The organism is Uliginosibacterium silvisoli (assembly GCF_036017035.1).
GTDB lineage: Bacteria > Pseudomonadota > Gammaproteobacteria > Burkholderiales > Rhodocyclaceae > Viridibacterium > Viridibacterium silvisoli.
In genome coordinates this window covers 1-103,993 of record NZ_JAYXHS010000003.1, presented here as the reverse complement: position 1 = coordinate 103,993, position 103,993 = coordinate 1, and the positions used below count along the sequence as shown (strand labels likewise).

The following is a 103,993-nucleotide window of genomic DNA, read 5'->3' as shown; positions in this document are numbered from 1 at the left end:
CGTAGGCGTGCTGGAACCGCCGACCGAGCACCATGCTGACTCAGAGTAGCTGTTCGAAGGGAAAGCCGAACCGATACAAGCGAAGCTGCCGGTCTTGGTGGCGTAAACGAACGAGCCGGACTTGCCCAGCGCAACGCTGTGCGTGCCGCTCATGGAGCAGGTTGCGCCCGTGTTCTGTGCACACTTGGTGTAACCGGAAGGATAGTCGGTGGCAGCGTAAGCGCCTGTAGCAAACAGGCCGGCAACGGCGCCAGCGATAATGGTACGCATCATTTTGTGTCTCCTTTATTAACTGCATTAGGTAATAGGACAAAACAAATACGTCGCGAGTTTTGTCAGGCGCAAACTTGGATTAATAGATAAATCGTGTCAATAGGACGATAAATAATTCATTTAATTGATGAAAGTGACGAGCATTGGGCTGAAATTGCAACTAACGCGCAGGCCGCATGAATGCTTGTTTGTATTGAAAGTGGATAATATTTTTGATGTATTTTTCAAAAATGTCTGGGCGTGAAATTGTGCGCTGCTTGCCAATAAACATAAGTAAATTGCTGCGCTGCGTAGACCGGCTTTTACTGTTGATTTTGTTGATTTGAATGTTGGCCATAAAAACTTCAGGCAAAAAATAACCCGGCCGAAGCCGGGTTGTGCGGATGCAATATGTCCGGAATGTTCAATGGATTTATTGCAACTGGTTGGCCAGATCCAGCTTGTCTTCCTTGATGCCTTCGACGATCAGGGTGGCCAGGGCTACGGCACCCTGTTCCTGAGCGTGAGTGTTGTCCGGCTTGTTGCGCGCGCCTGTCTTGCCGACGTAGTAGGGGTACTTGTCGGTATCCACGGCAAGGTAATAGTCCAGGGAGCCGGTCTCGCCGATCTTGTTGTAGAACGCCATGCTCTTCGCATCGAGATCGATCAGCGCCACGTTGTTTGCCTTGGCGGTGTCGCGCACGGTTTGCGAATAGTCGCCAGGGAAGGCTCCCTTCGAATAGGTGTGGGTGGTGGAGCCGATCGTGCCGCCCTTGAAGCTACGACGCGTGACGGGCGTAATGAGCACAGGGGTAGCACCCTTGTCCTTGGCGATCTTGATGTACTTTTCCAGCGTCTTCTGGAAGGACATATCGGGAGGGATGGCGGCCTCGCTGCCGGGATAGGTACACAGATTGCTGGTGTCGATGATGTCGCGCGAAGGCGGCGGGCTAGGCGGGTTGTTGCCGCACTTCTCGTCGTTGTGGCCGAACTGCACCAGCAGGTAATCACCCTTGCGGATATTCGCGCCAATCATGTCGAACCAGCCTTCGGTGATGAAGCTGCGTGAGCTGCGTCCGGATTGCGCCACATTGATCACGCGGACCTTGCTGCTGTCCTTGACCTTGCGATCGAAGACCTGGCCCCAGCCCATGCGTGGTGCGACCTCCGGATCGTAGTTGCTGGCGGTCGAGTCGCCTGCAACGAAGACGCGGATGACGCCTGGCGCGTTGAGATCCTTCAGGTCCGCCTGGGCACGCTTCAGGCTGAATGGCGCGAAGGTGGTGATCTCGCGATAGTAAGGATCATAGAGGCTGGTTTCGCCGCGCTCGCCGGTGTTGGAGCTATAGCCGCGGTTGTGAATGACGATGCTCAGGATGTCATTGAGGCCGGGCTGGGCGGCCGCGCTGACGGGGTCAAAGCCATCGGGATTTGTCACGCCAGCTTCCTTGAGCGCTTGGGCGATGGCGGTTCGCAGGGTTGCCGTCTTGGCGCTGACCGATTCCGCTTTCACTGCGGGCGCCTTGCCTGACTTGACCATGCTTTCCGGCCCGGCGTACTTGAACTCCTGGGCGACGTCAGAGGCGATGCGATCCGTCAATGCATTGGCGTTGGCGGTATTCGCCGCGCCGTTGGCGAGCGCAGGCACGATGGCGACGAACTGCTTGTTCGCGCCTTCGGCCACTACCATCAAGGGGGCGCTGAGACCATCAACGACGACGCGGTACGTGCCCTGGTCATCTGCGGTCGCAGTCTTCTTGTTTCCCTGGGTATCAAATACGGTGACGCTGGCGCGCGCCTGTGTCTTGCCTGCAAGCTGCGTGTCGGCCGCGGTGGCGGCGGTCGAAATCAAGGCCGCCAATGCAGCGGCCATGACTGTGCGAGTGGCGCAGAAATTCATGCTTCCTCCAAGGGTGCTCAGTTTCTATTGTTGGCGTCACGGCATGCGTTGTGCTGCTTGCCGGTAACCGCACATCGTGGAACAAATGCGGGGACGCAGCTTGATGGATATTGCGAATTTCCGGAACGGGCGATAACCCGGATGCACTCTCCACAGCCTGGCGTTGCGCCGGATCCGGGTTCCGGCTTCAGCGTTGAACCGGCACGTAAAGATCGCAGCGCTTTTCCTGCCGGGAGGGCAGGTAAGTAGCGTTGTGGAAGCTCTGCAGAATTGGCCCTTCGCATGCCTGCCAGCCGGTTTCTGCGGCAATGCGTTGAGCCAGTTCCGGCAATGCAGGCACCTCGTAACCACCTTGCAGTTCGATGACCGCGTAGTCCCCTGCGGGCAGTACGCCATGCTGCAAACCGGTGATATGCGTACCCAGTCGTTCCGAGAGCAACGCGGCCTGCAACTTCACCGTGCCATCGCTTGTCGTGCTCGACAGTTCGACTCGCCAACCCTTGCGCCGTTCGCGTGGAATGTTCTGCATCATCGCGCGGGCGCGCAACTCGTCGAAGGCCTGCATGGCGTCTTCGCGTGGCCCTTCGAAGGGGATGTACTGGATGCCTAGCGCAGGCAGCGTCTCGATGCGGATCGGTGGCGTGCCCTGATCCGGCTGGCGTGAAAGCGAGGAGGGGGCGCAGCCGAACTGGGCACGGAAGGCGCGCGAGAAGGCTTCTGCCGAGGCGTAGCCGCTGTCGAGAGCCAGATCGAGCAGGCTCGTCACGCGGCCTTCCTCGATCAAGCGGCGCGCACGCGCGAGGCGGAGACGACGCACACGTACCAAGGGCGTTTCGCCGGCATAGTCCGCAAACACCCGCTCGAAATGGAAGCGCGACAGACGTGCCACACCTGCCAGCTCGTCCAGCGTCAAGGACGCAGTCAGCTCGCCATCAAGATGGCTGTCGATGTAGTTTGCAACCTGACGAAGATGGATCAGGCGGCGAGTGAGGCGTTCAAGCTTCATTGATCATCCGGCGCGTGGGGTGATACCGGTCCCAGTTTGCCACGAAGCCGCCCCAGCCGGCATTGCTGAATGCCTGCAGATGTAGCGCAATACACAGTTGTTTTGCCGGAAGTTTACTGTTGCTCCGCAGCAAGGGATTGCAGGCGGGGCACTGCAGCGAGCAGCGTGCGCGTGTAGTCGTGTTGCGGCCGCCGTAGCACGTCCTGTGCTGCGCCGTACTCGACAATCTTGCCCTGGTACATGACGGCGATGTCGTCGGCCAGATATTCGACGACGCCGATGTTGTGCGTGATGAACAGGTAGGCGAGACCGAGCGATTGCTGCAAGTCGCGCATCAGGTTGAGCACCTGGGCCTGCACTGATACGTCGAGTGCCGAGGTGGGTTCGTCGCAGACGATGAGTTTCGGATTGACGGCTAGGGCGCGCGCAATTGCGATGCGCTGACGTTGCCCGCCGGAAAACTCGTGCGGATAGCGGTCCAGCATGTCGGCACGCAGCCCGACCTGCAGCATGATTGCTTCGGCGCGCGCGCGGCGTTTGCCCTTGTCGGACTCCAGCCCGAGTGCCAGCAATCCTTCCTCCACGATGTCGGCGACACGCATGCGCGGGTTCAGTGAGCCGAAGGGGTCCTGGAAGACCATTTGCATATCGCTGCGTACTGCTTGCCAGCCTTCCTTGCGGTGCGGGTCCAGGCGCTGCCCGCCAAACAGGATCTCACCGCTGCTAGCCTGGGTCAGGTTCAGCAGGGCCTTGCCGGTGGTGGTCTTGCCGCAGCCGGATTCGCCGACGAGGGCCAGTGTGCGTCCCGCGCGCAGGCTGAAGCTGATGCCGTCCACCGCTTTCACGTAGCCGGCCGTGCGTTGCAACAGACCGCGCCGGATCGGAAAGTGAACGCGCAGCTCGCGTACTTCCAGCAAGGGCGTATCGCTCTCTGCCGGGGCACGCACTTCGGGCGTGGTGGCAGGTGAGTCGTCGCTGTGCGCAGCGACGGGGGCGGTGACTGCGGGATCGTAGAGGTGGCAGCGCACTTGCTGACCACTCGGTGCGGCATGCCAGGCCGGTGCTACTTCCGTGCAGCGCGCGTGGCGTGCAGGGCAGCGCTCGGTGAAGCGACAGCCTTTGAACGCCGTCGTGAGCGGCGGCACGCTGCCAGGAATCGTGGCGAGTCGGCCCGCGTCGCGTCGCCCCTCGGGCAGGGCCGCAAAAAGCTTGCGTGAGTAGGGGTGGGCAGGTGCGCTGAAGAATTGTGCGCGGTCCGCAATCTCGACCAGTTCGCCGGCGTACATCACGCCCACGCGGTCAGCGACCTGCTTGACGACGCCGAGGTCGTGCGTGATCAGCAACATACCCATGCCGCGACTGCGCTGTAGCTCAGCCAACAGCTTGAGTACCTGCGCCTGGATGGTCACGTCCAGCGCGGTTGTCGGTTCATCGGCAATCAGCAAGCTCGGCTGGCCGGCCAGCGCCATGGCGATCATCACGCGCTGTTTCATGCCGCCCGACAACTGGAACGGGTAGTCGTGGAGGCGTTGCGCCGGCTCATTGATGCCGACAGCATCCAGCAGCTGCACGGCCTCATGCGTGGCCGCCGTGCCGCTCAAGCCGCGATGCAGGCGCAATACTTCGCCGAGCTGTGTGCCGACCGTGAGCACCGGGTTCAGGCTGGTGCCGGGCTCCTGGAAAATCATCGCCAGTTTGCCGCCGCGCACGCCTTGCATCTGTGCCTCGGTCAGTGCGAGAAGCTCTTCTCCGTCGAGTTGTACGCTGCCCTGTGTGATGCGGCCACCGTCTGGCAGCAGGCGCATCAGTGCCAGCGTCGTCATCGATTTGCCACAACCAGACTCGCCGAGCAGCACGAAGGTCTCGCCCTTGCGGACTTCGAAACTCACCTTTGCCAGCGGGCGCACCTCGCCTTGTTCGCTGTCTATCGATACCGAAAGATTACTGACCTTGAGCAGACTCACGCGACAACCCTCCGCCTGCGACGCAGTGCGGTGCGCCCGCGTGGGTCAAAAGCATCGCGTACTGCATCGGCAAACAGATTGGCGGCCAGCACCAGACTCAGCATGAAGATGAAGGCCGCTGCAATCTGCCACCACACCATCGGGTCGCGCGCCAGCTCGGCGCGTGCGCCATTGATCATGATGCCGTAGCTGATCGTGTTGGGATCGACGCCGATACCGACGTAAGCCAGCACCGCTTCGGCAAGCACCAGACCGGAGAAATCCAGCACCAGCGTGATGAGCACGATGTGAAAAGCATTCGGCAAGATGTGACGACTCATGATGCGCAGTGGCTTGACGCCGAAGGCATGTGCAGCGGTAACGAAGTCTGCCTCGCGCAGCTTGAGTGTCTCTGCCCGCATGAGGCGCGCCAGGCTCGTCCAGGAGATCAGGCCGATGATCGCGCACAGCGCGACCAGGCGTGCATCGGCCCGTGCGGCAGGTGTGTCGAACCATGCGCCATGTGTCTCGATGAAGGCCTGCATGAGCAGCACCGATGCGGCGATGAGAAGCACGTAGGGGATGGAGCTGATGACGGTGTAGACATACTGGATTGCGTCGTCCACCCAGCCACCGAAGTAGCCTGCGGCAATGCCGAAGGCGATGCCCAGCGGCAGGGTGACCAGCGAAGTCAGGGTGCCGATGAAGAGCGCGGTGCGCATGGCCTTCAATGCGTAGAAGAACACGTCATTGCCAGTGCGATCGGTGCCGAAGACATGGTAGCTATCCGCCATGAGCAGCAGCGGTACTAGTACTAGCAGCAGGAGGCCGGCGGCCCACAGCAGACCGTCCCAGGCGAGCGGGGTGCAACCCCGCAAAGTGGCGGACACGGCCGCGAGGAAGGGCTTGCGCTGGCTACGTGCCACGCCAGCCGAGATGAACGCAGCGAGCGCGAGCCACACCGCGCCTGCAACGGCGACGCCACGCAGTGCTTGCTGCACGAGGTCTGCAGTCTTGTCTGTCTCCGGGTTCTTCAGGTGTGCTGCGCCGTATTTGAGGCGCGGAAATTCGCGGCCGCGCGTGCCGTCTGGCCTCTCCACCGTCTGGCGTTCGAAGAGGGTGTGAGCAAAGGGCGCCGAGTAGGTCTTCTCCTTGTGTTCCTTGACGTCGTGCAGCAGTACGTCAAGCACGGAGTCGAGTTCGACTGCGTAATGTACTTCTGAGTTTGTGCTGCCTGCAGCTGGTTCGAGCGCACGACGGAAGTGCAGTGAGTCGAGCAAGGCAATGCCGAGGAACAGCAGCAATACCGCCAGCGCGCCCATCGCCACGCGATCGGCCAGCACGGAATGCCAGGCCCGGCGTAGATGCTCCTTGCGGCTGGCGTACCAAAGGCCGATGAGACTGCAGGCAATGAGCAGGAAGAACAGCGCATCGGAGATGAGGACGACGGGCTTCATTTGAGTTTCACCCGTGGATCGACCAGCGTGTAGGAGAGGTCGGTAAGGATCAGGCCGAGGATGTACAAGGCCGCGCCGATGAACACCATGGCACGCACGATGGCGAAGTCCTGCGACTGGATGGCGTCGATGGTGTAACTGCCAAGGCCGGGAATGCCGAAGAAGGATTCCGAAATCAGGCTGCCGAGGAACAAGGAGGGAATCACCACCACCACGCCGGTCAGGATGGGGATCATGCCGTTCTTGAGCACATGCACGAACAGCACGCGTGTTTCCGACAGGCCCTTGGCTCGCGCCGTGCGCACGTAGTCACGATTGATCTCTTCGAGGAACAGGCTGCGGTACCAGCGCGCCGAGCCGCCGAGCGAGCCGATGACGCCGATGGCGACCGGCAGGATGACGAAGCGCCAGGCGTCCCACCCCGACTGGTAACCCGAAATGGGCACCCAGGCTAGCACCTTGGCGAAGAAGTACTGGCCGCCGATGATGTAGAACAGGCCCGAGATGGACATCGCGATCACGCACAGCACGACGCCCAGCACGTCCAGTCTCGTGGCGCGCACGAAGACGAGGAACAGCGAGGTGGACACGGCTGCCAGCAAGCCGAGGATGAAGGCTGGCATTGCCAGCATCAGCGAGGGGCCGGCGCGGGTGGCAATTTCGTAGTTGATGTCGCGGTTGTCGTCAGAGCGGCCGAAGTCCAGCGCGAACATACGTACGCTCTTGTTGAAGAAAACAGTATCGGTGAGTTTTTCGCCGCCGGATGCTTTGTCGTTGACGAATAGTGGCTTGTCATAGCCGCGCTCGGCCTTCCAGCGTTCCACTGCTTCCGGAGTTACGCGTTTCACGCCGAGGTGCACGCGCGCCATGTCATCGGGCGTGTTCACGATGAAGAACAGCGCGAACAGCAGCACGTTCACACCGAGCAGTGTCGGAATGGCCCAGAGCAGGCGGCGGATCAGGTAGGCGGTCATTGCGGGCCTCCCGGCAAGGCGCGCTGCCCCGCATGGCGACGTGCTTGCCAGACGATGGTGCTGACGGCGCCGATCAATAGCAGGCCCAGGATGAGGAGCGGCCAGCGCGCAGGGTGGTTCCACTCGGTGCGGCGCTGTTCGCGTAGCGCTGCATCGATGCGCTGGTACTTGCGCGTCGAGCGCAGGATCTTGCCCGGCTTGGTGTTCTGCAACCACTCGTTGCGCAGCGCGAAGGACTCGTCATGCCACAGATAGATCCACGGGGCGTCGTGCCGCAGCATCTCGACCATGCGCGACACGACCTCGCTGCGGTCAGCCGTGATGTCCATGAGCTTGAGCTGTTCGTAGAGATGATCGAACGCCGGGTTCACGTAGTTGGCGTGGTTCTCGCCGCCGTATTTCACTTTGGCTTGCTGACCATGGAACAGGAACATGAAATTCTCTGGGTCGGGGAAGTCCGCGTTCCAACCCCACAGCAGGAACTGCCAGTTGCCGGTGCGCACCTTTTCCTGGAAGCGGTTGAAGTCGGTGAGGCGCGGCACGAGCTGGATACCGAGCTTCTTGAACTGGCGGCTCAGCCAGTCGACGCGGCCAGTGGGTGAGCCCACGCCGTCGAGGTTGACGATCAGCGGCTCGCCGGTTTTTGCATCGCGTCCATCGGGGTAGCCTGCCTCGCGCATGAGCTTCTTTGCTTCGTCGATGCTCTTGCGTTGCACCTTGCCGTTGACGCAGTCATAGACGTAGGGGTTGCGGCCTTCGCAGCCTTCCTTGTAGCCGAAGATGCCGGGCGGGATAGGGCCTTGCGCGGGTCGGCCGAGGCCGTTGTTGAAGACCGTGAGCTGCTCTTCGACGTCGATGGCGATGGAAATGGCGAGGCGCAATTTGCGTGCACGCTCTTTCTGCTCCGCCGTGTCGCCACCGACCACATTGTCGAGCATGTTGAACGCATAGAAGCGGATCGCCGGCTCGACCTCGGTCTGCAAGCGCACGCCACGCGCCTTCATGTCGTCAGTGGCATCTAGGCCGCCGGTGGCTGGCATCTTCACCGCGGTATCGAAGTTCTCCAGCTTTACGCGGCCGGCGTTGAACTGGTCGTAGTAACCCTGCATGAACTTGTTCCACAGGGGAATGGCCTCGTTTTCCTGAACAATGCTGATGGCATCGATGAAGGGCAAAGGCTTTCCGCAGTCCTTGAGCAAGCCGGCGTCCCTGTCTGACTGGTCGCCATCGCAGGGGTAGGTCTGTACGCCGTTGGCGCCCCACCAGTTCGGGTTGCGTTCAAGACGCAGTTCGCGGCTGCCGTCGTAGCGCGTGAGCATGTAGGGACCGGTGCCGACAGGCCAGTTGTCGAGCGTGAGCTCCTGGTTTGCCATGCCGGGCTGGGCGTAGAAGCGATCGGCCTCCCAGGGCATGGCTACGGTGAAGGTCTGGGCCAGCCAGTAGATGAATTGCGGGTATTTGCCGCGCAAGGTGATGCGCAGGGTGTGCGGGTCGGGCGCCTGTACGCCGGGCAGCTGATACTGGCGCAGATCGATCCAGCCGCTCGGGTGGATCTTGCCGGCTTTCGCATCAGCATCAAGTTGCTTCTGCAATGCCTCGAGGCCATCAATGACCTTGAAGATCTCGATCACAGGGGAGTGCAGGCCGGGGCGTACGAGGCGTTTGAACTGGTAAACAAAGTCTTCCGCCACCAGCTCGCGCGTACCTTGTTGAGGAAAGTCGCCCGGGCGGCGGTAGTGCTGAATCTCTGCGGGATTCAATGCGGCGTAGAGCGGCTGGCCCTGGTCGCTGAGCGCGAAAGCCGGGTGCGGCTGGTAGCGTACGCCGCTGCGGATCTTGATCTCGTAGACGGTCTTCGCAATCTGTTCGATGGGGGCCGTCGCCGGCAACGCGTGACCCTCCTTGTCGAGGTACGTCACGCCCGGCATGGCCGTCGCGAGATTGGGGATCAGTTGATACGGGCGCTTGAGCAGGTGGTAGTCGTAAAGGGGCTCGTAGATCTGCGCGAGGATGTCGGACTCGTTCTCGACATAGGACTGCACCGGGTCGAGGTGCTTGGGGCGCTCGGAAAAGAAGTCGTAGGCGATCTTCTGGTTGCGCTCGCTGGCGGGATAGGGGTTATTGGCGTTGTCGCTGCAGGCGCTCAGCAATATCGAAAAAAGCAATACGGAAGAAGCGACGTGCAGTCGTCGCAGGAGTCGTATTGCGATCCGCCAGAAGGTGGGTAGGCCCTGTCTCGTCATGTCCCGGAAAGTGCTGAATCTGTCGCGAGTGTAACCCAGTGCGCACGCTCCCAGCGGCGCGAGGAATCGTGACGGCATGGCTGCAGGCCCGCGTGTAATATGAAGTCTGGACTTGTCTCAGTAGGATGCATCATGTTCCAGATCATTCCCGAGGTTGCGGCCCGGGCCGACGCGATTGGCGCGATTCGACGCGATATTCATGCACACCCTGAACTCGCTTTCGATGAGCACCGCACGGCGGCATTGGTGGCAGAGCGGCTCGAAGCGCTGGGTATCGAAACGCATCGCGGTATCGGCCAGACTGGCGTGGTAGGCGTCATCCATGGCAAGACGGGCGCCAGTACGCGTGCGATTGCCCTGCGTGCCGACATGGATGCCCTGCCTATCCAGGAGCGCAACGTTTTTGAACATCGCTCGCAGCATGAAGGCCGCATGCATGCTTGTGGCCACGATGGCCACACTGCAATGTTGCTCGGTGCGGCCGAGTACCTCGCGCAGACCCGCAATTTCGACGGCACGGTAGTGCTGGTTTTTCAACCCGCCGAAGAAGGGCAGGGCGGCGGTGCGGCGATGATTGCCGATGGTTTCTTCGAGCGCTTTCCGGTTGAAGCGGTGTTCGGCATGCACAACTGGCCGGGCATGGCGACAGGGCGCTTCGGCGTTACACCCGGACCGATGATGGCCAGTGCTGATCGCTTCGACATCATTGTCAAAGGGCATGGTGCCCACGCCGCGATGCCGCATCAGGGTGTCGATCCGCTGGTGGCAGCCGCGCATCTGGTGCAGGCCTTCCAGACCATCGTGTCACGTATTACCGATCCTCTCGATGCGGCCGTCGTGTCCGTCACGCAATTTCATGCGGGCGATGCCTACAACGTGATTCCAGGCGATGCACATCTATGCGGTACGGTGCGTGCGTTGACTGCGGCGGTGCGTGCGAAGACGCGCGCGACGATGCAGCGGATTTGCGAGGGTGTCGAACTCAGTCACGGCGTGAAGATCGATTTTCAGTACCACGATGGCTACCCACCCACCGTCAACACGCTCAACGAAGCGCAGATGTGTCGCGAGGTGGCGGCGGGCATTGTGGGCGCTGAGGCGGTGGATTGGTCCTTGCCGCCAAGTATGGGGGCAGAGGATTTCGCCTATTTCCTTGAGAAACGTCCAGGCTGCTATGTGTGGCTGGGCAATGGCGCGGCCACTGGTGGGGAGCACGGTGCCTGCATGCTGCACAACGCGCGCTACGACTTCAATGACGAAGTCATTCCGCTTGGCGTGACTTACTGGGTTCGCTTGGCCGAGCACTACCTGGCGGCACGATGATGCAGGCCGGCGTCGTTCGCTGCACGCATGAGCGGCATGCACAGGCCATTCTCGACATTCTCAACGAAGCAATCGTTTCGTCGACGGCGCTGTATGACTACGAACCGCGTTCGCTGGCCAGCATGCGTGCGTGGTTCGACGCAAAAGCGAGCCGGGATTTTCCGGTGATAGGAGTCGAGGACACCAGTGGCAAGCTCCTGGCCTTCGCCAGCTATGGCACTTTTCGCGCCTGGCCGGCCTACAAGTACTCTGTTGAGCATTCCGTATATGTTCACGCCGAGCATCGAGGCAAAGGGCTCGGGCTGTTGCTCATGCGCGAGTTGATCGCCTGTGCGACAGCGCAGGATTGCCACACGCTGGTTGGCGTGATTGACAGTGACAACCAGGCCAGCATCGCCTTTCATGAACAGCTTGGCTTTCGTCACGCAGGCACCTTGAACCAGGCCGGGTTCAAGTTCGGGCGCTGGTTGGACGTGGCCTTCTACCAGTTACTGCTGGCCACCCCGGTCAAGCCACAGGATGGCTGATGGAGCTGCGGCTCAACAATCACCAATCGTTCCATTACGCAGAAACTGTGACGAGATTGCGACGTTCGTGAGGCGGCTTGTCGCGATCCGTGCGAAATGTTGCAGCGTGCATTCATGGACAGCAGGAAAATTCAACTTGGCGTTTACTCGAACCAATGCCTATATTGCAGTGCACAACACGCAATCAGTAAGTATTAGAAGAGACAGTGAATAATCAGACCCCGCCCTTCGGCGCGGGGCCAGTGGACAACCCGTAGCACCTATGTGTTGAGCTATGACTGACGACGTAATTCCCTTTGGCAGCAAGCGCCTGATCGATGGTCAGGAGCGTGTTCACTACTACGGGTACTGGATCAAGACCTACAAGGCACCCGAAGACAGTCTGATGGCCAAGAAGCGCTTGATCGAGGCGCTGACGCGACGCCTGTTCAACCACGTGGAACACGGTATCAACATTCCCGGTCACCGCCTTGCCGAGGCGCGCGCCGCACATGGCGCGGAGACTGATCCTGAAAAGAAACGCGTCAAAGGCGCCATGCTTGCTGGCGCGCTGTTCAACCGCGCAACCGATATTTTTACGAAGCTGGTGGAACTGCAGGCTGCCGGTGTGGAAATCGCCACCGACAATGCGCTGATGCGTGAATGTGGCCGCTGCCTGCAAGAGGCGCTGGAACTTGGCAAGACGGTCTACCACCGCAGCGGTGAAGAGGGTATCGACGAACTGTGGGGCGAGCCCTTCAAGGCCTTCTCGATCCCCGTCGAAGCTGTTTACGAAAGCCGTTACATCAAGATCGCGCAGGCCATGCGTGACATCGATACGCTGACAGCGTCGCTCATCGACACCTTCGATGGCGATGCCATGTTTGAGGGTATTGCGCCGGTCATCCAGCGTTTTGCCGAGACAGCGAAGGTCAAGACCGAGACGCTGCGCACGGACGCGGATATCTTCGATATCTGGTCTGACTTCGCTGTGGCGGGCGAGCGTCTAAGGAATTTCCATCCGCAGCTGCCGGCACGTCCAACGGAAGCGCAAACACGTCAGGCCGAACATGGCGTGCGTCTGGCGCGCCAGATGCGGGGGCTCATCTGTGACATTACGCGTGCGCGCGTTTCAATGCCGAAGAGCACGGAAAACATGGCGGAGCGCTGCCAGGCGTTCCGCGCGGCTTACCCGCTACCGCAGAAAAAAGCCGCGCTGGTCTGAGCGTCACGTGGTCTGCTCGCCAGGCGGCGAGCAGTGTCCGGCGACGTATTCATTTGCCATCATGGATGGCGCTTGCCACCCAATCCTGCAGACCCGCACCCATGGCTGGTGCGGGCCGGTCTGAGGCTTACTTGGCGTCGCTCACACACTTCTTGACGAAGCTGTTCTTGGCCGCGCCCGCCAGTTTCTTTTCCTTTGCCTGAGCATCGCAGGCTTGTTCGGCTGGCGTCATGCTGTCGGTCGTACACTTCTTGATGAAGCTGTTTTTGGCCGCGCCCGCCAGTTTCTTTTCGGCCGCCTTTTCCTCACAGGTCGCATCGGCGGCGAAGGCAACGTTAGCGGTGAGCACTGCAACGACAAGGGCAATCAGATAACGCATGGTGTGGCTCCTTCGAGTGATAGGGCGGCAGGGTGCAACAGGCTTGCCGCCACATTCTAGCGTCAGCTCATCGCACCCGTGTACTCACTTCGATTCGAAGTCCAGCGTGAAACCGCCATCGCTGTTTTCCGCCAGCGCGCTGCTTAGCCAGGGCATGACTTCCTTGAGCGTCGCCGCCAGCGTCCACGGCGGATTGATGACGAACATGCCGCTGCCATGCATGCCGAAACCATCAGTCGCCGGGCCGCGTACGCTCAGTGTGACGTGCAGCCAGTTCTCTCCGCCAAGCGTGCGCAGCTTTTGTGGCAGGAAGCGGGCTTCGGGCTTCGGCAAGAGCGGGTACCAGACGGCGTAGGTGCCGGTGGCAAAGCGCTCCAGACCTTCCTTGAGTACAGTGGCGACGCGGCCATAGTCTTCGCGTAGTTCATACGAAGGGTCGATCAGCACCAGGCCGCGCTTCGAGGGCGGCGGCAGGAGCGCCTTCAAGGTGGCAAAACCGTCATCGGCATAGACGATGGTCTGCTTGCCGTTGTGGCCGAAATAGCTGGCGAGCTGGCGGTGATCGGTCGGATGCAGTTCGAAGAGGCGTAGGCGGTCCTGCTCGCGCAGCGCACGTTGTGCCAGCCAGGGCGATCCTGGGTATGAACGGAGTTCGCCATCCGGATTGAGGTTGCGCACTTCAGCGACGTAGTCGGCCACTGCGGCAGGCAGATCCTTGCGATGCCACAGACGACTGACGCCGCCTTCGTGCTCGGCAAGCTTCGTAGCGTGCTCGGACTCGAGCGAATACATGCCGGCACCGGCATGCGTATCGACCACGGTGAAAGCTTTGTCCTTGAGCGCCATGTGGCGCAGCAGCTGGATCAGGACGAGGTGCTTGAGAACGTCGGCGTGGTTGCCTGCGTGATAGGAGTGACGGTAACTGAGCATGCGGGCCTTCCGGGTAAGGCCTCGATTGTAGGCTCAGCGGGCTTTCCGCGGGCCCTCAGTGCAGCTTGCCGTCAGCGTAGAGCTTGTCGAAGCGCTCCTTGGCGCGGATGTACTGGTTGCTGCAGTCGACACGTGTCGCGTCGTCTGGCGCTGCGACATCGCATTTCTTGGGGCGTGTATAGAAACGTTGCCAGGCGGCTTCGCGGCGCGCATCTTCGGCTTGTGAGGCGGCGACGGCTTCGTCACGTGCGCGCATGGCTTCGGCTTTTTTCTTCTCGCGAAGTACGCGGTCCTCTTCCATGAGCGCCTGTTCGCGCGCCTGACGTGCCTTGCGTGCGTCGGCGGCGATCTGTTCGTCCTGGGCGCTGATGTCGGCAGTGGTGGGGGCGGCCGCTGGCCGGGCCGTGACAGCCGGAGCGGCGGGCCGGACCAGGTAGTCGGTGAGCTGGCGCGCACCGAACACGATGACCGACGCGACTACCAGGGCAATAAGGATGTGCTTGCCGGACTCTGTGTTGTCCGGGAACTGCTGGTCAGCGTGCTGCGCAGGTTCATGAGCCATATGAGCCATCGGGCGCCTCTCGGTTCTTGTTGATGCAAGCATAGACGTGCAGGGCGGAGGCCGGCCGTCCTTCCACCGCTGGAATGGCGCAGTCCGTCGCCTCGCCGCGCGCATCCAGCCCCGTGGCGGGCAGGCCGGACGTATCATGCGCCCACAAGTGGGCAACATTTCAACCGTCCAGGGATTGGATCATGTCACGAGATGTATCGGAATCCGGCTTGTCCGGGCTGATCTTCGGCGAGCGCTGGCAAGCCGCGGCAGGGCGGGCGCTGGCTATCTTCGTGCTGGCCTATGTGCTGCCGACGGCCTTGATGGCACCAACAAGCGGCCTCACCGCTTTCCTCAGGCTGTTGGCGACCGTCCTGAGCTTCGTGTTGGCGGCTGGCGCCATTTACAAGTTGCTGCAGGTGCGCGCGCAGGAAACGCGGGTGGAGGAGGAAGAGTCTTTCACGCGCATGGCGCCTGTGGCGACTTCAAGTTCTGCCAAGGTCAAGGCGGGCGCAGAGGCTGGAGTCCAGGAGTTCGCCGAGCCCGAGCTCGCGCCGCCTCCCGCGATCGATGCGCTGGGCCAGATCCCGCTCGAACGCCTGTGCATGGCCTTGTATCAATTCAATGGGCTGCACAGTAAGACCGTTGCGACAGGCGCCGACGGCGAGTACCGCATTCGTCTGGTACCGCGGAATACGGACAAGCCAATCGCCATTCTGCAGTGTCGTGCAGGCAGCGCCCAGCAGGGCACACAGGCATACGCTGCACTATTGCGCGTCATGGAGGACGATGGTCTGGAAAAGGCCTTCTTCGTGGCACCGGCCGGTTTTGACCCTGCTATCGCAGCCGAGGCCCGGGCACGCCACGTCACCCTGGTGGATCTGAAGTTGTTGCAAGCGATGATCGACCGCCTGCCGGACGGTGCGCGCGACACGGTCTTCTCCGCTGCACGCTGAGCATCCAGACTATGCGCGTTGCATTTCCAGCGCGCGGCGATTGATGAATACTCCATCTGCTTCGATCAGACCGAGGTCGGCATCATGGCTGATGGGAAACATGCTGCTCAGCTCGAAACCCATGTTTTCCAGCTCGTCGATCATCTGGCGGTAATCCGTCATGCCTTGGTAGACCGGTTTGATCGACAGTTCCGTCTGCAAGGCCACGGTGCGCGTCAGAGTCTGCATGGCGCCTCGCAACACCGCCAGATCAAAGCCTTGTGTGTCCAGCTTGAGGTAGAGCCGGCCGGGCGTCATGCTCTGTACTGCGGGTAGTGACAGGTCATCGTCGAGCCGCGCTACAGGCACTTTGACGACCTGGCGCACCTGGTTCATTTCAACGAAGTCGCCAATCACGCCGTGCTCGGGAGCCAGGAATGAGCTGAACTGCGAGTCGTTCATGATGTTCAGCGACAGTTCGCCAGGTTCAGTGCCGAGTGCGAGGTTGCGCACCTGCCAGTGTTTGTCCTGGGTGACGCGCTCCGTGAGCCGGCCGAAGCAGTCTGGTTGTGGCTCGTAGGACAGGATGGGACCATGAAAGTCGACTTCTGCGCGGATGAAGTCATGGTACTGCCCGACGTTGGCGCCGACATCGATGACCGTGTCGACACGGTATTGCTCGAAGAGGCTGGCCAGATGACGGGAGAATGACAGGCCGCGCATGCGCCATGCCGGCACGATCTCGTAACCCATCCTGTGTGCAAGCTGCGTGACAATCTGCTTGGTGCTCATACCTGATCCCCCGCTCGTTGCTGGCCATCGATAGGTTATCGACGAGCCATTATGGGCTGCACGCCGCCGCACCGGAACTGCCTGGTGACAATTAGCCCGATTGGGTAGGCGCCTCGTCGCCGCGCGCGATGGGCCGGGCCGGATCGCTACACCATTCGCTCCACGAACCGGGATACAGCGCAGCCCCGTACAGCCCCGCGATTTCGAGCGCCAACAGGTTGTGACAGGCCGTCACGCCTGAGCCGCATTGCATGATGATGTCGCCCGTGGCGTAAGCCTGCTGGGCTGTCATGAATTCTTCGCGCAATTGTTGCGCCGGTTTGAATGAGCCGTCGGCTTGCAGGTTGTCGCGAAAGAAACGGTTGGCTGCTCCAGGAATGTGCCCGCCGACCGGATCAAGGGTTTCGTTTTCGCCACGAAAGCGATCCGGCGCGCGCGCATCGATGATGAGTTTCTGCGTCTTGCCGAGAGATGCCAGCACCTCCGTGGCGCTGACTTGCGTAACGAGTGAGTCCGCAGCAGTGAAGTCGCCGCGGGGGCGAGCAGAAGGGACGGCTTGTGACAGCGCTCCGCCGCTGGCCTGCCACGCGGGCAGACCGCCATCCAGCACCGCGACGGCCGAGTGGCCAACCCAGCGCAACATCCACCACAGGCGCGCGGCGAACATGCCGCCTTGCGCGTCGTATGCGACGACCTGTGTATGCCTGTTCAGGCCAAGCTCTGCGAGTCGCGCTGCAAATTGCTCGCGTGCGGGCAAAGGGTGACGACCGTTGCGGCCGTTCTTGGCGCCCGACAGATCTTCATCAAGCTGCAGGAATATCGCGCCGGGGATGTGTCCTGTTGCGTAGGCGTCGCGGCCAGCGGCGGGCTGGGCGAGGTCATGGCGCAGGTCCAGAATCAACCAGTCGGGCTGCTCCATGTGTGCTCGCAGTGTTGCTGCGTTGATGAGTGTCGTGAATGAGTGAGGTTCCGTCATGGCGAGGCCGCGCTTAAGAGAGGATTGTCATGGGCATTGTCTTGCAGGGCTGGCGTTGTCCGCAACTTCACGATTACTGGAGCTGGTGTTAACCTGCGCCCATGCCTGTCTCTGAACAAATCTGGAATCGCTTGCCGGACGCAGTCCAGCAAGGCCTGAAGACTTTCAATTGGCGACGTGCCCTGTTGATCGTCGGCGTTGGCGTGGTGCTCATTGCAGTTCTTGGCTTCCTCGCCGCACCGCCGCTGGTGCGTAGCGTGCTGCAGGAGCAGGCCAGCAAGGCGCTCGGTCGTCAGGTCAGCGTGGCAAAAGTGCGCATCAACCCGTTTGCACTGAGTGTGACCCTGGAAGGCCTGCGCATCGCAGAGCAGGATGGAAAGGGCGACTTCGTGTCGCTGGGCAGCGTATATGCGAATGCTGAACTCAGCTCCCTGTTCCGGCGCGGCCTGGTACTGAGTGCTTTGCAGCTGCATGAGCCGGAGCTGCACATCGTGCGCCTGGCGGACAACAGGTTCAATTTTTCCGACATCCTCGAGCGCCTTGCCGCCCAGCCAAAGGAGCCGTCGTCGGAGCCGCCGCGGTTCGCGCTGAACAATATCGAAATAGAGAACGGACGCATCGATTTTGACGATGCCGCGGTCGGCCAGAAACATGTGATCGATCAGCTGACGCTGGGCCTGCCTTTCGTGTCTAGCATGCCCTCGCAAGTGGAGATTCTCGTCAAGCCGCATCTCGAGACGCGTGTGAACGGGAAGGACTTCGCGTTACAGGGTCAACTCAAGCCGTTTGCTGATCGACGCGAGGCCAGCCTTGAGTTGCAGCTCGAGGGCTTCGATCTCGTGCGCTATCTCGGCTACGTCCCCGTTGCGCTGCCGGTGAAGATTCCGCAGGCGACGCTGGATGCAAAGCTCGAGTCGGTGTGGACCGAGCATGACAAGGGCGAGCCAAGCTTCACCCTGCGAGGGGATGTGGCGCTGTCTGCCGTGCGGGTGACCGAGCGCGATGACAAGCCACTGCTGGCGTTCAAGGAATTGCGGCTGGGCCTGCAAGACGTCCAGCCGCTGGCGAACCCGATGCGTATTGCCTTGCGTTCGGCGAACCTGATCGAACCCGAGCTCGATGTGCATCGTTTTGCAGATGGCAGCCTCAATCTGCAGCGCTTGGTCACGAAGGCTCCGGCAACTGCCACAGCGTCCGCGGCCGCAGCTTCTGCACCGGCGGCGTCGAACAGCGCAAGCAAATCACCGCTGCTGACGGTGAGCGAGATCACGCTGAGCAAGGCGCGTGTACGTCTGGACGACGAGGCGGTTGAAGGCGGTTTCAAACACGACATCACGCCGGTTGAAGTGCAGATCCGGGAATTTGATCTCGCGGGCGCGCGCGATGCCCAACTGAAAGCCGATCTGCAGCTTGAGTCATCCGGCAAGCTCGGGGTGCAGGGAAGTTTCAACGCAGGCAAGCGCACGGCTGATGTGCGCGTAACGGTCGATGCGCTGCCGATCGAGCGCTATCACCCGTACTATGCATTCGCCATGGGTGCGGCAAAGCCGACGGGGTTGCTCGGCGTCTCCGCGCGAATGCAGGTGTCGCCTCCCAAGGCGCCGACGGAGACCGGGCTGCGCATGTCGGAGACGGCGCTGAGCGTGCAGGATCTGCTGCTGCCTGCGACTGCATCGATGGCAGAGCCGAAGCGGCGCGGCAAAGGGCGCGAGCCGCAGCCCTTGCTCACGCTCAAGACGTTTGCCCTGACAGGCGCCACGATAGACGTCGACAAGCGCGACATCCTCCTCGATCAGATCTCCAGCAGCGACGCCCAACTGAACGTAGAGCGCGCTGCGGACGGCAAGATCGATCTGCTCGAGGCGCTGAGTGCAGGCACGCCAAAAGAGCGCGCCGACAAGCCGGAGATGGCGCCTTTGACGGCGGAGGTAGCCTCGACGGCCGGGGAGTGGAAGGTGCGCTCCGGCAAGGTCGATATCAGCAAGTGGAATGTGCAGGCGACGGACCGCACGGGCAAGAATCCGGTCAGGCTCAGCATCGCCAACCTGGCATTGAAGGCAGAGGGCTTTTCCAACGCCAAGGGCAGCAAGGGCAAGTTCGAGCTCGGTGCCGAACTCAATCGCAAGGGCCGGATCAATCTGGCGGGGCAGGCTGCTGTAGCGCCATTGGCGGGCGAGGTGAAGGTCGATGCGCGTAGCGTTGATCTGGTGTTCACGCAGCCTTACCTGAGCAGCATGTTGCGGGTGTTGCTGACGCAGGGCACGCTGGATGCACGGGGTACTGCCGCTTTCGACATGACGAACGCGCAGACGCCGCACTTCTCCTACGAAGGAGACCTGTCGGTGAGTAACCTGAACTCTTTCGACCAGATCAACGATGCTGACTTCCTGCGCTGGAAGTCCTTTGCACTCAAGCGCGTCAAGGCTCGCAGCGAGCCGCTGGCTCTGAGCATTGGCGACTTGCGGCTCGACGATTTCTACACACGCCTGATCCTCGACAGTCAGGGGCGTTTCAACCTGCGCGAGATGACACGGCAAGAGGAGGAGGCCCTGTCGTCACCCGCGGTGGCGGCGAATGCACCTGGATCGTCAGCCAGTAGCAGTGTTGCGGCAGCTGCCAGGCCGCTTGATATCCGGGTTGGCCGCGCGACGTTCTCTGGCGGTGCGATCAACTTCAGCGACCGTTTCATCAAGCCAAACTACGATGCCAATCTGACCGATGTGGCGGGCAGCTTGAGTGGCTTGTCACCTGATCCAGATTCGCTGGCCGAACTCTCGTTGAAAGCGCTCGTGGATCGCAGCGCGCCGGTCGACGTCAGTGGCCAGCTCAATCCCTTGCGACAGGACAAATACCTCGACATCAAGGCCAAGGTGACGGGTGTCGACCTCACCGGCGTGTCGCCTTACGCCGCCCGCTACGTGGGCTATGGCATCAGCAAGGGCAAATTGTCGATGGACGTGAATTATCGTATTCGCGACCGCAAGCTCACTGCCGAGAACAAGGTGTTTCTCGATCAACTGACCTTTGGTGAGCGCGTTGAGAGTCCCGATGCAACGAAGCTGCCCGTATTACTTGCGGTGTCGCTGCTGAAAGATCGCAACGGCGTCATCGATCTGAACATGCCCATCAGCGGTACGCTCGATGATCCCGAGTTCAGTGTGGGAGGCATCATCCTGCGCGTCTTGGTCAATCTGGTGACCAAGGCGGTGACGGCGCCATTTGCCTTGCTGGGGTCAATGTTCGGCGGTGGCGAAGAACTTTCCTATCTCGATTTCAATGCTGGTCTGGCAACACTGTCGAAGCCCGCGGAGGAGAAACTGAGCACGCTGACACGCGCGCTGACCGATCGCCCTGCGCTGAGCCTCGAAATCACGGGTAGCGCAGATCCCGTTGCCGACGTTGCCGGGCTCAAGCAAGCCAGCCTCAACAGCCGGCTGCGCGCGCTGAAGGCCGAGATGATGGTCAGGCGTGGCGAGAGTGTGGGCGAGGTAGATGCGTTGGCGATCAAGCCCGAGGAATATCCGGAGTTGCTGGAGCGGGTCTATCGTTCAGCGTCTTTCGATAAACCGAAAAACGCCATCGGCATGACAAAGGGCGTGCCGGCGCCAGAAATGGAAAAGCTCTTGCTCGATAACACGAAGGTGAACGAGGCGGACCTGCGCAGCCTTGCCAATAGTCGTGCCCAGGCCGTACGGAACTGGCTGACAGGGCAGGGCAAGATTCCGGCAGCACGCATCTTTGTCCTGGAGAGCAGACTCGGCGCAGATGCGGGCAAGCAGCCCGCCATGCGCGTCGACTTCTCGCTGAAATAGCTTCGAGCGTGTAGTCGTAGGGCAGGGGTAATGAAAACGGGGCGCACCGGCCAGGCCGATGCGCCCCGTTTTTCATGTATGCCTCAAGCGCGTCAGAATGGTGCTGTGCCTGCAGCCTTCCAGGGGTCAATGATGCCGACGCCGACCTTGCTGGTCAGATTGGGAATCGTCGAAGGATCGTCAACCGTGTAGCTGTAGTAGGTCTTCGGATCGAAGGCCGAACCTGCTGTCTGGAACGGGCCGGAGTTGTCCAGGATGTTGTTGCGCTGGACCAGCTCGCCCGGGCCGGATTCTGCATAGCCGACGTAGCTCGGGTACGGCACGTTCTTGAAGTAATTACCTTCCAGCAGCACCTTGGCATTCATCGTCGATGCGACGCCGTAGAGCGAGTTGGCGAGGTAGTAATTGTTGTAGACGTGCACCTCACCGAAACGCACGCGCGGATGACGCTGGTCGGTCGCGAAGACGTTGTGATGAATCGTTGTCTTCAGGAAGCCTGTGTCATCGGACGCCGAGTCGCTGTGCCCGATCAGCATGGTCTTGCTGTGATTCTTGAACAGGCTGTAGCTGATCGTGATGTTGCTGGTCTGGCGCGTGATGTCGAAGAGGCCATCGTGTTCCTTGCCGTCCGGATAGACATCGCCGTCGGAGAAGGTGCAGTGATCGACCCACACGTGGTGCGTGTTCTGGTTGATCTTCAGCGTGTCATCCGGCGCGCCCTGGAAGAAGACGTTGCGGATCACGATGTTCTGACGCTTGTAGATCTCGAAGCCGCCGTTGATGAGCTTGGAGCCCGACAGGCCGATGACGGTCTTGTCGGAGCGCAGTGGCACCATGCCGGCCAGATCGATCACGCCGTCGATCAGGATCACGTACTTGTTGTTGGAGTCGCTGTAGGTCTTCAGCTCGTCAAGCGTCTTTACCTTGACCACGCAGCCACCGACACCGCCCGTGGTCGTGCCGAGTCCCAGCGCGTTGATCGAGGCAAAACCGTCAACCTTGAAGCCATCGGTCGGTGTGCCGCCCGTGGTGGTGCAGGCAACCACAGAGCTGCTGGCTGACGATTTGGAAGAGCTGGACGAGGCTGGTGGGGTGGAGGATGACGAGGAGCTCGACGACGGCGTTACGCTTGAAGACGAAGACTTTGACGAACTCGAGGATGACGGGGTGACGCTGCTGGAGCTTGATGACGTGCCGCTCGGGACCGAGCACTCGTTGGTGCCGCCCGCGACCTTGGTGCCCGCTCCGAAAGTGGCCTCACTGCAAACGAAGCTGCCGGTGAGGGTCTTGAACGTGAACTTGTCGGCACGGCCGTAAGCCACGCTGGTAGCACTACTGACGGAGCAGGTCTTGCCTTCGGTGCAGATGGTGACGTAACCGCCAGGACGATTGGCGGCGTGCGCACCGAACGACAGCGTGGTGGCGAGCAGCGCGCTAGAGATGAGGTGTAGCAGCTTCACAGTGTGTCTCCTTTTCGTATTTTTGATAAAAACGATGTAACTGTGTGATTCGATAAAGCCCTTCCTGTTGATGTCAGTTGAATGTCGACGTTGATGTTTTTTGCGGTTGCGAGCAGTTCTGGTAGCTCCTGCGGATGCAAACATCATCGCCTTGGACAGCGTGGTAGCTGCCTCGCGAAAGGTCAAGGACGATTCGAGACTGTCAGACAGGCCGTGCCGAGGCTGGAGCGGCGAGCCCGATGGACATACAATCGCCGCCTCGCACGCGGCCATGCCGCGGCGCTGCCGACAGGATGTGAACCATGGAAGACCGCCTCATCAATCTGGAGTCCAAACTCGCCTTCGCCGAGCATCTGCTTGAGGAGTTGAACCACACGGTGTTTCGGCAGCAGGAGCAGCTGGACCATCTGCAACAGCAACTGCGCTTGTTGTATCAACAGATGCAGACAAACACTTCGGCGGAGAAAACCGACGCGCGTGACAACATTCCGCCGCACTACTGAAGCCGCCGTATCGGCGGCAACTGTCGCGGAACAAAGAAAAATGCCGTTCAGCACGCTGAACGGCATTTTTCATACAAGTTGCTTTCAGGCCCGGAACTGCTTCAGTTCTGGGTGGAGCACTTGTTCGGGTTGCCGCCTGGATCGCTACCGAAGGCCGCGACGGTACAAGCAATGCTCTTGCCTACGCCGACGTTCTTGGTGACCCACTTGCCCTTGCGACCGAATGCCACCCAGCCCGTGCCCTTACTGACTGCGCAGGTTTCGCCCAGGTTGGCGCACTTGCTGAAGCCGTCCGGATAGTCACCCGTGCCGCTCAGTACAGGGCCACTGCCGGACGAGCTGCTGGCCGACGAAGATGCCGCGCTGGACGAGCTGCTGGAGGCAACGCTGCTGGAGCTCGATGACTTCGAGGACGAGCTGCTGGTGGCTGTGCTCGAGGAGGAGCTGGTGGTCGTGCAGGAGCCATTCGATTCGGCCAGATTCTTGCCTGCACCGGCTGTAGCGATCACCACGTTCTTCACGCAGGAGGCTGCATCAACGATGTAAGCGTAGCCAGTGGAGCCGTATGCCTTGGTGGTGGTCCAGTTGGTGGCATTGACGGTCGCCGAATCAGGTTGATCCCACGTGATGCCCGAGCCAACGTAGTTATTGCGCAGGTCCCAGTAGCCGATCGAATCACTGTCGCGCGAGGTGACAGGGTTCTTCACGTTTTCGAAGTAATTGCTTTCGATCAGGGCCAGAGCGCCGACGCGGATGTTGATACCGCTGACCAGGATGTTGTTGTAGTAGTTGTTGTAGATGTGCACCTTGCCGTAGCGTTGCAGCGGCGTCCGCGAGCCGATGTTCTCCCAACGGTTGTGGTGGATCGTGATGTTGCGCGTGGTGGTGTCGCTGTCGCTGTAACCATGCAGCGAGGCCTTGTGGTGATCGTGGAAGTAGTTGTACGAGATGGTGATCTTGTCGGCACCCTTCTTCGTGTCAGCCATGCCGTCGTAGTAGTCCTTGTCCACGTCGAGCGAGCTGTAGAGCGTGTTGTGGTCGATCCAGACGTTCGATGACGTGCCTTCCACACCGATGCCGTCCTTGTCGCCCGTATTGACGTGGTGGATCGTCAGGTTACGGATGATGACGTTGCTGGCGCCGTTCTTCAGTTTGATGCCGGTCGTGAAGTTGGCGGTGTTGCCGACGCCGATGATCGAGACGTTATTGCCACCGACCTTGCCGTCGAGCACCACGGTATCGCCCGAGATGTTGCCACTCACATTGATGATGAGTTTGCGTGGGTTGGCCTTCAGTGTGTCAATGGCGGCCTGGATGGCGTCGCGCGAACTGGCATTGACCACTTCACCGCCGGTGCCGCCCGTTGTCGCCGCGCCGTAACCAACAGGGCCGGCGGAAGCCTGTGCTGCAGCAGCGATTGCTGTCAGCGCCAGAAGGCTCTTCAGATGCATCGATTTCATTGCTCGTCTCCTTGTGTTTTTGTGTACTGCTGACTCAACCAGCACCGCAGGAGAGAACCGCAACGTCATCAAACCATTCCTGCGACTCAGGCAGTCTGTAAGACTTTTGGGGACAACGCAATATTCCGGAACCGCGCTAGCAGCGCCAGGCGTGCTTTCCGGAAATGCCGATGGAATGCTGCGCCGCATTCATCGAAACCTTGTTCCCGGTCTCCACTTTGGCCGCAGGCGCGCAGCTCTTGCGAGCCAACGGCGCCGGTTTGCTGGAGAAAACATGTGCCGTGTTCGTTCATGACATTGTCTGCCATCAGCTTGTGCGTTACGGAAGATTCAGGAAGGCGAACCCATTTGTCATGAATTTAATTTTTATAAAAAACAATTCAGATTCAAGGCCGTGGATCTCGTTGGGATGCTGTGAGACTGCAGGGGCCATGAAAAACGGCGCCCTCGGGCGCCGTTTTCTTGTTACGCGATCAATGCTCAGTTCTGGATCGAGCACTTGTTCGGGTTGCCTGCAGGGTCGCTGCCGAAGGCTGCCACGGTACAAGCGATGCTGCCACCAACCGTAACCTTCTTGGTGACCCAGCTACCCTTGCGGCCGAATGCAACCCAGCCTGTACCCTTGGATACGGAGCAGGTTTCGCCCAGGTTCGCGCACTTGCTGAAGCCATCCGGGTAGTCACCCGTGCCAGTCAGGACAGGCGCGCCGGAAGCAGAGGAGCTGCTCGACGAAGCTGCGCTGCTCGAAGCCTTGCTGGACGAGCTGCTGGAAGCGACGCTGCTGGAGCTCGATGAAGCCTTCGACGAGGACGAGCTGCTGGTTGCGGTGCTGCTCGAAGCCTTCGAGGACGAGCTGCTGGAGGTTGCCGAGCAGCTGGCCGTCGTTGCCAGATTCGTACCGGCACCTGCCGTTGCGATGACGATGGACTTCACGCAAGCAGCCGAATCAACCGTGTAGCTGTAACCGGTCGAGCCGAAGGCCTTGGTCGTCGTCCAGTTGGTCGCATTCACCGTTGCCGAATCAGGCGTGTCCCAGGTGATGTTGGCACCAACGTAGTTGTTGCGCAGATCCCAGTAGCCGATCGACGAGCTGTCGCGCGACGTCACAGGGTTCTTCACGTTTTCGAAGTAGTTGGACTCGATCAGCGCGATGCCGCCCATGCGGACGTTGATGCCCGAGGTGGAGACGTTGTTGTAGTAGTTGTTGTAGCTGTGCGTCTTGCCCATGCGTTGCAGTGGCAGGCGCGACTTCACGTTCTCGAAACGGTTGTGGTGATACGTAACCGTCATGGACGAGTTGGTGCTGTCGCTATCGCTGTGGCCGTTCAGCGCAACTTTCTGATGATCGTGGATGTAGTTGTAAGAATAGGTGATGTTCTTGGCACCCTTCTTGTTGTCGATCGCGCCGTCGAACGAAGCATCGCCTGCGCCGGAACAGTCAACCAGCTTGCTGAAGATCGTGTTGTGGTCGATCCAGACGTTGCTTGGCGCGCCGCTGGACATGCCTTCGATCGAAATCGAGTCAGCCGCTTCGCCGCCGGGCAGCAGGCCGATGGTCATGTTCTGAACGATGATGTTGCTGGCCGTGCCGGCAATATGGATACCGAAGTTTGCCGAAGAGCCGTTGGCGCCCTTGATCGTGATGTTGTTCTTGTTCTTCACCTCAAGGATCTGTGCAGCCTTGCTGTGCTGCGTGCAGGGATCACTGATCGAAGCGAAATTGAAGGTGCCCGTGTAGTTCAGCACGAGACCGCTGCTGCCATCGTAAGAGTCGACTGCTGCCTGCGCTGCTGCCAGGGAGGTGACGGTGACGGCAGCCTTGCTACCGCCGCCGGTGGTGGCAGCGCCGTAACCCACGGGGCCGGCAACAGCTGTTTGCGTTGCGGCGGCCACGACGGCCAGTGCCAACGCACTCTTCAGATACGTCGATTTCATTGTTTGTCTCCTGAGGTTTTCTTGTGTGCTGCTGTAGGTGCTACGCAAATCGCCAACAACAAATCGCAGAGGGATTCGCAAAACCTGATCCCTTTCCTGCCTGCGATCTGGTCAGTCTGTAAGACTTTCTCTGACATAACAACGTTGACAAGCCGCGCGATGTGACAATCCGCACGTCGAAAAAATGCCCATGGAATGCTGCGGCGCAGGGTATTTCCAGGGCGAGGCCGCGGTCTCAGGGGGGATGATCAGTGGAGGAGGGCCGCACCCTGTCATGCTGCCAAGGGGGGATGGTGTCGTTATTTGCGTCCGGGAGGGGCGCAAGCCGTGCGCCTCGAAGGTGCCAGGCGAGGTCTGGTGCGCTGCACTAATCTTCGGCAGCAGATTTTTTTCACAAATCCCGAATAATTTGAGCTTCTTTGTCAGATTCCGGAGTTCAACGGACTGATGGCGGGGCCTCTCCCGACGCGGAAATGCAAAAACGGCGCCCTGAGGCGCCGTTTCTCTTTTGCTGACTACGGGTGCTGGATCAGTTTTGCGTCGAGCACTTGTTCGGGTTGCCGAGCGGATCGCTACCGAAGGCGGCAACGGTACATGCGACGCTGCTGCCGACGCCAACGTACTTGGTGACCCACTTGCCCTTGCGACCGAATGCAACCCAACCGGTGCCGGAGCTGACCGAGCAGGTGCCGCCGAGGTCAGCGCACTTGCTGAAGCCCGTTGGATAGTCACCCGTGCCGCTCAGGACCGGTGCGCCGCTGGCCGACGAGCTGCTGCTCGAAGCTGCGCTCGACGAGGCTGCGCTGGAGCTGCTGCTGGAAGCAACGCTGGAGGAGCTGCTCGACGCCACACTGGAAGACGAGGAGCTGCTGGCAACGCTGCTGGAAGCTGCGCTCGACGAGCTGCTGCTTGCGGCGGTGCCGGAGCAGGAGCCGTTCGATTCCTTCATGTTGGTAGCAGCACCGGCCGTAGCGATGGCGATGTTCTTCACGCAGGCTGCCGAGTCCGTCATGTAGGCGTAACCGGTCGAGCCGAAGGCCTTGGTCGTGGTCCAGTTGGTGGCGTTCACCCAAGGCTTGGAGGTCGACTCGGAGGCCGTCCAGGTGATGTTGGCGCCGACGTAGTTGTTACGCAGATCCCAGTAGCCGATCGCTTCGCTGTCACGCGAGGTGACTGGATTGACGATGTTCTCGAAGTAGTTCGACTCGATCAGCGACATGCCGCCCATGCGCACGTTGATGCCCGAGGTGTGCACGTCGTTGAAGTAGTTGTTGTAGATGTGCGTCAGGCCACGGCGCTGCAGCGGCAGGCGCGACTTGATGGTCTCGAAGCGGTTGTGGTGATAGGTCGTGCGCGCTGCGTCGTGCGCCGTGTCGCTATCGCTGTAGCCGTTCAGGCTGACCTTCTGGTAGTCGTGGATGTAGTTGTACGAGATGGTGACGTTCTTGACGCCCTTCTTGAGGTCGATACCGCCGTCGAAGGATGCGTCGCCTGCGCCCGAACATTCGGTCAGCGAGGCGAAGATCGTGTTGTGATCAACCCAGATGTTCGACGGGATGCCGCTGGACATGCCTTCAAGCGAGATCGAGTCAGCTGCTTCGCCACCGCGCAGCAGGCCGATGGTCATGTTCTGGATGATGATGTTGCTCGATGCGCCGGCAACGTGGATACCGAAGTTGGCAGAAGAGCCGTTTGCACCACGGATCGTGATGTTGCTCTTGCCCTTGATTTCGACCGTTTGTGCGTCGAGCTTCCACTGCGTGCAAACGTCGGTGATGGAGGCAAAGTTGAAGGTGCCGGTGTAGCTCAGGACCAGACCGCTCGTGCCGTCGTAGGCATCAATCGCAGCTTGCATGGCGGCCATCGTGCTGACGCTCACTGCGGCCTTGCTGCCACCGCCGGTGGTTGCGGCGCCATAGCCAACGGGACCTGCGATTGCTTGCGTGGCGGCGATGACTGCGGCGACTGCCACAGCGCTCTTCAGATGCTTGAATTTCATGCTTTGCCTCCTGATGTTTTTTTGAATACAGCCAACTTGCGTCGCAGCCAGACCGTTGTCTCCGGTTCATGTACTGCGATGGGGCGGAGTGTGTGAGAGATTTCAAGCGCCAGCAACGACAAAAACGAGAAAAATACAAAAAAATTTCTGCGACTTGCTGATATTTCCATGCTGCGCTGCGGAGATCTGCAGTAAGGGCGCCAGCACGGGCCGCTGTGAGAATTGATTTCACTACGGTATACCCGCAGCGCGCAGTGCTTCTTGCTGTCGCAGGCAGGGGAATGTGAATTGTTGCGAGGCAATAAAAAATGCCATGGGGGTATTTGTTGTTGCTTTGACAAATTTCACGAATTCTCGTGTCTGGCTCACCTCTGAGCGGCCATTGGCAGGCGCGTGGCGCTCCGCCTGACATGAAAAACGGCGCCTCAGCGCCGTTCTGGTCTCGCCATTTCCTGGTAGGGCTCAGGGCATGAACTGCCCGCCATTGACGTCGAGAATCTGCCCCGTCACGTAGCCGCTGCAGGCGTGCGAGGCGAAGAACAGGAAGGCCGGCGCCATTTCGGCCGCCAGACCGAAGCGCCCCATGGGAATGCCACTGCTGATGCGCTGGCGCACTTCCTCGTTCTTGTCGGCGTGGAATGCCGTATCCACCGTGCCCGGCGAGACGATGTTGAAGCGGATGCCATCCTTGGTATGGAAATCCACCCAGTTCTTCTGCACGTTGTGTACCCATGCCTTGGCCGCGCCATACAGCGATGCACCCGGGCCGCCGCCGGTGTAACCCGCGATCGAGCCGACGCTGATCACGCTGGCGGTCTGGCCCGATTGCTTCGCGGATTCACGCAGATGGGGCAGGGCAGCCTGCGTGGTCATCAGCATGGAGCGCATGTTGAGATCGGCCACCGCGTCGAAGAAGGCGTCGTCGATGCTCTCCAGCGGCTTGCGGCCGACCAGCCCACCGGCGTTATTGATGAGCACATCGATGCCGCCGAAGTGCGCCACGAAGTCCGCGACCAGCTGGGCACAGCCCGCGCTGTGTGACAGGTCTCCGGCGAAGAAGGCCGCCTCGCCGCCGGCTGCCTGCATGTCGGCAAGCAAGGTATCCACTTGCTCCGGTGCTTTGCGGCCATTGATGCCGACCTTGGCGCCTTGCTGCGCAAACGCCTGCGCCGTGGCCAGGCCGATGCCCATGGTCGAGCCGGTGATCAGCACGCGTTTGTCTTTGAGGTCGGGGAAGATGAAGGGAGCCATGGCGTGATGTCCTGTGAAAGCGGGGGCATCGAATTTACCACCTGGCTCGTTCTCTGACCTGGATCAGGGTCATGTGAGGCTGACGGGCCTCGGGTTTGCCGCGCTGCCCAAGTCCGCGCATCATGCGATATCTTTCTGTTGCGGCGCACACCAAGCCCGCTCCACGTCATGTGGCACTGGAACGCTCCGTGCTTCGTGCTGCTTCGGAATTCAATGCATTCCCGAGTTTTTGTTCCCCGAGCCTTGCCCCTGACAAGTCACCCCGATTTTCCGAGGTCCATAAAAATGTCTCTTGATCCCCGCATTGCCGAAACGACCGCCCGCATCCGCAATCGCAGCGCTGAACGCCGCGCCCGTTATCTGGCGCGCCTCGACGCCGCCATCCCGGGTTCGCCCTATCGCGGCCAGCTCGGTTGCACCAACCTTGCCCACGGTTTTGCAGCCAGCCCGATAGAAGACAAGTTCCGCATCAAGGACCTGAGCCTGAAGGCACCCAACATCGGCATCGTCACCGCCTACAACGACATGTTGTCGGCGCACCAGCCGTTCGGCGTCTATCCGGACATCATCAAGCAGGCGGCGCGCGAAGTCGGCGCGACGGCACAGGTGGCGGGCGGTGTGCCGGCCATGTGCGACGGCATCACCCAGGGCCAGGACGGCATGGAGCTGTCGCTGTTCTCGCGCGACGTGATTGCCATGAGCACGGCCATCGGCATGTCACACAATATGTTCGACGCCGGCCTGTGTCTCGGCGTGTGCGACAAGATCGTGCCGGGCCTCCTGATCGGCGCGCTGCGCTTTGGCCACCTGCCTTTCATCTTCGTGCCCGGCGGCCCGATGCCGACCGGCGTCTCCAACGACCAGAAAGCCAAAGTGCGCCAGCAATACGCAGCGGGCGAGGTCGGGCAGGACGCATTGCTGGAGAGCGAATCGCAGTCCTACCACGCACCCGGCACCTGCACCTTCTATGGCACGGCCAACTCCAACCAGATGCTCATGGAGATCATGGGCCTGCACATGCCCAGCGCTGCCTTCGTGCCGCCCGGCACCGAGCTGCGCACAGCGCTGACGCGCGCCGCTGCGCAACGCATCGTGCAGATCACCAACGGCCGGCCGGACTTCGCACCGATCGGTCGCGTGATTGACGAGAACGCCATCGTGAACGGCATCATCGGCCTGCTCGCCACGGGCGGTTCGACGAATCACACCCTGCACCTCGTCGCCATGGCGCGTGCTGCCGGCATCATCATCGACTGGAGTGACTTCGAATCGCTCTCGCATGTCATACCGTTGCTGGCAAAGGTGTACCCGAACGGCAAGGCCGACGTGAACCAGTTCCACGAAGCTGGCGGCATGGCTTTCCTTATCCGCGAACTGCTCGATGCCGGCTTGCTGCACGACGACGTGTTGACGGTTACGGGCAAGGGCCTGCGGCAGTACGCCACGGCGCCGGTGCTGGAGTCGGGCAAGCTCGTGTGGCAAGCGCCCGCAAAGGAAAGCGGCGACCCCGGCGTGCTCAGCACGGCTGCTGCGCCATTCAGTGCGGATGGCGGTCTGCGCCTGTTGCAGGGCAATCTGGGCCGCTCGGTGATCAAGGTCTCGGCCGTCAAGCTGGAGCATCGCAAGGTGCGCGCGCCGGCCAAGGTGTTCGAAAGCCAGGATGCCTTCCTGAAAGCAGCAAAGGCTGGCGAACTGAAGGATCAGGACTTCGTTGCCGTGTTGCGCTTCCAGGGGCCGAAGGCCATCGGCATGCCTGAGTTGCACCAGCTCACGCCGACGCTGGCCAACTGCCAGGACAAGGGTTTCAAGGTTGCACTGGTGACCGATGGCCGCATGTCAGGCGCCTCCGGCAAGGTGCCGGCCGCGATTCACGTCAGCCCGGAAGCGGCCGCGGGCGGTGCGCTGGCACGCGTCCAAGATGGTGACATCATCGAGCTGGATTCGGACGCCGGCATCCTGCGCATCGAAGTGGATGAACAGGTGTTCGCACAGCGCACGCCGGCCACCTTCGACATCGAGAAGCCGCAGTACGGCATGGGGCGCGACATGTTCGGCAATCTGCGCGCGGCGGTGAGCGTTGCAGAGGAAGGCGCCTGCATCCTGACGCTGGAAGACTGACGCAGACAGGACGAAAAACAAGGGCCGCATCTGCGGCCCTTTTTACGTCTGCTACTTGAGCGTGAATTTCAACTGCGGCCAGGTCAGCACCCACGCATACAGCGCCGCCAGCAGCAGGATGTCCAGCACCGGCCCGGCGCCGAGGAACAGCAGCGGGATCACGGCGGGCGACAGCAGCGCCACCAGCACGCTGTGCAGGGCGAGCTTGATTGGCAAGGCGAAGATCTCGAAGCCGATGATCAGCAGTGCAGCCGCAATGCGATTGGGCCACGAGCGCTCCACGAGGAAGAAGCCCGCGCCGAGCAGGGCCGGCGTCAGCAGCAGCCAGATCAGCGACGAGTCGTAGAGCACGCGCGTGTGCTCGAGCAAGCTGTAGGGAAAGGCCTCGCCTTGCATCACGACCATCAATAGACCCAGCCCGTGCAGGCCGCACAGCAGGCGCAGGCCGCAGCGTAGCGGCATGCTGCGCACGGCCCAGCTCAGGCCGAAGATGCCGACGCACATCAGGCCGTGCAGAGTCAGGGACGAGGTGTCGGGCATCTGGGCCGGTATGCTCAGGCCGAGACGCGAGCCCAGTGTCGCGTGTTTCAGGCGAATGCTGCGTTCAATCACCTGGGCGTCCAGCGAGAGCCATTCGATCAAGGCATTCAGGGCGTTATGCCAGACCTGCGTCAGAGGGTTGAGCGCGAAGATCAGCACGACGGTGAGGGTGGTTGCCAGCGCGCTGGCCTGCAGGACGCGATCCATCATCGGCAGCACCAGCGGTTCGGCACGTGCCGGCTTGCTGGTCGAGAAGACCGGCCGCGCACGCGGTGCGCGTGAATGAGGTACTTGCGGTGCCGGCTTCATGCTGTCCCCCCGGAGCCTGCCTGGGGGCCACTGTTTTGCGCCGAGTCGGCCAGCACTTCGCCGCGATGTTGTGCCCACACGGCGCCATGCGCCAGGCAACCTTCCTGCAGTCGGATGTCACTGGCGACGACAGTGCTGAGTTGATCCGCGGCGCCGAAAACGGTCTGGCTGCCGGCCGTGAGTTGTCCAGTGACGAGGATGGGCCCGGCAAGGCGGCAGCATTCACCTGTACGCATGTCGCCATTGCAGCGCACGGCGCCATTGAGCGTGGCGTCGTGATGGATCACCAGATCGCCCATGACATGCAGATCGCCCCGCAGGCGGCTGCCGGTGCCGACCAGCAAGGAGCCGCTGACGACCAGACGTGCATTGACACTGTGGCCGGGCGGAATGCTCATGTCGCCGTCGATGATCCAGCGCCCGTCGCCGGGGATGAAGGCATTGCCGGGCGGTTGCATGGGCAGTAACTGCACGGGTGTGGCGGGCGCGCGCAGCGGTTCGCTGCGACCGAAGCGGATGACCGGTGCGGTCAGCTGCTCGAAGCGCGCACGGCGCGCCAGGTTGATTTCGCTACCCGCGCTGGCGCAACCGGCGAGCAAGGCACCTTCGGCAGCGTCTACGCGCCCCTCGGCATGCACCCAGTTGCGGATGCGCGCGCGCGTGCCGATCGCCACGTCGCGTTGCGACAGGGCCGTCTTGAGCACCGCGTTATGTGCAATGTTGAGCTTGCCGCGCGCGAAGATCAGGCGGTCGCAGACGAGCTCGCCGGGGATGTCGAGATGACGCGCAGCGATGACCTGCATGCGCAGGTGGCGCGCCGAGGGGGGGAGTTGCTCCGACAGGTAGTCCTTGATGCCGAGCACCATGAAAGCGGTGCCATCGGCATGCGCGCCGCGTATGACGCCGTCGCGGGAGGACAACTCGAGCAGCTTCTCGAAGTTCTCGCTGACGTGCGTTTGAGCGAGGCGTGCAGCAGCATCCCATTCGCTGCGCAGGCCGTTGCCGAGTGCCATGGCGGGTGGAGGTGGCGAGCGCCACTGGCGCAAGGCCGGCCACAGTGGCGCCAGCAGCGCACACGAGGCGATGGACAGAAACAGACCTGTGCCGAGAGACAGTGTGCTCATGTCAGCGTGCTCTGCTCAATGGGCTGGGTCGGCAGCGGCGTGTGGAAGCTCTCGGCAGGTGGGGGCGTGCGGCCGAACGCGCGATCGGTGATGCGCCGCCACAGCGCCTGCATCGCACTACCCAGTGCCACCATCAGGTCGTGGCAGAACACTACGGGGGCCCAGGCGACGAGGCTGGCTTCTGCGCGGCGCCCATGCACGCGGAACAGTACGGCCGTTGCATTGAATGCGGATGGCATGCCGTCGACGCCATAGGCCGTTGCAGCGCATACGGCCAGGCCCGTCGCTGCGGCGAGGGCGTTGCCGGTGACATACAGGACGAGGCTGCCGATGGCGACGATGCACCACAGCACGGGCAAGGCGAGTTTGCCCTGCATGCCGAAGTTCAGAGGCACGACGCGATGAGTGCCCAGCAAGCCGAGAGGGTTGAGCGGCAGGGTGGTTGCAAAGGCGCGCGAGGATGCGGCGATCCAGCGCGAGCGCGCTTCCCAGTTGTGTACCGTGGCGCCAGCAGCCGTGACGCCTTCCTGCAACGCGTGGTGGCTGCCGAAGTGCTCCAGTTGCCGTAACAAGGCAAAGCAGTCGGTGGTGTGGGTCGGGCTCAGGCCTATCGTGCGAACGGCCGAACGGCGCAGCGCGAGCAGGCCAGTGCCTGGCGTCATCCCGGCCGCGGAGGTCATCCCCGCCGTCTGGGAGGCTATGCGCAGCAGGTTGAGCATGCGCGGCACGAGGGCGCGATCATCGACTGAAGCACCCGGCAGGAAGCCGAGCAAGGCACCCAGCGAGGGATCAAAGAAGCGTTCGGCGCAGGCTTTCAGGGCGCCCGGTGTGCATGGCGCGGTGTCAGACAGGACCAGCACCAGTTCGGCATTGCCATCGCGGATGCCGATATTGAAGCAGCGCCCGGCCACGTCGCCGTCCAGGCTGTTCTGCTTTGCGACGAGGCGGCAGGGAAGCGTCGTTCTGGCCGCCTGGATGACGCTTGAAAACTCGTCTTCATGGGTCGGGCAGAGCACGATGATCTTCAGGCGTTCGGCGGGGTACTCTGCCTGCGCCAATGCTGCGAGGCTGCTTGCCAGCCGCACGGGCGAACGGCTTTCCAGCACGACGCTGATGCTGGGCCATGGCGCATACGGCATCGACGGGGGCAAGGCTGGCGGGCGGGATAGCAGATGCTTGAACAGGCGCAGGGCGTCACGCAAGGTCAGGCAGACCAGCAGTAGCAGGGCAAGCCAGTAGAGAAAGCGCAACAGGCTGGACCAGCTTGGTGTCTTCGAGAGCGCACCGGCGTCGTTGCTGCGCGGATCGACCAGTTGCCCCAATGAGGACAGGACGTGTTCGAGGCGCAGCGGGGCGTTATCGATATCACTGGCTTGCGACAGGGCAGACCCCACAGCGCGGTTCGGCACGCGCGTCTCCGGCGCATCGCCCAGCGCAAGCTGTGCCGCAGCGGAATCGACAAAGGAGGGGGGGCGAGCCTGCTCAAGGGCCGGGCTCAGGTTCATGCCATGCGCAGTGTGATCAGCAGATGCGCCATGCGCTGCCTGTGATCTTGCATGAGCCGCGGAGTTGGCTAGGACGAGCAGGCACAGGCAAGCCGCCAGCAAAGCCGGTAGCGGGCATAGCCGGGCAAGACCCATATGAGTTGCCGTCCGACCTGTCATCCTCGTCTCGTTCTTGTCGTGAAATACTGCACATGCCGTGGCTGGAGCACGGTTGGCGCTAAGTTGGCGCTATCCTGCCTGAGTCATGTGCCATTCACGCGCAACACGCGCTGGCAAGCGTGGCAGATGCCACGCTTGCAACGAGGTTGTCACGACGGCTGGTGCAGGTGTTAGCCCGTCTGTCAGGCGACTTCGGGGCTGAGTTCGAGGCTGACTTCGAGGTTATCCAGCAGGCGGGTATTTTCCAGCCGGGCGGCTGCCACAATGACCAGGGCATCTCCCGGTGAGGGCGGGAGCAGATCGGCCTGGCGACGTACCGATATGTAATCGGGATGCCAGCCGTGTTCGTACAGGTGGGCGCTGGCGGCGGCTTCAAGCGTGGCGAAATCGGTCTGGCCGGACTGGATGGCGCGCGCTACCACTTGCAGCTGCGCGAACAGGCGCGGGGCCTCCGCACGGGCGTTCATCGAGAGGTAGCCGTTGCGTGAGGACAGCGCAAGGCCGTCCTCGGCGCGCACGGTGTCGCAGCCGATGACTTCGATGGGCATGTTCAGCTCGCGCACCATGTTGCGGATCACCATGAGCTGCTGGTAGTCCTTCTTGCCAAGCAGCACGGTGTCGGGCTGGACGATGTTCAGCAGCTTGGTGACGACCGTCGCAACACCACGAAAATGACCGGGGCGTGCAGCGCCTTCAAGGATGCTGTCCTGCGTCTCCGCGGGGAGCACGAAGTACTGCTGCGGCGTCGGGTAGAGCACCGTCTCATCGGGCGCGAACAGGTGGGCGACGCCGGCCGCATGCAGCTGCTGGCAATCGGCGTCAAAGGTGCGCGGGTACTTGTCGAAATCTTCGCGCGGGCCGAATTGCAAACGATTGACGAAGATACTGGAGACCACGCAGTCACCGTGATCCTGTGCTTGTCGCATCAGGCTGATGTGGCCCGCGTGCAGATTGCCCATGGTGGGCGCGAAGGCCACCTTTCCGGCATTGCGTAGCGCACTGCGCAGACTTTCTATGCTGGTGTGGATCTGCATGTGGGGTGATCTCGGTCGGTGGGATGGACAGTGCCAATGAATACGCCGCCCTGAGGCGGCGTTATATGGAGCGGGGCCGGGCTCAGTAATCCGGCGGCGTGTACTTCTTCGAGAGCCATGCGCTCTGCGGATAGTTCTGGCGCAAGACGCGTTCGGCATCGGCCTTGAGGACAGGCAGGCCGAGTTCGTCGTAGCTCGTGATCAGGATGGCCAGGGACTCTTCGATGACCGGCGAACCGGAATGATCCTTGAGGATGCCCTTGACGCGATTGGCTGCTGCCAGCGGCGCGCCACGACGCAAGTAGTAGCGCGCAACCTTCAGCTCGTGACGGGACAGAGCGTTGATGATGCGCGTCATCCGGGCACGTGCGTCCGGTGTGTAGCGGCTGTCCGGGAAGCGTGTCACCAGCTCACGGAACACGTCGAAAGACTCACGTACGGATGCCTGATCGAGATCGGCAATGTCCCGTTCGTAAATGATGTTCAGGAAAGAGTCTTCGGCAATCTGCGTCGACAGGCCTTTGAGGTAGTACGCGTAGTCGACGTTGGGATGACTGGGGTATTGCTTGATGAAGCGGTCTGCTGCAGCCACGGCTGACGCGGAGTCCAGCATCTTGTAATAGGTGTAGGCGATTTCGAGTTGCGCCTGCTGGGCATGGCGACCGTAGGGGAAGGTGCCCTCGAGTTGTTCGAAGCCCTTGATCGCGCGCTCGTACGAGCCGGCGGCCTGCAATTCCTTGGCTTCGTCGAAGAGCGCCTGTGGCGTCTCGCCCTTGAGCCGGTCGTTGCTCGCACATGCCGACAGGCCAAGTGCGCAAACAATCGCCAGAACTGCGGGTACACTGCGAACCGTGAGCTTGAACATTCCAACACCGCCAACAAAAGAGACCGCCGATTATAGCGGAAGGGCCGATCCACCGAGTGTCCAGATCGAGATCCCCTTCGATCTGGCCGGGCTGCGCTTTGACGCCGCCCTCGCAAAAATGTTGCCGGAGCATTCGCGCAGCCGTCTGCAGGACTGGATCCGCGATGGCCGTGTCAGCGTCGGCGGACAGGTCGTGCTCGATACCAAGTACAAGCTGATCGGCGGTGAGCAGGTGACCGTTGCACCGGTTGCCAGCAATGCTGAACTGGCTGACGTGCCCGAAGCCATTCCGCTGGACATCATCTTTGAGGACGAGCACCTCATCGTGATCAACAAGCCCGCCGGACTGGTTGTGCATCCGGGTAGCGGCAACTGGAGCGGCACGCTGCTCAATGCCTTGCTGGCTCACGATGAGTCGCTGGCAGGTCTGCCGCGTGCAGGCATCGTGCATCGTCTCGACAAGGAAACCTCCGGTCTCATGGTGGTGGCGCGCACATTGACGGCACAGACTGATCTGGTGCGCCAGTTGCAGGAGCACACCGTCAAGCGTCACTACGCGGCACTGGTGCTCGGCAAGCCAAACCAGGTCGGCTTTATCGACGCGCCCATCGGTCGTCACCCCAATCAGCGGGTGAAGATGGCGGTGGTGGAGAACGGCAAGCCGGCGCGTACCCACTTCAAGGTGATCGAGCATTTCGCGCGCTGCTCGCAGGTCGAGTGCGTGCTCGAAACAGGTCGTACGCACCAGATTCGCGTGCACATGGCGCACATCGGTCACGCGCTCGTGGGCGACCCGGTCTATGGTCCGAAACGCCAGGCCATCAAAGCGGCAGTGGGCTTCGACAGGCAGGCGCTGCATGCATTCCGTCTGGGGCTTACGCATCCGGACTCGCATCAGCCCGTGCAATGGGAAGTGCCGCTCGCCGAGGACCTGCGCGCCCTGATTGCTGCTGTGCGCACCGAGAGCTAAGGCGCATGTCCGTGCAGGAATTGCCTGTGATCGTTCCTGACTGGCCCGCACCCGCAGGCGTCAGGACCTTCGTTACGACACGCTTCGGAGGTGTCAGCGCCGCGCCTTATGACAGCTTCAATCTTGGCGGACGTGTCGGCGACGCTGCGAGCGCGGTGGAAGAGAACCGGGGGCGTCTGTACGCCTTGCTGCCTGCTGTGCCGCGCTGGCTCAACCAGGTGCACGGCATCACGGTGATCGATTCTGATCTGGACGCCTCAGGGGACGAGGCGGATGCCATTTGCTCGCACCGTGCGAACGTACCCTGCGCCATCATGACTGCTGATTGCTTGCCCGTGCTCTTTGCGGATCGGGCCGGTAGCGTCGTGGCTGCTGCGCATGCGGGCTGGCGCGGGTTGTGCGGCGGCGTGCTGGAAGCCAGCGTCGCGACGATGCGCGCGGCGCCGGAAAGTCTCATTGCTTGGTTGGGGCCTGCCATTGGTCCGACACAGTTCGAAGTGGGCCCGGAGGTGCGTGAGGCATTCATGCGTCACGATGCGGCGGCAGAGCAGGCATTCCGGCCGGGAAAGGCGGATCGCTGGATGGCGGACATCTACATGCTGGCTCGTCAGCGATTGGCAAGCGCCGGCTTGGCGGCGGATGCAATCTTCGGCGGTGATCTGTGTACGGTCAGCGACCCGTCGCGCTTCTTTTCGTATCGTCGCGATGGCGTGACCGGACGTATGGCCAGTGTCATCTGGCGCGAGTGATCACGCCGGAACGATCACTCAGGAGACTCCTGTTTGCGCCGCTTCCTGCCGAAGATGTACCAGAAGATCGCAAGGGGGAGCGGCCCCCAGGCCACGAAGGTGAGCAGGCCTCCAATGATCGAGGTGGCGCCGAGGGACAGCATGAGCGCGACGTAGAGCCAGGCGATTGCGATGATGATCATTCTGAGTGACTTGACGGTTTTATGGTGCAGTGCAAAAATCAACGCAAGGGCGCATGCATAGTGGTCAGGCTGACCACTCTTGGGCTCGGCAGCTCGCGGATGGTTTCAATACGACAATACTTCAAACGGGTTCCCCCATGAACGACAAGACACCCCAGATGTCCCGTGAAGCACTTGAAGGCATGATCCGCAACGGTCAGGCTTTCATGCAGAACTTCCTCCAGCAGATGGCGACCGCACAGGCAAATGCACAGGCCGCCGTCCCTGCCGCAGCACCCGCCGCCATTCCAGGCTTCCCCGGTTTCCCCATTCCTTCGCTGCCCGGCTTCGATACCGAGAAGCTGACCCAGCTGCAACGCGATCACCTCGAACAACATGCACGCCTGTGGAGCAGCATCGCAGCGCGCAAGGCCGACGAAACGCCGGCCGAACCGGTCGTGTCTGGCGTTGCCAAGGATCGCCGCTTCACGGCACCGGAGTGGTCCGCCAGTCCTTTCTACGATTACATCCGCCAGGCCTATGTGTTGAACTCGCAGTACCTGACGGCGATGGCCGACGCGCTGCCGATTCCTGACAAGCACGCTAAGAGCCGCGTTCAGTTCTTCACCAAGCAATACGTCGAGGCGCTGTCGCCTGCCAACTTCGCAGCAACCAATCCCGAGTTCGTACAGCGTGCGCTTGCCACCAAGGGCGAGAGCATCACCGCTGGTGTGATGAACATGATTGCCGACATGGAGAAGGGGCGCATCTCCATGACGGATGACACCGCTTTCGAAGTGGGCGTCAATCTGGCGACGACTGCAGGATCGGTGATCTACGAAAACGACGTGATGCAGCTGATCCAGTATTCGCCTCTGAGCGAAAAGGTCAGCGAGACACCGCTGCTGATCGTGCCGCCCTGTATCAACAAGTACTACATCCTCGACCTGCAACCTGAGAACTCCTTCGTGCGTTACGCCGTGGAGCAAGGTCTGACGGTGTTCCTCGTGTCGTGGCGCAATCCGAAGGCCGAGCAATCGACGCTGGGCTGGGACGACTATGTCGGCGACGGCGTGCTCAAGGCGCTGGAAGTCGTGCGCGATATCGGCAAGGTTGCCAAGCCGAATGTGCTGGGCTTTTGTATCGGCGGCACGCTGGTTGCCAGCGCGCTGGCCGTGGCCTATGCGCGTGGCGAAGATCCGGTCGAGAGCGTGACCTTCCTGACGGCGCTGCTGGATTTCTCCGAGACCGGCGAAATCGCTTGCTACATCGATGAGCAAGCCGTTGCGACGAAGGAAGTCACGGTCGGCAAGAGCGGTCTCATGAATGGTCGCGAGCTGTCGAACATCTTCTCCAGCCTGCGTCCGAACGACCTCATCTGGAATTACGTGGTCGACAACTACCTGCGCGGCAACAAGCCGCCAGTGTTCGATCTGCTCTACTGGAATTCCGACAGCACCAATCTGCCGGGCCCGTTTGCAGCCTGGTACCTGCGCAATATGTACCTGGAAAACAATCTGCGTATTCCGGGCAAGCTCGAAATGCTCGGCGAAAAAGTCGACCTCGGCCGCATTACCTGCCCGGCATACTTCATGGCGGCGCGCGAAGATCACATCGTGCCGTGGCAAACCTCCTACCTCGGCCGTCGTCTGCTGAGCAGCGACACGACCTTCGTGCTGGGCGCCAGCGGCCACATCGCCGGTGTCGTCAATCCGGCAGCAAAGAAGAAGCGCAGCTACTGGACCAACGACAAGTCGGTAGCGACCTCTGGCGAGTGGCTGGATTCGGCAACCGAGACTGCAGGCAGCTGGTGGCCGAACTGGATCGACTGGCTCAAGCAGCGCAGCGGCAAGGAGATCTCTGCGCGCTCGCGTCTCGGCAATCGCCAGTACAAACAGATGGAAGCTGCACCGGGCAGCTACGTCAAAGAGAAACTGTAAACTTCAGGAAAGCGCAGCTCGCCCGGCTGCGCTTTTTGCTGTTGCGTGTCGGGCAGGGTCAATGACCCCAAAACTAGAACGGAGACTGAAAAATGGTTCGAATTGCGCTGGTAACCGGCGGTATGGGCGGTCTTGGTGAAGCGGTCTGCGTGAAGCTCGCTGCACTGGGCTACAAGGTGGCAACAACACATTCGCCGGGCAACACGACGGCAGATGAGTGGCTGACGAAAATGCATCACCTCGGATACGCATTCAAGGGCTACAAGTGCGACGTCACGGATTTCGATTCGGCGAAGAGCTGCGTCGAACAGGTGACGGCCGAGCTCGGTCACGTCGATGTTCTGGTGAACAACGCGGGCATTACGCGTGACAAGACCTTCAAGAAAATGAGCAAGGACGATTGGGATGCGGTGATCCACACCAATCTCGACAGCGTTTTCAACATGACCAAGCAGGTCATGGACGGCATGGTCGAACGCCGCTGGGGGCGGGTCATCAATGTTGCTTCGGTGAACGGGCAGAAGGGCGCTTTCGGCCAGACCAATTACTCGGCCGCCAAGGCCGGCATGCACGGCTTTACCAAGGCGCTGGCGCTGGAAGTGGCCAAGCATGGCGTGACGATCAACACGATTTCGCCGGGCTATATCGGCACGAAGATGGTGACGGCGATTCCGCAGGAAATCCTTGAGTCGAAGATCCTGCCGCAGATCCCGATGAGTCGCCTCGGCAAGCCGGAAGAAATTGCTGGTCTCGTGGCCTATCTCGCATCAGACGAGGCGGCCTTCCTGACGGGCGCCAACATCTCGATCAACGGCGGCCAGCACATGTATTGATGTACCGCCCCTTCGCGTGCGGAGGGGCATGGATGGTCGACCCGGCTTCCCCCGTCGGCGTCGGTCCGGATTTTGATCTGAAGAGAGAGGTGAATCATGTCGAAGAATGTCGCATTGGTAACAGGTGGCATGGGCGGTCTGGGCACTGCGATCTGCAAGGCGCTCGCCAAAGAGGGCTACAAGGTCGTGGCCAATTGCCTGCCGGATTTTCCTCCCAAGGACGAATGGCTGGCCAAGATGAAGGCCGAGGGCTTCGACGTGTATGCCGGTGAAGCCGACGTCACCAACTACGAGCAGTGCGGCGTCATGGTCAAGAAGATCGAAGCCGAAATCGGCCAGATCGATGTGCTGGTGAACAACGCCGGCATCACGCGTGATGGCATGTTCCGCAAGATGGAAAAGTCTGCCTGGGATGCTGTGCTCTCGACCAATCTCGACAGCGTTTTCAACGTGACGCACTACATCCTGCCGGCCATGGCCGAGCGCGGTTATGGTCGCGTCATCAATATCTCTTCGGTGAACGGTGTGAAGGGCCAGTTTGGCCAGGCCAACTACTCGGCTGCCAAGGCCGGCATTCTCGGCTTGACCAAGGCCCTGGCGCAGGAAGTTGCCAAGAAGGGCGTCACCGTGAATGCGATTGCGCCGGGCTACATCGGTACCGACATGGTCATGGCGATCAAGGAAGAAGTGCGCGACGCCATCATCGCCACCGTTCCTGCCGGCCGTCTTGGCAAGCCGGAAGAAATAGGTGATCTGTGTGCCTATCTCGCCTCCGACAAGGCGGGTTACATCACCGGCGCGACGATCAACATCAACGGCGGTTTGCACATGGGCTGATAGGCGGCTCATAGGGGTTAACCCCGCAGCAAAAGGCGCTACGGCGGCGCACAAAAAGCCCGCCGCCGTGGTGTATGCTGCAAAGCGAGAACTAGTTCCTAAGTAGTAAGGGGTTTCCTTTGCAGCATGCTGGTTTTCAGGTTGTCATGAATGCAGCAAATCCATAGAAGACGGTGCAGGCGCGTGGTAGTCTGATTTCAGCGCGTGTCTCGCAACAAACGTCATAAACGGCAGGCCTCCGGAGGACGACATGGCGGAGCATCACTCACGACTCATCAAGAAATACCCGAATCGTCGGCTCTACGACACCGCATCCAGTTGCTACATCACGCTTGCGGATGTGCGCGATCTGGTTCTGGGACAGGAAGAGTTCCAGGTCATCGATGCGAAGACCGGCGACGATCTCACCCGCACAATTTTGCTGCAGATCATCCTGGAAGAAGAGAACGGCGGCTCGCCGATGTTCACCAGTGATCTGCTGTCCCAGATGATTCGCTTCTATGGCAACGCCATGCAGGGTTTCATGGGGCGTTACCTCGAGAACAACATCACGGCCTTCACCGACATGCAGGCCAAGTTGCAGGATCAGACCAAGTCGCTGTACGGCGAAAACAGTCCGATGAGCAAGGACCTGTGGGCGCAGTTCCTCAATTTCCAGGGGCCTGCACTCAACAGCATGATGACGGCGTATGTGGATCAGAGCCGCCGCATGTTCTCGCAGATGCAGGAGCAGATCGAATCGCAGACGCGCAATCTCTTCACCGGCTTCCCGTTCCCCGGCAAGACGCCTGAAGACAAGAAGTAGGCCTGTGCGGCCTGGTGCAAGGGCGGCGCTTCGGCGCCGCTTTTCTTTTGTGCGGCAAATGTTGCAGACCGCATGCGTAACCCCTGCTAAAATAACAACTTACGCGCAATTCACGCACGCCAAGCCGGGCGCAGCCTTGTAGCTGCGCCCGCTGTCTTTCTGGAAGGTTTTTCGCTTTGAGCTCAATCATTCTCCCCCGATCGGCCGCTGGCGCGATTCCCAAGGTCGGGTTCGTCTCGCTCGGTTGTCCCAAGGCAACGGTGGATTCCGAGAACATCCTGACGCGCCTGCGCGCCGAGGGCTATGACATATCCAACAACTACGAAGGCGCAGACCTCGTGGTGGTGAACACTTGCGGCTTCATCGACGCTGCGGTGGAAGAGTCGCTGGATGCGATCGGTGAGGCGCTCAAAGAGAATGGCAAGGTCATCGTGACCGGTTGCCTGGGGGCCAAGAAGAATGGCGATGGCAGCGGCATCGTCGAGACGACGCATCCGAAGGTGCTTGCCGTGACCGGGCCGCACGCGACGGAAGAGGTCATGGAGGCCGTGCATCAGTACCTGCCCAAGCCGCACGACCCCTTTACCGATCTCGTGCCGCCACAAGGCGTGCGCCTGACGCCCGGCCACTACGCCTATCTGAAGATCTCCGAAGGCTGCAATCATCGCTGCACCTTCTGCATCATTCCGTCGATGCGTGGTGATCTGGTGTCGCGCCCGATTCACGACGTGGTGCGCGAAGCCGAGGCCCTGGTCAAAGCGGGCGTGAAGGAGATTCTGGTCATCTCGCAAGACACCAGCGCCTACGGTGTCGATGTGAAGTACCGCACTGGCTTCGTCAATGGCAAGCCGCTCAAGACCAAGCTCTACGATCTGTGCAACGCGCTGTCCGAGCTGGACGTCTGGGTGCGCCTGCATTACGTTTATCCGTATCCCAGCGTCGACGACATCATCCCGCTGATGGCCGAAGGCAAGATCCTGCCTTACCTCGATGTGCCGTTCCAGCACGCCAGCCCGCGCATCCTGAAGCTCATGAAGCGTCCTGCGAGTGCGGAGAACAACCTCGAGCGCATCCGCCGTTGGCGCGAAATCTGTCCGGACCTCACGATACGCAGCACCTTCATCACGGGCTTCCCCGGCGAGACCGACGAGGAGTTCGAAGAACTGCTCGGCTTCCTCGAAGAAGCGCAGCTCGATCGTGTCGGCTGCTTCCCGTATTCACCCGTCGAGGGTGCGACGGCAAACAATCTGCCTGATCCGGTGCCGGAAGAGCTTCGCCAGGAACGCAAGGAGCGGCTGATGGAGCTCCAGGAAGACATTAGCGCACAACGCCTCGAAGCCAAGATCGGCAAGGAGATCGTCGTGCTGGTCGATGAGGTGAATGAGGACGGCGCTATTGCCCGCTCTGAAGGTGACGCACCAGATATCGACGGCCTCGTCGTGATTCCCGATGGCCACGACATGGAGCCCGGCGGTTTCTATCGCGTGCGTGTCACGGACTGCGATGTGCATGACTTGTACGCCGAGCCCATCTATGCGGACGAGGACGGCTCCGCCTGAGCTTTGCTGAGCCCATGACCGAGCTGCTGACCGCACTTCGCGCGATCGTTGGTGACAGTCATGTTCTGACTGGCGAAGCGGATCGCGCGCCCTACGAAGCGGATTGGCGTGGTCGCTACAAGGGGCGCGCGCTGTGTGTCGTGCGCCCCGGCAGTACCGAAGAGGTGGTGCAAGTCGTGCGCGCCTGTGCCGAGCGCGGTGTGGCCATGGTGCCGCAGGGTGGCAATACCGGCCTGGTCGGGGGCGGTGTGCCGCACACGACAGGCAATGAGGTCGTCATCAATCTGTCGCGCCTCAATCGCGTGCGCGCGGTTGATCCTGTCAACAACACACTGACGGTTGAAGCGGGCTGCACCCTGGCGACGGTGCAGGCTGCGGCGGTCGCGCACGATCGGCTCTTCCCGCTATCGCTTGCCTCCGAAGGCTCGTGCCAGATTGGCGGCAATCTTTCCTCGAATGCTGGCGGCGTGCATGTGCTGCGCTATGGCAATACGCGCGAGCTGACGCTGGGGCTGGAGGTGGTGCTTGCTGATGGCCAGATCTGGGATGGTTTGCGTGGTCTGCGCAAGGACAATACTGGCTACGACCTCAAGCATCTGTTCGTCGGTGCTGAAGGAACGCTGGGCATTATCACCGCCGCCGTAATCAAGCTTTTTCCGCAGCCGCGAGCGCGTGCCGTGGCATGGGCGGCAATGGAGAGCGCCGAGGCAGCGGTCGCCTTGTTGAGCGAGGTGCGCGCAGCATGTGGCGAGCGATTGACGGCCTTCGAGATCGTCGGACATGCCGCGCTCGAGCTCGTGTTGCAGCATATCCCGGGTTGCAGTGATCCATTGCGGGCGCCAGCAGCCTGCTATGCCTTGATCGAGCTGAGCGACCCCGCTGCCGATGCAGCCCTGCAGGAAATGTTGCAGACCGTGCTGTCGGCACAGATGGAGGCGGGGCGCGTGAGTGATGCCGTTATCGCAGCGAGTGGCGCCCAGATAGCAGCGCTATGGGCTTTGCGCGAAAACATCTCCGAAGCGCAGCGCAAGGAAGGCATCAGCATCAAGCACGACGTCTCCGTGCCGGTGAGCCGCATTCCGGATTTCCTGAGGCGTGCCGATGCCGCCCTGCGCGAGGCGTTTCCCGATTTGCGCATTGTGGCGTTTGGCCATGTCGGTGACGGCAATCTTCACTACAACCTCTCCAAGCCTGCGGCGGCCGAGAACGCCGATTTCGTCGCACAAACGGCCGTCGTCAATCGCCTCGTGCACGACATCGTCGTCGGTCTCGGCGGATCGATTTCTGCCGAGCATGGATTGGGGCAGCTCAAACGCGAGGAAATCACGCGTTACAAGTCGTCCGTGGAAATGACTTTGATGCGCTCCATCAAGCAAGCGCTTGATCCGCATGGACTCATGAATCCGGGCAAGGTGCTCTGAGTCGGCAGGCATCTCGCGCCGTCAGCAAAATGTCTGTGTATGAAATGCAACACAACACAGTGCGGTGCAGCGAAATATGCTCGAAATGGCAAATTGGTGTTGACGCAGCCATAGGTCATTTCTATAATACTGCTTCTTCGCTGTCGGGGGTATAGCTCAGCTGGGAGAGCGCTTGCATGGCATGCAAGAGGTCAGCGGTTCGATCCCGCTTACCTCCACCAAAAAAGCGGCGAAGAAATGTAGCAAAGGTAACGCAGGTCCCCATCGTCTAGAGGCCTAGGACATTACCCTTTCACGGTAAGTACCGGGGTTCGAATCCCCGTGGGGACGCCAGGTTTTAAAGCGTGGCTGACTGAAAAGTCAGGTACGCATGGAGTGGTAGTTCAGTTGGTTAGAATACCGGCCTGTCACGCCGGGGGTCGCGGGTTCGAGCCCCGTCCACTCCGCCAACAAACGAAAGCCGCTGTGCAGCGGCTTTTTTATTCGACCAGCATGGGTTTGCTGCTGGCCGGATTGCAACAAAGGTAAAGCAGGTCCCCATCGTCTAGAGGCCTAGGACATTACCCTTTCACGGTAAGTACCGGGGTTCGAATCCCCGTGGGGACGCCAGGTTTTAAAGCGTGGCTGACTGAAAAGTCAGGTACGCATGGAGTGGTAGTTCAGTTGGTTAGAATACCGGCCTGTCACGCCGGGGGTCGCGGGTTCGAGCCCCGTCCACTCCGCCAATAAAGCAGAAAGCCGCCTTCGGGCGGCTTTCTGCTTTTCGCGCGCCGGATTTGTCTTGCTTGTGTGAGCCTGGTACTCCCAACCGTGCCCGGGAACGCTACCGGATGCGTTACATTTGTGGCCCGCACCGGTCCTCGCGACATGCGAAGCCCGGCGATATCGATAAATCCTCATTCATCGACCCATGCATACCAAGGTTTTCGGATTTGCCGGCTACTCCGGTGCAGGCAAGACGACCCTCATCGAACAATTGATTCCCCTGCTGGCGGCTGACGGCTTGCGCGTGTCTCTGGTCAAACATACCCATCACGGCTTTGACATCGACAAACCAGGCAAGGACTCCTGGCGTTTTCGCAAGGCAGGCGCGCAAGAGGTCATGCTGGCAGGCGCGCAGCGTTGGGCGCTGATGCATGAGTTGTCCAATCAGGCTGAGCCGGTGCTGGCGGATCTGCTTGGACATATGTCGGCGTGCGATGTGGTGTTGGTCGAGGGCTTTCGCTCTGTAGAGATTCCTAAAATGGAGGTGTACCGGCCGAGCACGGGGCACGCCATGATCCATCCGGTTTTTCCAAACGTAGTGGCTGTTGCGAGCGATGCGGCGATTGATGTGCCTGCACACTTGCCACTGCTCGATCTGAATGATGTGCCGGCGATTGCTGGGTTCGTGAAGCGCTTTCTGGATATTGCGTAATGACCGTAACGCAACGAGTCAGGTGAGATGACATGCTGAGTTTTGAAGAAGCCCGTACAACCCTCGTCGACGCTGCGCAACCGTCAGGCCGCACCGAGCGTGTGGAGTTGCTGTATGCAGCCGGACGTGTGCTGGCTGAAGATGTGCTGGCGGGTCTGAATGTTCCGCCTGCAGACAATTCCGCAATGGATGGCTATGCAGTCCGCGCAGCAGATGTCGTGGCTGAGGTGGCCTTGCCTATCAGTCAGCGAGTGCCTGCGGGGAGTGTGCCCCAGGCCTTGTTGCCAGGCACTGCAGCACGCATTTTCACGGGCGCGCAGATTCCATTAGGGGCTGATGCGGTCGTCATGCAGGAGCGTTGCGTGGCCGAGGGTGACTCGGTGCGTTTCGCGCTTTCGCCACAAGCGGGCGACAACATCCGTCGCATGGGCGAAGACATTCGCGCAGGGTGCGAGGTGCTGAAGGCAGGTACGGCGCTACGCTCGCAAGAGCTGGGATTGTTGGCGTCGCTGGGTGTTGCGCAGGTAACCGTGTTTGCGCGCTTGCGCGTCGCGGTGTTCTTTACTGGCGACGAATTGCGCATGCCAGGTGAATCCCTGCCTGAAGGCCAGATCTACAATTCCAATCGTTTCGTGCTGCGCGGGTTGCTGGAGGAGATGGGTTGCGAAATCGTCGACCTCGGCATCGTACGCGACGATCTGCAGGCGACACGTGAAGCGCTGCGACAGGCTGCACGGGATGCCGACCTGATCCTGACCTGCGGCGGGGTTTCGGTGGGAGAGGAAGATCACGTCAAAGCGGCAGTCGAAGCGGAAGGCGCACTTCAAAGCTGGCGTGTGGCGATCAGGCCGGGCAAGCCACTGGCTTTCGGCAGGGTCGCTGATACGCCCTTCATTGGCTTGCCAGGCAATCCGGTTTCGAGCTTTGCGACTTTCCAGATGCTGGTGAGGCCTTATCTGCGTCGTCTGCAAGGTCGTCCTGTGACGATGCCGGTTGCATTGTCGATGCGTGCCGATTTTTCCTGGAAGAAATCCGTGCCGGTACGCGAGTTCCTGCGCGTACGCTGTAATGCAGCGGGCGGCCTCGATCTGTTTCCGAATCAGGGTAGTGGTGTGCTGACGTCGACGACCTGGGCTGACGGCTTCGTCGAGAATCCGCCGGAGACGCTCATTGCTGAAGGCGATCTGGTCAGATACCTGTCTTTCGCGAGCCTCTAGGAGCACACAGGATGGGCGTCAGGATTCTTTATTTCGCGAGCTTGCGCGAGGCGCTTGGCAGCGAGGGCGAGCAGCTCGAATTGCCGGCAGGCGTAGCGAGTGTTGCGGCATTGCGCACACACTTGCTGGTACGCGGCGATGCTTGGCTAGCTTTGTCCGCGCCACGCATTCGTGCCGCCGTGAATCAGGTACTGGTCGCTGATTCGGCGACAGTGACCGACGGCGACGAGGTTGCTTTCTTCCCGCCTGTCACGGGCGGGTAGGCCGCTACAGGAGCGCGCACGTCATGGAACTGGAAAGCATCAGCATTCGGCATGCGGACTTTGACGTCGGCGCTGAAGTCGAGGCATTGTCTGGCGCGGGTACTGCGGGGGCCGTCGCGAGTTTTGTGGGTGTCGTGCGTGGCGGTGGCGAGCAACGTGACGCCGTGCTCGCCATGACGCTGGAGCACTACCCCGGTATGACAGAGCGTGCGTTGGCCGACATCGTCGTGCGGGCTCGTCAGCGATGGGCCCTGGGGGGCGTGCGGATAATTCATCGCATCGGCAAACTCTTGCCCGGCGAGCGCATTGTGTTTGTCGGTGTGGCAGGCAGACATCGCCACGAGGCATTCGCTGCCTGCGAGTTCATCATGGACTATCTGAAAACGCAGGCGCCCTTCTGGAAGAAAGAAGAAACGGCGGAGGGCGCGCGTTGGGTGGATGCACGCGATAGCGATGACGCAGCGCTGGCGCGTTGGCAAGGCTGACGCCTCAGGTCAAACCTAGTCGGTGCGGTTTTCCCGATTCGGCAATTCGCAGCCTTCGTCGGTACACACGACGCCATACACGAACACCCAGCCGCGGTAGTTTTTTTTGCCCCTGAAGTGGAAGAACTCATCGGGGAAGTTGTCCTGGCGGATCGGTTTGCCTTCTGCCTTGCTATAGACGCCGAGGATGCCGCCTTCGGCAGAGCGCACGAGTCCCCAGTCAGGCTTGCCGGTCAGCGGATCGTTGTAGATCTTGCGCAAGTGGCGTTTGACGCTGGGGTAGCGTGGGTCGCGCAACAGATCGTCGAGGCTGTTGGGCGCCGCGGAAGGTGTGCCGACCGGCGTTGCCTCGAAGTAACTGCGGACTGCTGCCTTGAACTCGAGGCCGACGGCGAGCAGCTCGTCTTCGGCGTAGCGCCGTTGCGTGACCGCACCCACCTGCACCGCGCCCGCCGCGACAACCGCGATGATGGCCACGATGACCAGCAGGCCGATATAGGTGAAGCCGCGAGCCCTGACGCGCATGTGATGCCCTTACCAGCGCTTGTAGGGGATGCCGTTGAGGCCAGTGCCTTCGGACCTGGAGTAGACGTCGTAAACATCGTCTCCTTCACGCGGGTCACTGGCATCGCTGGCATAGCTGCGCTTGCCCCAGGTTTCCACGTCTGGAATCGTCGGGTCATCGGCCAATGGGTCACGTGGAATGCGGCGCAGGAAGTAGATCTTGCGGCCAGCGGATGTGCGTTGGTCTACCTTGCCCAGCACCAGGTCATCAAGCGTCTTGGGGTAGCCGGGTGAGCCGACTTCGGAGGCGATCACGCCCTGGTCCGATGCGGTCTTGTACTTGTCGATAGCCAGGCGGATCTCGCGCAACGCGAGGCGCAGCTCCTGTTCCTTGGCGCGCTGCACCGAGACCTGGGCGATTGGCACGGCGATGCTTGCGAGTACGGCCAGGATGGCCAGCGTGATCAGCAATTCAATGAGGCTGAAGCCGCGGCGCGCGATGAGCGCATGGGCATGATGCGTGCGCGGGGCAGGGTGATACGTCAAGGTGTGAAGCATCGCAAGAGGTTGGCTGCGGGCACACAGAAGTATGGGTGAGCGCGCATTCTGCACGCACAGCCCCCACGAGTCCATGTGCTGTGCCGCAATGTTGGGCAAAGCCGGGGGCTCAAGTACACTGCAACGCCGCTTGAGCGCGCCATTGCGTCACAGCATGGTGAACAACACTAGATAAGGGCTCGGGCTGACAGATCAGGCAGGCAGATTCAACCAAAAGAAATCGGGCCTTCAGGTCCGACAGGAGACTTCAATGATTCGAGTGCCCACGAGATCGGTGCCGCTTTCGCGAAAGCTTTTTTCGCTGCTATCTGTTGCGCTGATGACCCTTGCCCTGAGCGGGTGCAACCGCCCGGGCGCGTCCCGTACCGCGGCGGAGCTCGGCGATCAGCCGGGCGAGTATCACGCCGTTGTGACCAACCCCTCCCTCTACAGCATTGTCCGTCTTGAAAACGGTGTCGTGATGGCCGTCGGTACCGACGGTGCCGTGTGGCGCAGCGACAATGGCGGCGCAAGCTGGAGCCAGGGTGAGCCCGCGACCACCGCTTCGTTGCAACAGCTGATCAGTGTGCCGGGTACGAAACGACTGGTTGCGGTCGGTACCGAAGGTGCGCTCGTGTATTCGGAAGACGAGGGCAAGCACTGGACGGCGGTGAACGTCGGCGTGACTTCCAACTTGCAGGCGGCATATGCCGATCCGCAAGGCAAGTTCGTCATTGCGGCTGGCGTGGACGGCCTGATCCTGCGTTCGGAAGACGGCGGTATAAATTGGCAGCGCGTGCCCTTGCCAGCCCCAGTGGGGCTTGGGCTGCTGGCGGGAGATGCCAGGCACGGTACCGTCGTAGCACTGGGTGGGCAGGGCGTGGCGCTCGTCTCGAGCGACGAAGGCCGCAGCTGGAGCCTGGCAAGCAGCGGGACGGATGAAGCCTTTACGACCCTCATTGTCGAACAGCGCAGTGGTGACCTGATCGCGGGTGTGGCCAATGGCAAGATCACGCGTTCGAGCGATGGCGGCAAGACCTGGCGTGTCGTCGAGTCCGGCACCGAGCACATCATCCATATGCTGCAGGATCCTGCGAGCGGCACGCTGATCACGCTGGCAACCGGCGGCAAGGTGGCGCGTTCGGAAGATGGCGGCAAGACCTGGACGACGCTGAGCACACCGAACGGCGTGTCCTTCGCGAAACTGGCGCAGGTGTCCGCTACGAAGCTGGTGGCGGTGGGTGACGGTGGTTTGACGATGAACTCCGACGATCTTGGCAAGACCTGGCAGCTCGTCAGTGCTGGCGAGCAACGCACGCTCAATGGTGTCGTGTTCGACGCCAAGAGCGGTGCCGTGGTGGCGGCGGGCGGTACCGGCTGGGTGACGACTTCGAACGACGCGGGCAAGACATGGAAGACGGTGTCTGCGGGTGTGCCGGAATACGTGCACGGTGTTGCCGTCGAGCCCGCTTCGGGTGATTTGATCGCTGTGGGTGCGAATCGCATGACTGCGCGCTCGCGTGATGGTGGCATCACCTGGGAGTCGTCGGTGATGAAGCAGTTGGTCGAGCCCGCCTACTTGTTCAAGATTGGTTACGAGCCTGTCAGCAAATCGATGGTGGCTGCGGGCGGGCAGAGCTCGTGGTTGCTGTCAGGCGACGGCGGCAAGTCGTGGAAATTCGGCAGCAAGCAAGGCCCCGTGTATCAGGGCTTCATCACCCATCCGAAAACGGGTGCCGTCGTGCTGTATGGCGACAGTGGTGCCATGGCGCTGGTGGAAGATGGCGGTAGTCGCGAGACGGCTTTGCCGGTGCTCGTAGATGCCGCTTTCTTCCGCGGCGAGGTCGATGCCAATTCGGGCACGATGTGGGTATATGGCGCTGATGGCGCGCTGGCGCGCTCGGACGATGCCGGCAAGACCTGGACGCTGGTGCCGACAGGGACGACGGCCACGCTGTACGGCGGCATCTTTGATTCGGCGCGCAATCTCTTCGAGCTCGTGGGTTCCAAGGGCCTCATCCTGCGTTCGGCGGATGGTGGCAAGACCTGGGCAAGTGTCGAGAGCGGCAGCACGCGTCTGCTTGGCTCCATCATGGCCGATCCGAAGAGCAAGGCCCTGCTGATCGCAGGCGATGGTGGCACCGTGTTGCGTTCGGAAGACGAGGGTAAGAGCTGGACGCCGGTGGCAATCGGTACCGAAGCCTTGGTGCGTGCTTTCTCCATCGAGCCGGGCAGCAATGCCATCCTGCTTGCCGGTCGTGGCGGCGTGGTGCTGCGCTCGGTGGATTCCGGCAAGAGCTGGACGCCACTGAAGACCAATACCGGATCGCGTATCAAGTCGATCACGGCAGATCCCCTGTCGGGAAATCTGGTGCTGTATGGCGATCGCATTACCGTGTTGCAGCGCGCGCCCATCCACGCAAAATAAGCAGGGGCAGCTTTGCTGAAAAGGCCGGCCGGGAGAGATCCCCGCCGGCTTTTCTATCTGGCGAGCGCGGTTCTCCTGACTTCTGCCAGCACGCTGTCCCAGTCGCCGATGGCAGGCTGACGATACAGGCGCATGCCGGGATACCAGGGGCTGTCGTTCCGCTGCAGCAACCAGCGCCAGTCCGGTACGAAGGGCAGGAGCAGGGCGACGGGGGTGCCGAGTGCGCCGGCAAGATGCGCCACAGAGGTGTCGACCGTAACCAGCAGATCGAGTTGCGTCAGCGCTGCGGCGGTATCGGAGAAGTCGCTGAAGTGCTCGCGCAGATCGTGAATGCGCGGTTGCCCGGCAAGCCACGCTGCATCGGCCGGGCGGCAATCCTTCTGCATGAGAAAGAAGCTGGCATCGGCCTCCAGCAGCGGCAGGAATTTCTCCAGCGGGATCGAGCGATTGCGGTCATTGGCGAGCTTTGGATTACCCGAGCAGGCGAGGCCGATACGTTGCTTGCGCTGCGTGCCGTCGCCAGCCAGCGTGGCGATGCGTTGCTGCCATTCGTCCTGCTCCTCGCCGCTTGCAGTCAGGTAGGGCACGCTGGCAGGTATGCCTGGCACGATTGTATTGAATGCCATGGGCATGCTCAGAAGCGGAAAGTGAAGGTCCGTCGTCGGCAGCTCATCGCCTCGCGCGACGATGCGTGTCGCACCTTCCAGCGAACCCAGCAGGCGTGCCAGTGGCGGCTGTACCTCGAGGATGACTTCTACGCCGCGCTGTGCCAGCAGTGTGGCGTAGCGGCAGAACTGGAGCGTATCGCCCAGGCCTTGCTCGGCCCATAGCAGCAAGCGCTGGCCGCGGATATCGCTGTGGCCATCCCAGCGCGGGCAGTTGAAGTCGCGTGGCGCATCCGCGCCTTTGAGCTGCCAGCGCCACTCATATTGTTGCCAACCCGCGATCAGTTGCCCCTGCAGCAGCTGCGAGATGCCTTTGTTCCAGTGCGCGTCAGGATATGCAGATTGGATCGCCAGCGCTGCGTCGTAGGCCACGACGGCTTCGGCGTGACGGTTCTGTGCACTGAAGGTGTTGCCGCGGTTGTATAACGCTTCCCCGTAGTCGGGCTTCAGGCTAAGCGCCTGATCGTAGCTGGCGATTGCCTCATCGAAGCGGCGCAGCTCCTTGAGCGCATTGCCACGATTGTTGAGGGCTTCCGGATAGTTGGCGCGCAGGCCAAGGGCCTTGTCGTGCGAGGCGAGGGCTTCGTCGAAGCGGCGCAGTTCACTCAGGGCGAGGCCGCGATTATTGAGTGCCTCGGGATAGGCCGCGCGCAGCGCGAGGGCTTTGTCATAGGCTGCCAGCGCCTCGTCGAACCTGCCCAGTGCGCGCAAGGCATTGCCGTGGTTGTTGAGGGCCTCAAGAAAGGCCGGGCGAATCTGCAGGGCGCGCGCATGTGAGGCGGCCGCTTCTTCGTGGCGCCCTAGATTGCCTAGCGCGACGCCGCGATTGGTCAGGGCTTCCGGTTGTGCTGGCGACAAGGTGAGCGAGCGATCCAGGCAGGCCAGCGCTTCGTCGTAACGCCGTGCGCGCATCAGGCCGTTCGAAAGATTGGACAGGGCGTCGGCTGCGTCCGGGCGGATCCGCAAGGCTTGCTCAACGAGGGCAATGCCATGCTCTGTCTGACCCAGCTGCATCTTTACGATGCCCAGATAGTGCAGCGCATCGAAGTGCTGCGGATCCTTGTCGAGGATGAAGGTGTAGCCGCGCTCGGCGTCAGCAAGCTTGCCTTGCTGGTGGGCAGCCATCGCCTGGGCAAGAAAGCCCGCATGGGGGTCGGCCTTTGCCGGGCGGTGTTTGCCCTGCGTGGCTGGGCGAGGCGGTGTGCGTTTGCTCATGCCGCAATTCTAGCGGTCAGCGTATCTGCAGGCCTTGTGACAGTGCCTCGGTGAGCTGCCGGATCGGATCGGCCCAGTTGCCGATCGTGCGCTGGCGATACAGCTGGGCACTTGGGTACCACGGGCTGTTGTCGCGCTCGAGCAGCCAGCGCCAGTCTGGCGAGTAGGGCAGCATGACGGCCATTGGCGCGCCGATTGCGCCACCTACGTGAGCGACCGAGGTGCAGACGCTGACCAGCAGATCGAGCTGGCTGATGGCTGCCGCCGTGTCCGAGAAATCGTGCAGCTCGCTGCGCAGGTCGTGGATCTGGGGATGGGCTTCGAGAAACGGCAGGTCGCGCTCGCGACATTCCGTTTGCATCAGGAAGACGCTGCGCCCTTCGGTCAGGAGCGGGGCGAACAGCTCGAGCGGCATGGAGCGATTGCGATCATTGGCCTGCTGCGCATTGCCAGAGCAGGCGATGCCGATTTTCAGGCCGCGTTGCTGGCCGATGCATTTTTGCCAATAGGGCAGCTTGTCCGGCGGTGCGGAGAGATAGGCGCGCGAAGCAGGAATCGTTTCCAGGCGCGTGCCCAGTACGAAGGGCAGGCTCAGCAGCGAGCATTCGAAATCGGCGCCGGGCAGCGGTTCGCCTTGCGTGATGACGGCGGATACGCCGCTCAGGGATTGCAGCAGCGCCACCAACGGTGCCTGTACTTCGAGGACCACTTCTGCACCGCGTGCGGCGAGCAACGTGACGTAGCGGCAGAACTGCACCGTGTCGCCCAGGCCTTGTTCTGCCCACAACAGGATGCGCTTGCCGGCAATGTCTTCCGTGCCATGCCAGCGCGGGCAGGCGAAGCTGCGCGCAGCGCCGAAGCTGGGCAGGCGCCAGCGCCACTCGTACTCGGCCAGGCCCTCGTTGAAGTGCCCCAGTGAAAGCAGCGATAGCGCCTTGTTCCAGTGGGCGCTGGCATAGCCAGGATCCAGACTCAACGCATTGGCATAGTTGTCGAGGGCCTCGCGGTGCTGGTTCTGTTCGGCAAATGCGAGGCCGCGATTGCTGAAGGTGCGGGCGTGCGCAGGCGCTTGTGTGAGGGCTTGTTCGAAGCTCTGCATGGCCTGGTCGTAGCGTTGCAGGCTGGCCAGTGCGCTGCCCCGGTTATTGAGACTTTCCGCGTCGCCGGGGCGCAGGGCGAGCGCCTGTTCGTAGAAGCGCAGCGCTTGTTCCGGCTTGTTCTGTGCTGACAGTGCGTGGCCCATGTTGTTGAGGGCAGCCGCGTTGTCGGGTTGGGCTGCAAGCACATGAGACGTTGTCTTGATCGCTTCATCGAGTCGATTCAGGTCGACCAGGGTCTTGCCGAGATTGATGCGCGCAGCGAAGAACTCCGGGTTCAGGACAAGCGCGCGTTCAAAGCACCGTGCGGCCGCAGCTGGCTGATCCAGTGTGGAGAGTGTGAGGCCGAGATTGCTCAGGGCTTCGGCGTATTCGGGGCGGATGTCGAGGGCCTGCTCGTAGCTGTGCAAGGCTGCGTCGTATCGTCGCAAGGCGTTCAGTGCGAGCCCGCGATTATTGAGCGCTTCTGCGTAACGCGGGCGAATGGCGAGCGCTGCGTCGAAAGCGGCGAGCGCTTCCTTCAAGTCGCCCGCCGCGTGCAAGGCATTGCCGCGATTGTTGAATGCTTCGGCATAGCTTGGGCGGAGGGTGATGGCTGTATCGAAAGCGGTAAGCGATTCAGCAACGCGGCCTGCAGCGCGCAGTGCGTTGCCGCGGTTGTTGTGTGCTTCCGGGTAGATGTTGCGTAGGGCGAGTGCCTGGTCGTAGCTGTGAAGTGCCGCGTCGAACTGTTCTTGAGCAGCGAAGACCAATCCCCGATTGTTGAAGGCCTCTGCAAAGTCAGGGCGTATGGCGATGGCCTTGTCGAGGGCCGACAGTGCTTCGTTGAATCGGCCAGCCGCGCGCAGCGCGTTGCCGAGGCCGTTGAATGCATCGGCGTGGCGTGGATCGAGCGCGAGCGCGCGGGTGTGGCTGTCTGCCGCCGCAACATGGCGTTGCAGGCTGGCGAGTGCGAGACCGCAGTTGTAGTGCGCGTGGGCGTTGTTTGGTTGCAGGCGGATGGCTTCGCCGAAACTGTGCAAAGCGTCTTCGTGCTGGCCGATGCGGGTCTGGCCGTTACCAAGGTTGATCCAGGCGTCGGCACGTGAGGGTTGAATCGCCAGTGCTTGGCCGATCAAGTCGATACCCGAGCTTTCGCGAGCGCTCTGCATATGGGTGACACCCAGCATGTGCAGGGCATCGAAGTGGCGGGCATTGTGTGTGAGCACGTAGGTGTAAAGCTTCTCTGCTTCGCCCAATTCGCCTTGCCGGTGCAGGCTTAGCGCACGGCTGACGAAACCGGCGAGAGGGTCCGCAGCCTGTGCATGCGGGCGTGACCGGGCAGGGGACGTACTGCGTTTGTTCATGAGCGCTTCTTGTGCGGTTCTTGTGCGGTTGATTTGCGGACTGCGAGGCCTGTTCGAACAAAAGCCCCGCCGGTCTGGCGGGGCTCGCTGCGAAGAAAATGCCGCGCTTTACAGAAGCGCGCGGCAAGGTCCTGCAATCAATACGCGGTGATGTTGCTGGTCGAAACCTTGCAGGCGGTAGAGCTCCACTCTTCACCAATCTTCGAGGACTCGGAGCCGCTCTGTACGCCCTTGTAGTTCACGCAGATCGCCGGGCTGCCCTTCTTCCACCCTTGCACCTTCAGCGTCGTGATGGTGGCAACGTCGCCGAAGTTGCCATTCACGCCAACAACCGAAGCGCTGACGTTGGCCACCGTCGTGTTGCTGATGTTCACCTTGCGCGGACCGCCATTGCTGGCGCAGTTACCGCACGAGCGATACAGCTTGCCGATCGTGTTGGCGTAGAAGCCGCTGATGTTGACCGTCGAGCCGATGCCGTTGTGCTGGAAGACCTTGTCGCTGGCATACAGCGCCGTGCCGCCCGAGACATTCATGGTCTTGCCGGACCCGCCCTTCATGGTGGCGGCGTCTTCGCAGACGTCGTTCCACTTGACGCTGGACAGGGTGCAGGAGCCGAGGCAGTGAATGCCATCAGCGCCGCCACCGGCCTTGATCACCACGTTCTTGATCGTTGCACCGTCGGTCAGGACGAAGACTGGCGACTGGCTTTCGCTGGAGCCGTCGCAGGATGTGCCGACGGTGGCACCGCCGTAGTCCTTCGTGCCCGAGATGGTGGTTGTTGCGGAAACAGATGAAACAACTGCGGTAAGACACAGGCCGAGCAACAGTTTGCTATACATTCTTTTGTCTCCTTCTTGGTTGAGTTAATGCATCAACTTCTTTACGAGACCGATAACAAATCAACTTGTTACCGGTAACGTTCGCAAAGTCTGGTAACAAAATTTTGCATAGTCAAGGAGATTTCGCGGTCGGCCAATGCTGCAATTGCACGGTGAAACAACATGCGTTCTGCGTCTTGTCGAAGCGTTCGAGGCTGTGTGGCCTGCGTTGTCTGGCTGTGGTCGCCGTCAGGCGCGCTCGGGGTGACGTTGTGCGGCACGGCAATTCGGAGGGTCATGCCCATCAAATATTTTTCCCGGCGACCATGTGGAGATGGGGCGAGCCAGCCGGGCCATTCCGGGCCAGCGCGATTACCGGAAACGAAAACCTCGCCCGGAGGCGAGGTTGCAACGATCCACGGGTGAAGCGCGGTTGATCAGTAGGACGTCACATTGCTCGTGGTGACCTTGCAATAGCCGTCGTTCCACTTTTCGCCCAGTGAGGTTGGCTCTGCGCCCGTGTTGTTGCCGGTGTATTCCACACACACTTTCGGACTACCAGACGTATAGCCCTTGATCTGCAGGCCGGTGATCGTGGCTGTATCGCCGTAGTTCTTGTTGATGCCGACAACCGCTGCCGATACCGCTTCGAGCTTGGTGTTGGAGACGGTGACGTACCGCGCACCTTGCGAGGAGCAGTTGCCGCACGAGCGATACAGCTTGCCGATGGTCTTGGCGTAGAAACCAGAGATCTTTATCGTCGAGCCAATGCCGTTGTGCTGGAACACCTTGTCGGAGGCGCTGTAGGCCGTGCCGCCACTGACCGTCATCGTCTTGCCGGAACCGCCTTTCATGGTTGCGGCGTCTTCGCAGACGTCATCCCACACGACGCTCGAAAGCGTGCACGATCCCAGGCAGTGCACGCCGTCTGCAGCAGCGCCTGCCTTGAGGTGGACGTTCTTCAGCGTGGCGCCGTCAGTCAGCACGAAGACCGGCTGCTGGCTTTCGCTTTGGCCATCACAGGCGGTCCCGACGGTCGCGCCGCCATAGTCCTTGGTGCCGGAAATGGTGGTGGTGGCCGAGACGGACGAAATCACAGCGGTAAGGCACAGGCCCAAAAGCAACTTGCTATACATTTTTGTCTCCTACGGATTATTTGTGTAATTTACGTTACCGGTCACAAATTTGGCTTGTTGCCGTTTGTTACCGGTAACGTGTTCGTTAGTTTCTGGATGAAACGCGTAGCAGTCAAGTGCAATCCGACACATTCTCGTGCGTATTTTCTTGCTGCAGCTGCGAGAAGCCATCGCCTGGGTAGTGGCGTTTCTACTGGAACAGCAATCGCAAAACGACACACGGAGATCGTCCTGCTGGCGACACCCAACAGTTCGGTTGCGCAAGCGCAGGCAGCTTGGTCTGCGTGCTCTTCGGAAGTGGCCTTCCGGTTTTGTACAAGACCGTGAGAGCGGGCGTGTAAAAACGATAAAATCACCAAAGTCATTAAATGAATGAAGCCTGTCTCGCGGCCAAAAAAAGCCCCGCGCGAAGGCGGGGCGCAAACAGACCAAGAGACACTTCTGCAGATCACTCCCACCGGAGACCGGAAGAAGCGATTTGCCCTGGAGGTGCGCTAGCACCAATTAATTGATACCGGTAACAAATTTTGGCGTCTGCATATTGGTACCGGTAACACAGATCTAAAGTTTGCACTTTGCCGTTATCCTGCGTCAAGACCGGATTAGCCCTTGTGGCGTGACGAATGTCTTGAGCCATTACGACATGAAGCGGCTGGGCGTAGCTCGTGCGACCCGTTCCCTCGATCGCTTGCCGTGTGATCCCGCATACGATTTACGCAGGCTCGCCAGACACGTGATGCGTCAGGTGGGACGCCTTATATCCCGATGATTCAATACGTTACAGAGGAGCCGAAAATGAGACCTGAACGCCTCGACATCGCGCAGATCAATCTGGCTTTGAAGGATTTGCCCTTGTGGCGACTGGATACGCAGGCAGACAGAAATGTGCTGACGCGGGATTTCAGATTCGCTGACTTCAATGCCGCCTTTGGCTTCATGACGCGGGTAGCCATGATGGCTGAACGTCTGGACCACCACCCGGAATGGTCGAATGTTTACAACCGGGTCTCGATCACCTTGAGTACGCACGACGTCGGTGGCGTAACCGAGCTGGACCTGCGCCTTGCACGGTTTTGCGACACATCAAATCCGGCGGACCGGCAGGGAACCTAGGGCTTCCCCGGAGGCCTGAGTCCTGTCTGATCTGATATACCGGAAAACGACTCCCGAAATTTCAGTCTTGCCCACTTGCTGCCGTTGATGCTTGAAGGGCGGGCTTGTTCAGGCAAGGCAGGGCCGGAATTACAGAAGGGCGACATGGCATCGGTAAGCAATACCGATGAAGAGTTGTCGCTTGGCTCCAGACTCAACAAGACGTGGCGATATTGCGTGAATATGCAACCAGATCGGGGAGGCAATAGAGATATGGTGCGGGACACGATGCGAAGGCAAGCATTCGCGTCAGCCACTGAAGAGCCGGACGAGGCAGGCAATGACACGATCATGTTTGCCGCCGAAATCGACGCCGATGCTCTGCCTGTTGCCGAAAATGGCGCACCCGTATGGCGCGTGCTGCTGGCGGACGATGACGAGGAGGTGCATCGCGCAACTGCATTCGCGCTACGCGGCGTGAAGATCGACGGTGCAGCCTTGCAATTGCTGCATGCTCATAGCGCCGCTGAAGCAGAAGCCATACTGGTCAGCCAGGACGATATCGCCGTTGCCATGCTGGATGTGGTGATGGAAACAACCGATGCGGGCCTGGTCCTCGTCGATACCATCCGCAACCGCCTGGGTCTCAGAACCTTGCGCATTGTCTTGCGCACCGGCCAGCCCGGTTATGCGCCCGAGCTCGAAGTCATCGAGCGCTACGACATCAATGACTACCGCACCAAATCCGAACTTACGCAGACGCGCCTGATCACGACGCTTACCTCAGCCGTGCGCGCTTATGCCCAGCTTGAGCACATCGAACGCACGAGTCACGGTCTGGGAGAGGTTTCGCGTGCGGCGAATACCATGTTCCGCATTCGCTCCGCCACGGAGTTCGCCACCCAGCTGCTGGTGCACATGGGCGGTTTGCTGGAGTGCGTGCCGAACGGGCTGGTCTGCGTGGACTTGCCAGCGTCGCCCGACCGCACGGTGACGGGCATGTCCGTCCTGCATTCGGTGGGCGACTATGCAAGCCTGCTTGGCATGCCGGTGGACAAGGTCGCAGATATCGATCTCCAGCGCGCGATCCAGCGTTGCGTCGCAGCGCGGTCGATGCTTTTCGAAGGCGGGCGCGTCTTCATCTGGATGGGAGGCGGCACGCGTGACGCCGTAGCCGTCTTCGATGTTGGCGGCACGGACATTTCTGCGGTATCGCGGCGCCTGCTGGAAATCCTCGCGGCCAACCTGACCGTGGGCTTCGAGAACGTCGATCTCTTCGAGCGACTGGATTTCTTTGCTTTCTTCGACCCGCTGACGCACCTGCCCAATCGCACGCGTTTCCTGTCGGATGTTGACCAGGATCTGTTTGCGCACGCGGGCAGTGGCCGCTGCCTGGCATTGGCCGACATCGTGCGTTTCTCGGATATCAACGATGCGCTCGGCCATCGCTGTGGCGACACCTTGCTCATCGGCGTGTCTCGCCGTCTGCGTGCCGCTGTGGGGCCGGAGGTGATCTGCGCGCGCATTTCGGGCGACGTGTTTGCACTATTCGGCCCTGAAAACGCGATTGACCCGGTTGCGATGCGCCGCGCCTTCGAGTCGCCTTTCTTCGTACACGGCCATGCCTTGCAGGTGCAGGTGCGCATGGGCATCGTGCGCGTGGCCGATAGCCGCGGCAGTGCCGTGGAGCTGATGCGCAGCGCTAATCTCGCGCTCAGCCAGGCGCGCCAGTCCGGAGGTGGCGCTTGGAGCTACTTCACGCGCACCATGTCGGAAGACGTGCAAAGCCGCGTTTCGATGCTGCACAGCCTGCGCGCGGCGATCGATTTCAAGCGTGGGTTGAGCTTGGCTTACCAGCCTCTCGTCAACGCTCGCAGCGGCAAGTTGGTCGGCGCCGAGGCGCTGCTGCGCTGGCGCAATGATTTCGGCGAGTCTGTGTCGCCGCAGCGCTTCATTCCCCTGGCCGAGCGTACAGGCTTGATCAACGAACTGGGCCTGTGGGTCATCGAGACGGCACTTGACCGCCTGGCCCGCTGGCGTGCGCAAGGCCTCAGCGACATGGTCATGAGCATCAACGTGTCGTCGGTGCAATTCCGCGCCGACGATTTTGCGGCCCAGGTCAAACGCCTGATCGATCTGTGTGACGTGCCTGCTGTTGCGGTGACGCTTGAAATCACCGAGTCGATCGCGTTGGAGGATCACGCTCACGTCATGGAGCAGATCGCAGAGCTGCGACGGTTCGGTGTCAGTTTCGCCATTGATGACTTCGGTACCGGCTTTTCGTCGTTGAGCCAGATTGCCTTGCTGCCTGCCGATCAATTGAAAATCGATCGCGCCTTTGTCGACAAGGTGTGCAATTCGGCTGCCGATCATTCGCTTGCAGCGACCGTGGTGATGCTCGCCCAAGGCCGCAATCTCGGCATGGTGGCTGAAGGTGTTGAAACCGAAGAACAAAAAGATGCCTTGCTGGCGCTTGGCTGCGAAAAGATGCAGGGCTACCTGTTCGGCCGCCCGATGAGCGCCGAGCAGTTTGACGCCTGGGTGCGCGAACGCCGCCCTGCCAGCACCTGACCTGTAGCTGATTTCACGGCCCGCGGCATACGAGCGCGCCTGCAGCGACCGTCCCGAATCAACGAATCGAGTCGAGCTCCGTGTCAGTGGGTGACAGCGGGGCTCTCGCGTGTTGCCTGCTCGCCGTTTTCTCCGTTACGAAGGCTGCCACCCAAGGGTAACTTGCGAACATTGTTTGGCGACTTGGCTCTGTTTTCGGCATGGGCCGAGCGATTGCAACTGGTTACAGCCGTCGCGATCAGCGCCAGCAGCAGTGTTTTTTGCATGAGTCTTTCTCCCGCCTCAGCGAAAGTCTGCAGTCGATGCCGGAGCCTCAGGCTGCTTGGGTAGATGACTCGTTATTGTTCATAGTTTTATAAAAATCCAGTATTTAGGTCGCGAAACTAGAAAAAACATCAACTATCTGACAAAGATCATGTCGTCCGTAACGGCTGCCGACACAACGCCATGCTCTATCATGGCGAACTTGATTCCTCGCCCGGCATGCCCCATGGACTTCATTCTGCAATTCGTCGACATCATTCTTCATCTGGACAAGCATCTGGCGGAACTGGCCGCGCAATACGGGCCCTGGATTTACGCCATCCTGTTCCTCATCATCTTCTGTGAGACAGGGCTGGTCGTTGCGCCGTTCCTGCCTGGCGACTCCTTGCTGTTTGTAGCAGGCGGGCTCGCGGCGACGGGCAATATGGATGTCCACCTGCTCGCCTTGCTGCTGTTCTGCGCGGCCGTGCTTGGTGACAATCTCAATTACTGGGTCGGGCGCCTGATCGGGCCACGTGTGTTCCGCTGGGAAAACTCACGCCTTTTCAATCGCGCGGCTTTCGACAAGACGCATGCCTACTTCGAGCATCACGGCGGCAAGACCATCATCATTGCCCGCTTCCTGCCCATCGTGCGCACCTTCGCGCCTTTTGTAGCAGGCGTGGCGAAGATGGATTGGCATCGGTTCCTGCCTCTCGACATTCTTGGCGGCGCGATCTGGATTGGTTCGCTGACGTATGCGGGCTATTTCTTTGCAAACATCCCGTTCGTGCGCAGCAATCTGAGCATTTTCATTTTGGCCATCATCGGTCTTTCCCTGCTGCCGGTCGTGTTTGCGTGGCTCAAGTCGCGCGGCAAGCCTGCCTGATTCGACTTTCACGAATTTTCCAAGCAACAAGTCATGAGTAAAAACGTCGTCATCCTCATCTCCGGTCGCGGCAGCAATATGGAAGCCATCATCAACGCCGCCATTCCGGAGGCCCGCATCGCTGCAGTGATCGCCAATCGCGCGGATGCCGCCGGCCTGGGCTTTGGGCAGGCACGCGGCATTGCTACGGCCGTGGTGGATCACAAGGCCTTTGCCAGCCGCGAGGCTTTTGACGCCGAGCTAGCCACTGTCATTGATGGTTACGCGCCTGATCTGGTCGTGCTGGCCGGTTTCATGCGCGTGCTCACGCCTGATTTTGTCGCCCACTACGCGGGCCGGCTGATCAATATCCACCCGTCTTTGCTGCCGTCGTTCCCTGGCTTGCACACCCATGCACGGGCGCTGGAGAGTGGCGTGAAGCTGCATGGCGCGAGCGTGCATTTCGTAACGGCCGATCTTGATTGTGGCCCCATCATCATCCAGGCCGCCGTGCCGGTATGTGACGATGACGACGAGAAGGCGCTGTCTGCGCGCGTGCTGGCCCAGGAACATCGCATCTACCCGCAGGCCGTGCGTTGGTTTGTCGAGGGCAGGGTGGAGCTGGCTGCCGGGCGTGCGCGTATCCGCGATGCCGAATCCGGCGCTGAAGGCTGGAGCGTACCGCTCGTCGAGGTGGCCTCTCCTGGCTGAGCCGCAGCCCGGCCGGGTCATGATCAAATCCTGATGGTATGCGCGTAACGGTACTTTCTCTCGCAGTCAGCGTTTCGGTGGCGGTGCACCTCACGGCCTTGCTGGTACCCGGCTGGCAATTGCCGGAAGACGAGGATCTGGGCGGGAAGCCGCTCTCCGCGGTATTGCTGGCGGCGCCGGTTACCGAACCACAGATGGTCGCGCCCAGGCCTGCGCCGAAACCGGCGAAACCGAAGCAACCTGCACCGCCGCTTGCCGACGCGCCCATGGCCTCGCTCGGCGACACCCCGGTCGAAAGCAGCGCGCCATTGGCTGAGGCGACTTCCGCCGCGGATCAGCTCCCGCAATCGGCGCCGACTGTAGACGTAGCGACTGCGGCATCCGCACCAGAAGCGCAATCGCAGGCCGTGGCGCAAGCGACGTCGGCACCGCTGGCGGATATAAGCGGCTGGGCTCGGCAAGGGCGTGTGCGCTACATATCGAGCTACTACGGACTGACCGTAACTGGCGTGCAGGAATGGTCACGCGATGACACACAGTTCTCCGCTTCACTGCGTGGTTCCGTGCCGATCAAGGGCGAGCTCATCAAACAGGAGTCCAGCGGGCGCATCGTGGCCGGGCGGCCGGTGTCCGACAGCTTTCGTGAAACCTTCAATGCGGCTCAATACGAGACCCAGTTCGATGCGGCGGGCAACACGATCAAGCAGGTTCGCAAGGGCAGTCCGCGCGAAGTCGAAACCGGTGGCTATGCGCTGGACATGCTGGCCTTGACGCATTTCATGTCGTTGCAGCCGCCTGGCGCCCCGAATTTCGACGTGTTCGTCGTCACCTTTCGTGGTTCGGTCAGCCGCGTAAGCATCGAGCAGCGGCCTTCGCAGGCATTGCAGCTGCCGCTCGGATCGATCAGCGCTCGCCAGTTCCATGCCGAGGCGCGTAACGGATCGTTGAAGATCGACATCTGGCTGGCGAACGACTGGAGCAATGCGCCGGTGCGTATCCGCGTCGAAGATAACAACGGAACCTACGACCTGAAGGCCGAAGAGGTCGAACTGAACGGCCAGGTCGTCGGTACGCGCCCGAGCTCGGCTGCTGCCGTCGTCGACTGACACAACAGCTGAAGTGGCGATTGGGGCGGGGCTGCCAGACGGGTGCCGTATAATCCCGGCTCATTCCTCTGCTGCATTTCCTGCACCCCCGAATTCATGGCCCTCCGAATTTCCGCCGAGCAGCTCGACGCTGCGACCCAGGCGCTCGATGAAGTCCTCGACTTCAAATACCCCGCCGACGGTGTCCTGTCAGGCTTTTTCCGTGGACAACGCGCACTTGGCATGGCCGACCGCGCTTTCGTCGCCGAATCGGTCTATGGCGTTGTGCGTCACCTGCGCCAGCTGCGCCGCGTAGCCGGAGAATCGGTAGGCCCGCGCAAGCTCCTGATCGTCTGGTTGATGCGCTACGACGGACTTTCCATCCGCCAGCTCGAACCCTTGTTGTCACTGTCCGAACGCACCTGGTTGGCAGAGGTAAAGACTGCCGATGTCGAGGCGCCGACGCTGAGCGAGCGCTGCGATCTGCCAGACTGGCTCACCGAACGTCTGCTGGCGCAATACGGTGAAGAGCGCCTCATTGCGATGGCCGATGCCCTGAATTCGCCCGCACCGCTCGATATGCGCGTCAATCCGCTCAAGATCGAGCGAGACGCCGCCATGGCCCGCCTTGCGGCCGACAATTTCGGCAGCAAGCCGGGTGACTACTCTCCCTATGCGATCCGCATGGACGACAAGGTGGCGCTGCAGAAACATCCGCTGTTCCTTGATGGCAGCATCGAAGTGCAGGATGAGGGCAGTCAGTTGCTGGCGATTCTTGTCGGCGCGAAGCGTAGCGAAATGATTGCTGATTTCTGCGCAGGTGCCGGTGGCAAGACCTTGTTGCTTGGCGCATTGATGCGCTCGACCGGGCGCCTCTATGCATTTGACGTCTCGGAGAAGCGTCTGGCGCGCTTCAAGCCACGCATGGCGCGCTCCGGGCTTTCCAACGTGCATCCGACTGCCATTGCGCACGAGGGCGACAAGCGTCTCAAGAAGCTGGCCGGCAAGATGGATCGCGTGCTGGTCGATGCGCCCTGCAGCGGTATCGGTACCTTGCGCCGCAACCCCGATCTCAAGTGGCGTCAGACGCAAGTCGGTGTGTCGGAACTGGTCGACAAGCAAGCTTCGATTCTTGCCGCCGCCGCAAAGCTGGTAAAGGTAGGTGGGCGCCTCGTCTATGCAACCTGTTCGCTGCTGACGGAGGAGAACGATGCCATCGTCGATGCTTTCCTCGCCGCGCATCCTGAATTCGTCGAACAGCCGGTGAATGAGCTTCTGGCCGCGCAGAAGATTGCACTGGATACCGGTTCACGTCTGCGTCTCACGCCACTCGAACACGGTACCGACGGCTTCTTTGCAACCGTCATGACGCGCAAGGGCTGAGAGGCGCAGGACCGCACAGCATGGATATCACAGCCCTGATTGCCAGTCTCATGGCAAGTCTGAGCGACGTCGCCACGCTGCGTGAGCTGATCGTCATCGCCGTCGTGCTGGTGACTGCGGCGCTGCTGGCGCGCGCGTTGCGGCAGCGACGTGTCCGTCCGGCACTCCAGGAGCAGGGTGCGAAACGCCTGGCGTTTCCGCTGACGGCCGTCCTGCTGCTGTTCGTGGCGCGTGTCATCGCTTTCCATCTTGGCTGGAAGCTGCATCTGATCGGTATCGCCATACAGTTGATGTTGGCGATGGCGGGCGTGCGCATTGTCGTGTTCGCATTGCGCAATGTTTTCGCGCCCTCAGGCTGGCTGGCCAATTTCGAACGCTCGGCCGCCACGCTCATATGGTGTGCCGTCGCGCTCGACATCCTTGGCGTGTTGCCGGAAATCATCCAGTGGCTCGATAGTTATTCCCTGCACATCGGCAAAGGGCATATCTCGCTCTGGCAGATCCTGCAAGGGCTGACTACGGTCGTCGTCACGGTGATCACCGCCTTGTGGCTGGGTGGAATCGTCGATGCACGCCTGCACGCGGCGCAAGGTCTCGATAGCAGCTTGCGCGTGGTTTTCTCGCGTATTGTCAAAGCACTCCTGTTGTTCGTTGCAGTGTTGCTTGGCATGTCACTGGTCGGTCTCGACATCACGACGCTGTCGGTCTTTGGTGGCGCATTGGGTGTCGGGCTGGGTCTTGGCATGCAGAAGATCGCCAGTAACTATGTGTCGGGCTTCATCATCTTGCTCGACCGCTCCATCCGCATCGGCAATCTGATCCAGATCGGCGCGGACACGCGGGGCGAGGTGTTGCAGATCACCACGCGCTACACCGTGCTGGGCGGCGGCAATGGCACGCACTTCATCGTGCCGAACGAGCTGCTGGTTGGCGCAGTCGTGCAGAACGAGACCTTCACGCTGTCACGCATGCGTGTCGCCATTGTCGTGCCGGTGGCATACGGGCAGGACACGGAAAGGGCCTTGCAGATTCTCGAAGAGGTCGCCGCGGCTGAAAAGCGCGTGCTGGAGGAGCCCGCGCCACGCGCTTCTCTGGCGGAGTTCACCGACGTAGGTATCAAGCTCGAACTGGGGGTCTGGATCAACGATCCGCTTCAGGGAACCTTGTCGGTACGTTCGAACATCCAGCGCGCCGTGCTGGCGCGTTTCATCGCGGAAGGCATCGACATGCCGCAACCGAAGGCTGCTGCCAAGCAGCTGCCCGGCGCTTCGGTCTAGCCTTGCACGTCAGCTACAGGTCAAACAGCGCAGGCGCCCGTGAGAACCCCAGGGTGCCCGCTGCTTGTTGGCGTGCAATTTCCGACCATGCCACAGCGAGTGGCTTGTTGTCCGGCCGCATCTGCAGCAGGAAAACCTGACGGGCAGGTGTGATGGCTGCGATCACGCCGCTGCCGGGAATGCCGCCCGGGAGCACGAGTCGCAAGCTCTGGCCGATTTCGAGCGCGCTCAATGCCGCCGGGATCTCCGGCTCGCGCGGCAGGTAACCCGGGCGTCGCAGTATCTGCAGGCCCTCCGTACCCGAAACCTTGTCCAGACGCGATGCGTCGTCCGCGGGCGCGGAGACGCTTGGCTCGATCAGGCGCGGATCGCGCCCTTGCAGGGATTCCGCGTGCAGGGAGGCAAAGCGCTCAAGCAACTTGTCACGCGTTTCTGCCTTGACGCGAATGGCGTCCAGGCCATTCTGCAAGTGCTGGGCGAGGCGCGGCAACATGCTCGCCAACCGATCGCGCTCTGCGCCCTCGGGCTTCGGCTGCATGCTCCAGATGAGGCCATCGGCGACCTTCAGCGCTTGCGTCCATTCTTCGCTGCGCTCGCCATAGGTGGTCAGAGTACGGCGCAGCACCACACTCCAGTAATGTTCAAGAAATAGCTGCACTGTGCGCGGAGGTTCCTGCGCACACAAGGCGCGGATGGCTTTCGAGGCATGGCGACGCGCGAGCTCGCTGCGCTCTTCGATACGGATGCCTTCTGCATAAGACTCGACGCGCCGTGTCAGCGCCGCGAGGCGTTCGTGGCGTGCGTTCTCAAGTACTGCCAGTACCTCGGCGAACACTGCTGCGTCGGTGGTGTATTCGCGCGTCAGGCGCGACACGCTGGCTTCGATCAGATTGAGCTGTGTCGTGCCTGGCGCAGCATCCGGCGGCAATTCGCTCGCCTCGCGCGCGAGCGCGGTGAGCAGCTTTCGCGCCGGGTGCTCAGGTTGATTCACGAACTCCGGTGCGCGCAGGGCCAGCTTGAGCAAAGGCACCCGCAGGCCTTCCAGCGGTTGCTTGGCTGCAGGAGGGATATCGGGATGTGCGGCCAGTCGATCAAGCACGCGTTCGATGCAATCGACCGCTTGGCGAGATTCGTTCGGCAGGAGCCCGGCCAGTTCAGTGCGGCCCAATTGGCGTGCCACCTGTGGCGTGTTACTACCGCCCGCGAGTTGTTCATCGAGCCAGGAAATCATGCGGTCACGCAGCGCACCCGCGAGCATCGGATCGAGCGCCTGGCTTTGTGGCGTAGGGGCGGCGGCCGGCGCCTGTTCCATGCTGACGGCATTGCGCGCGGCTGGGCGATCGGACGGGGCGCGTAGCAAGGACTTCTGTTCGATGCCCAGCTCGTCGAGCCTTGCATTCAGGTTCTGGTAGAGCGCTCGCAGGCGCGATATCAAGGTGCTGCGCATGTCCTGAAGCAGGCGGATGCGCTCGTCACCTGTCAGACCTGCCTCGGCGGCAAGGGCGCGCACTGCACTGCCGACTGTTTCCGGGCCGACAGGCAATTGTTCCGGCGCCGCTTCCTGCTGGTCGAGCAGAGTCATGAAGCGCAGGTGTAGCTGACCCAGCTGCAGTTCGCAGCTTTCCCGCAGTTGCTGGGCAAGGTCGGAAAGGCGGATCGAGAATTCCAGATCGTCCTCGTGCACCAGGCTGATGCGCGAGGCAGTCAGGCTGCGCTGGCTTTCGAAAGTCTTGCGATCGCGCAGACCTGCAAGCTGATCGAACTGCTCACGTGCTGCGCTGAGCGTGGCATCGACGACGCCGATGTCGATGTATTTGAAGTCGCGCAGTACGCCGCCAAGCGTGTCGAGCAGTGCCGTGCGGCATTCGTCGAGTGCCTGCCGTGACAGGCTGGAGGAAATCTTTGCAGGCTGATCGGCGGGTTCGCTCATGGGTCGCAGACTGGATGATTCAGTCTGCAGTCTAGACGAACCGGCGCCCGGGAGGGCGCCGGATATCGGGTGGCAATCAGCTCTATTGCCGCCAATCAAGTCCTTCAGACCGTGCTGAGCGAGGCCTCAAGCACTTCCCGGAGTTTTTCATCACGGGTGACGAGGCGGTTTGCGGCAGAGATCAGTGCGCGCAGCGAGGCTTCGACGATGCTGGACGAACAGCCTGCACCGAACAGCGTGCCGGCCATGTCCGGGCTGGCGATCTCGAGGAAGGCCACCGCGCGGGCATCGCCACCGATACCCAGCGAGCGCTCTTCGAAACTGTGGATCGACAAAGGCAGGCCGAGGGCGCGCAAGGCTGCGTCGAGCGGACCGTTGCCCTCGCCACGCAGACGGCGCGGCTTGCCATTGACCATCACATCGAGCTCGACCCCATGGTGGTCACGCGATTCTTCGAGGCGGTGGGCGAGCAGGGTGACAGGCAAGTCATCGGAGAGGTAGGCACGCTCGAAGATCGCCCAGATGTCCTGCGCGCTTTGCTCCTCGCCGGTGTCGTCCATGACTTGCTGAACTTCCGCCGAGAATTCCACCTGCATGCGCCGCGGCATCACGAGACCGTAGGCAGACTCCATCAGGTAAGCGATACCGCCCTTGCCGGACTGGCTGTTGACGCGAATGATGGAGTCATAGGTGCGGCCAAGATCCGCCGGGTCGACCGGCAGGTAGGGCACTTCCCACAAGGCGTTCGGATCCTGCGCGGCAAAGCCCTTCTTGATCGCATCCTGGTGCGAGCCGGAGAAGGCCGTGAACACCAGATCACCAACATAGGGATGACGCGGGTGAATCGGCAATTGCGTGCATTCCTCGGCGGTGCGCGCAATGTGGTTGATGCGCGAGAAATCGAGTTGCGGGTCGATGCCTTGCGAATAGAGATTCAAGGCGAGCGTTACGAGGTCGACGTTGCCCGTGCGTTCGCCATTGCCGAACAAGCAGCCTTCGACGCGATCCGCGCCGGCCATGACGGCAAGCTCGGCGGCAGCGACGGCAGTGCCACGGTCATTGTGCGGATGCACGCTAACGATGATGGCTTCGCGGTTCGACAGGTTGCGACACATCCATTCGACCTGGTCGGCATAGACGTTCGGTGTCGCCGCTTCGACCGTTGCTGGCAGATTGAGGATGGCGGGGCGTTCTTTCGTGGGCTGCCAGATTTCGAAAACGCGTTCGCTGATCTCAAGTGCGAAATCGAGTTCGGTCGAGGAGAAGGTTTCCGGGCTGTACTGGAAGACCCATTCGGTCTCCGGCTGTGCTTCGGCGCATTCACGCACGAGCTTGGCCGCTTCCGTCGCGATCTTGATACAGCCGGCGCGATCGACGTTGAACACGACGCGGCGGAAGTTAGGCGCCGTCGCGTTGTAGACATGCATGATCGCGCGGCGCGCGCCCTTGAGGCTTTCGAAGCTGCGACGGATGAGGTGGTCGCGCGCCTGCGTCAGCACTTCGACGGTCACGTCCTGCGGAATGCGGTTTTCCTCGACGAGCTTGCGCACGAAATCGAAATCGGTCTGCGAGGCGGAAGGGAATGCTACTTCGATTTCCTTGAAGCCGATTTCGCACAGCATCTCGAACATCGACAACTTGCGTGCGGCTGACATCGGCTCGAACAAGGCCTGATTGCCATCGCGCAGATCGGTACTCATCCAGATCGGCGGGCGCGTGATCGTCTTGCCCGGCCAGCTTCGGTCAGCGAGCTGGATCGGTGGGAAAGCCTGATATTTGGTGTTCGGTTGCTTCAACATTTGATTGCTCCAATTGCGTTCGGTATCTGATTCGATTGCTGACTCAGCGGGTGGCCTGGGCAAGGACGAGCGGCAGCCAGTTCAAGGCCGGTCGTCCGGTGGGCAGTCGTAGCAGGAGCAATGGAAAAATCATGTGAAATCCGGGGTTTGGGGCGTAGAAATGACGCAGCCAACCGAACCATCGTCAGATGGTGCGGTCAGAGCCAAAGCGAGGGGAGTGTTTTTATCTGCGCGCGGGGCGCAGCAGCCGACGTGCCAGCAGTGCGGCAGTCAGCGAGGAGAGTACAGCGAGGGTGTAGAGCACAATGTGCTGCAACGAAATCATGCTTTGACATTAGCCGCCCCTATCGCCGCTTGTCAAGTCATGCAAGTGATTAATCGTCAATTTGTGACAAACCGCTTCAGCGCATTCGGGGTCTGACGTAGACATCACGTACAATCGCGCGTCCAAATTCAGGTTCAGGCTCTAGACCGTATTTGGAATCCCAGCCAATGAGCTGGCAACAGAGCCGTACTGTTCAAGGATTTTATGTTTTCTGGTTTAGTGGATTTGACCTGGTGGGAGTACGTGCTGTGCGTACTGGTACTCACGCACATCACGATCGCGTCGGTCACGATTTTCCTGCACCGTCATCAGGCTCACCGCGCCCTGGATCTGCACGCGCTGCCGAGTCTGTTCTTCCGCGCCTGGTTGTGGTTGACCACGGGTATGGTCACCAAACAATGGGCGGCGATTCACCGTAAGCATCACGCCAAGTGTGAAACGGCTGAAGATCCGCACAGCCCGCAGATTCTCGGTATCAAGCGCGTGCTGTTTGCTGGCGTTCTGCTGTACGTCAAGGAAACGCGCAACAAGGAAACCATGGAGCGTTACGGCCATGGCACGCCGGACGACTGGATGGAACGCAACGTTTTCAGCCGCTACCAGAAGCTCGGTGTGGCGATCACCATGGTCGTGAATATGGTTGTGTTCGGTGTCGTGCCGGGCGCGCTGATCTGGTTGGTGCAGATGGCCTGGATTCCGTTCTGGGCGGCTGGTGTGATCAACGGTGCCGGCCATTATTGGGGCTATCGCAACTACGAGTGTGCCGATGCTTCGCGCAACCTGATTCCATGGGGTATCTGGATCGGTGGTGAAGAGCTGCACAACAACCACCATACCTATGCAACGTCGGCCAAGCTGTCGTCGAAGTGGTACGAGTTCGACATCGGCTGGATGTACATCCGCATCCTCGAAATGCTCGGTCTGGCCAAGGTCAAGAAGACCATCCCGGTGCCGCGTATTGGCGAAGCACGCAATGTGATCGATCTGGACATGCTGCAAAACGTCATCACGCATCGTTATGACGTGATGACGCGCTACGTGAAGTCGTTGCAGAAGGTGTACGCGGAAGAGCTGGCGCATCTGCGTACGACGAAGGGTGTCGACATGCGCAAGATGCGTGGCGCACTGCTGGCTGACGCACATACGCTGTCGGTCAATGCACGCACGCAGCTGGCGGAGGCTCTGGCGCACAGCCCGAAGCTGGAGAAGCTGCATGCAATGCGTGAGGAGTTGTCGACGCTGTGGGCACGCTCCTCTGCTTCCAGCGAGCAATTGCTCAAGCACCTGCAGGACTGGTGCCACCGTGCAGAAGAGAGTGGCGTGCAGCAATTGCGCGAGCTTTCGCTGCGTATGCGTTCCTACGCAGCCTGAGTTCCGGCAATCAGGTGACCAAGGCCCGCTTCGGCGGGCTTTGTCATTGCTGGCCAGTATTCCGAAAGAGCATTTGTTAATTCAGATTTTTGCTTTAAATCAATTGCTTGAGCCTGATAACCTGCTGTTATGTCCAGATTAGCCACAAGTGCTTACGTAGTCGGCTTCTGTGGAATATAAATACATCATTGATAAACAAAGCGAGTAGCCAAAAATGGCAGCCGTAGCCCCCGAAAAAGTCCTGAGCGTTCATCACTGGAACGACTCCCTGTTCAGCTTCAAGACCACGCGCGATTCGAGTTTCCGTTTCCGCAACGGTCACTTCGTCATGATCGGCCTGGAAGTCGAAGGCAAGCCGCTGCTGCGCGCTTACAGCATCGCCAGCGCGAACTACGAAGAGCATCTGGAGTTCTTCAGCATCAAGGTTCAGAACGGTCCGCTGACGTCACGCCTCCAGCATCTGAAGGAAGGCGACGAGATCCTGATCGGCAAGAAGCCGACCGGCACGCTGGTGCTGGATGACCTGAATCCTGGCAAGAATCTGTATCTGTTCGGCACGGGCACCGGTCTGGCGCCCTTCATGAGCCTGATCCGCGATCCGGAAGCGTATGAGCGCTTTGAGAAAGTGATCCTGTTCCATGGCGTGCGTACCGTCAGCGAACTGGCCTATCAGGAATACATCAGCAAGGAACTGCATGACGACGAGTTCCTTGGTGAGATGGTGCGCGACAAGCTGCTGTACTACCCCAGCGTGACGCGTGAGCCGTATCGCAATCAGGGTCGTCTGACGGACCTGATCATCACCAACAAGATGACCGATGACCTGGGTCTTCCTCCGCTGAATGCTGAAACAGATCGCGTGATGATCTGTGGTAGCCCATCCATGAACAAGGACACAGCTGATCTGCTCGAAGAGCGTGGTTTCAAGATTTCGCCGCACGTTGGCACGCCTGGCGACTACGTGATCGAGCGCGCTTTCGTCGAGCGTTGATCTGGATATTCCCGGACAAAGAAAAACCGCACCCTAGGGTGCGGTTTTTTTATGCCTGGCGACTTAGCTCAGGGCCTTGAAGACATCCTTCACGCGCGCCACGCGATCCTTCAGGGTTTCGGAATACACGGTCACGGTGAGCTTGTCCTGGCCTGCGAGCTTGTAGTGACGGTTCTTCTGGATCAGCTGAATGATCTTGATCGGCTCGACTGGCGGGTTGGGTTCGAACTGCAGGTTGATACGGTTCTCCGACGCGTCGATCTTGATGATGCCGAAAGGCTTGGCGGCAAGACGCAAGCGGTGCGTTTCCATCAGGGCGAGGGTCTGCGCTGGCATCTCGCCGAAGCGGTCGATCAGCTCTTCCTGGATGTCCTGCAAATCTTCCGTGCTGTCGGCATTGGCCATGCGCTTGTAGAGCGTCAGGCGCTCCTGCACGTCGCTGCAATAGGCGTTCGGCAGCAGGGCGGGCGTATGCAGATTGATCTCGGAGGTGGCTTCGAGCGGTTGCGCGAGGTCGACGTCCTTGCCGCTTTGTAGCGCCTTCACGGCGCGCTTGAGCATCTGCGTGTACAGCGAGAAACCGACCTGCTGGATTTCGCCGGATTGCGAGTCGCCGAGCACTTCGCCCGCGCCGCGGATCTCCAGGTCGTGCATGGCGAGGAAGAAGCCGGAACCGAGGTCTTCCATCATGGTGATGGCTTCGAGACGTTTCTGCGCGTTAGCGCTCGGCTTCACGCCGGCATCCGTCAGCAGGTAGGCGTAGGCCTGATGGTGCGAGCGACCGACGCGGCCACGTAGCTGGTGCAGCTGCGCGAGTCCAAAGCGATCGGCACGGTTGATGACGATGGTATTCGCCGTCGGGATGTTGATACCCGTCTCGATGATGGTCGTACACAGCAGCAGGTTGGCGCGCTGCGCGGTGAAGTCCTTCATCACGCGTTCGAGTTCGCGCTCCGGCAACTGGCCGTGGCCGACGACGATGCGTGCTTCCGGCAACAGCTCGGTGAGCGCCTCGCGCATGTTCTCGATGGTGTCGACTTCGTTGTGCAGGAAGTACACCTGGCCGCCGCGCTTGAACTCGCGCAGCACGGCTTCGCGCACCACGCCCTTCGACCAGCCTTGCACGAAGGTCTTGATGGAGAGGCGCTTCTGCGGCGCCGTGGCGATGACGGAAAACTCGCGCAAGCCTTCCATCGCCATGCCCAGCGTGCGCGGAATCGGCGTGGCGGTGAGCGTGAGGATGTCGACGTCCTTGCGCAGCGCCTTGAGCGCTTCCTTCTGGCGCACGCCGAAGCGGTGCTCTTCGTCAATGATGACGAGGCCGAGCTGCTTGAACTCCACGTCCTTCTGCAGCAGGCGGTGCGTGCCGATGAGGATGTCGACCTTGCCTTCGGCTAGCAGCTCGAGTGCCTCGGTCTGCTCCTTGGCGCTGCGGAAACGCGAGATCTCGGCGACCTTCACCGGCCAGTCGGCGAAGCGGTCTGCAAACGTTTGATAGTGCTGCTCGGCGAGCAGCGTGGTCGGACACAGCACGGCGACCTGCTTGCCGTCGGAGATGGCGATGAAGGCGGCGCGTAGGGCGACTTCCGTCTTGCCGAAGCCCACGTCGCCGCAGACCAGACGATCCATTGGCCGGCCCGAGCGCATGTCTTCGACGACGGCGTTGATGGCTGTGAGCTGGTCGCCCGTTTCTTCGAAGCCGAAGCCCTCGGCGAATGCATCGAGATCGTGCTGCTGGAAGTCGAACTTGTGGCCCGGCCGTGCAGCGCGTTGCGCGTAGAGCTGCAGCAGCTCGACGGCCGTATCGCGCACCTGCGCGGCCGCTTTCTTCTTGGCCTTTTCCCATTGGCCGCTGCCGAGCTTGTGCAGCTGCACGGCTTCGGGATCGGCGCCGGCATAGCGCGTGATGACATGCAGTTGCGATACCGGCACGTAGAGCTTGGTGTCGTCCGCGTATTCCAGATGCAGGAACTCGGTGTCGCCTTCGCCGAGGTCCATGTGGATCAGGCCGAGGTAGCGGCCGATGCCGTGGCTGGCGTGCACGACGGGGTCGCCGGCCTTGAGCTCGGAAAGATCCTTGAGCCAGCCCTCGACGGAAGTCTTGCGCGCATCGCGACCACGTCCGCGCGGGCGCGCCTGGCTGGCGTACAACTCGTTCTCGGTGAGGATGGCGATGTTCGCGCCCGGCAGTACGAAACCGTTGCTGAGCGGCCCGACGGACAGGGACAGCTTGGCATCGCTCGACAGGAAGCCGTCGAGGTCCGCACTGGCGGCTGGCTTGAGACCGTACTCGGCGAAGTACTCATTGATGGTCTGCTGACGACCCGCGGACTCGGCGAGGATCAGCACGCGCCACGTGAAGTTGTTGAGGTAGTTCTTGAGCTTGTGCAGCGGGTCGTTCGCCTTGCGCTCGACACCGAGGTCGGGCAATGGCGATGTCGTCGGCATGCCGGCGCCAGCTTCGCTCATGGCGAGTCGCGGCAATACCTTCGCTGCTGTGAAGAACTGCTCAGCGGGCAGGAAGAGCTGGTCGGGTGGCAGCAGTGGTCGCACGCGATCACCGGCCATGAGCTTGTAGCGGCTGTTGGCCTCGACCCAGAACGCGTCGACGGCAGCGGGCACGTCTTTGTGCGTAACGAGTACTACGTCTTTGGGCAGGTAGTCGAAGATCGTTGCCGTTTCTTCGAAGAACAGCGTCAGGTAGTACTCGATGCCTGGCGAGGCGATGCCGTTCGAGATGTCCTTGTAGATGATGGATTTCGTCGGGTCGCCCTCGAAAGCCTCGCGGAAGCGCTGGCGGAACGAGGTGCGCGCCTTGTCGTCGAGCGGGAATTCGCGCGCCGGCAGCATGCGTATTTCCGGCACGGGAAACAGCGTGCGTTGCGTGTCCGGATCGAAGGTGCGGATGGTGTCGATTTCGTCATCGAACAGGTCGATGCGGTAAGGCATGGCCGCGCCCATCGGGAACAGATCGATCAGGCCGCCGCGCACCGAGAACTCGCCGGGGCGGATGACCTGCGTGACATGGTCATAACCGGCAATCGTCATCTGGTTGCGCAGCGCGTCCAGATTGAGCTTTGCCTTGGCCTTGAGGAAGAAGGTGTAGGCCGCCATGTAGGAGGGCGGCGCCATGCGGTACAACGCGGTGGAGGCGGGCACCAGCGTCAGGTCCGAGTCACCGCGTTGGATCGCGTGCAGTGTCGCCAGACGTTCGGAGATCAGGTCCTGATGCGGCGAGAAATTATCGTAGGGCAGCGTTTCCCAGTCCGGCAGCAGGTGCGCTTTGACGTCCGGCGCGAACCACGCGATCTCTTCTTTCAGGCGTTGCGCGTCGAGCGGGTTGGCCGTGATGACCAGTAGCTTCTGCCCAGTGCTGGCGAGTTGCGCCAATGCGGCCGCGTCGGCGGAACCGTGCAGCAGCGGCAGATCGAGGCGCTGACCCGGCTTGGGCAGGGCGATGGTGTTGAGAGGTTGCAGCGGAGCGGAAGAGGAGGCGGTCATGACACGGGCTGGACTGAGTTGAATGCACGACACCGCTCAGCGGCATTGATCGGGGCGACCCGGGCCGGTGTGCGGTGAGCTGCGCATTATACGTTGCCGGCAGGTCTCCCCATGGTTCGGCGCCGGACGCGGAACGAAGCGCTGCGCGGGCTGTCTGCAAACAAGTTGTCCGCGAGACATCCTTTGCCACATCATGCGTGCCATGCATTTCAAGAATATTCTGCCCAGCGTCCGGCTTTCCCTTTCCATGCTTCGCCGCGACTTCCGCGCTGGCGAACTGACCTTGCTGGGCATTGCGCTGCTGATTGCCGTCGCCAGCCTGACCAGCGTGGGCTTCTTCACCGAACGTGTGCAGCAGGCGCTCAAGCGCGATGCCACGCAATTGCTTGGTGGCGACCTGCTCGTCTCCGGCGATGCGCCACTGCCGAAAGCCTGGCAGCAGGAGGCGCAACGCATGGGCTTGCGTGCGACGAATACGCTGACCTTCTCGAGTATGGTCAGCACCGACGACGTGGCGCAGCTCTCTGCCGTCAAATTCGTCGAGCCGCAGTACCCCTTGCGCGGCAGCCTGAAGATCGCCGATCGCATGGGCGGCGAGGCGCGCGAGGCGGGGCGTATTCCCCCGCCGGGTGAAGCCTGGGTCGAGGAGCGATTGCTCAGCGCGCTGGACGTCAAGCCTGGTGATCTGGTCAGTCTCGGCAAGATCAAGCTGCGTGTCGGCGCGCTGATTACCTTCGAGTCGGATCGTGGCAACGGCTTCTTCAATTTCATTCCGCGCATCATGGTCAATGCTGCCGATCTGGCATCGACCGGTTTGATCCAGGAAGGCAGTCGTGTGCGCTATCGCATGCAGATCGCGGCGGATGGCAGCGGTGCTGATGCACGCAAGCTCGTCGATCGATTCGAGGCGTGGGTCAAGCCGCAGCTCGGCGGCGGCCAGCAACTCGAGAGCATCGACAATGCGCGGCCCGAGGTGCGCGGCAATCTTGAACGCATCCAGCATTTCCTGAGCCTCGCGGCGATGTTGTCGGTAGTGCTCGCGGCCGTGGCGATCGGCCTCTGCGCGCGGCGCTACTTGCAGCGTCATCTGGATGGTTGTGCGGCGATGCGCTGTTTCGGCGCGCGACGTTCGCAACTGCTGGGTCTGTTCCTCACGGAGTTCGCAATGTTCGGTCTGGCCGTTGCCGCCATCGGCTGCGTCGTGGGTTTTGGCGTGCAAGCCGGCATTGCCGCGCTGGCGGGTTCTCTCATCAAGGCCGACTTGCCCTTGCCGGGTATGTTGCCGGTGTTGCATGGATTGGTGGTCGGCGTGGCGCTGGTCGTGGGCTTCGTCGCGCCGCAGCTGCTGCACATGACGCGCGTGCCGCCGGTGCATGTGCTGCGACGTGAGTGGGGCGGGCCGGAGGCGAGCACGCTGAGTGCATGGAGTGCTGGCGCGATCGTGCTGCTCGGTTTGTTCCTGTGGGTGGCGGGCGACATCAAGCTCGGCGCGTGGGTCGCGGCAGGGTTCGCCGGCGCCTGTCTGGTTTTCGCACTGCTGGCGCGGGCCGGCCTGAGCCTGTTGGCGATGGCGCGTCATCGCGATGGCGGCATGCGTGCGACCTGGGGTTTGCGTTACGGCCTGGCGGCCATGCATCGCAGGCTATCGGCGAGCATCGTGCAATCCGTCGCGCTGGGTCTTGGCCTGATGGCGATGCTGCTGCTGGGGCTTGTATCCAGCGACCTGCTGCGTGGCTGGCAGCACAGCTTGCGGCCGGATGCGCCGAATCAATTTGTGCTCAATATCCAGTCGGAACAGCGCGAGCCGCTGCAGGCGTTCTTCCGCGAACATCATCTGCCTGAGCTTGAGCTCTTGCCGATGATTCGCGGCCGCTTGGTCGAGTTGCGCGGCAAAGTGGTTGTGGCGGAAGACTACAAGGAGGACCGGGCACGCAATCTTGCGGACCGTGAGTTCAACCTCTCCTATTCAAGCGTCATGCAGGAAGGCAACAAGATCGTTGCCGGACAGTGGCACGGCGATGCACCGCAGAGTGGCTCAGTGTTCTCGATGGAAGAGGGCGTCGGCAAGACGCTTGGCATCAAGCTGGGTGACAGCGTTGTGTTTGATATTGGTGGCCAGCGGGTGGCAGGTACGGTGGGCAGTATCCGCAAGCTGGACTGGGATTCGATGCGCGTGAATTTCTTCTTTACCGCAGCGCCTGGCGTGCTCGAGGCGATGCCGACCTCGTGGATCACAAGCTTCCTGCTGCCGCCCGGGCGAGGTGCTGACATAAACGCGCTGGTGGCGGCTTTCCCCAACCTGACGGTGATTGATGTCGGCGCGGTGATAGCGCAGGTACAGGATCTCACGAGCAAACTGGTGCGCGTCGTACAGTTCGTGTTCGCCTTCGCATTGATTGCCGGCGCAGTCGTCTTGCTGTCTGCGCTGCGGGCCACGCACGACGAGCGCATGCATGAGCTGGCCGTGCTGCGCACGCTGGGGGCACGCAACCCGCAACTCCGGGCGGCCATGCTCTCTGAATTCGTCGTGTTGGGGGTACTGTCGGCGATACTCGCGACCATTGGTGCGGTGGCCACTGGCTATGTTCTGGCCATCAAGGTGTTCGATATATCCTACGACCCTGACTGGCTGGCCCTGTCGGGCTACGTGCTGATGGCAATCATCGGCGTCGTGGTGTGCGGCTGGCTCGGTGTGCGCGGGCTGCTGCAGAGGACCGTGGTTGACGGCTTGCGCTCGGTCGCCTGACCGACTCTGATGAATCTTTGACGAAGGGAATGCATGAGCAAGCTTGCTCTGGCATGGACGCGCGCCGCACGCAGCCTGATGCGGCCCGACGTCATGTGGCATCTATTGTGGCCGACCCTGGTGGCCTTCGTGGCGTGGCTGATTGCCGCCGTCCTCGTGTGGGGCCAGGCGGCCGAGCTGCTGGTGCGGTTGGCGCAAGGTCTGCCGTGGGTCGGTAGCTGGTTCGTTGCCGGTTCGACGTCGGCTACGGTGCTGGAGGGCTTCACGCACGTCTTGTTGATTCTGCTGTTGCTGCCATTGTCTCTGTTGACAGCAACAGTGCTGATCTCTCTGATCGCCTTGCCATTGATGCTCGACCGCGTTGCCACGACGGACTATCCCGAGCTCGTGGAGCGTCGCGGTGGCAGCCAGATCGGCAGCGCGGCCAACGCAGTATGGGCATTGATGCTGTTTCTGGTGCTCGGCTTGTGCAGTTTGCCGCTGTGGTTCATCCCGGGCATGGGTGTGGTGCTATCTGTGTGCCTGAGTGCGTGGCTCAACCAGCGTTGCTATCGCTATGACGTCTTGATGCGTCATGCTGACCGCAACGAATTGCGCACGCTGCCGCGCCAACATCGCGGGGCGCTCTATGCCATCGGTGGCGTGGCTGGCGTGCTGGTCTTTGTGCCCGTGTTCAATCTGTTTGTGCCCGCATTGAGTGGCCTGGCCTTCGTGCATTACCTGCTGCAAGCATTGCGTGAGTCACGTGCCGCAGAGCGCATCATCGATGTGACTGACGCCCGATTCTCAAGTTCGGAGAGGACCTGACCGCATGGCTTTCGGTGTCCTCATCATTGGCGATGAAATCCTCTCTGGCAGGAGGCAGGACAAGCACCTGCCCAAGGCCATCGAGTTGCTCAAGGCGCGTGGGCTGAGCTTGTCATGGGCGCGCTACTGCGGCGACGAACGACCGCTGCTGACGGAGATGCTGCGCCAGACGTTTGCCAGTGGTGACGTGGTCTTTTCTTTCGGCGGCATTGGCGCGACGCCGGATGACCATACACGTCAGTGTGCGGCAGCCGCGCTTGGTGTCGACATAGCGCTGCATGCCGATGCGGAGCGAGAGATCCGCGCGCGGTTCGGCGAGGAGGCCAATCCGCAGCGCCTGATGATGGGAGAGCTACCGGTCGGCAGCCACATCATTCCGAACCCGTACAACCGCATTCCTGGCTTTGGCATACGCGGCCACTGGTTCCTGCCGGGTTTTCCGGAGATGGCGTGGCCGATGATGGAGTGGGTGCTGGATACGCAATACAGTCATCTGCATCACGCCCAGCCTTGGGCCGAAGATTCGATTGCTGTGCTCCACACGCATGAGAGCCAGTTACTGGATCTCATGAATGCCTGGCAAGCACGCTTTGGAGTAACCATCTTCAGCTTGCCCAGTCTGGGTAGTACGACGGGGCGACGACATATCGAGCTGGGCGCCAAGGGGGCGCCGGATGATGTGACGGCAGCCATGGCGGCGATGCGCGAAGACATGACTCGCCACGGCCATCCATGGTGCGAGATGGCGGCTCTGCATGACGCCGTGTAGGGCGATGCGACAGAAATGGGGCCCGAAAAAAGGGCTGAAGTGAGAGGCCGGAAACGCGGCCCGGAAATGAAAAAACCGCGGTCCTTCCGGAGCGCGGTTTTTTTATCGCGCGATGTTCTGCGCAGATCGTAAGACTCAGGCGGCCTTCTTGGCCTTCGTTGCTGCCGAACCCACGGCCTTGACCGTTGCATCGGTAGCGGCCGTGACATTGGCTTCAGCCATTTCGGCGACTTGCTTGGCAGCCTTGCTCATGCTGTCGTAGGCCGAGTTGGCGGCAGCGATGGCCGACTTCACGGCAGCCACGGCGACATCGGAACCAGCTGGTGCCGACTTGGCAACCTTGTCCAGGGTGGTTGCGATGTTTTGCTTGATCTCGGTGGCTTGACCTTCAGCGATCTTGCTCAGCTGGCCTTGCACTTCGGTTGCGATTTCATAAACGCTACGACCGTAGGCAACAGCCTTTTCCAGCGTTGGGCGAGCCAGGCTGGCTTGCAGTGCGGCGAATTCTTGTGGGTCCTTGGCGCTGAACAGAGCCTTGGTATTGGCTACGCTGTCTTCCAGCGCAGTGCGGGCGGTGTTCAGGTTCAAAGCGGCAAGACGTTCGACACTGGCGAAAGCGGTGTTCGCGATGGTCAGCATGGTTTCAACTGCTGACTTGTTAATGCTGGCGAATTGCTCAGGGGTTGCAAACATTTTCTATCTCCTCAAAGGTGAGTGGGTGACACAGCCAACAAGCTAGCGCTACCGGGATGAATATGTTGCGCCGCACAATTTCAATTTTAGGTCAAAAAGCCCCTTTGTCAAGCACTATTTGTGCATTGCACTAAAAGTGCTTGAATTGACAAAAGTGCCAATCAATCAATTGTTTGAGACGCGCCAGCTATAGAGATGATGCAGTGCAACTATGTCACGAAGGCGACGTGCCGGCAAGGTGTGCGCCCAGGCTTATCTGTGCGCTGCGTCAACACGCTGTGAGAAACGGGGAAGTAAATCAGGTAGTGCCGCCCGCAGGACGCGGGCGGGAAGGGCTGGCTACTTCTTGCGCTCGCAAGTAATGGTGGCAATCGGCGCAGACTGGCTCGCCTTGCCCGGCAATACGATGGAAACCTGGTCTCCGGGTTTGGCGGCACTGCGGCTTTTCGATGTTTCAGTCTGTGCGTTGTATTCAATGGTGTCGGCGCAGGTTTCATTGACGCCCTTGCGAATCCACGCGCGCTTGATCAGGACCGCAGTCTCGGTGCGTGCGTCGTATTCGATGCGTTCGGCTTCGGCATATACCATTTCATCCTTGCCTTCGCTCTTCTGTTGCAAGCGCGCCAGACCGCCCTCGCCGCCAGTCGCTACTGCCGTCTGGAAGCCTTCAGCATCTTGTGTCACGACCGCCTTGTTGGAGGTGATGACCAGCGTGCCCTGGCTGATCTTTACGTGCCCTTCGAGTGTCAGGGTCTTGGTCTTGTCGCTGACCGGGGAATAGTCTGCAAGGATGCGCACGGGTTTTTCGCGATCAGCGCGTTCGGCGTTTGCTGATGTGGAGTACACCGCGACGGCGCCGGCAACGACGCTCAAGCTCAGGGCGATCAGGGTTCTGGAGTTGGACATGATCAGTTCGGCGTCAAATTATTCGTCAAGGATTTCGTTGGAGTGTGGCGTCAACCTGCTTGAGTTGCAGCAAGCCTTCAATATTGTTCCATTCGCCGCTGGCAGCATCGATACGGGTTCCCGCCTGGGTTACAGTCAGAGGCTGGTGAATCTGGGCTATTTCATCGTCAGTCAGCAGGATGACTTCGGTGGTCGTCAGCACTTGCTCGGGGGATTGTGCCGTCGCTACGCGCACGCCTCGCACGTTTTCGGTCAGGACGATGTGATCACCCCGTTCCGTGACGCGTGCCTTGTCGCTGCGCCAGTGGCTGTCGCGCCCGGCTGAGAGGAAGCGCACTCGTGGCTGTTTCAGGTCGGCGGAGTCGTCTTTCGGGAAGTGCTTGAGTTCGTCGGCTTCGAGGACCATGGCGAGTTTGCCCTGCTGATCAAACTTGTCGACATGGAAATTCTCGACAATTGCATCGGGATCGCCGCGGTCATTGCCCAGGCCAGATGGCCGCTCACTGCTGACCACGAATTGCAGCCAGTAAGTGGCCAGCGCCAGCAAGGCGGCGACGATAATGGGGAGCAGGGCGGGCAGGCGGCGCATCAGCGGGTCAGGTAGCTGTCGAGCATGGCATCGAGCTTGCCTTGCGCATTCAGGATGAAGTCACTCAGTTCGCGCACCGCACCGCGGCCGCCTCCCTGGCGAGTCACGAAGTCGACATGGCGATGCACGAAGGGATGTCCATCGCTGACTGACGCAGAGAAACCACAATCACGCAGGATGGGCAGGTCCACCACGTCGTCACCCATGTAACCACTTTGCTCCGCCGACAGCCCGAGTTGTTCGCGCAGGCCACGCATGACCGCGCGCTTGTCCTCGACCCCCTGGAACAAATGGGCCACGCCGAGGTTGGCCGCGCGCAGTTCGACCATGCGTGAGTTGCGGCCGGTGATGATGGCTACGGTAATGCCAGCTTCGCCGAGCATCTTGAGGCCGTGGCCGTCGAGGCTGGAAAAGGCCTTGATCTCGTCACCTGCCGGCGTGAAGAACAATGTGCCATCGGTCAGGACGCCATCGACGTCGAAGGCCATCAGTTTGAGCTTTGCTGCTTTACCGCGTGCGGTTTCGTTTTGATCGGACTTGTTCGGAAATAGCATCAGATCACCTTGGCGGTCAGCAGATCTTGCGTGTTGAGTGCGCCGACGAGAATGCCCTGCGCGTCGATGACCAACAGGCGCGTAATCGACAGTTGTTCCATTTTTGTGGCCGCTTCAGCCGCCAGTGCGTCGGGTGTGATGCAACGTGGCGAAGTGTGCATAACCTCTGCGATTTTCAGCCCGGTGATATTGCCTGTGCGCTCGAGCAGTCGGCGCAGGTCTCCATCGGTGAACACACCGAGCAGCTTGCCCGGGGCGCCATTCACGACATCGCAGATTGCTGTCATGCCCATCCCCTTGCGCGATATCTCGAGCAGGGCATCGGCAAAGCTCGCTTCGGGTGTGACGAAAGGAATGGCATCGCCACTGCGCATCACGTCGCGCACATGCGTCAGCAAGCGGCGACCCAGCGCGCCACCGGGGTGCGAGCGTGCAAAGTCTTCCGGGCTGAAGCCTCGAGCGTCGAGCAGCACAACGGCCAACGCGTCACCCATGGCCAGCGCAGCCGTCGTGCTCGCGGTCGGGGCCAGATTCAGTGAGCAAGCCTCTTCCGCCACGCCGACGTCGAGATGCACATCGCTCAATTGCGCCAGTGGCGAGTCGGCTCGCCCGGTCATGGCAATCAGGCGTGCGCCCATGCGCTTGGCGAAAGGCACGATGACCAGCAGCTCTTCCGTGCTGCCGGAATTGGACAGGGCAATCAGTATGTCATCGGGCTGGATCATGCCCAGGTCGCCATGCGCGGCCTCGGCGGGATGTACAAAGTAAGCAGGCGTGCCTGTGCTGGCCAGCGTGGCGGCGATCTTGCGGCCGACGTGACCGGACTTGCCGACGCCGCTGACGATGACGCGGCCGCGACTCTGCAGGACGATGTCGACGGCACGCACGAACTGTGCGTCGATGCGTGCAGCAAGTGCTGTCACTGCATTGGCTTCTATCGTCAGCACGGAACGCGCACGGGCGATCAGTGTCGAGTCGTCGAGTGTGCGTGCTTGTGCTGGACGGGGTGTGGATTGGCTCATGCCGTTTGCCTAATGCCCGAACAACGATCGGGTGGTGATATCGCGCGGGGACTACCGGCCCCGGTCGAACTTGGGTTCATGCGGCTGCAAGGTTAAACTGGGCAGTCTTCAACGCCGACGTCCATCGCGTGGAGTGAATCTGGAGACTGTGAGCCCTGATGAAATTTGCAGATTGAGCGCCGAGTCAGTCTGGCGGCGCTCATTGAGCCAGACCATGGCAGTCGCTGTGTGTTCATCAGATGCTGCAGTATAACAAACCGTCGCTGGCGCACTGCGCACAGGCGGATGACCTGAAATCGGCGCCCGGGGGTTGGGCTTACTTATCGGTATTGCCATGCATCACGCGCTGGATCTGATACTGCTGTTGCTTGCGGCTGCCGTTGCGGTCGTGATCCTGTTCCGCTCGCTCAATTTGCCGCCGGTACTTGGCTATCTGGCCATTGGTGCAGCGCTGGGGCCGAACGCGGCCGGGCTGGTGCCGGATACCGAACAGGCGCGCTACCTCGCCGAGTTTGGCGTGGTGTTCCTCATGTTTACCATCGGGCTGGAGTTTTCGCTCGGGCGGCTGTTTGCCATGAAGCGCCTGGTGTTCGGCGTGGGTGGGTTGCAGGTCGTGCTGACGGTCCTGCTCGGAACTGCATTCGGAAAATTGTTTGGGCTGAGTGGCCTGGCCAGCTTTGCGCTGGCGTCAGCGATTGCCATGTCGTCGACGGCAGTCCTTTCCAAGTTGCTTGCCGACCGCATGCAACTTGACACGCCGCACGGTCGCGAAGTGCTGGGCGTGCTGCTGTTCCAGGATGTCGCCGTCGTGCCTTTGCTGATCCTGATTCCAGCGCTCGGGCAGAAGTCTGCCGATCTTGCAACGGTGCTGGGCTGGGCGGCGCTCAAGGCGGTGGTCGTGCTCACCGTGCTGCTGTTCCTCGGGCATCGCCTCATGCGGCCCTGGTTCCTGCTCGTGGCGCGTCGCCGTTCTTCCGAGCTGTTCATGCTCAACATCCTGCTGATTACGCTGGGCTTGGCCTGGGTGACCGAGCGCGCGGGCCTGTCCCTGGCGCTTGGCGCCTTCCTCGCGGGCATGTTGATCTCGGAAACGGAATTCCGCTTCGAGGTGGAAGAGGACATCAAGCCTTTCCGTGACGTGCTGCTGGGCTTCTTCATGGTGACCGTCGGCATGTTTCTGGATGTCGGCGTCATCGTTCATCACTTCCTGATCGTGCTCGGCGTGCTGGTGCTGATCCTCGTCGCAAAGTTCGGCGTGGTGTTCGCTGTCTCGCGAATGTTCAATGCTACGACCGGCACGGCCGTGCGCAGCGGCCTGTGGTTGTGTGCGGGCGGCGAGTTCGGCTTTGTCTTGCTGACGCAGATATCCGATCTCGACATTGGTTCGGCGCGCGCCGTGCAGATCACCGTCGCGGCGCTTGTCCTGTCGATGCTGATCGCACCCCTCATCGTGCAGATGAGTGACCGCATCGTGATGCGCTTCGTGAAATCAGAATGGCTGCTGCGTTCGATGGAGCTGACCAAGGTCGCGGCGCAATCGATTGCGACCGAGAAGCACGTCATCATTTGCGGCTACGGCCGCAGCGGCCAGTACCTGGCGCGCTTCCTGGAGAAGGAAGAGTTGACCTACGTGGCGCTGGACCTTGACCCGGATCGCGTGCGTAGCGCCGCTTCAGCAGGCGATACGGTCGTGTTTGGCGATTGCTCTCGCCGTGAAACCCTGGTCGCAGCGGGTCTCATGCGTGCGAGTGCCGTGGTCGTCTCCTTCAATGATGTCCCTGCTGCCATGCGTGTGCTGCATCACGTGCAGGCGATGCGGCCTGACGTACCTGTGGTGGCACGTGCTGCGGATGATGCTGATATGGAGCGCCTCATGGACGCGGGCGCCGTCGAAGTCGTGCCCGAGATGCTGGAGACCAGCATCATGCTTGCCAGCCACGTGCTGGCTTTGATCGGCATGCCGCTGTCACGCGTGATTCGCAGCGTGCGTGACATCCGCAATCAACGCTACTCGGTCATGCGCGGCTTCTTCCACGGCGCCTCCGACGCGGCGGACCGTCCCGATGCCCTGCAGGAGCGCCTCTATTCCCTCGCCTTACAACCGGGAGCCTATTCCATCGGCAAGCGACTGGATCAGCTCAAGCTGGACACCATCAATGTCACTGTGACCGCTATCCGCCGCCGCGGTATTCGCGGCGTCAATCCGGTGCCGGAAACCCAGCTTGAGGCAGGTGACGTGCTGGTGTTGCTGGGAGTGTCGGCGGATCTTTCGGTGGCGGAGTTGAGGTTGTTGAAGGGCGGGTAAACAAAAAACGGCCTCGAAGATCGAGGCCGTCTGCGCGTCAATTGGTACTTAGAAACTGCTGCAAACAATGTACAGATCTGTCTCCACATAGGCCGCAATGGCGGCAACCCCCGAGAGATTATCGATCGCAACCGAATTCGCATAAGCCCGGACTGATCCACCGTTGGCAGTCCCATCGTCTATTGTCGTATCCACTTGCTGGGCAATACGGCCCGACACGTTGCCTTCGCAGACAAAGAATCTCCCGGCTGCAAAGCCGGTGGGGCGCGTGCTTTGAATGCCGATTCGTCCACTTTCTGCGCCAGTCGGCTCCCAAGCTCCGGCGGCAGGTGCTCCCAGTGCTCCTGGAACAAGATTGGCAAGACGAAGGTGCTGCCACGCGAGTGCCGATTCCTCTGCTGGTGTTACTGAATTCCAAGGGCTCTCAATCAGCCCGTCGCCGTCGCCGTTTGCCGTGGCGGCTCCTACGTGTGTCGTGGCTGCTTTGTCATCACCAGGAAGTGCTCTGAACCGATCTTGATATGCCGCCACCATTGTTGCGGTATTTCTAAAGTCAGCTATCACCGCCTTTGCTTTTGCGCTATTGATTAACTCTTGGCCCTTCAGCACGCCGCCCAGCAGCAGGCCGATGATGACCAGAACGATGGCGATTTCGACGAGCGTGAAACCGGACTGTTGTGTTCTCATATTGTTGAACCGACTCTCGATGAATGTTGTTTGTGCAGCTGATTTAGCAACTATGATGCCACCCGCCAAGGCGAAGATATTGCCGATTTCTGACGGCACGGAAAGATGAACTGTCGAATTTCTGACGGTGTGTGCGGTATTTCACGGCACTCGGCGTCACGATTTGCCCATCACGGTTTACCCGGGACATTTGATGAATGAATGGATAGCGAGGCTCACTGCGCTAGCAGTGCGTCCGTGGCTTCTGGCATTCAGCCTGCTGCTCTTGCATCTGGGCTTGCTGCAAGGCGTAACGACCCCCGTCGGTCGTGGCTTGATCGTCGGCCACCTTGGCTCCGTGCTGTTGTGGCAACCCCTGGTGCGGCAGGACCGCAAACTTGGTGCAGGCGCGCTGCTGGCTGCGCTTGTCATCGTGGCGGGGCTGGGGCTCTTCATGTCCTGGGGGTTGGCGCTATTGTGGATGCTTGTGCTGGCTGGCTTGATCGGCGCCGAACTGTTCCGCCATCCGGTGGGCCGGGAACGCATGTCATTCTGGTGTGCTGAGGCGTACCTCATCGTCGCGCTTGTGGCCCTGACGCTGCCGCAGCTACTGCCAGTGGAGGCGCGTCCGACCGATCTGCTGGGAAACGTCGTCAGCCTGATGGCGCCCTTGCTTCTCATGCTGGTGCCGACCTTCGTGCGCAAACTGGCGCGTACGCGCGAGCAGATGGCCCTGGACTTTGTCGGTGGCCTTGTCATCGTGCTGGTCCTGAGCGGGGTCTTGCTGGGGGCACTGGCCCTGATGTTCGTGTCTGGTCTCGAATACATTCCGGCCCTGTTGCAGTCGCTTGGCATCATGGCGATCTGTCTGCTGCTGCTGGGCTGGGCATGGAACCCGGGGCAGGGGGCGGGCCTGAGTCTGGCGATTGCCCGCCATGCCTTGTCAGGTGGCGCACCGTTCAGCCACTGGCTGGATGAGGTGGCGCGCCTGGCGACGGGAGACAATGGCCCCGAAGTGCTGCTGGAAGGTGCTGTCACACGCATGCTGGCGTGGCCTGGTATCGAGGGCGCTGACTGGCGGGTGATTGTTGAAGGGCAGGAGCAGGGTGGTTTCGTTGGCCGCATTGCCACGCGTCGCAGCCGTCTGCAGCATGGCGCGGTCGAGATCGGTCTTCACACCCGCTACGAACTGGCGCCCATGCACTTATGGCAAATGGATTTGATGGTGCGCTTGCTGTCGGAGTTTCACGCGGCCAAAGAGCAGTCGCGCCGTTTGCAATCGCTCTCTTATCTGCGGGCCGTTCACGAAACCGGTGCGCGCATGACGCATGAGGTTAAGAACCTCCTGCAATCCATCGACACTCTGTGCTTCGCCATGGCCCAGGCGGAGCGGGATGGTCGCAGCGAGGCCTTGCAGAGCCTGTTGAGCCGGCAGCTGCCGATGATCAGCCAACGACTGCACGAAGCGCTCGAACGCATACGGCAGCCGGAAGCTACTGATGTGCGCGAGGGCGATGCGGAGCAGTGGTGGTTGGCGGTTCGGGAGCGCCTGAGCGGGGAGCGTGTGGTGTTCGAGCTCGATGGCAATTTGGCGGGGGCTCGTTTGCCCGTATTGTTGTTCGATACCGTTGCAGAAAATCTGGTGCGCAACGCGCTGGACAAACCGGCCGACAAAGAACGTGGCGGCGAGGCGCCGAACATTCGCGTCACCTTGAAAGCAAATGACGCGTCATGTGTCTTGCAGGTTGAGGATGATGGCGTGCCGCTGGATGGTGATCGTGCTGATCTTCTTTTCGTGCGGCCCTTGCCTTCTGATCGCGGTCTGGGTATCGGCCTGTACCAGGCATCGCGCCTCGCTGAGTCGCTGGACTACCGCTTGTATCTCGCAGAAAACAAGCGTGGCTGCGTACGTTTTGAACTGGCGCGAACGCTCAATTCGCAGGTGTGAACATACCGTCCGGGAAAATTATCCGGTGCTTCAGGATGCTTGCGGAATCAGCTTGTCTGGCGCGCGGCGGAGGATGATGCGATTCGCCCACTCAGTCGCCATACCTCGACCTTGCCCTTGCCCTTGAGGCTCAAGATGACAGGCGCTTCGAAAGTGAAGCGCCCCTTGAGCAACTCATAGCTTGCACGGTCGCACTGGATGCCATCCGGCAGTCCTTCATCCGTGATGCGACTGGCGAGATTGACCGTGTCGCCCCACAGGTCATAGATGAATTTCTTCTTGCCGACCACACCCGCCACGACGGGCCCCGTACCGATGCCGATGCGCACGTGCAGCGGCTCACCACGTGTTGTCTGGTCGCGGCGTAGCCATTCATGCATATCGAGCGCCAACTCGGCGACTGCGCAGCAGGCGTCAGGCAACTCGTCTGACAAGCCGCCGGCCACCATGTAGGCATCGCCAATGGTCTTGATCTTTTCCAGTCCGTGCCGCTCGGCGAGTTCGTCGAAGCTGCTGAACACGCGATTGAGCATGGCAAAAACCTGGTCCGCTTCCATGTCGGCTGCCAGGCCCGTGAAGTTCACGATGTCGGCAAACATCACCGACACTTCTGCAAACCCGTCTGCAATCGTCGCGTCCGACGCACGCAGACGGTGCGCAATCGGAGCCGGCAAGATGTTGAGCAGCAGGCGTTCGGAGCGCTCTTGCTCCGCTGCGAGTTTCGTGTGCGCTTCTTCAAGACTGGCGCGCGCCTTGGCGCGGTCGAGCAGCGCAAAGCGCAACAAGAGATAGACCAGCGTAGACAAGGTGACGAAATTCAAGGCGAAGAACACGACCGAGGTCTGGCGCGAAATCGTGGTGTGCGTAGTGAGCGTCACGGGGACCATGTCGGCCAGCAGGTAGTCGGATGCACCTGTCATCAGAGTCAGCACAACATAGGCGAAAAACCATGGCAGCGATTCGCGTACCCCCATGCATAGCAAGGCGCAGATAGGTGCGAGCAAACCCCACAGGATCAGGCCGGACGCCGACACGAAGTCGCCAAGTGCCCACTGCGCAACGAAGGGGAAGAACAACAGCAAACCGATCTGCGAAATGCGGAACAGATCGAAATTGCGGAACTGGATATACACCCACAGGTTGAAGGCGACGAGTACCTGCAAACCGAAGGGCAGGGAGGACGACAGGTTCGGACCCATCCAGCCATAGATCATCAACCACAGCACCGAGGCCAGGCTGACGAGACCGCTCATGAATACCAGCAGGGATTTCTGCTGGCGCAGGTCTTCGCTGTCGCCGGGTTCTATGCCGGCGTTGCGGAGGCGGGTCATGAACGAGCTGCCGGAGTTGTCCATGGGTGGCATGTGCGTTGTCATCGAAGTCTCTTGTGCCGAAGCCTCTTATGGCCCCGCGGAGGAAGACGAGGATGAATAGGAGCTGAGCGGTAGCGGTCGGCCAGCAGTCGTCATCCTGCCGAACAAGGCATAGCGCGAAACCCACTCGAGCACATCGTCGGAACCTGCAACCGCAGCGACGACGGTGGTGTTATCGATCTGTGGTGTGGCGCCGAGGTCATTTGCCGACGCATCTACCGCATCTTCTCCGATACTCCATACCGCGAAAGCGATCGCGCCATATGTGCCAGCCCCACTTGCATTGGCATCGATATTGGCACCACCGCTCAGGACCTTGAGCGTTCCCAGCGTGGCGAAGCCGAAGCCGGCGCTGCCGGCCATGCCAGGGCTGGCTGCATAGCGCAGCGGTTGTCCCCATACGTCCGCGCTTGGCAAGCCCAAGGTACGCCACGGCAGGAAACCCTTGCTGGTCGGGCAGGGCTGGGGGGCGGCATTGCCATCGCTCGTCGCTGCGACGCACGGCAGCGCCTGATTCGTCACGGCGTAGCTGAGCAGTGCCTCGCGGGCTTCACGTAATTGTTCGCGTGTCTGGGAGATGCGCGTATAAGCCGTTTGCGCGCGCAGCGCCGAAATCGCGCCGCCCGCCAGCAACATGATGACCAGCAGTGCGATGGCAATCTCTACCAGCGTGAAACCAGCGTCATGGCGACCTGCAGGGGCTTTCAGTAAGAGCACTGTGTTTTCCCGGATGTGCGTGTGCAACTGAGACTGGTGTTGCTATCTTGCGCCGTCAGTATGCGCGATGCCGGATCATACTTTAGCGAGCCATACCAGTCATTGAAGCAGAGCCAGCTCACGGGGTACTTGAAATTGGTGGGGGCGGATGAGCTGGATGAAGCAGCACTGGATGAAGCGCTCGCTGAACTGGAACTGCTCGCACCGAACTGCACGCCGGGACAGCTGCCGGCGGTAAGGCTGGCGCCAGCCGGCTTAAGCGCATCGTCGAAGTTGCCGCTGTCGCCACTGCGAATCGTGGACAGCGATGTCGGCTGGGTCAGTGTTTTTCCTTGCAGATAAGCGGCAAACGCGGGCGTGTCCACGGCCATCAAGACCTGGTCGAACATACCTGGCAGAAGATCGCGTTTCTCGATCAGCAACGATGCCGTTGTCGTAGTCAGAGCAGGCTTCGCCGCGAGGGCCTGCACGACGGCCGTGCCCGCCGTGCTATCAACAGTCATCTGATAGCCCAGCGAGTCCAGCGAGCAGGTGGTGACCGACGTGTTTGCCAGCAGGATCGCCCAGGCCTTTGCAGCCACACCCGAGTTGTCGATGAACGTCAGGTCCGGGTCGTAATACGGGTTGAGTTTTTTCTGCGCGGCATCCGTACTTCTGTCTTTCGTATTCACGTTGTTGCGTACAGAAGGGGCGATCACATACTGCACGCATAGTCCGTTACTGACAGCGGGAGGGCTGAGGCGGCTGGCCCCTGCCTTGTCTATCCCGCTGACATTGAACGTAGACGCGAGGTCGGCCGACACACCACAGCTCGGTCCGCTGGGGCACGGGAAACTTCCCGGCGTATTGTCTTCCTGCAAGATCTGGTTGATCAGTTGCTGTTTGAGTATGTCGAGCAGGTCTGTAAGCTGGATGCGCGCAGCACTATCTGCAGAGGCGGTCGTCGGCAGTCGATTGGCGCGGGCGAGCAAAGTACCTGCGGCCACAATGACAAGCAGCAACATGAACGCCATGAGAATGACGCCGTGTTGCCGGTTGCGTACGGTCACTTGTCACCTGTCGTGTTTGTCGGACCCAGCTGCCTCGATTCTCCAACCTTTAGCTCCACGCCGGTCTTGCTCCCTGAGATAACCCGGGCAGAGCTGTCGTCGACCCGCGTCACCGGCGCGTGGTCCGTATAGCTTTGGCCGTTGATCCAGATGGTTTGCTTCCCTGACGAGCGTCGCACGATGCCGTCGAGCCGTACGCTGTCGAGTTGTTGCGCAGGGTCGATGCGGGCGTTGTTGCGGCGCAGTTCGTCGAGCAGGGCGCGCTTCTGCGGCGTGAGGAAGAGCCGCCCCAGACCCGTTTGCCAGTCTGCCTCGGCAGCCTGTGTCGCACCGCTGAACAACACGGTGATCACAAGAAGGCTGGAGTTGCGCAGCGTCATGGTTTGGCCCCTGTTCCAGTACTGACCGTCAGCCATTCAACGGTACATTCAGCGCGCAGGTTGATACCTTGCATCGGAGAGTCGCCAGACGGCGTGAGCGTGCAGCGGCGGGGCGCGACGATGGCATTTGCCGGTTGACTGCGCAGCTCGGTCATCAGGTCGACGAAGTCTCCTTCGTGCAGCAAGCCAGCGCGGATCTGCATGCGGCTTGCGCTCAGCTGATAGTCGCCCGGCGTGGACAGCGGACCGAGGATGCGCTGCGGCAGGAGCTCGAAGTCAAGCTGGGCGAAGCGATGCTGACCGCGGATGCTGCGCAGCCGGTCGGCCCAGTCCAGGCGGTGTTCGGAGCCGATGATGCCGCGCTGGCGCAGGGTTTCGAAGCGATCAATCGTCCGGCGGATCAGCGCTTCGTCTTCGGAAGTGTGCCGGTAGCGATCCGTTGCTTCACGCGCTTCTTGTGTCGTGCGGATGCGTTGGGCAATGGCCTTGCTGCGCGCACTGTAGGAGAACCACAGCATGGCGGCGCTGATGAGCAACAGGCACACGCTCAGCACGACCGGGCCGGAGAAGGTATTGGCGCGTTTGTGCTTCATGGTTTGGCCCCTGGTAGCGTGAGCTGCAGGCGGAAGGCCGGGCGCTTGCCGGCGTTCTGTGCCTCGCTGCGCAAGGTCTTGTCCGATTCGGTATCGAAGGGCTGCTGCACCAGTACGACATCGCCCCGGCTTTGCTGGCGCAAGGCATTGGCAAAGGCCTGGATGCGCGAGATGGTTGCGCGTGGGTCGCTTGCGCTGGCAGCGTCCAGCGAGGCGCTGGCGATCAAGGTCTGGCGCGTCATCGGCGCGCTGCTTGAAGGCGTATTGCGCGCGTCGTCGCGCCAGTCTGCTTCCTGCCACTCGAGGCCATCCAGCGTGATGTCGGGAAAGGCATCAAGCGTCTTGCTCAAATGCTGTAGTGCCATGCGTGGATCGACCACGCGCACCGACAGTTGCTCGATGCCATCGACCGTGCTGCGCAAGGCGTCGAGTGAAGTCGGCATCTGCGGCAGGCTGGTGAGGAGTTGCTTGTAGCGGGCGTCCTGCAGCATGGTCTGGCTGCGTTGGCTCTCGGCCTCTGCCCGTTCCGTGCGTGTGTCGAGCGCCCATTTGAGCGACAACACCGAGCTTGCCGCCAGCACGACGACGCCCGCAACGAGGATGGCGAAGCGCGCCTGCCAGATGCGGTAGAAGCGTCGCTCTTGCGGTGGCGCCAGTTGCACGCTCGTGGTCTCACGCATGGCCAGTTGCATGATGACTTCACGGCTGTCCGAATGACGGTGACGGAGTGGAATTCTCAGCTTGTGCGCGAGGGCTTCCAGCGAAGCCGCCTGGAACTGCAGGTTGTCGACGGGTTGTGTCGTGCCTGCCAGCTCGGCAAGCAGCGGTTCGGCATCGCGGGCAGACAGGACAATCCGCACCGGCAGCGCCGTGCCCCGCGGTAACCAGCGCTGTGCGTTGAGGTACTGGTAGGTCTTCTGCGCTTCGCGCAGGCAATCGAGCCCCCAGCGCGAGAACGGACCCTCGGGCGCTTGTGCCAGCCGCGAGAAGCGCAATTTCCCCTGCTCGAAATAGATCTGGCGGATGCCCGAGTCGGACAGGAGCAGGATCAGTCCGCGCGGGCTGTCCGGGAAAACACGCCTGACCAGTTTCTCCGTCAGCAGAGGAACGGAATACAAGGCCGTGACAGCTGCTTCGGCGCGCCGCAGTGCGGCCAGCCAGGGCTCGACCAGTGCCGGGCGTGTGATCGCAGTAAATAGCAGGCGCTCGTCGCGACGCCCATTCTTGTCGCGTCCAAGGGACAGGGCGGCGGAGTAGGGGGAGCCGAAGAAGTGCTGGGTCAGTTTGCGTGTGATCAGTGCGCGCCGATCCGGGCCTACGACGTGAGGAATGTTCTCGAGGTGAAAGCCTTCGTCTGCCACATCTGCCAACAGGGTGTGCAGGCCATCACGCGTTTCCTGCAGCCAGTCTTCAAAGCCCTGCACGCCTTCTTCACCGCCTGCAAAGCTGTGCAGGTGCTGCACGTCGTGCTGGCGCACGAGGTGGCAATGCAGGCCTTCCTGGTTGATGAAGTGGAGATAGCGTTGCGGCATCTGTTATTTGTTTCCGGTCTTGGTTCGGGCGCGCGTTCAGGTTTTCATCTTGGTGATGATGTCATAGACAGGGCCGAGCACCGACATGGCGACCCAGAGCATCAAGGCGCCGAGCACGATGGTCAGTGCTGGCTCCAGCAGGGTCTGCAGACGCTCGACGGACTCCTTCACGTCGCGTTCGTAGAAGTAGCTGACGCCTTTCAGCGCGTGATCAAGCGAGCCGGTATGTTCACCGACGCGCAGCATGCGGATGACCAGTGGCGGGAACAGGCGCGCCGAAGAGAACGCGGCCGTCACGTTCTGCCCTTCTGCAATGGCCTGCTCGACGCGGATCAAGGCGTCGCGCATTTCGCGATTGCCCACAATGTCTTGCGCAACGCGGATGGTGTCGATGATGGCGATGCCTGACGAGTACATCAGCGCGAATAGCGTGGCGAAGCGCGACAGGATGATCTTGCGGTAGACATCGCCGACGATGGGCACGGCAAGCTTGAGGCGGTCCCAGCGCAGTGCAGCGCGCGGGCTGACGCGGATCCACACTGCTGTACCGATGGTGCCGGCGACGATTGCGAGTAGCACGAGCGGCCAGTAATTCACGAGAAAGCTCGAGATATTGATCAGCAAGCGTGTTTGCAAAGGCAGGGTCTGGCCGGTGCTCTGGAACAGACGCGAGAGCTGCGGTACGACGAAGATCATCGAGGTGGCGACTGCGGACAAGGTCACCAGCAAGACGATGGAGGGATAGATGATGAGCTTCGCAAGGAAGGAGCGCAGCTCATCTTCGCGCTTGAGCGACTCGTTGAGTTCGCGCAGTACATCGGGCAGATTGCCGCTGGATTCGCCAGCCCGGATCAGCGCGCAGAAAACCGGATCGAATACCTGGCCCTGTTCGCCCAGTGCTTGCGACAGGCTGCGACCACCTTCGATGCTTTCCACCACGCCGGCGATGACCTGACGGAAGCGCTGGTTCTCCGTCGAGTCACGCAGGTCAGAAAGCGCTTCGACCAGTGGCACACCGGAGCGCGTGAGTTGTTCGAGGTGAAAGCAGAAGTGGATGCGCTCACGCAGCGGAATCTTCGGCGCGCCAAAGCCGACATGCAAACGGGCCGGTTTGCCGGTGATGAGGTCGAGCTGCATGCGCTGCAGGCGCATTTCCAGATCGATGAGATTGAGCGCTTCGGTTTCGCCGCGCAGGATGCGGCCGCTGCTGTCCATGGCGCGGTAGGCGAAAATAGCCATGGCGCCTCGTTTACATTTCCGCGCCGACCATCCGCTCGGTCAGATCGACCACGCGGGCCAGCTCGTCAAGAGAGGTGGTGCCATCAAGCACGCGACGCACGCCGTCTTCGGCCAAGGTACGGAAGCCTTTGGCACGCGCGGCATTCCGCAGTTCGCGCATGGTGGCGCGGCGTGCGATCAACTCGTCGATGTCGGCATCCATGCGCATCAACTCCATGATTGCCGTGCGGCCCTTGTAGCCCTGGAAGTCGCACTTCTCGCAACCCACGGAATCGTAGAGCACTGCCGCACCGCGCTCGGCAGGCAAACTCAGCAGACGCAATTCGTAAGGCGCCGGCGGGCGGGCCTGCGCGCAATGTGGGCATAGCTTGCGCACCAGGCGTTGCGCGACGACGCCGATGATATTGCCCGCCATGATGTCGGGCAGGATGCCGATGTCCAGCAGGCGTGGAATGGCACCGAGTGCGGAGTTCGTGTGCAGGGTCGAGTAGACCTGATGGCCCGTCATGGCCGCACGGAAAGCCATGTCGGCGGTTTCCGAATCGCGCACTTCGCCGACCAGGATTACGTCAGGGTCCTGGCGCATCATCGAGCGTATGCCGTTGGCAAAATCCAGCTTGGTCGATTCAGATACCGAGGTCTGACGGATCATCGCCATCGGGTACTCGACCGGATCTTCGAGGGTCATGATGTTGATGCCCTCGGTGTTGATGTGATTCAGGATCGAGTAGAGCGTCGTCGTCTTGCCGCTACCGGTGGGGCCGGTGAACAACAGGATGCCTTCGGGGCGCGCGATCATCAGCTTGAGCGTGTCGAGCTGCGAGTCGGTGAGGCCCAGGTCGTCCAGCGCGACGATGCCCTTCTGGCGATCCAATACCCGCAGCACGATGTTTTCGCCATGCAGGGTTGGTTGGGCCGAGACGCGGTAGTCCACCGGGCGACCGCGCACGTTCAGCGAAATTCGTCCGTCCTGCGGTGCGCGACTCTCGGCGATATTCAGCCCGGCCATCACCTTCAGGCGGACCGCCATGGCGGGCCAGTAGGATTTATGCAGGGCGCGGATCTGGCGCAGCAAACCGTCGATGCGATAGCGCACGCGCAGGAAGCTGGCTTCCGGCTCGAAGTGGATGTCCGAGGCTTCGCGCTTGACCGCATCGGAGAGCAGCGCATCGACCAGGCGTACTACCGGCTGGCTGTATTCGTTGGTCGAAACGGCCAGAGAGCGGTAGTCGATTTCGCCTGTCTCGATCTCGGTCAGGATGCCGTCGATGGAAAGCTCGAAACCGTAATGCTGGTCAATCGCGCGTTCGATTTCGCTCTCGCCAGCCAGCCAGGTTTCGATCTGGGCGTTCTCTGGCAGCAGTGCGCGCAACTTGTCGAGCGCTACGATGTCGTCGACATCGCCCATTGCTACGACCAGGCGGTGGGTGTCAGCTTCCCACAGGAGAGGCAGTAGGCGATGGCGTTTGGCGACGTCCTCGGGGACGAGCGCCAGCGCTTCCGGGCCTGCGATGGTGTGGGTGAGGTCTACGCCTTGCTTGCCGAGTGATGCCGACAAGGCGTCGCGCAACGTGACTTCGCTGACGAAACCAAGTTTGACCAGCAGCTTGCCCAACGCTTCGTTGGTACGCGACTGTTCGTGCAGGGCGATGCGCAGCTGGTCCTCGCTGAGGATGCCCTGATTGATGAGTTGCTGCCCGAGCGGCAGTCGAAAGGCTGTTGCCATAGATATCTCAGCGCTCCCGCAGCGCCTGGATGCGGCTTTGTGCCACGCTCTTGTCAAAGCCTGCGGGGCGGCGCGCCGTTGCTTGCAATGCGCGTTCGTAGAATTGTCGTGCGACGCCGGGTTGCGAGAGATGCTCCAGGCTGATCGCGAGATTGAAGAGGATGTCCGGGTTGTCGCTGTCCAGCGTATAGGCCTGGAACAGCGCTTGTTGCGCCTCATTCCAGCGGCCCTGGCGTGCCAGCAAGCTGCCCAGCGAATAGTGCGCCGCAACGCCTGCTGGTTGTGATGCGATCAGGTTGCGCAGCCGGCTTTCGGCGGCAGTCGGATCGCCTTCCGCATACAACAGGGCCAGTTGCGCGTTTGCGGTAATGTCTTTCGGATCGGTCTGGGCGGCCGTGCGGAACATGCGTTCCGCCACGTCGGGTTGGCCGCTACGCCAGGCGATCAGGCCCAGCGCATTCAGGGCGTCGACATTGCGCGGATCCAGTCGCAGTACCTCCTGATAGCGCTGACGGGCGACGGCATAGTTGCCTTCCTGAAACGCGGCATAGGCGCTCTGAATGCCGTTGTCCGGGGGCGCACTCGTACGCGGGGAGGGTTTGACTTCATCCTGCAGCGTCGCGTCGACCGGGGGTTTTGGTGAGGCAGACGCCCGCACAGGCGTTCGCCCTTCGCGGTGCGGGAGGGGGATGCTTGAGGGAGGCTCTGGCGTGGTCACTGGTGAGTTCGTCGCAACGGATGCATCAGGCACAGCGGATACGACTTCAGCAGGCGGCACTGCCTGTGCGGGTTCCGTTATTACCGGCATCTGGGCTACAGCCTGAGGCGTTGCCTGCACGTTTGGTGCAATCAGGCTGCTCCGAGGCTGGATTGCCCACCAGACATAGCCCGCGCCGATGAGCAGTAGCGCAATACCGACACCCGCCAGTATCAGAGGCATGCGATTGGGGCCTTGCTGCTTCACCTCGAATAACTCTCGCGCAGCCTGACTGGCGGCCGTGCTCGAAACGGCCGGGGTCGGACGAGCGTGGCTGGCGCTTCTCACTGGCGTTGGCGTGCTGGCTTCGCGAGCATTGCTCGCTACTGGCGGCGGTGTGCTGAGGCGTGGCTCGGGCAGGGGTTCGAGTTCGATGCCTCCAGTGGGAGGTGTCTCGTTTCCCTGGGCCTGCGCGCGCGCCGCTTCAGCCTGCTTCAGCGCGTCGATCAGCAGGCTCATCGAGTAACCCCCAAGGAAGGGGCTCCCGGCATGCCGGAGGGAGGGACGAAGAAACTCGATTGCGGCAGATCGCCGATGTTGACGCTTGTATCTCCATCGCGGATCACTGTCGGGCGGATGAAGATCACCAATTCTGTCTTGCGCTTCGAATCGTTGCGATTCTCGAACAGTCCGCCGAAGATTGGTGCTTGTGACAGCCCTGGCACTGTATCGGTGACGTTGTTCAGCAGGTCTTCCATCAGGCCGCCCATGATGGCGATGTTGCCGCTATTGACGCGTAATACAGACTCGATCTCCCGTGAGCGGACGATAGGGATGCGGTTGACGATTCCCAGTACCTTCAGTGCTGGATTCGGGTCGAGCGCGCCCTCGCCGACGGTGCGTGACAAGGTGGGGCGGATGTTCAACAAGACGGTATTGCTTTCGCCGATCTGTGGCGTGACGTTCATGACCAGGCCAATCGGGACGGTATGTACCGTGCTTGTGTAGGTCACGACAGACTGGGTCTGGTTCTGGTTGGTCGTGCTCTCTATGGTGAAGTACACCGTGTTGTCCACAACCTTCAAAACGGCACTTTGATTGTTCAGAACGCTGACCTTGGGGCTGGACAGCACTTTGACGTTACCGAATGACTCCAGAAATTTCAGCGAACTCTTGAAGTTGCCACCGCTGGAGTCGTACCCAACCTCCATCAAAGTCGAACTAGGGCCGGAGATCGCCCCGACTGCGCTCTGGATGATGCGCAGCCCCGTGTCGAACACGTTCAATGCGCGCCAATCGATACCCTGTTGATAGTTCTGCGAAAGTTCGACTTCCGCGATCGTGGCCTCGATCAGCACCTGGCGGCGCGCGCTGTTCATGACCTGGCTCAGGAATTCCTGAACCTTCTCATGCTGGCGGCCTGTCGCCCGGATCGACACCACACCCGCTTCCGGATTGGCAATGATGGATGCCGCTTCACGGAAGGTGACTGTCTTCTCTAGTTGAGTCGACCTCTTCTCCGTGTCGGCGCTGCGCGTCAACACATCGTCCGGCTTGCTGGTCTTGACGGAGGTCGTCGTACTGCCGCCCTGCGTGGTCGTCTCCACCGTCTTCTCGGCAGCGCCATCGGGGAAAATCTTGTCCGTTTCGCGCAGCAGATCTTTCAGATTCTGGGTCAGGGTTTCCCAGAAATGATTGCGTGCCGTGTTGGTGACCAGAGTTGTCGAACTGTTGCCGGCCGAGTTGCCTGAGCTGCCGCTATTGTTTCCGCCACTTGAGTTGCCGATATTGCCGCCACCTGCCGTTGCGATCTGGTTCGACACTGCAACGGACCCCGTCGTGTCACGCGACATATTCACGTAATCGACGCGATAGGTGCGCAGGAAAGGCGCGTCCGGCATGACCGCCAGATTGTTGCCGTCCAGCTCGAAGCGCATGTCCACCTGTTTTGCGATGCGCGACAGCAACTGAGGAAGTGTTTGATCGAGCGCGTTCAGGGTGACGTTGCCGTTCAGGCCTGGATGGATATCCACATTGACCTTGGCATCGCGGGCAAGGGCAAACAGCAAATCCTGAACGCGCAGATTGTTAACGACGACTGAATAAGTTTCCGGCTTTGCCTGTGGGCGTGGGGGAGGAGGACTGAATCCCTGCTGGACTGGCGCAGGTATGTCGCGGACTGGCGTAGCAGCGGATGTCTGTGGGGCCGACAGGTGGCGATCAGTGTCCAGTGGTACGCCACTTCGGGTGACGCATGCCGCAAGCAATAATGTAGTCAGCAGCAAACCAAAAGTAGACAACTTCACGCGCAAAGCCCGGAGAGATTGTTGATGGTGGCTGATATTAACGCAAAACGTGAATATGTCACGGCGGCGGGGTCTGCATATATATAGCAAGCCCGCCGCCTGGTCTCGTTTCGGGTTTGGTGGGATCTGTTGATTTTTACGATTTCTGTCGCGACGCCGCAAAAGTTCTTGACCTCCCCCTGAAACCTGTCCATAATTCTGCCTCTTCGCTGCTTCCGGGCGATGCGCTGAAACCGCGTGATCGAGGTACTGAGTCAAGCGAAGTCGGCGAGCTGCAAAGCCAAGCTGGACGCGGGTTTGCGGCGAATGAGGTGGTGTTGTTGAAGTCGAGTGATTCGCAAAAATAGTTTTGCAAATTGCT

84 protein-coding genes, 5 tRNA genes and 1 pseudogene are annotated in these 103,993 nt (G+C 61.1%); 39 read left to right on the top strand and 51 right to left on the bottom strand.

From position 1 onward, the window contains the following. The 7 genes and pseudogenes from VVD49_RS15290 to VVD49_RS15260 all read right to left on the bottom strand — a co-directional run. Positions 1-273 (bottom strand): annotated as a pseudogene (locus tag VVD49_RS15290) (hypothetical protein); the annotation flags it as partial. A 412-nt stretch (positions 274-685) separates the two neighbouring features. Then, positions 686-2,152 carry a GDSL-type esterase/lipase family protein gene (locus VVD49_RS15285; RefSeq protein WP_327600071.1) on the bottom strand — a complete coding sequence of 489 codons (1,467 nt, stop codon included), beginning with the start codon at positions 2,150-2,152 and terminating at the stop codon, positions 686-688. 187 nt (positions 2,153-2,339) lie between these two features. Further along, positions 2,340-3,158, bottom strand: coding sequence for an AraC family transcriptional regulator (locus tag VVD49_RS15280; protein ID WP_327600070.1), 819 nt, complete (start codon positions 3,156-3,158; stop codon positions 2,340-2,342). A 113-nt stretch (positions 3,159-3,271) separates the two neighbouring features. Further along, complete coding sequence (locus tag VVD49_RS15275) at positions 3,272-5,116, bottom strand: ABC transporter ATP-binding protein (RefSeq protein WP_327600590.1); 1,845 nt, start codon at positions 5,114-5,116, stop codon at positions 3,272-3,274. 2 nt (positions 5,117-5,118) lie between these two features. Then, complete coding sequence (locus tag VVD49_RS15270; protein WP_327600069.1) at positions 5,119-6,558, bottom strand: ABC transporter permease; 1,440 nt, start codon at positions 6,556-6,558, stop codon at positions 5,119-5,121. Beyond that, positions 6,555-7,532, bottom strand: coding sequence for an ABC transporter permease (locus VVD49_RS15265; RefSeq protein ID WP_327600068.1), 978 nt, complete (start codon positions 7,530-7,532; stop codon positions 6,555-6,557). Before VVD49_RS15265 ends, VVD49_RS15270 begins: the two co-directional genes overlap by 4 nt. Further along, positions 7,529-9,775, bottom strand: coding sequence for an ABC transporter substrate-binding protein (locus VVD49_RS15260; protein ID WP_327600067.1), 2,247 nt, complete (start codon positions 9,773-9,775; stop codon positions 7,529-7,531). The genes VVD49_RS15265 and VVD49_RS15260 overlap by 4 nt, the downstream gene beginning before the upstream one ends. A 132-nt stretch (positions 9,776-9,907) precedes the next feature. Between VVD49_RS15260 and VVD49_RS15255 the strand changes: the two genes are divergently transcribed. The 3 genes from VVD49_RS15255 (at position 9,908) to VVD49_RS15245 (ending at position 12,829) form a co-directional block, all read left to right on the top strand. Continuing rightward, positions 9,908-11,098 (top strand): M20 aminoacylase family protein, encoded by a 1,191-nt coding sequence (locus tag VVD49_RS15255; protein WP_327600066.1) that lies wholly within the window; start codon positions 9,908-9,910, stop codon positions 11,096-11,098. Then, positions 11,095-11,625, top strand: a complete 531-nt coding sequence (locus VVD49_RS15250) for a GNAT family N-acetyltransferase (RefSeq protein WP_327600065.1) — start codon at positions 11,095-11,097, stop codon at positions 11,623-11,625. The genes VVD49_RS15255 and VVD49_RS15250 overlap by 4 nt, the downstream gene beginning before the upstream one ends. Before the next feature lie 274 nt (positions 11,626-11,899). Next, positions 11,900-12,829 (top strand): hypothetical protein, encoded by a 930-nt coding sequence (locus tag VVD49_RS15245; protein WP_327600064.1) that lies wholly within the window; start codon positions 11,900-11,902, stop codon positions 12,827-12,829. Between the two features lie 127 nt (positions 12,830-12,956). On the opposite strand, the gene VVD49_RS15240 is transcribed toward VVD49_RS15245, so the two are convergent. The 3 genes from VVD49_RS15240 to VVD49_RS15230 form a co-directional block, all read right to left on the bottom strand. Further along, a complete protein-coding gene (locus tag VVD49_RS15240; RefSeq protein WP_327600063.1) occupies positions 12,957-13,208 on the bottom strand; it encodes a hypothetical protein in 252 nt (83 codons plus the stop codon). An 84-nt stretch (positions 13,209-13,292) separates the two neighbouring features. After that, a complete protein-coding gene (locus tag VVD49_RS15235; RefSeq protein WP_327600062.1) occupies positions 13,293-14,138 on the bottom strand; it encodes a 23S rRNA (adenine(2030)-N(6))-methyltransferase RlmJ in 846 nt (281 codons plus the stop codon). Positions 14,139-14,193: 55 nt separating this feature from the next. Beyond that, on the bottom strand, positions 14,194-14,700 hold the full coding sequence (locus tag VVD49_RS15230; RefSeq protein ID WP_327600061.1) for a hypothetical protein: 507 nt from the start codon (positions 14,698-14,700) through the stop codon (positions 14,194-14,196). 191 nt (positions 14,701-14,891) lie between these two features. On the opposite strand from VVD49_RS15230, the gene VVD49_RS15225 reads away from it, so the two are divergent. Next, entirely contained in the window at positions 14,892-15,644 is a 753-nt protein-coding gene (locus VVD49_RS15225) for a restriction endonuclease (protein ID WP_327600060.1), read from the top strand. 9 nt (positions 15,645-15,653) lie between these two features. Here VVD49_RS15225 and VVD49_RS15220 read toward each other — a convergent pair whose 3' ends face one another. Then, on the bottom strand, positions 15,654-16,415 hold the full coding sequence (locus VVD49_RS15220; protein WP_327600059.1) for an FkbM family methyltransferase: 762 nt from the start codon (positions 16,413-16,415) through the stop codon (positions 15,654-15,656). A gap of 91 nt (positions 16,416-16,506) precedes the next feature. After that, the gene (locus tag VVD49_RS15215; RefSeq protein WP_327600058.1) at positions 16,507-17,391 is read right to left on the bottom strand and encodes a sulfurtransferase; all 885 of its coding nucleotides are present in this window, start codon (positions 17,389-17,391) and stop codon (positions 16,507-16,509) included. Positions 17,392-17,492: 101 nt separating this feature from the next. Between VVD49_RS15215 and VVD49_RS15210 the strand changes: the two genes are divergently transcribed. Next, positions 17,493-21,203 (top strand): DUF748 domain-containing protein, encoded by a 3,711-nt coding sequence (locus tag VVD49_RS15210; RefSeq protein WP_327600057.1) that lies wholly within the window; start codon positions 17,493-17,495, stop codon positions 21,201-21,203. A 92-nt stretch (positions 21,204-21,295) separates the two neighbouring features. Here the strand turns inward: VVD49_RS15210 and VVD49_RS15205 are convergent, their stop codons facing one another. Continuing rightward, positions 21,296-22,663, bottom strand: a complete 1,368-nt coding sequence (locus VVD49_RS15205; protein WP_327600056.1) for a pectate lyase family protein — start codon at positions 22,661-22,663, stop codon at positions 21,296-21,298. Positions 22,664-22,965: 302 nt separating this feature from the next. On the opposite strand from VVD49_RS15205, the gene VVD49_RS15200 reads away from it, so the two are divergent. Next, positions 22,966-23,166 carry a SlyX family protein gene (locus tag VVD49_RS15200; protein WP_327600055.1) on the top strand — a complete coding sequence of 67 codons (201 nt, stop codon included), beginning with the start codon at positions 22,966-22,968 and terminating at the stop codon, positions 23,164-23,166. 101 nt (positions 23,167-23,267) lie between these two features. Here VVD49_RS15200 and VVD49_RS15195 read toward each other — a convergent pair whose 3' ends face one another. The 5 genes from VVD49_RS15195 to VVD49_RS15175 form a co-directional block, all read right to left on the bottom strand. After that, a complete protein-coding gene (locus VVD49_RS15195) occupies positions 23,268-24,626 on the bottom strand; it encodes a pectate lyase family protein (protein WP_327600054.1) in 1,359 nt (452 codons plus the stop codon). A 480-nt stretch (positions 24,627-25,106) separates the two neighbouring features. Continuing rightward, the gene (locus tag VVD49_RS15190) at positions 25,107-26,561 is read right to left on the bottom strand and encodes a pectate lyase family protein (protein WP_327600053.1); all 1,455 of its coding nucleotides are present in this window, start codon (positions 26,559-26,561) and stop codon (positions 25,107-25,109) included. A gap of 529 nt (positions 26,562-27,090) precedes the next feature. Beyond that, positions 27,091-28,560, bottom strand: coding sequence for a pectate lyase family protein (locus tag VVD49_RS15185; protein ID WP_327600052.1), 1,470 nt, complete (start codon positions 28,558-28,560; stop codon positions 27,091-27,093). Continuing rightward, complete coding sequence (locus VVD49_RS15180; RefSeq protein WP_327600051.1) at positions 28,557-28,730, bottom strand: hypothetical protein; 174 nt, start codon at positions 28,728-28,730, stop codon at positions 28,557-28,559. Before VVD49_RS15180 ends, VVD49_RS15185 begins: the two co-directional genes overlap by 4 nt. 292 nt (positions 28,731-29,022) lie before the next feature. Continuing rightward, the gene (locus tag VVD49_RS15175; protein ID WP_327600050.1) at positions 29,023-29,811 is read right to left on the bottom strand and encodes an SDR family NAD(P)-dependent oxidoreductase; all 789 of its coding nucleotides are present in this window, start codon (positions 29,809-29,811) and stop codon (positions 29,023-29,025) included. Positions 29,812-30,096: 285 nt separating this feature from the next. Here VVD49_RS15175 and edd point away from each other — a divergent pair, with 285 nt between their 5' ends. Continuing rightward, positions 30,097-31,929: a phosphogluconate dehydratase gene (gene edd, locus VVD49_RS15170; RefSeq protein WP_327600049.1), complete on the top strand. Its 1,833-nt coding sequence runs from the start codon at positions 30,097-30,099 to the stop codon at positions 31,927-31,929. A 51-nt stretch (positions 31,930-31,980) separates the two neighbouring features. Here edd and VVD49_RS15165 read toward each other — a convergent pair whose 3' ends face one another. The 5 genes from VVD49_RS15165 to VVD49_RS15145 form a co-directional block, all read right to left on the bottom strand. Beyond that, a complete protein-coding gene (locus VVD49_RS15165) occupies positions 31,981-32,778 on the bottom strand; it encodes a hypothetical protein (protein WP_327600048.1) in 798 nt (265 codons plus the stop codon). Next, on the bottom strand, positions 32,775-33,902 hold the full coding sequence (locus VVD49_RS15160; protein ID WP_327600047.1) for a bactofilin family protein: 1,128 nt from the start codon (positions 33,900-33,902) through the stop codon (positions 32,775-32,777). Before VVD49_RS15160 ends, VVD49_RS15165 begins: the two co-directional genes overlap by 4 nt. Next, a complete protein-coding gene (locus VVD49_RS15155) occupies positions 33,899-35,407 on the bottom strand; it encodes a glycosyltransferase family protein (RefSeq protein ID WP_327600046.1) in 1,509 nt (502 codons plus the stop codon). The genes VVD49_RS15160 and VVD49_RS15155 overlap by 4 nt, the downstream gene beginning before the upstream one ends. Positions 35,408-35,748: 341 nt before the next feature. Next, positions 35,749-36,600: a pantoate--beta-alanine ligase gene (gene panC / locus VVD49_RS15150; protein ID WP_327600045.1), complete on the bottom strand. Its 852-nt coding sequence runs from the start codon at positions 36,598-36,600 to the stop codon at positions 35,749-35,751. Between the two features lie 82 nt (positions 36,601-36,682). After that, positions 36,683-37,465, bottom strand: a complete 783-nt coding sequence (locus VVD49_RS15145; protein ID WP_327600044.1) for an outer membrane protein assembly factor BamD — start codon at positions 37,463-37,465, stop codon at positions 36,683-36,685. Here VVD49_RS15145 and rluD point away from each other — a divergent pair. Together rluD and pgeF are read left to right on the top strand one after the other, a co-directional pair. Beyond that, a complete protein-coding gene (gene rluD / locus VVD49_RS15140) occupies positions 37,452-38,435 on the top strand; it encodes a 23S rRNA pseudouridine(1911/1915/1917) synthase RluD (protein ID WP_416384907.1) in 984 nt (327 codons plus the stop codon). The genes VVD49_RS15145 and rluD overlap by 14 nt on opposite strands. A 5-nt stretch (positions 38,436-38,440) precedes the next feature. Then, entirely contained in the window at positions 38,441-39,184 is a 744-nt protein-coding gene (gene pgeF / locus VVD49_RS15135) for a peptidoglycan editing factor PgeF (RefSeq protein WP_327600042.1), read from the top strand. A gap of 14 nt (positions 39,185-39,198) precedes the next feature. On the opposite strand, the gene VVD49_RS15130 is transcribed toward pgeF, so the two are convergent. Continuing rightward, positions 39,199-39,366 carry a hypothetical protein gene (locus tag VVD49_RS15130; protein WP_327600041.1) on the bottom strand — a complete coding sequence of 56 codons (168 nt, stop codon included), beginning with the start codon at positions 39,364-39,366 and terminating at the stop codon, positions 39,199-39,201. Positions 39,367-39,503: 137 nt separating this feature from the next. Between VVD49_RS15130 and VVD49_RS15125 the strand changes: the two genes are divergently transcribed. The 15 genes from VVD49_RS15125 (at position 39,504) to moaE (ending at position 50,122) form a co-directional block, all read left to right on the top strand. Further along, positions 39,504-41,285 carry a PHA/PHB synthase family protein gene (locus tag VVD49_RS15125; RefSeq protein WP_327600040.1) on the top strand — a complete coding sequence of 594 codons (1,782 nt, stop codon included), beginning with the start codon at positions 39,504-39,506 and terminating at the stop codon, positions 41,283-41,285. A 92-nt stretch (positions 41,286-41,377) separates the two neighbouring features. Next, positions 41,378-42,118 carry an acetoacetyl-CoA reductase gene (gene phbB / locus VVD49_RS15120; protein ID WP_327600039.1) on the top strand — a complete coding sequence of 247 codons (741 nt, stop codon included), beginning with the start codon at positions 41,378-41,380 and terminating at the stop codon, positions 42,116-42,118. 96 nt (positions 42,119-42,214) lie between these two features. Further along, on the top strand, positions 42,215-42,955 hold the full coding sequence (gene phbB, locus VVD49_RS15115; RefSeq protein ID WP_327600038.1) for a beta-ketoacyl-ACP reductase: 741 nt from the start codon (positions 42,215-42,217) through the stop codon (positions 42,953-42,955). Between the two features lie 250 nt (positions 42,956-43,205). Further along, on the top strand, positions 43,206-43,760 hold the full coding sequence (phaR, locus tag VVD49_RS15110; protein WP_327600037.1) for a polyhydroxyalkanoate synthesis repressor PhaR: 555 nt from the start codon (positions 43,206-43,208) through the stop codon (positions 43,758-43,760). A gap of 176 nt (positions 43,761-43,936) precedes the next feature. Continuing rightward, on the top strand, positions 43,937-45,319 hold the full coding sequence (gene rimO / locus VVD49_RS15105; protein ID WP_327600036.1) for a 30S ribosomal protein S12 methylthiotransferase RimO: 1,383 nt from the start codon (positions 43,937-43,939) through the stop codon (positions 45,317-45,319). 14 nt (positions 45,320-45,333) lie between these two features. Beyond that, positions 45,334-46,740, top strand: coding sequence for an FAD-binding oxidoreductase (locus VVD49_RS15100; protein WP_327600035.1), 1,407 nt, complete (start codon positions 45,334-45,336; stop codon positions 46,738-46,740). Between the two features lie 145 nt (positions 46,741-46,885). Continuing rightward, positions 46,886-46,961, top strand: a tRNA-Ala gene (locus VVD49_RS15095). A gap of 36 nt (positions 46,962-46,997) precedes the next feature. Beyond that, positions 46,998-47,073, top strand: a tRNA-Glu gene (locus tag VVD49_RS15090). A gap of 39 nt (positions 47,074-47,112) precedes the next feature. Next, positions 47,113-47,189 (top strand) — tRNA-Asp (locus VVD49_RS15085). 84 nt (positions 47,190-47,273) lie between these two features. Next, a tRNA-Glu gene (locus VVD49_RS15080) sits at positions 47,274-47,349 on the top strand. 39 nt (positions 47,350-47,388) lie between these two features. Next, positions 47,389-47,465, top strand: a tRNA-Asp gene (locus VVD49_RS15075). A gap of 185 nt (positions 47,466-47,650) precedes the next feature. Next, positions 47,651-48,157 (top strand): molybdopterin-guanine dinucleotide biosynthesis protein B, encoded by a 507-nt coding sequence (gene mobB / locus VVD49_RS15070; RefSeq protein WP_327600034.1) that lies wholly within the window; start codon positions 47,651-47,653, stop codon positions 48,155-48,157. 32 nt (positions 48,158-48,189) lie between these two features. Next, positions 48,190-49,374: a molybdopterin molybdotransferase MoeA gene (locus VVD49_RS15065; protein ID WP_327600033.1), complete on the top strand. Its 1,185-nt coding sequence runs from the start codon at positions 48,190-48,192 to the stop codon at positions 49,372-49,374. 11 nt (positions 49,375-49,385) lie between these two features. Then, positions 49,386-49,637, top strand: coding sequence for a molybdopterin converting factor subunit 1 (gene moaD, locus VVD49_RS15060; RefSeq protein WP_327600032.1), 252 nt, complete (start codon positions 49,386-49,388; stop codon positions 49,635-49,637). A gap of 23 nt (positions 49,638-49,660) precedes the next feature. Then, positions 49,661-50,122: a molybdopterin synthase catalytic subunit MoaE gene (gene moaE, locus VVD49_RS15055; RefSeq protein WP_327600031.1), complete on the top strand. Its 462-nt coding sequence runs from the start codon at positions 49,661-49,663 to the stop codon at positions 50,120-50,122. A 15-nt stretch (positions 50,123-50,137) separates the two neighbouring features. Here moaE and VVD49_RS15050 read toward each other — a convergent pair whose 3' ends face one another. Together VVD49_RS15050 and VVD49_RS15045 are read right to left on the bottom strand one after the other, a co-directional pair. Further along, the gene (locus VVD49_RS15050) at positions 50,138-50,647 is read right to left on the bottom strand and encodes a type II secretion system protein (RefSeq protein ID WP_327600030.1); all 510 of its coding nucleotides are present in this window, start codon (positions 50,645-50,647) and stop codon (positions 50,138-50,140) included. Between the two features lie 9 nt (positions 50,648-50,656). Continuing rightward, entirely contained in the window at positions 50,657-51,184 is a 528-nt protein-coding gene (locus VVD49_RS15045; protein ID WP_327600029.1) for a type II secretion system protein, read from the bottom strand. A 250-nt stretch (positions 51,185-51,434) separates the two neighbouring features. Between VVD49_RS15045 and VVD49_RS15040 the strand changes: the two genes are divergently transcribed. Continuing rightward, entirely contained in the window at positions 51,435-53,591 is a 2,157-nt protein-coding gene (locus tag VVD49_RS15040; protein ID WP_327600028.1) for a YCF48-related protein, read from the top strand. Positions 53,592-53,644: 53 nt separating this feature from the next. On the opposite strand, the gene VVD49_RS15035 is transcribed toward VVD49_RS15040, so the two are convergent. From VVD49_RS15035 to VVD49_RS15020, 4 genes are all read right to left on the bottom strand, one after another. After that, positions 53,645-55,471, bottom strand: coding sequence for a tetratricopeptide repeat protein (locus tag VVD49_RS15035; protein WP_327600027.1), 1,827 nt, complete (start codon positions 55,469-55,471; stop codon positions 53,645-53,647). A gap of 16 nt (positions 55,472-55,487) precedes the next feature. After that, positions 55,488-57,914, bottom strand: coding sequence for a tetratricopeptide repeat protein (locus VVD49_RS15030; RefSeq protein WP_327600026.1), 2,427 nt, complete (start codon positions 57,912-57,914; stop codon positions 55,488-55,490). Positions 57,915-58,051: 137 nt separating this feature from the next. Continuing rightward, entirely contained in the window at positions 58,052-58,753 is a 702-nt protein-coding gene (locus tag VVD49_RS15025) for a pectate lyase (RefSeq protein ID WP_327600025.1), read from the bottom strand. A gap of 416 nt (positions 58,754-59,169) precedes the next feature. Then, positions 59,170-59,868 carry a pectate lyase gene (locus VVD49_RS15020; protein ID WP_327600024.1) on the bottom strand — a complete coding sequence of 233 codons (699 nt, stop codon included), beginning with the start codon at positions 59,866-59,868 and terminating at the stop codon, positions 59,170-59,172. A gap of 795 nt (positions 59,869-60,663) precedes the next feature. Here VVD49_RS15020 and VVD49_RS15015 point away from each other — a divergent pair. Together VVD49_RS15015 and VVD49_RS15010 are read left to right on the top strand one after the other, a co-directional pair. After that, positions 60,664-60,981 carry a 4a-hydroxytetrahydrobiopterin dehydratase gene (locus VVD49_RS15015; RefSeq protein ID WP_327600023.1) on the top strand — a complete coding sequence of 106 codons (318 nt, stop codon included), beginning with the start codon at positions 60,664-60,666 and terminating at the stop codon, positions 60,979-60,981. 267 nt (positions 60,982-61,248) lie between these two features. Next, positions 61,249-63,531, top strand: a complete 2,283-nt coding sequence (locus tag VVD49_RS15010; protein WP_327600022.1) for a putative bifunctional diguanylate cyclase/phosphodiesterase — start codon at positions 61,249-61,251, stop codon at positions 63,529-63,531. 83 nt (positions 63,532-63,614) lie between these two features. Here the strand turns inward: VVD49_RS15010 and VVD49_RS15005 are convergent, their stop codons facing one another. Next, entirely contained in the window at positions 63,615-63,797 is a 183-nt protein-coding gene (locus VVD49_RS15005) for a lipoprotein (RefSeq protein WP_327600021.1), read from the bottom strand. 224 nt (positions 63,798-64,021) lie between these two features. Between VVD49_RS15005 and VVD49_RS15000 the strand changes: the two genes are divergently transcribed. The 5 genes from VVD49_RS15000 (at position 64,022) to VVD49_RS14980 (ending at position 69,098) form a co-directional block, all read left to right on the top strand. Then, positions 64,022-64,663 carry a DedA family protein gene (locus VVD49_RS15000; protein WP_327600020.1) on the top strand — a complete coding sequence of 214 codons (642 nt, stop codon included), beginning with the start codon at positions 64,022-64,024 and terminating at the stop codon, positions 64,661-64,663. Positions 64,664-64,696: 33 nt separating this feature from the next. Beyond that, positions 64,697-65,353, top strand: a complete 657-nt coding sequence (gene purN / locus VVD49_RS14995; protein ID WP_327600019.1) for a phosphoribosylglycinamide formyltransferase — start codon at positions 64,697-64,699, stop codon at positions 65,351-65,353. A 77-nt stretch (positions 65,354-65,430) separates the two neighbouring features. Further along, positions 65,431-66,459, top strand: coding sequence for a DUF3108 domain-containing protein (locus VVD49_RS14990; protein WP_327600018.1), 1,029 nt, complete (start codon positions 65,431-65,433; stop codon positions 66,457-66,459). A gap of 96 nt (positions 66,460-66,555) precedes the next feature. Then, a complete protein-coding gene (locus tag VVD49_RS14985; RefSeq protein WP_327600017.1) occupies positions 66,556-67,821 on the top strand; it encodes an RsmB/NOP family class I SAM-dependent RNA methyltransferase in 1,266 nt (421 codons plus the stop codon). Positions 67,822-67,841: 20 nt separating this feature from the next. Beyond that, positions 67,842-69,098 carry a mechanosensitive ion channel family protein gene (locus VVD49_RS14980; protein WP_327600016.1) on the top strand — a complete coding sequence of 419 codons (1,257 nt, stop codon included), beginning with the start codon at positions 67,842-67,844 and terminating at the stop codon, positions 69,096-69,098. Positions 69,099-69,111: 13 nt separating this feature from the next. Here VVD49_RS14980 and VVD49_RS14975 read toward each other — a convergent pair whose 3' ends face one another. Beyond that, positions 69,112-71,028 carry a DUF1631 family protein gene (locus VVD49_RS14975; protein WP_327600015.1) on the bottom strand — a complete coding sequence of 639 codons (1,917 nt, stop codon included), beginning with the start codon at positions 71,026-71,028 and terminating at the stop codon, positions 69,112-69,114. Positions 71,029-71,132: 104 nt separating this feature from the next. Beyond that, complete coding sequence (gene leuA, locus VVD49_RS14970; RefSeq protein ID WP_327600014.1) at positions 71,133-72,827, bottom strand: 2-isopropylmalate synthase; 1,695 nt, start codon at positions 72,825-72,827, stop codon at positions 71,133-71,135. A 529-nt stretch (positions 72,828-73,356) separates the two neighbouring features. Here leuA and VVD49_RS14965 point away from each other — a divergent pair. Continuing rightward, positions 73,357-74,523, top strand: coding sequence for a DesA family fatty acid desaturase (locus VVD49_RS14965; RefSeq protein ID WP_327600013.1), 1,167 nt, complete (start codon positions 73,357-73,359; stop codon positions 74,521-74,523). Here the strand turns inward: VVD49_RS14965 and VVD49_RS14960 are convergent. Beyond that, positions 74,511-74,669, bottom strand: coding sequence for a hypothetical protein (locus tag VVD49_RS14960; protein WP_327600012.1), 159 nt, complete (start codon positions 74,667-74,669; stop codon positions 74,511-74,513). The genes VVD49_RS14965 and VVD49_RS14960 overlap by 13 nt on opposite strands. Before the next feature lie 68 nt (positions 74,670-74,737). Here VVD49_RS14960 and VVD49_RS14955 point away from each other — a divergent pair, with 68 nt between their 5' ends. Then, positions 74,738-75,514, top strand: a complete 777-nt coding sequence (locus VVD49_RS14955) for a ferredoxin--NADP reductase (protein ID WP_327600011.1) — start codon at positions 74,738-74,740, stop codon at positions 75,512-75,514. Positions 75,515-75,577: 63 nt separating this feature from the next. Here the strand turns inward: VVD49_RS14955 and mfd are convergent, their stop codons facing one another. Continuing rightward, complete coding sequence (gene mfd, locus VVD49_RS14950) at positions 75,578-79,015, bottom strand: transcription-repair coupling factor (protein WP_327600010.1); 3,438 nt, start codon at positions 79,013-79,015, stop codon at positions 75,578-75,580. Between the two features lie 247 nt (positions 79,016-79,262). On the opposite strand from mfd, the gene VVD49_RS14945 reads away from it, so the two are divergent. The 3 genes from VVD49_RS14945 to VVD49_RS14935 are packed head-to-tail and all read left to right on the top strand — an operon-like array spanning position 79,263 to position 83,337. Then, the gene (locus VVD49_RS14945) at positions 79,263-81,761 is read left to right on the top strand and encodes an ABC transporter permease (protein WP_327600009.1); all 2,499 of its coding nucleotides are present in this window, start codon (positions 79,263-79,265) and stop codon (positions 81,759-81,761) included. A 33-nt stretch (positions 81,762-81,794) separates the two neighbouring features. Continuing rightward, positions 81,795-82,568 (top strand): EI24 domain-containing protein, encoded by a 774-nt coding sequence (locus tag VVD49_RS14940; protein ID WP_327600008.1) that lies wholly within the window; start codon positions 81,795-81,797, stop codon positions 82,566-82,568. Positions 82,569-82,572: 4 nt separating this feature from the next. Continuing rightward, positions 82,573-83,337 (top strand): competence/damage-inducible protein A, encoded by a 765-nt coding sequence (locus VVD49_RS14935; protein ID WP_327600007.1) that lies wholly within the window; start codon positions 82,573-82,575, stop codon positions 83,335-83,337. Between the two features lie 135 nt (positions 83,338-83,472). Here VVD49_RS14935 and VVD49_RS14930 read toward each other — a convergent pair whose 3' ends face one another. The 5 genes from VVD49_RS14930 to VVD49_RS14910 form a co-directional block, all read right to left on the bottom strand. After that, positions 83,473-84,030 (bottom strand): phasin family protein, encoded by a 558-nt coding sequence (locus tag VVD49_RS14930; protein ID WP_327600006.1) that lies wholly within the window; start codon positions 84,028-84,030, stop codon positions 83,473-83,475. Between the two features lie 339 nt (positions 84,031-84,369). After that, a complete protein-coding gene (gene lptA, locus VVD49_RS14925; protein ID WP_327600005.1) occupies positions 84,370-84,936 on the bottom strand; it encodes a lipopolysaccharide transport periplasmic protein LptA in 567 nt (188 codons plus the stop codon). A gap of 25 nt (positions 84,937-84,961) precedes the next feature. Further along, the gene (gene lptC, locus VVD49_RS14920) at positions 84,962-85,525 is read right to left on the bottom strand and encodes an LPS export ABC transporter periplasmic protein LptC (protein ID WP_327600004.1); all 564 of its coding nucleotides are present in this window, start codon (positions 85,523-85,525) and stop codon (positions 84,962-84,964) included. Beyond that, entirely contained in the window at positions 85,525-86,079 is a 555-nt protein-coding gene (locus VVD49_RS14915; protein WP_327600003.1) for a KdsC family phosphatase, read from the bottom strand. The genes lptC and VVD49_RS14915 overlap by 1 nt, the downstream gene beginning before the upstream one ends. Further along, positions 86,079-87,101 carry a KpsF/GutQ family sugar-phosphate isomerase gene (locus tag VVD49_RS14910; protein WP_327600002.1) on the bottom strand — a complete coding sequence of 341 codons (1,023 nt, stop codon included), beginning with the start codon at positions 87,099-87,101 and terminating at the stop codon, positions 86,079-86,081. Before VVD49_RS14910 ends, VVD49_RS14915 begins: the two co-directional genes overlap by 1 nt. 334 nt (positions 87,102-87,435) lie before the next feature. Between VVD49_RS14910 and VVD49_RS14905 the strand changes: the two genes are divergently transcribed. Then, positions 87,436-89,406 carry a cation:proton antiporter domain-containing protein gene (locus VVD49_RS14905; protein WP_327600001.1) on the top strand — a complete coding sequence of 657 codons (1,971 nt, stop codon included), beginning with the start codon at positions 87,436-87,438 and terminating at the stop codon, positions 89,404-89,406. A gap of 48 nt (positions 89,407-89,454) precedes the next feature. Here VVD49_RS14905 and VVD49_RS14900 read toward each other — a convergent pair whose 3' ends face one another. Beyond that, a complete protein-coding gene (locus VVD49_RS14900) occupies positions 89,455-90,192 on the bottom strand; it encodes a prepilin-type N-terminal cleavage/methylation domain-containing protein (protein WP_327600000.1) in 738 nt (245 codons plus the stop codon). 94 nt (positions 90,193-90,286) lie between these two features. On the opposite strand from VVD49_RS14900, the gene VVD49_RS14895 reads away from it, so the two are divergent. Then, entirely contained in the window at positions 90,287-92,020 is a 1,734-nt protein-coding gene (locus VVD49_RS14895) for an ATP-binding protein (protein WP_327599999.1), read from the top strand. 47 nt (positions 92,021-92,067) lie between these two features. Here VVD49_RS14895 and VVD49_RS14890 read toward each other — a convergent pair whose 3' ends face one another. From VVD49_RS14890 to mshL, 10 genes are all read right to left on the bottom strand, one after another. Further along, complete coding sequence (locus VVD49_RS14890; RefSeq protein ID WP_327599998.1) at positions 92,068-93,396, bottom strand: adenylate/guanylate cyclase domain-containing protein; 1,329 nt, start codon at positions 93,394-93,396, stop codon at positions 92,068-92,070. Positions 93,397-93,420: 24 nt separating this feature from the next. Continuing rightward, positions 93,421-94,110: a type II secretion system protein gene (locus VVD49_RS14885; RefSeq protein WP_327599997.1), complete on the bottom strand. Its 690-nt coding sequence runs from the start codon at positions 94,108-94,110 to the stop codon at positions 93,421-93,423. Beyond that, positions 94,098-95,123, bottom strand: coding sequence for a hypothetical protein (locus tag VVD49_RS14880; RefSeq protein ID WP_327599996.1), 1,026 nt, complete (start codon positions 95,121-95,123; stop codon positions 94,098-94,100). The genes VVD49_RS14885 and VVD49_RS14880 overlap by 13 nt, the downstream gene beginning before the upstream one ends. Before the next feature lie 32 nt (positions 95,124-95,155). Beyond that, positions 95,156-95,539, bottom strand: a complete 384-nt coding sequence (locus VVD49_RS14875; RefSeq protein ID WP_327599995.1) for a hypothetical protein — start codon at positions 95,537-95,539, stop codon at positions 95,156-95,158. Beyond that, positions 95,536-96,132, bottom strand: coding sequence for a hypothetical protein (locus VVD49_RS14870; RefSeq protein WP_327599994.1), 597 nt, complete (start codon positions 96,130-96,132; stop codon positions 95,536-95,538). Before VVD49_RS14870 ends, VVD49_RS14875 begins: the two co-directional genes overlap by 4 nt. Continuing rightward, the gene (locus VVD49_RS14865; protein WP_327599993.1) at positions 96,129-97,664 is read right to left on the bottom strand and encodes a hypothetical protein; all 1,536 of its coding nucleotides are present in this window, start codon (positions 97,662-97,664) and stop codon (positions 96,129-96,131) included. Before VVD49_RS14865 ends, VVD49_RS14870 begins: the two co-directional genes overlap by 4 nt. Positions 97,665-97,700: 36 nt before the next feature. Next, on the bottom strand, positions 97,701-98,903 hold the full coding sequence (locus VVD49_RS14860) for a type II secretion system F family protein (RefSeq protein WP_327599992.1): 1,203 nt from the start codon (positions 98,901-98,903) through the stop codon (positions 97,701-97,703). Positions 98,904-98,913: 10 nt separating this feature from the next. Next, positions 98,914-100,629: a GspE/PulE family protein gene (locus VVD49_RS14855; RefSeq protein WP_327599991.1), complete on the bottom strand. Its 1,716-nt coding sequence runs from the start codon at positions 100,627-100,629 to the stop codon at positions 98,914-98,916. 7 nt (positions 100,630-100,636) lie between these two features. Further along, entirely contained in the window at positions 100,637-101,845 is a 1,209-nt protein-coding gene (locus tag VVD49_RS14850; protein WP_327599990.1) for a tetratricopeptide repeat protein, read from the bottom strand. Then, on the bottom strand, positions 101,842-103,993 hold a 2,152-nt coding region (gene mshL / locus VVD49_RS14845), incomplete at its 5' end, for a pilus (MSHA type) biogenesis protein MshL (RefSeq protein ID WP_327599989.1). The genes VVD49_RS14850 and mshL, both read right to left, overlap by 4 nt.

What these genes read in the sequence shown, in the direction of transcription:
- VVD49_RS15285 (WP_327600071.1), bottom strand. Translation starts at nt 2,152, where the DNA reads ATGAATTTCTGCGCCACTCGCACAGTCATGGCCGCTGCATTGGCGGCC.
- VVD49_RS15280 (WP_327600070.1), bottom strand. Translation starts at nt 3,158, where the DNA reads ATGAAGCTTGAACGCCTCACTCGCCGCCTGATCCATCTTCGTCAGGTT.
- VVD49_RS15270 (WP_327600069.1), bottom strand. Translation starts at nt 6,558, where the DNA reads ATGAAGCCCGTCGTCCTCATCTCCGATGCGCTGTTCTTCCTGCTCATT.
- VVD49_RS15265 (WP_327600068.1), bottom strand. Translation starts at nt 7,532, where the DNA reads ATGACCGCCTACCTGATCCGCCGCCTGCTCTGGGCCATTCCGACACTG.
- VVD49_RS15260 (WP_327600067.1), bottom strand. Translation starts at nt 9,775, where the DNA reads ATGACGAGACAGGGCCTACCCACCTTCTGGCGGATCGCAATACGACTC.
- VVD49_RS15255 (WP_327600066.1), top strand. Translation starts at nt 9,908, where the DNA reads ATGTTCCAGATCATTCCCGAGGTTGCGGCCCGGGCCGACGCGATTGGC.
- VVD49_RS15250 (WP_327600065.1), top strand. Translation starts at nt 11,095, where the DNA reads ATGATGCAGGCCGGCGTCGTTCGCTGCACGCATGAGCGGCATGCACAG.
- VVD49_RS15245 (WP_327600064.1), top strand. Translation starts at nt 11,900, where the DNA reads ATGACTGACGACGTAATTCCCTTTGGCAGCAAGCGCCTGATCGATGGT.
- VVD49_RS15240 (WP_327600063.1), bottom strand. Translation starts at nt 13,208, where the DNA reads ATGCGTTATCTGATTGCCCTTGTCGTTGCAGTGCTCACCGCTAACGTT.
- VVD49_RS15235 (WP_327600062.1), bottom strand. Translation starts at nt 14,138, where the DNA reads ATGCTCAGTTACCGTCACTCCTATCACGCAGGCAACCACGCCGACGTT.
- VVD49_RS15230 (WP_327600061.1), bottom strand. Translation starts at nt 14,700, where the DNA reads ATGGCTCATGAACCTGCGCAGCACGCTGACCAGCAGTTCCCGGACAAC.
- VVD49_RS15225 (WP_327600060.1), top strand. Translation starts at nt 14,892, where the DNA reads ATGTCACGAGATGTATCGGAATCCGGCTTGTCCGGGCTGATCTTCGGC.
- VVD49_RS15220 (WP_327600059.1), bottom strand. Translation starts at nt 16,415, where the DNA reads ATGAGCACCAAGCAGATTGTCACGCAGCTTGCACACAGGATGGGTTAC.
- VVD49_RS15215 (WP_327600058.1), bottom strand. Translation starts at nt 17,391, where the DNA reads ATGACGGAACCTCACTCATTCACGACACTCATCAACGCAGCAACACTG.
- VVD49_RS15210 (WP_327600057.1), top strand. Translation starts at nt 17,493, where the DNA reads ATGCCTGTCTCTGAACAAATCTGGAATCGCTTGCCGGACGCAGTCCAG.
- VVD49_RS15200 (WP_327600055.1), top strand. Translation starts at nt 22,966, where the DNA reads ATGGAAGACCGCCTCATCAATCTGGAGTCCAAACTCGCCTTCGCCGAG.
- VVD49_RS15195 (WP_327600054.1), bottom strand. Translation starts at nt 24,626, where the DNA reads ATGAAATCGATGCATCTGAAGAGCCTTCTGGCGCTGACAGCAATCGCT.
- VVD49_RS15190 (WP_327600053.1), bottom strand. Translation starts at nt 26,561, where the DNA reads ATGAAATCGACGTATCTGAAGAGTGCGTTGGCACTGGCCGTCGTGGCC.
- VVD49_RS15185 (WP_327600052.1), bottom strand. Translation starts at nt 28,560, where the DNA reads ATGAAATTCAAGCATCTGAAGAGCGCTGTGGCAGTCGCCGCAGTCATC.
- VVD49_RS15180 (WP_327600051.1), bottom strand. Translation starts at nt 28,730, where the DNA reads ATGGAAATATCAGCAAGTCGCAGAAATTTTTTTGTATTTTTCTCGTTT.
- VVD49_RS15175 (WP_327600050.1), bottom strand. Translation starts at nt 29,811, where the DNA reads ATGGCTCCCTTCATCTTCCCCGACCTCAAAGACAAACGCGTGCTGATC.
- edd (WP_327600049.1), top strand. Translation starts at nt 30,097, where the DNA reads ATGTCTCTTGATCCCCGCATTGCCGAAACGACCGCCCGCATCCGCAAT.
- VVD49_RS15165 (WP_327600048.1), bottom strand. Translation starts at nt 32,778, where the DNA reads ATGAAGCCGGCACCGCAAGTACCTCATTCACGCGCACCGCGTGCGCGG.
- VVD49_RS15160 (WP_327600047.1), bottom strand. Translation starts at nt 33,902, where the DNA reads ATGAGCACACTGTCTCTCGGCACAGGTCTGTTTCTGTCCATCGCCTCG.
- VVD49_RS15155 (WP_327600046.1), bottom strand. Translation starts at nt 35,407, where the DNA reads ATGAACCTGAGCCCGGCCCTTGAGCAGGCTCGCCCCCCCTCCTTTGTC.
- panC (WP_327600045.1), bottom strand. Translation starts at nt 36,600, where the DNA reads ATGCAGATCCACACCAGCATAGAAAGTCTGCGCAGTGCGCTACGCAAT.
- VVD49_RS15145 (WP_327600044.1), bottom strand. Translation starts at nt 37,465, where the DNA reads ATGTTCAAGCTCACGGTTCGCAGTGTACCCGCAGTTCTGGCGATTGTT.
- pgeF (WP_327600042.1), top strand. Translation starts at nt 38,441, where the DNA reads ATGTCCGTGCAGGAATTGCCTGTGATCGTTCCTGACTGGCCCGCACCC.
- VVD49_RS15130 (WP_327600041.1), bottom strand. Translation starts at nt 39,366, where the DNA reads ATGATCATCATCGCAATCGCCTGGCTCTACGTCGCGCTCATGCTGTCC.
- VVD49_RS15125 (WP_327600040.1), top strand. Translation starts at nt 39,504, where the DNA reads ATGAACGACAAGACACCCCAGATGTCCCGTGAAGCACTTGAAGGCATG.
- phbB (WP_327600039.1), top strand. Translation starts at nt 41,378, where the DNA reads ATGGTTCGAATTGCGCTGGTAACCGGCGGTATGGGCGGTCTTGGTGAA.
- phbB (WP_327600038.1), top strand. Translation starts at nt 42,215, where the DNA reads ATGTCGAAGAATGTCGCATTGGTAACAGGTGGCATGGGCGGTCTGGGC.
- phaR (WP_327600037.1), top strand. Translation starts at nt 43,206, where the DNA reads ATGGCGGAGCATCACTCACGACTCATCAAGAAATACCCGAATCGTCGG.
- VVD49_RS15100 (WP_327600035.1), top strand. Translation starts at nt 45,334, where the DNA reads ATGACCGAGCTGCTGACCGCACTTCGCGCGATCGTTGGTGACAGTCAT.
- mobB (WP_327600034.1), top strand. Translation starts at nt 47,651, where the DNA reads ATGCATACCAAGGTTTTCGGATTTGCCGGCTACTCCGGTGCAGGCAAG.
- VVD49_RS15065 (WP_327600033.1), top strand. Translation starts at nt 48,190, where the DNA reads ATGCTGAGTTTTGAAGAAGCCCGTACAACCCTCGTCGACGCTGCGCAA.
- moaD (WP_327600032.1), top strand. Translation starts at nt 49,386, where the DNA reads ATGGGCGTCAGGATTCTTTATTTCGCGAGCTTGCGCGAGGCGCTTGGC.
- moaE (WP_327600031.1), top strand. Translation starts at nt 49,661, where the DNA reads ATGGAACTGGAAAGCATCAGCATTCGGCATGCGGACTTTGACGTCGGC.
- VVD49_RS15050 (WP_327600030.1), bottom strand. Translation starts at nt 50,647, where the DNA reads ATGCGCGTCAGGGCTCGCGGCTTCACCTATATCGGCCTGCTGGTCATC.
- VVD49_RS15045 (WP_327600029.1), bottom strand. Translation starts at nt 51,184, where the DNA reads ATGCTTCACACCTTGACGTATCACCCTGCCCCGCGCACGCATCATGCC.
- VVD49_RS15040 (WP_327600028.1), top strand. Translation starts at nt 51,435, where the DNA reads ATGATTCGAGTGCCCACGAGATCGGTGCCGCTTTCGCGAAAGCTTTTT.
- VVD49_RS15035 (WP_327600027.1), bottom strand. Translation starts at nt 55,471, where the DNA reads ATGAGCAAACGCACACCGCCTCGCCCAGCCACGCAGGGCAAACACCGC.
- VVD49_RS15030 (WP_327600026.1), bottom strand. Translation starts at nt 57,914, where the DNA reads ATGAACAAACGCAGTACGTCCCCTGCCCGGTCACGCCCGCATGCACAG.
- VVD49_RS15025 (WP_327600025.1), bottom strand. Translation starts at nt 58,753, where the DNA reads ATGTATAGCAAACTGTTGCTCGGCCTGTGTCTTACCGCAGTTGTTTCA.
- VVD49_RS15020 (WP_327600024.1), bottom strand. Translation starts at nt 59,868, where the DNA reads ATGTATAGCAAGTTGCTTTTGGGCCTGTGCCTTACCGCTGTGATTTCG.
- VVD49_RS15015 (WP_327600023.1), top strand. Translation starts at nt 60,664, where the DNA reads ATGAGACCTGAACGCCTCGACATCGCGCAGATCAATCTGGCTTTGAAG.
- VVD49_RS15010 (WP_327600022.1), top strand. Translation starts at nt 61,249, where the DNA reads ATGCGAAGGCAAGCATTCGCGTCAGCCACTGAAGAGCCGGACGAGGCA.
- VVD49_RS15005 (WP_327600021.1), bottom strand. Translation starts at nt 63,797, where the DNA reads ATGCAAAAAACACTGCTGCTGGCGCTGATCGCGACGGCTGTAACCAGT.
- VVD49_RS15000 (WP_327600020.1), top strand. Translation starts at nt 64,022, where the DNA reads ATGGACTTCATTCTGCAATTCGTCGACATCATTCTTCATCTGGACAAG.
- purN (WP_327600019.1), top strand. Translation starts at nt 64,697, where the DNA reads ATGAGTAAAAACGTCGTCATCCTCATCTCCGGTCGCGGCAGCAATATG.
- VVD49_RS14985 (WP_327600017.1), top strand. Translation starts at nt 66,556, where the DNA reads ATGGCCCTCCGAATTTCCGCCGAGCAGCTCGACGCTGCGACCCAGGCG.
- VVD49_RS14980 (WP_327600016.1), top strand. Translation starts at nt 67,842, where the DNA reads ATGGATATCACAGCCCTGATTGCCAGTCTCATGGCAAGTCTGAGCGAC.
- VVD49_RS14975 (WP_327600015.1), bottom strand. Translation starts at nt 71,028, where the DNA reads ATGAGCGAACCCGCCGATCAGCCTGCAAAGATTTCCTCCAGCCTGTCA.
- leuA (WP_327600014.1), bottom strand. Translation starts at nt 72,827, where the DNA reads ATGTTGAAGCAACCGAACACCAAATATCAGGCTTTCCCACCGATCCAG.
- VVD49_RS14965 (WP_327600013.1), top strand. Translation starts at nt 73,357, where the DNA reads ATGTTTTCTGGTTTAGTGGATTTGACCTGGTGGGAGTACGTGCTGTGC.
- VVD49_RS14955 (WP_327600011.1), top strand. Translation starts at nt 74,738, where the DNA reads ATGGCAGCCGTAGCCCCCGAAAAAGTCCTGAGCGTTCATCACTGGAAC.
- mfd (WP_327600010.1), bottom strand. Translation starts at nt 79,015, where the DNA reads ATGACCGCCTCCTCTTCCGCTCCGCTGCAACCTCTCAACACCATCGCC.
- VVD49_RS14945 (WP_327600009.1), top strand. Translation starts at nt 79,263, where the DNA reads ATGCTTCGCCGCGACTTCCGCGCTGGCGAACTGACCTTGCTGGGCATT.
- VVD49_RS14940 (WP_327600008.1), top strand. Translation starts at nt 81,795, where the DNA reads ATGAGCAAGCTTGCTCTGGCATGGACGCGCGCCGCACGCAGCCTGATG.
- VVD49_RS14935 (WP_327600007.1), top strand. Translation starts at nt 82,573, where the DNA reads ATGGCTTTCGGTGTCCTCATCATTGGCGATGAAATCCTCTCTGGCAGG.
- VVD49_RS14930 (WP_327600006.1), bottom strand. Translation starts at nt 84,030, where the DNA reads ATGTTTGCAACCCCTGAGCAATTCGCCAGCATTAACAAGTCAGCAGTT.
- lptA (WP_327600005.1), bottom strand. Translation starts at nt 84,936, where the DNA reads ATGTCCAACTCCAGAACCCTGATCGCCCTGAGCTTGAGCGTCGTTGCC.
- lptC (WP_327600004.1), bottom strand. Translation starts at nt 85,525, where the DNA reads ATGCGCCGCCTGCCCGCCCTGCTCCCCATTATCGTCGCCGCCTTGCTG.
- VVD49_RS14915 (WP_327600003.1), bottom strand. Translation starts at nt 86,079, where the DNA reads ATGCTATTTCCGAACAAGTCCGATCAAAACGAAACCGCACGCGGTAAA.
- VVD49_RS14910 (WP_327600002.1), bottom strand. Translation starts at nt 87,101, where the DNA reads ATGAGCCAATCCACACCCCGTCCAGCACAAGCACGCACACTCGACGAC.
- VVD49_RS14905 (WP_327600001.1), top strand. Translation starts at nt 87,436, where the DNA reads ATGCATCACGCGCTGGATCTGATACTGCTGTTGCTTGCGGCTGCCGTT.
- VVD49_RS14895 (WP_327599999.1), top strand. Translation starts at nt 90,287, where the DNA reads ATGAATGAATGGATAGCGAGGCTCACTGCGCTAGCAGTGCGTCCGTGG.
- VVD49_RS14890 (WP_327599998.1), bottom strand. Translation starts at nt 93,396, where the DNA reads ATGACAACGCACATGCCACCCATGGACAACTCCGGCAGCTCGTTCATG.
- VVD49_RS14880 (WP_327599996.1), bottom strand. Translation starts at nt 95,123, where the DNA reads ATGGCGTTCATGTTGCTGCTTGTCATTGTGGCCGCAGGTACTTTGCTC.
- VVD49_RS14875 (WP_327599995.1), bottom strand. Translation starts at nt 95,539, where the DNA reads ATGACGCTGCGCAACTCCAGCCTTCTTGTGATCACCGTGTTGTTCAGC.
- VVD49_RS14870 (WP_327599994.1), bottom strand. Translation starts at nt 96,132, where the DNA reads ATGAAGCACAAACGCGCCAATACCTTCTCCGGCCCGGTCGTGCTGAGC.
- VVD49_RS14865 (WP_327599993.1), bottom strand. Translation starts at nt 97,664, where the DNA reads ATGCCGCAACGCTATCTCCACTTCATCAACCAGGAAGGCCTGCATTGC.
- VVD49_RS14860 (WP_327599992.1), bottom strand. Translation starts at nt 98,903, where the DNA reads ATGGCTATTTTCGCCTACCGCGCCATGGACAGCAGCGGCCGCATCCTG.
- VVD49_RS14855 (WP_327599991.1), bottom strand. Translation starts at nt 100,629, where the DNA reads ATGGCAACAGCCTTTCGACTGCCGCTCGGGCAGCAACTCATCAATCAG.
- VVD49_RS14850 (WP_327599990.1), bottom strand. Translation starts at nt 101,845, where the DNA reads ATGAGCCTGCTGATCGACGCGCTGAAGCAGGCTGAAGCGGCGCGCGCG.